Origin of the sequence: Nocardia sp. XZ_19_231 (assembly GCF_015355705.1) — a bacterium.
Taxonomy (GTDB): Bacteria; Actinomycetota; Actinomycetes; order Mycobacteriales; family Mycobacteriaceae; genus Nocardia; species Nocardia salmonicida.
In genome coordinates, this window is sequence record NZ_JACUZI010000008.1 from 1 (window position 1) to 115,103 (window position 115,103).

The 115,103-nt window shown below is 65.9% G+C and carries 104 protein-coding genes, 1 rRNA gene and 1 pseudogene; 48 read left to right on the forward strand and 58 right to left on the reverse strand.

All coding sequences use genetic code 11. The annotated features are described in order from the left end of the window. A 5S ribosomal RNA gene (gene rrf, locus IBJ82_RS28095) occupies positions 1-107 on the forward strand; the annotation flags it as partial. Between the two features lie 63 nt (positions 108-170). Here the strand turns inward: rrf and IBJ82_RS28100 are convergent. Next, positions 171-2,132: a UvrD-helicase domain-containing protein gene (locus IBJ82_RS28100; RefSeq protein WP_194829002.1), complete on the reverse strand. Its 1,962-nt coding sequence runs from the start codon at positions 2,130-2,132 to the stop codon at positions 171-173. 387 nt (positions 2,133-2,519) lie between these two features. Here IBJ82_RS28100 and IBJ82_RS28105 point away from each other — a divergent pair, with 387 nt between their 5' ends. Together IBJ82_RS28105 and IBJ82_RS28110 are read left to right on the forward strand one after the other, a co-directional pair. Further along, complete coding sequence (locus tag IBJ82_RS28105) at positions 2,520-3,323, forward strand: hypothetical protein (RefSeq protein ID WP_194829003.1); 804 nt, start codon at positions 2,520-2,522, stop codon at positions 3,321-3,323. A 102-nt stretch (positions 3,324-3,425) separates the two neighbouring features. Next, positions 3,426-4,799, forward strand: a complete 1,374-nt coding sequence (locus IBJ82_RS28110; protein ID WP_194829004.1) for a DoxX family protein — start codon at positions 3,426-3,428, stop codon at positions 4,797-4,799. Positions 4,800-4,824: 25 nt separating this feature from the next. Here the strand turns inward: IBJ82_RS28110 and IBJ82_RS28115 are convergent, their stop codons facing one another. From IBJ82_RS28115 to IBJ82_RS28125, 3 genes are read right to left on the reverse strand one after another with little or no spacing between them, the layout of a single operon-like run. Beyond that, entirely contained in the window at positions 4,825-5,097 is a 273-nt protein-coding gene (locus IBJ82_RS28115; protein WP_194829005.1) for a MoaD/ThiS family protein, read from the reverse strand. A gap of 4 nt (positions 5,098-5,101) precedes the next feature. Then, positions 5,102-6,199 carry an exo-alpha-sialidase gene (locus tag IBJ82_RS28120; protein WP_194829006.1) on the reverse strand — a complete coding sequence of 366 codons (1,098 nt, stop codon included), beginning with the start codon at positions 6,197-6,199 and terminating at the stop codon, positions 5,102-5,104. Positions 6,200-6,242: 43 nt separating this feature from the next. Beyond that, positions 6,243-6,680: an amidase gene (locus IBJ82_RS28125; protein ID WP_194829007.1), complete on the reverse strand. Its 438-nt coding sequence runs from the start codon at positions 6,678-6,680 to the stop codon at positions 6,243-6,245. A 134-nt stretch (positions 6,681-6,814) separates the two neighbouring features. Here IBJ82_RS28125 and IBJ82_RS28130 point away from each other — a divergent pair, with 134 nt between their 5' ends. The 5 genes from IBJ82_RS28130 (at position 6,815) to argS (ending at position 11,096) form a co-directional block, all read left to right on the forward strand. Beyond that, positions 6,815-7,972, forward strand: a complete 1,158-nt coding sequence (locus tag IBJ82_RS28130; protein WP_194829008.1) for an ImmA/IrrE family metallo-endopeptidase — start codon at positions 6,815-6,817, stop codon at positions 7,970-7,972. Continuing rightward, complete coding sequence (locus IBJ82_RS28135; protein ID WP_194829009.1) at positions 7,969-8,496, forward strand: hypothetical protein; 528 nt, start codon at positions 7,969-7,971, stop codon at positions 8,494-8,496. Before IBJ82_RS28130 ends, IBJ82_RS28135 begins: the two co-directional genes overlap by 4 nt. A 74-nt stretch (positions 8,497-8,570) precedes the next feature. Further along, positions 8,571-8,720 carry a hypothetical protein gene (locus IBJ82_RS28140; RefSeq protein ID WP_194829010.1) on the forward strand — a complete coding sequence of 50 codons (150 nt, stop codon included), beginning with the start codon at positions 8,571-8,573 and terminating at the stop codon, positions 8,718-8,720. A gap of 9 nt (positions 8,721-8,729) precedes the next feature. After that, positions 8,730-9,029, forward strand: coding sequence for a hypothetical protein (locus tag IBJ82_RS28145; RefSeq protein WP_194829011.1), 300 nt, complete (start codon positions 8,730-8,732; stop codon positions 9,027-9,029). A gap of 300 nt (positions 9,030-9,329) precedes the next feature. Then, the gene (gene argS / locus IBJ82_RS28150) at positions 9,330-11,096 is read left to right on the forward strand and encodes an arginine--tRNA ligase (RefSeq protein ID WP_194829012.1); all 1,767 of its coding nucleotides are present in this window, start codon (positions 9,330-9,332) and stop codon (positions 11,094-11,096) included. Positions 11,097-11,133: 37 nt separating this feature from the next. Here argS and IBJ82_RS28155 read toward each other — a convergent pair whose 3' ends face one another. Continuing rightward, complete coding sequence (locus tag IBJ82_RS28155) at positions 11,134-11,514, reverse strand: hypothetical protein (RefSeq protein ID WP_194829013.1); 381 nt, start codon at positions 11,512-11,514, stop codon at positions 11,134-11,136. Between the two features lie 24 nt (positions 11,515-11,538). Beyond that, positions 11,539-12,069 (reverse strand): DUF3558 domain-containing protein, encoded by a 531-nt coding sequence (locus IBJ82_RS28160; protein WP_194829014.1) that lies wholly within the window; start codon positions 12,067-12,069, stop codon positions 11,539-11,541. Between the two features lie 197 nt (positions 12,070-12,266). On the opposite strand from IBJ82_RS28160, the gene IBJ82_RS28165 reads away from it, so the two are divergent. From IBJ82_RS28165 to IBJ82_RS35505, 3 genes are read left to right on the forward strand one after another with little or no spacing between them, the layout of a single operon-like run. Next, positions 12,267-12,830: a type VII secretion target gene (locus IBJ82_RS28165; RefSeq protein ID WP_194829015.1), complete on the forward strand. Its 564-nt coding sequence runs from the start codon at positions 12,267-12,269 to the stop codon at positions 12,828-12,830. Further along, on the forward strand, positions 12,830-17,368 hold the full coding sequence (locus IBJ82_RS28170; RefSeq protein WP_194829016.1) for an HNH/endonuclease VII fold putative polymorphic toxin: 4,539 nt from the start codon (positions 12,830-12,832) through the stop codon (positions 17,366-17,368). Before IBJ82_RS28165 ends, IBJ82_RS28170 begins: the two co-directional genes overlap by 1 nt. 9 nt (positions 17,369-17,377) lie before the next feature. Next, positions 17,378-17,794, forward strand: a complete 417-nt coding sequence (locus tag IBJ82_RS35505; RefSeq protein WP_194829017.1) for an Imm50 family immunity protein — start codon at positions 17,378-17,380, stop codon at positions 17,792-17,794. A gap of 319 nt (positions 17,795-18,113) precedes the next feature. Here the strand turns inward: IBJ82_RS35505 and IBJ82_RS35130 are convergent. Together IBJ82_RS35130 and IBJ82_RS35135 are read right to left on the reverse strand one after the other, a co-directional pair. Further along, positions 18,114-19,787 (reverse strand): annotated as a pseudogene (locus IBJ82_RS35130) (DUF1524 domain-containing protein); the annotation flags it as partial. Beyond that, positions 19,775-20,125 (reverse strand): DUF262 domain-containing protein, encoded by a 351-nt coding sequence (locus IBJ82_RS35135; protein ID WP_370585521.1) that lies wholly within the window; start codon positions 20,123-20,125, stop codon positions 19,775-19,777. The gene IBJ82_RS35135 and the pseudogene IBJ82_RS35130, both read right to left, overlap by 13 nt. Before the next feature lie 68 nt (positions 20,126-20,193). Between IBJ82_RS35135 and IBJ82_RS28185 the strand changes: the two genes are divergently transcribed. Then, positions 20,194-20,739: a hypothetical protein gene (locus tag IBJ82_RS28185; protein WP_194829018.1), complete on the forward strand. Its 546-nt coding sequence runs from the start codon at positions 20,194-20,196 to the stop codon at positions 20,737-20,739. 291 nt (positions 20,740-21,030) lie between these two features. Here the strand turns inward: IBJ82_RS28185 and IBJ82_RS28190 are convergent, their stop codons facing one another. Both IBJ82_RS28190 and IBJ82_RS28195 read right to left on the reverse strand, forming a co-directional pair. Continuing rightward, positions 21,031-21,363 carry a hypothetical protein gene (locus IBJ82_RS28190; RefSeq protein ID WP_194829019.1) on the reverse strand — a complete coding sequence of 111 codons (333 nt, stop codon included), beginning with the start codon at positions 21,361-21,363 and terminating at the stop codon, positions 21,031-21,033. Further along, a complete protein-coding gene (locus tag IBJ82_RS28195) occupies positions 21,360-21,620 on the reverse strand; it encodes a hypothetical protein (RefSeq protein ID WP_194829020.1) in 261 nt (86 codons plus the stop codon). Before IBJ82_RS28195 ends, IBJ82_RS28190 begins: the two co-directional genes overlap by 4 nt. 78 nt (positions 21,621-21,698) lie before the next feature. On the opposite strand from IBJ82_RS28195, the gene IBJ82_RS28200 reads away from it, so the two are divergent. Together IBJ82_RS28200 and IBJ82_RS28205 are read left to right on the forward strand one after the other, a co-directional pair. Continuing rightward, positions 21,699-22,583: a helix-turn-helix domain-containing protein gene (locus tag IBJ82_RS28200; protein WP_228537818.1), complete on the forward strand. Its 885-nt coding sequence runs from the start codon at positions 21,699-21,701 to the stop codon at positions 22,581-22,583. Beyond that, complete coding sequence (locus IBJ82_RS28205; protein ID WP_194829021.1) at positions 22,567-23,040, forward strand: NUDIX domain-containing protein; 474 nt, start codon at positions 22,567-22,569, stop codon at positions 23,038-23,040. Before IBJ82_RS28200 ends, IBJ82_RS28205 begins: the two co-directional genes overlap by 17 nt. Positions 23,041-23,201: 161 nt before the next feature. Here the strand turns inward: IBJ82_RS28205 and drmC are convergent, their stop codons facing one another. Genes drmC through drmD form a run of 5 tightly spaced genes read right to left on the reverse strand, consistent with a single transcriptional unit; the run spans position 23,202 to position 36,627 of the window. Then, positions 23,202-23,939 carry a DISARM system phospholipase D-like protein DrmC gene (gene drmC / locus IBJ82_RS28210; protein WP_194829022.1) on the reverse strand — a complete coding sequence of 246 codons (738 nt, stop codon included), beginning with the start codon at positions 23,937-23,939 and terminating at the stop codon, positions 23,202-23,204. Then, the gene (drmB, locus tag IBJ82_RS28215; protein WP_194829023.1) at positions 23,914-25,923 is read right to left on the reverse strand and encodes a DUF1998 domain-containing protein; all 2,010 of its coding nucleotides are present in this window, start codon (positions 25,921-25,923) and stop codon (positions 23,914-23,916) included. The genes drmC and drmB overlap by 26 nt, the downstream gene beginning before the upstream one ends. Then, positions 25,920-29,537: a DISARM system helicase DrmA gene (gene drmA / locus IBJ82_RS28220; protein ID WP_194829024.1), complete on the reverse strand. Its 3,618-nt coding sequence runs from the start codon at positions 29,535-29,537 to the stop codon at positions 25,920-25,922. The genes drmB and drmA overlap by 4 nt, the downstream gene beginning before the upstream one ends. Then, a complete protein-coding gene (locus IBJ82_RS28225; RefSeq protein ID WP_194829025.1) occupies positions 29,534-33,472 on the reverse strand; it encodes a DNA methyltransferase in 3,939 nt (1,312 codons plus the stop codon). The genes drmA and IBJ82_RS28225 overlap by 4 nt, the downstream gene beginning before the upstream one ends. Then, entirely contained in the window at positions 33,469-36,627 is a 3,159-nt protein-coding gene (gene drmD / locus IBJ82_RS28230) for a DISARM system SNF2-like helicase DrmD (protein ID WP_194829026.1), read from the reverse strand. The genes IBJ82_RS28225 and drmD overlap by 4 nt, the downstream gene beginning before the upstream one ends. Before the next feature lie 83 nt (positions 36,628-36,710). On the opposite strand from drmD, the gene IBJ82_RS35510 reads away from it, so the two are divergent. The 4 genes from IBJ82_RS35510 to IBJ82_RS28250 all read left to right on the forward strand — a co-directional run bounded on the left by IBJ82_RS35510 (position 36,711) and on the right by IBJ82_RS28250 (position 40,234). Then, positions 36,711-37,811, forward strand: coding sequence for a helix-turn-helix domain-containing protein (locus IBJ82_RS35510; RefSeq protein ID WP_370585523.1), 1,101 nt, complete (start codon positions 36,711-36,713; stop codon positions 37,809-37,811). Beyond that, entirely contained in the window at positions 37,804-38,343 is a 540-nt protein-coding gene (locus IBJ82_RS28240) for a hypothetical protein (protein WP_194829027.1), read from the forward strand. Before IBJ82_RS35510 ends, IBJ82_RS28240 begins: the two co-directional genes overlap by 8 nt. Before the next feature lie 20 nt (positions 38,344-38,363). Continuing rightward, complete coding sequence (locus IBJ82_RS28245; protein WP_194829028.1) at positions 38,364-39,035, forward strand: alpha/beta hydrolase; 672 nt, start codon at positions 38,364-38,366, stop codon at positions 39,033-39,035. A gap of 245 nt (positions 39,036-39,280) precedes the next feature. Beyond that, entirely contained in the window at positions 39,281-40,234 is a 954-nt protein-coding gene (locus IBJ82_RS28250) for an LppA family lipoprotein (RefSeq protein WP_194829029.1), read from the forward strand. Between the two features lie 161 nt (positions 40,235-40,395). On the opposite strand, the gene IBJ82_RS35235 is transcribed toward IBJ82_RS28250, so the two are convergent. Continuing rightward, positions 40,396-41,907, reverse strand: coding sequence for a hypothetical protein (locus tag IBJ82_RS35235; RefSeq protein WP_194829030.1), 1,512 nt, complete (start codon positions 41,905-41,907; stop codon positions 40,396-40,398). Then, positions 41,904-42,119 carry a hypothetical protein gene (locus IBJ82_RS28260; RefSeq protein WP_194829031.1) on the reverse strand — a complete coding sequence of 72 codons (216 nt, stop codon included), beginning with the start codon at positions 42,117-42,119 and terminating at the stop codon, positions 41,904-41,906. The genes IBJ82_RS35235 and IBJ82_RS28260 overlap by 4 nt, the downstream gene beginning before the upstream one ends. A 151-nt stretch (positions 42,120-42,270) precedes the next feature. Here IBJ82_RS28260 and IBJ82_RS28265 point away from each other — a divergent pair, with 151 nt between their 5' ends. After that, complete coding sequence (locus IBJ82_RS28265; RefSeq protein WP_370585524.1) at positions 42,271-42,942, forward strand: TetR/AcrR family transcriptional regulator; 672 nt, start codon at positions 42,271-42,273, stop codon at positions 42,940-42,942. A gap of 146 nt (positions 42,943-43,088) precedes the next feature. Here IBJ82_RS28265 and IBJ82_RS28270 read toward each other — a convergent pair whose 3' ends face one another. Continuing rightward, complete coding sequence (locus IBJ82_RS28270) at positions 43,089-44,507, reverse strand: WGR domain-containing protein (RefSeq protein WP_194829032.1); 1,419 nt, start codon at positions 44,505-44,507, stop codon at positions 43,089-43,091. A gap of 571 nt (positions 44,508-45,078) precedes the next feature. On the opposite strand from IBJ82_RS28270, the gene IBJ82_RS28275 reads away from it, so the two are divergent. The 3 genes from IBJ82_RS28275 (at position 45,079) to IBJ82_RS28285 (ending at position 47,106) form a co-directional block, all read left to right on the forward strand. Then, positions 45,079-45,615, forward strand: coding sequence for a hypothetical protein (locus IBJ82_RS28275; protein WP_194829164.1), 537 nt, complete (start codon positions 45,079-45,081; stop codon positions 45,613-45,615). Positions 45,616-45,751: 136 nt separating this feature from the next. Further along, complete coding sequence (locus IBJ82_RS28280; protein WP_056816690.1) at positions 45,752-46,492, forward strand: glucose 1-dehydrogenase; 741 nt, start codon at positions 45,752-45,754, stop codon at positions 46,490-46,492. Positions 46,493-46,572: 80 nt separating this feature from the next. Further along, positions 46,573-47,106 (forward strand): hypothetical protein, encoded by a 534-nt coding sequence (locus tag IBJ82_RS28285; RefSeq protein ID WP_194829033.1) that lies wholly within the window; start codon positions 46,573-46,575, stop codon positions 47,104-47,106. A gap of 48 nt (positions 47,107-47,154) precedes the next feature. Here IBJ82_RS28285 and IBJ82_RS28290 read toward each other — a convergent pair whose 3' ends face one another. From IBJ82_RS28290 to sucB, 6 genes are read right to left on the reverse strand one after another with little or no spacing between them, the layout of a single operon-like run. After that, positions 47,155-47,466 carry a pyrimidine/purine nucleoside phosphorylase gene (locus tag IBJ82_RS28290; protein WP_194829034.1) on the reverse strand — a complete coding sequence of 104 codons (312 nt, stop codon included), beginning with the start codon at positions 47,464-47,466 and terminating at the stop codon, positions 47,155-47,157. Between the two features lie 38 nt (positions 47,467-47,504). Beyond that, positions 47,505-48,527 (reverse strand): lipoyl synthase, encoded by a 1,023-nt coding sequence (lipA, locus tag IBJ82_RS28295; protein ID WP_194829035.1) that lies wholly within the window; start codon positions 48,525-48,527, stop codon positions 47,505-47,507. Then, on the reverse strand, positions 48,524-49,273 hold the full coding sequence (gene lipB / locus IBJ82_RS28300; RefSeq protein ID WP_062991983.1) for a lipoyl(octanoyl) transferase LipB: 750 nt from the start codon (positions 49,271-49,273) through the stop codon (positions 48,524-48,526). The genes lipA and lipB overlap by 4 nt, the downstream gene beginning before the upstream one ends. A gap of 44 nt (positions 49,274-49,317) precedes the next feature. Continuing rightward, positions 49,318-49,821 carry a GNAT family N-acetyltransferase gene (locus tag IBJ82_RS28305; protein ID WP_194829036.1) on the reverse strand — a complete coding sequence of 168 codons (504 nt, stop codon included), beginning with the start codon at positions 49,819-49,821 and terminating at the stop codon, positions 49,318-49,320. A gap of 8 nt (positions 49,822-49,829) precedes the next feature. Next, complete coding sequence (locus IBJ82_RS28310; RefSeq protein WP_194829037.1) at positions 49,830-50,723, reverse strand: TIGR01777 family oxidoreductase; 894 nt, start codon at positions 50,721-50,723, stop codon at positions 49,830-49,832. A gap of 12 nt (positions 50,724-50,735) precedes the next feature. After that, a complete protein-coding gene (gene sucB / locus IBJ82_RS28315) occupies positions 50,736-52,487 on the reverse strand; it encodes a 2-oxoglutarate dehydrogenase, E2 component, dihydrolipoamide succinyltransferase (RefSeq protein ID WP_194829038.1) in 1,752 nt (583 codons plus the stop codon). 232 nt (positions 52,488-52,719) lie between these two features. Between sucB and IBJ82_RS28320 the strand changes: the two genes are divergently transcribed. Next, positions 52,720-53,070: an oxidoreductase gene (locus tag IBJ82_RS28320; protein ID WP_194829039.1), complete on the forward strand. Its 351-nt coding sequence runs from the start codon at positions 52,720-52,722 to the stop codon at positions 53,068-53,070. On the opposite strand, the gene IBJ82_RS28325 is transcribed toward IBJ82_RS28320, so the two are convergent. Then, positions 53,071-54,579 (reverse strand): leucyl aminopeptidase, encoded by a 1,509-nt coding sequence (locus tag IBJ82_RS28325; RefSeq protein ID WP_194829040.1) that lies wholly within the window; start codon positions 54,577-54,579, stop codon positions 53,071-53,073. It abuts the gene before it with no gap. Between the two features lie 137 nt (positions 54,580-54,716). On the opposite strand from IBJ82_RS28325, the gene IBJ82_RS28330 reads away from it, so the two are divergent. The 6 genes from IBJ82_RS28330 (at position 54,717) to IBJ82_RS28355 (ending at position 61,942) form a co-directional block, all read left to right on the forward strand. Continuing rightward, the gene (locus IBJ82_RS28330; protein WP_194829041.1) at positions 54,717-55,502 is read left to right on the forward strand and encodes a hypothetical protein; all 786 of its coding nucleotides are present in this window, start codon (positions 54,717-54,719) and stop codon (positions 55,500-55,502) included. Further along, on the forward strand, positions 55,499-56,584 hold the full coding sequence (locus IBJ82_RS28335; RefSeq protein WP_194829042.1) for a hypothetical protein: 1,086 nt from the start codon (positions 55,499-55,501) through the stop codon (positions 56,582-56,584). The genes IBJ82_RS28330 and IBJ82_RS28335 overlap by 4 nt, the downstream gene beginning before the upstream one ends. Then, the gene (locus IBJ82_RS28340; protein WP_194829043.1) at positions 56,581-58,062 is read left to right on the forward strand and encodes a hypothetical protein; all 1,482 of its coding nucleotides are present in this window, start codon (positions 56,581-56,583) and stop codon (positions 58,060-58,062) included. The genes IBJ82_RS28335 and IBJ82_RS28340 overlap by 4 nt, the downstream gene beginning before the upstream one ends. Beyond that, a complete protein-coding gene (locus IBJ82_RS28345) occupies positions 58,059-59,366 on the forward strand; it encodes an AAA domain-containing protein (protein ID WP_194829044.1) in 1,308 nt (435 codons plus the stop codon). The genes IBJ82_RS28340 and IBJ82_RS28345 overlap by 4 nt, the downstream gene beginning before the upstream one ends. A 225-nt stretch (positions 59,367-59,591) precedes the next feature. Next, positions 59,592-61,571, forward strand: coding sequence for a nitrate- and nitrite sensing domain-containing protein (locus IBJ82_RS28350; protein WP_228537820.1), 1,980 nt, complete (start codon positions 59,592-59,594; stop codon positions 61,569-61,571). Further along, positions 61,568-61,942, forward strand: coding sequence for a DUF742 domain-containing protein (locus tag IBJ82_RS28355; RefSeq protein WP_194829045.1), 375 nt, complete (start codon positions 61,568-61,570; stop codon positions 61,940-61,942). The genes IBJ82_RS28350 and IBJ82_RS28355 overlap by 4 nt, the downstream gene beginning before the upstream one ends. Here IBJ82_RS28355 and IBJ82_RS28360 read toward each other — a convergent pair. The 4 genes from IBJ82_RS28360 to IBJ82_RS28375 form a co-directional block, all read right to left on the reverse strand. Then, complete coding sequence (locus tag IBJ82_RS28360) at positions 61,939-63,402, reverse strand: MFS transporter (RefSeq protein ID WP_194829046.1); 1,464 nt, start codon at positions 63,400-63,402, stop codon at positions 61,939-61,941. The two genes, IBJ82_RS28355 and IBJ82_RS28360, sit on opposite strands and share 4 nt — an antisense overlap. 130 nt (positions 63,403-63,532) lie before the next feature. Continuing rightward, positions 63,533-64,000, reverse strand: coding sequence for a MarR family winged helix-turn-helix transcriptional regulator (locus IBJ82_RS28365; protein ID WP_194829047.1), 468 nt, complete (start codon positions 63,998-64,000; stop codon positions 63,533-63,535). Between the two features lie 144 nt (positions 64,001-64,144). Then, positions 64,145-66,100, reverse strand: a complete 1,956-nt coding sequence (locus IBJ82_RS28370) for an FAD-dependent oxidoreductase (RefSeq protein ID WP_194829048.1) — start codon at positions 66,098-66,100, stop codon at positions 64,145-64,147. 112 nt (positions 66,101-66,212) lie between these two features. Next, positions 66,213-66,686 (reverse strand): carboxypeptidase-like regulatory domain-containing protein, encoded by a 474-nt coding sequence (locus IBJ82_RS28375; RefSeq protein WP_194829049.1) that lies wholly within the window; start codon positions 66,684-66,686, stop codon positions 66,213-66,215. A gap of 168 nt (positions 66,687-66,854) precedes the next feature. Here IBJ82_RS28375 and msrA point away from each other — a divergent pair, with 168 nt between their 5' ends. Beyond that, positions 66,855-67,370, forward strand: coding sequence for a peptide-methionine (S)-S-oxide reductase MsrA (msrA, locus tag IBJ82_RS28380; protein WP_056816640.1), 516 nt, complete (start codon positions 66,855-66,857; stop codon positions 67,368-67,370). A 108-nt stretch (positions 67,371-67,478) separates the two neighbouring features. Further along, positions 67,479-68,540, forward strand: coding sequence for a hypothetical protein (locus IBJ82_RS35515; RefSeq protein ID WP_370585525.1), 1,062 nt, complete (start codon positions 67,479-67,481; stop codon positions 68,538-68,540). A gap of 53 nt (positions 68,541-68,593) precedes the next feature. Here IBJ82_RS35515 and IBJ82_RS28390 read toward each other — a convergent pair whose 3' ends face one another. Further along, complete coding sequence (locus tag IBJ82_RS28390; RefSeq protein ID WP_194829050.1) at positions 68,594-68,842, reverse strand: hypothetical protein; 249 nt, start codon at positions 68,840-68,842, stop codon at positions 68,594-68,596. Between the two features lie 115 nt (positions 68,843-68,957). Between IBJ82_RS28390 and IBJ82_RS28395 the strand changes: the two genes are divergently transcribed. Then, complete coding sequence (locus tag IBJ82_RS28395) at positions 68,958-69,992, forward strand: hypothetical protein (protein ID WP_228537822.1); 1,035 nt, start codon at positions 68,958-68,960, stop codon at positions 69,990-69,992. Here IBJ82_RS28395 and IBJ82_RS28400 read toward each other — a convergent pair. The 3 genes from IBJ82_RS28400 to IBJ82_RS28410 all read right to left on the reverse strand — a co-directional run bounded on the left by IBJ82_RS28400 (position 69,959) and on the right by IBJ82_RS28410 (position 72,593). Continuing rightward, the gene (locus IBJ82_RS28400) at positions 69,959-70,612 is read right to left on the reverse strand and encodes a hypothetical protein (RefSeq protein ID WP_194829051.1); all 654 of its coding nucleotides are present in this window, start codon (positions 70,610-70,612) and stop codon (positions 69,959-69,961) included. The two genes, IBJ82_RS28395 and IBJ82_RS28400, sit on opposite strands and share 34 nt — an antisense overlap. Positions 70,613-70,695: 83 nt before the next feature. Then, positions 70,696-72,291: a phosphatase PAP2 family protein gene (locus IBJ82_RS28405; RefSeq protein ID WP_370585526.1), complete on the reverse strand. Its 1,596-nt coding sequence runs from the start codon at positions 72,289-72,291 to the stop codon at positions 70,696-70,698. Between the two features lie 107 nt (positions 72,292-72,398). Next, entirely contained in the window at positions 72,399-72,593 is a 195-nt protein-coding gene (locus IBJ82_RS28410; RefSeq protein ID WP_194829052.1) for a hypothetical protein, read from the reverse strand. A gap of 111 nt (positions 72,594-72,704) precedes the next feature. Here IBJ82_RS28410 and gcvT point away from each other — a divergent pair, with 111 nt between their 5' ends. Together gcvT and IBJ82_RS28420 are read left to right on the forward strand one after the other, a co-directional pair. Then, entirely contained in the window at positions 72,705-73,805 is a 1,101-nt protein-coding gene (gene gcvT, locus IBJ82_RS28415) for a glycine cleavage system aminomethyltransferase GcvT (protein ID WP_194829053.1), read from the forward strand. Positions 73,806-73,859: 54 nt separating this feature from the next. After that, complete coding sequence (locus IBJ82_RS28420; RefSeq protein ID WP_194829054.1) at positions 73,860-74,957, forward strand: branched-chain amino acid aminotransferase; 1,098 nt, start codon at positions 73,860-73,862, stop codon at positions 74,955-74,957. Positions 74,958-75,242: 285 nt separating this feature from the next. Here the strand turns inward: IBJ82_RS28420 and IBJ82_RS28425 are convergent, their stop codons facing one another. The 7 genes from IBJ82_RS28425 to IBJ82_RS28455 all read right to left on the reverse strand — a co-directional run bounded on the left by IBJ82_RS28425 (position 75,243) and on the right by IBJ82_RS28455 (position 81,749). Beyond that, complete coding sequence (locus IBJ82_RS28425) at positions 75,243-75,956, reverse strand: MBL fold metallo-hydrolase (protein WP_194829055.1); 714 nt, start codon at positions 75,954-75,956, stop codon at positions 75,243-75,245. A gap of 133 nt (positions 75,957-76,089) precedes the next feature. Next, on the reverse strand, positions 76,090-76,839 hold the full coding sequence (locus IBJ82_RS28430) for an adenosylcobinamide-GDP ribazoletransferase (RefSeq protein WP_194829056.1): 750 nt from the start codon (positions 76,837-76,839) through the stop codon (positions 76,090-76,092). Between the two features lie 25 nt (positions 76,840-76,864). Continuing rightward, positions 76,865-77,980, reverse strand: a complete 1,116-nt coding sequence (gene cobT, locus IBJ82_RS28435; protein ID WP_194829057.1) for a nicotinate-nucleotide--dimethylbenzimidazole phosphoribosyltransferase — start codon at positions 77,978-77,980, stop codon at positions 76,865-76,867. Positions 77,981-78,019: 39 nt separating this feature from the next. Beyond that, on the reverse strand, positions 78,020-78,541 hold the full coding sequence (gene cobU / locus IBJ82_RS28440) for a bifunctional adenosylcobinamide kinase/adenosylcobinamide-phosphate guanylyltransferase (RefSeq protein WP_194829058.1): 522 nt from the start codon (positions 78,539-78,541) through the stop codon (positions 78,020-78,022). Between the two features lie 35 nt (positions 78,542-78,576). Continuing rightward, positions 78,577-79,509 (reverse strand): alpha/beta hydrolase, encoded by a 933-nt coding sequence (locus IBJ82_RS28445; protein ID WP_370585527.1) that lies wholly within the window; start codon positions 79,507-79,509, stop codon positions 78,577-78,579. Positions 79,510-79,663: 154 nt separating this feature from the next. Next, positions 79,664-80,521, reverse strand: a complete 858-nt coding sequence (locus IBJ82_RS28450) for an alpha/beta hydrolase (protein ID WP_370585528.1) — start codon at positions 80,519-80,521, stop codon at positions 79,664-79,666. 274 nt (positions 80,522-80,795) lie between these two features. Further along, a complete protein-coding gene (locus IBJ82_RS28455; RefSeq protein WP_194829059.1) occupies positions 80,796-81,749 on the reverse strand; it encodes a helix-turn-helix domain-containing protein in 954 nt (317 codons plus the stop codon). Positions 81,750-81,834: 85 nt separating this feature from the next. On the opposite strand from IBJ82_RS28455, the gene IBJ82_RS28460 reads away from it, so the two are divergent. Continuing rightward, the gene (locus IBJ82_RS28460) at positions 81,835-82,002 is read left to right on the forward strand and encodes a hypothetical protein (protein ID WP_194829060.1); all 168 of its coding nucleotides are present in this window, start codon (positions 81,835-81,837) and stop codon (positions 82,000-82,002) included. Positions 82,003-82,061: 59 nt separating this feature from the next. On the opposite strand, the gene IBJ82_RS28465 is transcribed toward IBJ82_RS28460, so the two are convergent. Next, positions 82,062-82,718, reverse strand: coding sequence for a DUF3043 domain-containing protein (locus IBJ82_RS28465; RefSeq protein ID WP_194829061.1), 657 nt, complete (start codon positions 82,716-82,718; stop codon positions 82,062-82,064). Positions 82,719-82,975: 257 nt separating this feature from the next. Between IBJ82_RS28465 and IBJ82_RS28470 the strand changes: the two genes are divergently transcribed. Next, a complete protein-coding gene (locus tag IBJ82_RS28470; protein ID WP_056816608.1) occupies positions 82,976-83,332 on the forward strand; it encodes an iron-sulfur cluster assembly accessory protein in 357 nt (118 codons plus the stop codon). 221 nt (positions 83,333-83,553) lie between these two features. Continuing rightward, positions 83,554-84,480, forward strand: a complete 927-nt coding sequence (locus IBJ82_RS28475; protein WP_228537843.1) for a carbohydrate kinase family protein — start codon at positions 83,554-83,556, stop codon at positions 84,478-84,480. 57 nt (positions 84,481-84,537) lie between these two features. Here the strand turns inward: IBJ82_RS28475 and asnB are convergent, their stop codons facing one another. After that, on the reverse strand, positions 84,538-86,481 hold the full coding sequence (asnB, locus tag IBJ82_RS28480; protein WP_194829063.1) for an asparagine synthase (glutamine-hydrolyzing): 1,944 nt from the start codon (positions 86,479-86,481) through the stop codon (positions 84,538-84,540). Between the two features lie 482 nt (positions 86,482-86,963). On the opposite strand from asnB, the gene IBJ82_RS28485 reads away from it, so the two are divergent. Both IBJ82_RS28485 and IBJ82_RS28490 read left to right on the forward strand, forming a co-directional pair. Then, a complete protein-coding gene (locus tag IBJ82_RS28485; RefSeq protein ID WP_370585537.1) occupies positions 86,964-87,953 on the forward strand; it encodes a cytochrome c oxidase subunit II in 990 nt (329 codons plus the stop codon). A 10-nt stretch (positions 87,954-87,963) separates the two neighbouring features. Beyond that, positions 87,964-88,380 (forward strand): cytochrome c oxidase subunit 4, encoded by a 417-nt coding sequence (locus tag IBJ82_RS28490; protein WP_056816603.1) that lies wholly within the window; start codon positions 87,964-87,966, stop codon positions 88,378-88,380. Positions 88,381-88,605: 225 nt separating this feature from the next. Here the strand turns inward: IBJ82_RS28490 and IBJ82_RS28495 are convergent, their stop codons facing one another. The 13 genes from IBJ82_RS28495 to IBJ82_RS28555 form a co-directional block, all read right to left on the reverse strand. After that, entirely contained in the window at positions 88,606-89,877 is a 1,272-nt protein-coding gene (locus IBJ82_RS28495) for an FAD-binding oxidoreductase (RefSeq protein WP_194829065.1), read from the reverse strand. Positions 89,878-89,928: 51 nt separating this feature from the next. Continuing rightward, the gene (locus IBJ82_RS28500) at positions 89,929-91,482 is read right to left on the reverse strand and encodes an alkaline phosphatase (RefSeq protein WP_194829066.1); all 1,554 of its coding nucleotides are present in this window, start codon (positions 91,480-91,482) and stop codon (positions 89,929-89,931) included. Positions 91,483-91,579: 97 nt separating this feature from the next. Continuing rightward, on the reverse strand, positions 91,580-92,959 hold the full coding sequence (locus tag IBJ82_RS28505) for an AarF/ABC1/UbiB kinase family protein (RefSeq protein WP_255533089.1): 1,380 nt from the start codon (positions 92,957-92,959) through the stop codon (positions 91,580-91,582). Between the two features lie 242 nt (positions 92,960-93,201). Continuing rightward, the gene (locus tag IBJ82_RS28510; RefSeq protein WP_194829067.1) at positions 93,202-93,930 is read right to left on the reverse strand and encodes a 1-acyl-sn-glycerol-3-phosphate acyltransferase; all 729 of its coding nucleotides are present in this window, start codon (positions 93,928-93,930) and stop codon (positions 93,202-93,204) included. Between the two features lie 118 nt (positions 93,931-94,048). Continuing rightward, on the reverse strand, positions 94,049-95,044 hold the full coding sequence (locus IBJ82_RS28515; RefSeq protein ID WP_194829068.1) for an ROK family protein: 996 nt from the start codon (positions 95,042-95,044) through the stop codon (positions 94,049-94,051). Continuing rightward, positions 95,041-95,751: a hypothetical protein gene (locus IBJ82_RS28520; RefSeq protein WP_194829069.1), complete on the reverse strand. Its 711-nt coding sequence runs from the start codon at positions 95,749-95,751 to the stop codon at positions 95,041-95,043. Before IBJ82_RS28520 ends, IBJ82_RS28515 begins: the two co-directional genes overlap by 4 nt. Next, positions 95,741-97,021 (reverse strand): ArsA family ATPase, encoded by a 1,281-nt coding sequence (locus tag IBJ82_RS28525; RefSeq protein ID WP_305082287.1) that lies wholly within the window; start codon positions 97,019-97,021, stop codon positions 95,741-95,743. Before IBJ82_RS28525 ends, IBJ82_RS28520 begins: the two co-directional genes overlap by 11 nt. Further along, complete coding sequence (locus tag IBJ82_RS28530) at positions 97,018-97,455, reverse strand: SRPBCC family protein (RefSeq protein WP_194829070.1); 438 nt, start codon at positions 97,453-97,455, stop codon at positions 97,018-97,020. The genes IBJ82_RS28525 and IBJ82_RS28530 overlap by 4 nt, the downstream gene beginning before the upstream one ends. Positions 97,456-97,559: 104 nt before the next feature. Continuing rightward, positions 97,560-97,949 (reverse strand): polyketide cyclase / dehydrase and lipid transport, encoded by a 390-nt coding sequence (locus IBJ82_RS28535; RefSeq protein ID WP_194829071.1) that lies wholly within the window; start codon positions 97,947-97,949, stop codon positions 97,560-97,562. A 43-nt stretch (positions 97,950-97,992) separates the two neighbouring features. Then, entirely contained in the window at positions 97,993-99,120 is a 1,128-nt protein-coding gene (locus tag IBJ82_RS28540; RefSeq protein WP_194829072.1) for a glycosyltransferase family 4 protein, read from the reverse strand. Positions 99,121-99,184: 64 nt separating this feature from the next. Next, entirely contained in the window at positions 99,185-100,192 is a 1,008-nt protein-coding gene (locus IBJ82_RS28545; protein ID WP_194829073.1) for a hypothetical protein, read from the reverse strand. A 9-nt stretch (positions 100,193-100,201) separates the two neighbouring features. Then, positions 100,202-101,266, reverse strand: coding sequence for an NlpC/P60 family protein (locus IBJ82_RS28550; protein ID WP_194829074.1), 1,065 nt, complete (start codon positions 101,264-101,266; stop codon positions 100,202-100,204). 224 nt (positions 101,267-101,490) lie between these two features. After that, on the reverse strand, positions 101,491-102,060 hold the full coding sequence (locus IBJ82_RS28555; protein ID WP_194829075.1) for a C40 family peptidase: 570 nt from the start codon (positions 102,058-102,060) through the stop codon (positions 101,491-101,493). 674 nt (positions 102,061-102,734) lie between these two features. On the opposite strand from IBJ82_RS28555, the gene IBJ82_RS28560 reads away from it, so the two are divergent. From IBJ82_RS28560 to IBJ82_RS28575, 4 genes are all read left to right on the forward strand, one after another. Next, positions 102,735-104,009, forward strand: coding sequence for an ATP-binding protein (locus IBJ82_RS28560; protein ID WP_194829076.1), 1,275 nt, complete (start codon positions 102,735-102,737; stop codon positions 104,007-104,009). A gap of 41 nt (positions 104,010-104,050) precedes the next feature. After that, positions 104,051-105,850: a DEDD exonuclease domain-containing protein gene (locus IBJ82_RS28565; RefSeq protein ID WP_194829077.1), complete on the forward strand. Its 1,800-nt coding sequence runs from the start codon at positions 104,051-104,053 to the stop codon at positions 105,848-105,850. 112 nt (positions 105,851-105,962) lie between these two features. Further along, positions 105,963-106,514, forward strand: a complete 552-nt coding sequence (locus IBJ82_RS28570) for a hypothetical protein (RefSeq protein WP_194829078.1) — start codon at positions 105,963-105,965, stop codon at positions 106,512-106,514. A 4-nt stretch (positions 106,515-106,518) separates the two neighbouring features. Next, a complete protein-coding gene (locus IBJ82_RS28575) occupies positions 106,519-106,794 on the forward strand; it encodes an Lrp/AsnC family transcriptional regulator (protein WP_194829079.1) in 276 nt (91 codons plus the stop codon). A gap of 10 nt (positions 106,795-106,804) precedes the next feature. Here IBJ82_RS28575 and trpD read toward each other — a convergent pair whose 3' ends face one another. Together trpD and IBJ82_RS28585 are read right to left on the reverse strand one after the other, a co-directional pair. After that, entirely contained in the window at positions 106,805-107,866 is a 1,062-nt protein-coding gene (gene trpD / locus IBJ82_RS28580; protein ID WP_194829080.1) for an anthranilate phosphoribosyltransferase, read from the reverse strand. Between the two features lie 90 nt (positions 107,867-107,956). After that, positions 107,957-108,373: a hypothetical protein gene (locus IBJ82_RS28585; protein ID WP_194829081.1), complete on the reverse strand. Its 417-nt coding sequence runs from the start codon at positions 108,371-108,373 to the stop codon at positions 107,957-107,959. A gap of 179 nt (positions 108,374-108,552) precedes the next feature. Here IBJ82_RS28585 and IBJ82_RS28590 point away from each other — a divergent pair, with 179 nt between their 5' ends. The 4 genes from IBJ82_RS28590 to IBJ82_RS28605 are packed head-to-tail and all read left to right on the forward strand — an operon-like array spanning position 108,553 to position 112,837. Continuing rightward, entirely contained in the window at positions 108,553-109,164 is a 612-nt protein-coding gene (locus IBJ82_RS28590) for a heme-copper oxidase subunit III (protein ID WP_194829082.1), read from the forward strand. 57 nt (positions 109,165-109,221) lie between these two features. After that, the gene (locus tag IBJ82_RS28595) at positions 109,222-110,094 is read left to right on the forward strand and encodes a c-type cytochrome (protein WP_194829083.1); all 873 of its coding nucleotides are present in this window, start codon (positions 109,222-109,224) and stop codon (positions 110,092-110,094) included. Next, positions 110,091-111,230 (forward strand): ubiquinol-cytochrome c reductase iron-sulfur subunit, encoded by a 1,140-nt coding sequence (locus IBJ82_RS28600; RefSeq protein ID WP_194829084.1) that lies wholly within the window; start codon positions 110,091-110,093, stop codon positions 111,228-111,230. The genes IBJ82_RS28595 and IBJ82_RS28600 overlap by 4 nt, the downstream gene beginning before the upstream one ends. Next, positions 111,227-112,837, forward strand: a complete 1,611-nt coding sequence (locus IBJ82_RS28605; RefSeq protein WP_228537824.1) for a cytochrome bc complex cytochrome b subunit — start codon at positions 111,227-111,229, stop codon at positions 112,835-112,837. Before IBJ82_RS28600 ends, IBJ82_RS28605 begins: the two co-directional genes overlap by 4 nt. A gap of 61 nt (positions 112,838-112,898) precedes the next feature. Here the strand turns inward: IBJ82_RS28605 and IBJ82_RS28610 are convergent, their stop codons facing one another. Beyond that, positions 112,899-113,396 (reverse strand): polyadenylate-specific 3'-exoribonuclease AS, encoded by a 498-nt coding sequence (locus IBJ82_RS28610; protein WP_194829172.1) that lies wholly within the window; start codon positions 113,394-113,396, stop codon positions 112,899-112,901. A gap of 184 nt (positions 113,397-113,580) precedes the next feature. Between IBJ82_RS28610 and IBJ82_RS28615 the strand changes: the two genes are divergently transcribed. Further along, positions 113,581-114,966 carry a class II 3-deoxy-7-phosphoheptulonate synthase gene (locus IBJ82_RS28615; protein ID WP_194829085.1) on the forward strand — a complete coding sequence of 462 codons (1,386 nt, stop codon included), beginning with the start codon at positions 113,581-113,583 and terminating at the stop codon, positions 114,964-114,966. The last annotated feature ends 137 nt before the right edge of the window (positions 114,967-115,103 follow it).

The window sequence follows — 115,103 nt, forward strand, 5'->3', positions numbered from 1 at the left end:
ATAGCGGTGGGGAAACGCCCGGTCCCATTCCGAACCCGGAAGCTAAGGCCACCTGCGCCGATGGTACTGCACTCGACAGGGTGTGGGAGAGTAGGACACTGCCGGAACATCATTGCGAAAGGCCCTCAACCATTGGTTGGGGGCCTTTTTGCGTTCCCAGTCCTGATAGTTCAGTCCGATAGGTAGGCGACCCAGAGATAGTCACGGGCGCGGCTGGTTGCGACGAGCAACTGCCTGGCGAGCATCTCGGCTCGGTCCCTGGCACCGCCGGACAGCGCGCCGAGGTCGGCCGGCGGTTCCGCGGTGATGTGGAAGACCGCGGTGAAATCCATACCCTTCGCACGGCGCACCGTACCGACCTTGACCTGCCCGACCTGCGAGCCGTCATCGTCCTCCAATGCGATGGCGTCGAAGCCTGCCCGGCGCAGCACCCGCAGGTACCGATAGACCTCGCTCGGCCAGTTCACGATCACGGCGATCTCAGAACCCGGCTGTAGGTGCGCATCGCGGAGCGCGAGGGGGAGCAGACGGTCGATATCGCGGCGGGAGACGTACACGTCATCCGCGCGACCGTCCGACAACGTGGGATCGCTGTCTCGGAGGATGACGCCGGCACCGCCATCGAGATCGTCGACGGCGTTGCCTGCGTCGATGCGCTGTGAATACCGCAGCACCGCTTCACGATTGCGGTAGTTCGTTCGAAGCACTCGACCACGGCCGCCGGCAAGCGGAATCCCCGCCTCGGACAGAGTGCAACCGCCGGCATAGACCTGCTGCTGTCCGTCACCGACCAGGAGCAGCTGGGCGTCGGAATCGCCGCCCGCTATCTGGTGCACCAGCTGCAACTGCGTGAGAGTGAAGTCCTGTACTTCATCGACGACCACCATGGCATATGCCTCGGTGCTGTCGAGCGGCCGTGCTCGGAGTTCGTCGACGGCCAGCGAGATGACGTCGTTGAAGTCGTGGACATGCCGCGCATCCAGGACTTCCTGGTAGGGCAGATACAGGTTCTCCCAGACGAATTGACGACGAGAGGACCGCAGGCTGATACCTTCACGACCCACCCGCTCCACGCGCTTATATGTCGTCAGGTCGGTGATCCTGCGGCCCTTGATCACCCTGTCGATCTCGTCTTTCCAGTAGCTGCGATCGGTACCCTCGACCCGGTCCAACACCCCACCGGCGCCCTGCCAAGCCTTGCTGAACGCGTGCTTGATCGCGTCGTTGTCGAGTTCGAATTCGACCTTGCGACGGCGCAGGAACGCGGTCGCCCATGCGTGTAGCCCCTTGAACTGGACACGATCGACAGCGTGTGGCGCCAACTGCGCGAAGCTTCGCTCGTGGTAGGCGGGCAGGCTCTTGACGAACGTCGTGAAGAGCAGCCGCCCTGGATTGCGCTTGGCGAAGTACGCCATGCGGTGCAGCGCGACGACCGACTTTCCGGTGCCGGCCGGACCGCTGAACCGGGCAGGGCCGGTAAAGGTGGTGTGAACCAGCGTGAGCTGCTCGGGGTCTAGGAACGTCACCCAATCGCTGAAAGGTTTGGCGAGTGCGGCCGTCCTCGCTTCAGCGTGCAAGTCCTCCTGGTCGAATAGTCCGCCGGCCTCGACGTTTTCGGCTGATGGCGCGTCGTCGGCGCAGAGGTATCTGTGCGTGCTGAGCTTTTCCGCAGCTGTCGCGGCCAGCTCACCGACCCGCTCCGCACGCATCCGCTTCTCACGATGCACCAGGGTGCCGACGAAGCTGGTCTCATCGACAACGAGGTAGCGGCCATCTGCCACGGGCCGTGAACCGAAGGGCATGAGCAGCACGATGTCGAGGGAGTGCGGCACGAATTGGGCGCCGCCGACCACCAACTTGGCGAAGGTTCGCTCGGCCTCGCTGCGGATCTTCATGACGTCGGCAGAGCTGGGCAGTGTCTCGGTGAAGACAAGGGCGAAAACGCCGGTGCGCCCCAGCGCGAACGCTGCGATCCGGTCGGGTGTGGGTGAACCGCGGTCCACGAGCACATGCCAGCCGGGATTGGTGAGTAGGGCTGCTAGGAAACGACGCTGGCCAGGTGTCAACTGTCGCTGCTCGGCGAGTGTGCGCTCCGCCCACCGTGCTACCCGCTCGCGATGAATATTCGGCATCGATCCCCCTCCGGATACCTCAGCTCCGTACAGCGGGTGGAGCTGTAATGCGTTGAATACCAACATAGTTGACATCAGAGGCGACGGCATGCGGATCGGTTGGACGGGCTCCGAGTAGCTCGACATCGGCACGTACGTCTCCGGCGAGCCTCGAGCTGACCGTGGTCATGTGGTTGGCGCATTTCCAGCAGGGTGCCGCATCGTGCAATGCTTTCCGGTTCGCTTCCGTACGAAGGGATTTCATCCGTGCAGCGTTATCTGGCGCCTATCGCCGTCTCAGTCGTCCTAGTCTGTGTAACCGGGTGTGGGAGCGCCGATTCGCCGGCCACCACCTCGGCCAGCGCCGCGCCGACATCGGGTCTCGGCACACCCTTCGCGTTCACCGATGTGTCCAATGGCGCGAACGTCGGCGCCATCACGTTCACCGAAGTGGCGCTCGCACCCGCAGAGTGCGTGACCGAGCTGCTGCCGGGCCACGTCGCTTTGGCGGTTCGCGCCCAGGTCGAGAGCATCGGCACCAGCCGGATGTCCCAACCCGACCAGTGGCTGCTCAGCACCGTGGATCGCGCCGGCATCACCCAGCGGACCGAGCACGCCATCCTCACCAACGACTGTTTCGAGTCGTACTCGTACAGCGCGTCTCCCCAGGCTGGAACCAAAGTCGAGGGCTGGTCCGTGGTGCAAGCGTTACCTGAAATGGTCGCGCTGCAGTTCGTTCCGCTGGTCCAGGACGTAAGCGCTCCGATGGACGCACCGCGTTTCGTCACCCCGGCACCGGCAAGGATCACGATCGCACTCGCGACCGCTCCGGCACCCGCCACCGTGACGACTCAGCCGCCGGCCGCCGCTCCACCGACTTCCACCGCCACCACCCCGCAGTTCGTGCCCGAAAGCACCACCACCGCGGTCGCTACTACCAAGACCGCACCCAAGAAGGCGACTCCCGCAGTCGGAGTCCCCTGCACTCCGCCCGGTGACAACTACGCGACCGCCGATGACGGCAGCACCCTGAAATGCACCAAGGCGGGCGGTCCGAGCGCGAAATGGGTGCAATCAGCGCCGCTGCTCGGCACGCGCACCCCTGGTACTTCCTGTGAAGTGGGCTCGGGAGTAGCGACGTCGCCCGACGGTGAGGAGATGTTCTGCCTCGGCCAAGGGCCGGATAGCAATGTGTGGACTGTTCTGAATTGACGCGTGACCCGAATGCTCGGGGCAACGATATTGCTGGATTTCCGAGTCACGCCCGCTGCCATAGCGTTTCACCCGCACGGCTTTCGACCGTAGGAGTGATGGATGGTGACAGGGGTGTTGGCTCAGCGGGAGCCCATCGTCGACTTCGAACTGGAAGTCGTGGAGCGGTGGCATCCGGCTGTCCGGGTGCTCTTCCGGTTCGGGTTCGTTGTTCTCGGTATCGGGATGGCCGGGGTATGGCTGCTGCATGCGTTGCTACGCACTTTGGGTGTGCCGCAGGAGACGGTGAGCGAGGTCGCCAAATGGACGGCGTTGAATCCGCTCACCGACTGGGTCGGCACCCAAATCTTCGATGTGAGTATCGATTACACGGTCACCGGCAGTGGTGACACTGCTGCGAAATGGGTGGCTGCTTTCACCCTGATCCTGGTCGCTGTACCGGTCACCGCTGCCTGGTCGGTCCTCGACCGGCGCCGCCCGAACTACGTGCGACTGTACGAGTGGTTCCGACTGCTGCTGCGTATTTCCCTGGTCAGCGCTCTCTTGCTGTACGGGATGATCAAAGTGCTTCCGTCCCAGATGTCGTTCAACCTCGAGCGGCTGGTCGAACCGTTCGGCCATATGAGCCCGATGGCGGTGCTGTGGGCGCAGTCGTCGCTGTCGGAGCCGTATGAGATGGCATTGGGTACGGCGGAAGTCGCCGCGGCGCTGCTGCTGATCCTGCCGGTGACCGCGGGGCTCGGGTCTGTGCTGGCCGTGATCGTGGCGCTTCAGGTGCTCCTGATGAATCTCACCTTCGATGTGCCGGTGAAGTTGTTCGCCCTTCAATTGTTTCTGTATGCAATGGTATTGGCCGCACCCGACATCGTTCGCATCGTTCGCGCCCTGTTCGGCCGGGCAGTAGGAGCGCGACCGCAGGCACCTTTGCTTTCCACACCGCGCGGCGGCCGAATCCTTCTGGCCGCCCAGGTACTGATGGGGGTGTGGCTGCTCGGCGCGACAACCGTCGAGGCATACGACGGCTGGCACACCTACGGCAACGCACGGCCCAAGTCACCGCTATACGGCATCTGGAACGTCACCGTGTACTCGGTTGGCGGCGAGGAAGTGCCCGCCTTGGTCGACTTCCGCGAATCGCGGCCCAACGGCGGAATACCGAGCGCCACCGAACGATTTCGCCGCATCATCTTCGACATCCCCCAGGGCATAACCATGCAGCGGCTCGACGATTCACTTGTCTCGTTCCCTGCCCGGATCGACACCGACCAACACACCATCACGCTGTCGAAAGATACGACACACCAATGGAAGCTCGCGACATTCAGTTACGTTCAGCCACAATCGGATCGGCTGATCTTGGAGGGCTCGCTCGGCGGCCGACCGGTGCGAATGCAACTGGACCAGGTCGATCTCGCGCAGTACCCGGCTGTCTCACGAGGGTTCCATTGGGTGCAGGCCACGCCCTATTTCCGATAAGCATTGTGCTCCAACAGAATACGGATCATCCACCGGCGACCGAAGGAATGATCATCACCTCGGTGCCCGCACCGACAACGGTGTCCTGACCGTCGAGCAGCCGGCATTCGTCACCATCGACATAGAAGTTCACGTACCGACGCAACGCCCCGCGTTCGTCACGGAGTCGGCGTTCCAACCCGGGCGATCGTTCGCGCAGCGCATCGAGAACCTGCTTCAGGGTCGCGCCGTCGACGTACAATTCCTTGGCGCCGTCGACGTAGGTGCGGAGCATCGAGGGCAGACAGACACGAGCCATCGCGCTAACCGATGACCGCGGCGCGCACGCACAGCACGTCCGGCAACTTGTCGGCCACGAGCTGCCAATGGTCGCCTTCGTCTGCGCTGCAATACACTTCGCCGTTGCGAGTGCCGAAATAGATGCCGGTCGGGTCTGCGTCGTCGGCACACATGGCATCGCGCATGACCGCCGCCCAGAACGGGACCTTCGGGAGCCCATCGTTCTGCTTCGACCATGTCTCGCCGCCGTCCTCGCTGCGATACACCGCGCAGGCGGCATCGGGCGGGAAGCGGAAGCGCTCCATGTCCGCGACCAGAGGGAAGGTGTAGATCACCCCCGGCTTACGCGGATGCGCGACGATCGGAAAGCCGAAGTTGGACGGCGGTAACCCACCGTCGATCGACTGCCAGCTCACCCCTGCATCGGTACTTCTGAACACACCACCGTGATTCTGCAGATACATGGTGCTCGGCGATTCGGCGTCCAGGGCGACTTTGTGCACGCACTGCCCCCATTCCGGTAATTCGCCGGGCATGAAATCCGCAATCACACCCTTGTTCGTCGGCGTCCACGATTCGCCGCCGTCGGAAGTCTGATAGACACCGCCGGTGGACATCGCCACTGCTATCCGTTGCGTATCGACCGGATGCGGCAGCACGGTGTGCAAAGCCAGCCCGCCACCGCCCGGCTCCCACTGCGGCCGATGAGGATGGTCCCACAAGCCCCTGACCAGCTCGAACGTCCGGCCACGATCAGTCGAGCGGAACAGTGCCGACGGTTCGACGCCCGCGTACACGACATCCGGCTCGGCATCGGTGGCAGGCGCAATCTGCCAAACGCCGCCCAACGCAGCCCCGGTGTCCTCGGGAAACGCCAGCGGCGCATCATCCGGCTCGCTCCACGTCTCGCCGAGATCGTCACTGACCACCAACGTGGGCCCGAAATGACTGTTCAACACCCCGGCGAGCACCCGCGGCGTCTCCTGCCGAGTATCAATCGCCAACGCTTTGACATCAGCCACCGGGAACTGCGGCGGCGACACGGTCCAGCTCGCCCGCCCGTCCCGACTGCGAGCCAGAAACAAGCCCTTGCGTGTTCCGATTCCGAGCAGCACGTCCATCGCGAACCTCCGATTGGTCACCGCAACGCCGACACGCGCGACACTACGCCGCACCACCGACAGCGCCAGTGGGTTCCCGCGGGCCGAGCACTGTGGCGATGAAGCGCATCAATTGATCTTTATCGACGCCACTCGACTCCGCCCGGTTGATCGCGTTCAGCAGGAGGTGCGCGATGCGGTCCGGCTCGTTGTCCCACTCGTCTTTTTCGTAACCGAAGTCGACTGTTAGTCCATGGTTTTCGCGAATTTCCGCAGCGAGCGCGGCAATTGCGTCCAGTTTTGTTGCGCCCGGACGTAGACAGTGCAGACCAGGTCCTTCGGGGTACCACCGGCATCCCTCCGGCGGCGCCTCGTCGGCAACCGCACAGAGCCGCGGCTCGTCATTGTTCCAGTCGAAGAACAGTGTGAAGGCGTGCATTCGCGTGCCGCTCGCATCGACGAGGGCGAGGTCACCCGCGATCTCGTACCAGCGATCGGACATCCGTTTCGCGACTCTCGACATCGCCAGGCTGACCGATCCCCGTTGCAGTCTCGGACATGGTTGCCATCGTCGCATGACGATCCTGGTCCTGCAAGCGTTGGGAATTTCCCAATTTCGCAGGTAGGATCGTCACCATGGACGAGGAGCTGAGGGCGGTCGGGGAGCGGATCCGATCTCTCATGCCGGGGGATCTGAGTCAGCGCAGCCTTGCTGAGCGGGCCGGAATGAAGCCCGACGCGCTGTCGCGGGCTTTGAACGGGCAGCGAGGCTTCTCGTCACAGGAGCTCGCGCGTATCGCCGATGAGATCGGAGCTGATCTGCACTGGCTCGTCACCGGTGCGGTTGATCCGAGGCGGGTCAGAATCGCGGCTCGGCACGCATGGGATAGCGACCGCGGTGTGCGGGTCAACCCCGGACGGGCGCATGACGAGGAGCTCCTCGGCCAAGTGGTTCACGCGTACAACGCAGCCTTTCCTGACGGGCCCCCGCCGAGCAGGCCGCTGCCCGATGATCCCGCCGACATGCGGGCCACGTTGGGCGGGAGCTTTGTGCGGCAGTTCGGTTCGGTAGTGGAGTCGAGACTGGGCGTCGATGTGATTCGCCTGCCGATGCTCTCCACGGATTACTCGCTGACCATCGGTTCGCGCGCGATCATCATGCTCGCCACCACTCCCAATTGGTTTCGGAGCAACTGGTCGTTGGCACACGAGCTCGCACATCTGGCGCTCGGGCATCACAATGGCGACCAGCTTCCCGGTGAAGCAGAAGAGCTTCCCGCCGACGAGTTCGCGGCGCACCTCTTGCTTCCGGAGGAGCTTGTTAGGCAGCATGATTGGCAGACGATGGGGGAACAAGGGCTCGCGCGATTCCTGTGGGAGACGGGTGTGTCGACCATCGCGGCAAAGAATCGTTTGGCCAAGCTGAAGATTCGATACTCCACAGAGGTGGCTGTCGCGTTGAAGCGGTCAACGCCCGTGGCCGTTCGAGCTGGCGCTGGTGATGAGCAGAGCACTTTCGAGCGCCGAAGAGCGATTATTCTCAGACAGCAGGAATCCTCAACTCGCGCAATGCCGCCGATCCTCGCCGAGGCACTACAACGCCGGGTCGAAGACGGTGATGTCTCGCCCGAGCACCTCGCATGGGTGCTGGATGTGTCCGTCGACGAGATCGACTTCCCAGAACCAGACGACAGTGCGGTGCTGACGCAGGCGTACGAGCAAGCTTTCGAGCACCGGCCGTCCCAAGCCGATCTGGAGGGCTGGCTCGCGGCGAATGGCAAGCCTGCCCGGTGAATCCAACCGAGATCTGCTGGGCCACGATCACAGACCGCCGAGAGGCGATACAACTCAAGGAATTCACCTGTACGACCTCGCGGCCGCGGAGCCCAGCAGGTCGAAAGCTGTCGCACCCGAAGCCCTGGGAACGCGCGGCGCAGAGCATCATTCGGCAGAGTCCGCAGTGCTTGAAAGCGGGCAACCTTCTCGTTGTTGGTCGACAGGGTGGTGGCGACCAGATCGTCGCAGTAGCGCATCTGACGTTCGATGAGACGCTGCCATCGGTGTTCGCTGCCCATATTGCCGCGATCGGAGTTTGCCTATCGGTACGTGGGCAGGGTGGCAAAGTCGCTGACCGGTGCCTTGCTGAGGCGTGCGTCGTGATCGCAGCGAGGGCGCGCGAAGGCGGTAACGGCACAGTGTTGGTGACGGCGAACATCCACATCCAGAACGGTCCGAGCCAACTGTTGTTCGAGCGTGCCGAGTTCGAGCCGTTCTCCATACCTCGTGGCGACTACCAACAGTGGATCCGTCAGCTCTAACTGCTGTGGTGCATCAGGATTCGAGCCGTGGCCGGATGAGGGTCTCGATCATTGCGCTCCTTCGGTGCTGCGGGATGACGAAGCCGCAGGATCGACCCGATATTGGCATGTTGTTCGGCACCGATGACGAAGTACTGTTCCCGTCGAACAGCAAATTCGCCGTGCACAACAAATATTTCGACTCCGCGACGGGCCGGATCGTGATCCAGATGGTCGAGAGGTAATTGGTAGTCATGACGACCCCCCACGACGAAGAGTACGAGCGGGCAGTGCGGCAACTTGAAGCGTTCGAGGAGATGCGCGCACAGGTGCGCCTGCGTGCGTTGGATCCCACAGCCCCACGCGACGTCACCTACATCAAAGATGACGGCAGGTCCGGCACGCCCCAGGAGAATTGGACGGTCTCACACGACGGACGTGAATGGCGCGACGAGAACGGTGCGCTGGTCTACCGCCGCGATAATGAAGGCTTCTGGCTCGCCCCCGATGGGCGCCGAGTGTTCGATCCCATCGGTAATCCGATCAACCCCTGACAACATCGTGCGCGCTGACACCGCGGTAAATGCAGGTCAGACGGTCTGCGCACCCGAGCCCTGATTGTGGAGTCCCGCAACGGCTCTCGACACCATATCGTTCCTCAATCGTGCTTGGACGGGGAGCTTTCAGCCAGGACGGTGGTCGATCTTGCTTGCCCGAGGTAGGTCGTCGCACAGCCTCATGCCGAGCGGCGGGGTCCACGGTCTATGAGGCACAGAGGGTCTCTCGATCAGCAGCCGATATCCGCTTGATGTGCTTGCGACAATGAGTTCACCATCCACGGGAAGGAACCCAAGGTGAGCTCTGCCGGTGTTGTGCCGCTGCTCGGACGTGTCGCTGCCGCTGTGTCGGAGGCGATCGTCCGAGTCCGTCCGGAAGCGGCGGATGCGGACCCGGTAGTGCGACGTTCCGATCGTGCCGATTTCCAATCCAATGTCGCGCTGCCGTTGGCGAAGCGGGTCTGTGTCCCGCCGGCACAGCTCGGCGCTGAGCTCGTCACCCAGATCGATCTCGCCGATGGTGTGATCGATGATGTGCAAGTGTCGGGCCCAGGGTTCTTGAACATCACCCTGGCCGATACGGCGGTGTGGCAATCCGTCGCAGCGCGCTTGGCCGATGACTGGCTCGGCGTCCCCACCGCCGAAGCCGGGCAACGGGTCGTCATCGACTATTCGGCGCCGAACGTGGCGAAGGAAATGCACGTCGGACATCTGCGGACCACCATCATCGGTGACAGTCTGGCCCGTGTCTTCGGGTTTCTCGGCGCCGATGTCGTACGTGCTAACCACCTGGGTGACTGGGGTACACAGTTCGGCATGCTCATCCAATACATCGACGAGCACACTGAATCGCCCTGGCACGCAGAGGAACTCGATGACGACACCAGCTCGGTGTCGGCGCTGGACAGCCTGTACAAGGCGGCCAGGAAACAATTCGACTCGGATTCAGGCTTTGCCGACCGGGCCAGGACTCGTGTGGTTGCGCTGCAAGCCGGTGACCCTGACACCGTGGCCCGTTGGCGGGAGATCGTCGCGGAGTCCGAGAAGGCGTTTGGCGCGATCTACGACCGGCTCGGTGTGCTGCTCACTCCGGACGACTACTTCGGTGAGTCGTTCTACAACGACAAGCTCGCCGATACCGTCACCGAACTGCTGGACAAGGGCGTCGCGGTCGAGAGTGATGGTGCGGTCGTCGTGCTGTCCGAACAGGTCAAAGGACCCGATGATCAGCCGGCGGTCCTGATGGTCCGCAAGAGCGACGGTGGCTACGGCTACGACAGCACCGACCTGGCCACGATCCGGTACCGCATCACCTCACTGCACGCGGACCGGCTGCTGTACGTCACCGACTCGCGGCAGGCGCTGCATTTCCAATTGGTATTCGAAGCGGCACGGCGGGCAGGGTGGCTCACCGAGGCGATCGAGGTTGCTCACGTCGCTTACGGCACCATCCTCGGGTCGGACGGCAAACCATTCAAAACCCGTGCGGGCGGGACGGTTCGGTTGATGGACCTGCTCGACGAAGCTGTCGGGCGTGCGCGTGCGGTGGTCGCCGAGAAGAACTCGGACCTGTCGTCGGCCGAGCTCGATGCGATCGCCGAGCAGGCGGGAATCGGTGCGGTGAAGTACGCGGATCTGTCGACATCCAGGGTCAAGGACTACACCTTCGACCCGGGCCGCATGACCATGCTCAACGGCAACACCGGTGTCTATCTGCAGTATGCCCACGCCAGGGTCTGCTCGATCCTGCGCAAAGCCGATGCCGCAACCTCTGCGGTCGTGGATATCGGCGGGCCGATGGAACCAGCCGAGCGGGAACTCGCTTTGTGTCTCGATGGCTACAGCACTGTCCTCGCCGAGGTGGCCGACACGTTGGAGCCACACCGGCTGGCGGGCTATCTCTACGAACTGGCCCACGCCTACACCAGCTTCTACGACTCGTGTCCGGTCCTCGCTGCTGAGGAACCGATACATTCTAACCGAATCGCGTTGTGCCAGTTGACTGCCCGCACCCTGGAAATCGGATTGGGGCAGCTGGGAATCGCGGCGCCGCAGCGGATGTGATCTGCCCGTCGGGTGGACTGTCAGCGGCCGGCGTGGATCAGTAGCCGTTGCCCAACGCGTTCGTTGCTTGCGCTTGGGCTATCTGCTGTTCCTCGTACTTCTTCACCGAGATCTCGATGGTGTCGCGGATCAACGTGAGCACCTCGATGTGCTCTTTGAAGGCGGTGTCGAAATCACGCTCTCCGCCAATCGCTTTCATACCGAGCATCTTCGCCAACTCGTCGGCGGCGTTGAACCGACCGAGCCCGGTTACGCTCGATACACTCTTGAGATCACCTTTCAACTCCAAGAAGAGGTCGATCTGCTTGTTGCTTGCATCGCGGCAGCTCTTTGCGACCGATGGATCTAAATAAAGTCGGCCCGCCTTGGCCTCCTCGTTCAGATACTGCCAGCGAGATTTTTCATCGTTTGCAGCCACGAAACCCCCTACGGCCCTAGAGATTCACTTTGGAAAGAGTGGAACGATCGACTCTGCGATCGGCTTCAGTCGCTCGCAAGGCGGTACAAATTTTGCGGATACACCAGCATTCAGCATGTCGAGTTGCGCGAAACCGGTGGTTGTTTGGAAGGCCACTGAACAGTCTTCATTGGCTTCATAGTGACTCTGCCGGAACTGGACGCCCTTGCGACCAGCGATCACAATGTCTGTGAACTCGATATTGCCCTCTTTGGTACGAAGTTCGTCCAGCGTGTGCACAGTTGAGTACGCACCGACGCTGTACCCAGATGGGAACCCGATGTCCTCCCAGCGGCATACCTTCCATCCTGGTTCATCAGCACCGAGGATGCCGGACCGCTCCGAAGTCACGTCAAGTCCCAGGCTGGTCAAAGTCGAGTCCGGGATCTGGGAACACGGATCCCACAACGCCGCGGTAGCGGCCGACAGGTCCGTAGTTGCGCTCGGCTGTGCGTTCCCACTCTCTGTGGTCGAACACCCCGCCACCGCCAGTACCCCAAACACCACCGTGGTCACCACTGCAGACCGTCGCCGCACGAGCATCCTCCGTCTTCCCCGATCACCGAGCCACACCGTCCGGCCGAGCTGGCACCAGCCACGGCCGCCCCGAGTGCTTCGCGCACCTGGCCACCCCGGTCGTTGGCACAGCCTACGACACCGCCTCACCACGGACCCGGCCATGTTCCACCATGTGAGCCCGTTGCGCCACGAAGATGGCACTGCTCTACACCCTTAGACGCGAGGAAGAGCCTTCTGGTTCCATCGATTTCACCGCACGTACCAACCCACGCGTATCCGCTACGCTCGGCGATTGGCACTGCGTGCCGCAGGTCTTTCCTGCCGGTTCTTCCGGTGGTTTCGACCTGGTCGATCAGTTCGACACCGCAGGTCGCGGGCAGGGTGTGCCCGCCGGCCCGGGGTGGCATCACACGAGGGGCGGGGCACCGAAGATGACCAGTGCAGGCGGGGAACTCAGCGTCTCTCCGGACAAGATCAAGTCCCATGCCACCAACGTCACCTCGGCCGGTTCGGGGTTGACCGAGGCCCTCGAAGCAGCCCAGGCGGTCTCGGCGCCTTCGGACGCTTTCGGGAAGTTGTGTGCGTTCCTCGGTCCGTTGTTCGTCGATTCGGTCGAGACCGATGGCATCGACGCGATCCAGGCTGCGATCGACGCGTTCGGTGATACAAGCTCGAACCTGACCGCCGTGGCTGATGCGTTCACTACCCGCGATACCACCAACGCTGCCGCGCTCAAGTCTCAAGAGTCCGGTCTGTAATGGCCGCCAACCCGTTGATCGCGGCGAAAGAAGACACCACCGACTGGTCCACCGGTATCAGTTTGGTCAGCTCGGTCACCGACCTGTCCGACGCGATCTCGGGTGGTTCCTGGATCGAAGTAGGCCTCGGTGTTGTCGGTCTCGGCGCTGAAGCAGTCTCCCTCGTTGTGGACCCCCTCGGAACACTGGCCGGCTACGGCGTGGGCTGGCTGATCGAGCACTGCCAACCTCTCCAAAATGCCCTGGACTGGATCGCAGGCGACCCTGCCCAGATCGAGGCTTATGCCAAAACCTGGGACAACGTCGCTGCCCGGATCAGCGAGGTAGCGACCGCCCAAAACGCGGCGGTTGCTGCCGATGTTGCGGACTGGACCGGTCAGACCGCGACCGCGTACAAGTCGGCGGCGTCGAACACCACGAACCTGCTTACTGCGGCTAATACTGCCGCGACTGCGGCAGCTTCGGCGATCCGGATGGCGGGCGGGATCGTAGCCGCGGTCCGTGAAACCGTGCGTGACTTGGTAGCCCAGACCGTCGGCCGTCTCGCGGTCTGGGCGGCGGAGTTGGTGTTCTCGGTTGGTTTGGCGACCCCGCTGGTCGCGGTCCAGGCCACTGCGTATATCGCGAAGACCGTGGCGACGATTTCGAAGTTGTTCTCGAAGCTCGCTAAGACGATGGCGAAGTTGAAGCCGTTGCTCAAGCAGTTGAAGTCGGCGTTCGGTGATATCGCGAAGGCGTTCAAGAAGACTCCGTCGAAGACGTCGAAGAACGCTGACACCACCACCACGACGAGCCCTGCGGCGGCAAAGAATACCGATACCTCGACAACACCATCGACGACCAAACAGCCTGACACGCACACGAATCCGGCGAGCACACCCGACGCCCCCACGAAAAGCGCGAGTCCAGGAGATACCACACCAGCCAGCACACCTGACCTCAACGCGAAAAAGCCGGAGTCGCCGACCACGACCAACGACGGCGCACCTGAGAAGGCCCGCATCGGTGACCCCTCGACTACCCAGGACGCAAAAGGCACCTGCGGCGGGCGCGAACCGGTGGACTTCGCCACCGGCGAGTATTTCGTGCCGGTTGTCGATGTCACCCTGGCAGGGGTGCTGCCAGTCGTTCTGTGGCGTCGCCATCGCTCCAATTACCGATTCGGCCGATGGTTCGGCCCGTCCTGGTCCTCAGCGCTGGACTTGCGGATTGTCGTCGACCACGCTGGTGTCACCTTCGTCGCCGAAGACGGCATGCTGCTGTCGTACCCGCATGACGTTCCCGATCTGGCAGTGCTTCCGCTACACGGTGATTCACCGTGGCCACTGACCCGTACCAGCACCGACACGTTCCGAGTCCACGACCCCGACCGCGAAATCACCTGGCACTTCGCGGCCCCTGATGCTGAATCCGCTGCCCTCGGTGACTTTCCGATCACTGCGATCACCGACCGTCATGACAACTGGATTCGCTTCCACTACGACCTCGACCGTGCACCAACCAGGATCACCAGCTCGGGCGACTACCAGATCAGTTTCAGCACCAGCTCGGGGCGAGTGACGGCGATATCTGTGGACGATGCCCGCTTCGGCACCGGCGAATCGACCGTAATCCGTAAATTCGCTTACCAGTCAGGTGATCTCGTTGGAGTCACCAATGGCGTCGGTGCGACAACGCATTACACGTACGACAACTCCCACCGGATGTTGTCGTGGCGGGACTCGAACAATACCTGGTTTACCAACACATACGACAACCAAGGTCGCGTTATCGCGCAGGACGGGATCGATGGCATTTGGTCCTCTCGATTCACCTACGAAACCTTGCCGCACGGCGAAGGCTCTATTACGACCGTGACTGATTCGCTGGGCGTGGCTTCCACCTACCAATTCGATGAGCAAATGCGGCTCCACATCGAAACAGACGGTCTCGGTCATGTAACCCGCACCGATTATCTCGCAAGTCGAAAACCCGTTCGCCGCGTGGGGCCGGATCTAGCGACGACGACATACGTTTACGACATCAACGACGACCTCACGATGGTCCGTCGTCCAGACGGTCGAACCATTACCTTTGAGTACCACAGCCGTCACCGTCCCAGCGTAATCACGGCCGCCGACGGTGGAGTCACTCGCTACACCTACGACGAGGCAGGCAACGCTACGTCAGTCACTGATGCTGACGGAATTACCCGGCAGTATACTTACCACCCCAACGGTGGTATCCATACATTTTCCGATTCCCCGGATGCGACAACAGCTGTCGATGTCGACGCCGCAGGCCTTCCCATCCGCGCCATCGACCCTGTTGGCGGGATACTCGCAGTGGCGCGTGACCATTTCGGCCGTCCGGCCACGACGACGAACCAGCTCGGTCAGTCCATCCACCATGATTGGTCCGACGAGGGTAAGCCCGTGCGCCGCATCGGCGCCGATGATCTTGTCGAAACATGGAATTGGGACGGCGAGGGCAACCTTGTCGCACGCACCGATCGCTCTGGCAGGATCGATACCTACGTCTATGGCCCGTTTGGCCTTTGTGCGTCCTTTACTTCAGCTGGCACCGACACCACTCGGTACTCCTGGGATACAGAGCGGCGACTCACGTCCGTATCGAACCCGAACGGACAAACCTGGCACTACGTCTATGGCCCCACCGGGCAGGTCTATTCCGAAACAGATTACAACGATGCGACAACGGCATACGCCTATAATCCGTCGGGCGCTGTTGCCGTGGTCACGACTCCTATGGGGATTCGCCGGTATCACTCCTACGACCAACTCGGGCAGCTTGTTGGTACTCGTGCCGAATCCGGGGAATGGGTTTCATATACCTATGACCTCGTGGGAAGGATAACTACTGCCGCAAACGGGCTGAACTCTGAATCAGCCCGTAGTGTCACTCATTCCCTCCTATCTAAACATTCGCAGGCCGGAAGACTCCTGAGTCAGCAGGTCGATAGTCAAATGCCGACGGAATACCGATATGACAACTATGGACGCCGTGTCTCGCACACCTCGCCGACCGGTGTTTCCACGGAGTTCGAGTACGGACATTCGAACAAGATCGTGGCACTTAGAACATGTGGACACCGAGTCGATTTCACCCATGACGCCGTTGGTCGCCAGAACAGCTGGCGTTCTGAGGGAATAGGTCAGCACTCCACCTTCGGGCTGGCAGGTTTAACTGTCAGCCGTGAGCTCGTTCAGCTAGATCCTCGGACGAGTATCCCATCAGAATTAATTCACCGCGACGAATATTCGTGGCGACCGGACGGTTACCTTTCGGCTCATTCTGTGATTGACCGGGCTGGCGCCGAACGTCGAGACTTCACGCTAGATCCGCTCGGTCGCGTAGCGCGTATCACTGCTGCTGGTGTAATCGCCGAAGAGTACCGCTACGATTCACTCTCGAACTTGATCTTCGAGTCCGGCGCGATGGCTGGTCGAAGCGGCCTGGGCTCTGATGAGACTGACGCACCTCAATTCGAGTACAGTCGCAATCTGCTTGCGCGCGCGGGCCGAACCCGCTACCACTACGATGCGGCTGGCAGGCTGGTGCGGAAGGAGAAGTCCCGCATCTCTCGCAAAGCTGCTGTGTGGCACTACGAATACAATGCTTTCGATCAGCTGATCAACGTCCGAACTCCAGACGGCCAGCAGTGGCAGTATACGTATGATCCTTTCGGGCGTCGTCGTTCGAAAAAATTGGTCGACGGTCGTAGTCGAAGCGAATTCAATTGGGATGGCACCCATCTTGCTGAACAAGCTTCGGTAAACGCGGATGGTATCCGCACAACAACCGCGTGGTCGTACCATCCTGGCACGTACATCCCGCTTACTCAATCGGTCGACAGTCATGAAATAGATCGCGAGTTCCACGCGATCGTCAGCGGCCTGGACGGTAGCCCAACCCACCTCGTTGATCCTGACACGGGGGAGGTCGTGGCCCATTCGGCTAGCACGCTGTGGGGTGCTACGACCTGGGTGGGAATCGATACGCCGCATCGTTTCCAGGGGCAACAATTCGATTCCGAGAGCGGGCTTCACTATAATCACCACCGCTATTACGACCCCGATACGGGACGATACCTAACTCAGGATCCACTCGGTCTCGACCCGGCTCCCAACCCGAACACCTATCCGCATAACCCGATGTCATGGATAGATCCACTGGGCCTGGCTTGTGGGGACTCCAATAGCGAAGAATTACCCACTCGGCACGCAGCGCTCCGACAGGCAATGCGAGACGCCGGCATTCCGACCAGTCAGCAGCCCAGCGCTGTAGAGCGTGTAAGAATGGAGGATATGTGGGGGCATGCAGTCCTCGATGAAAACTATCAGGAAATCATGACCGAGGAGTATCATTTTACTGCCGGCAATGGAAACCGGATAGTTATTCAAGATCACAGTGCGGGGCACCGGTATGGGGAAGACGGCGTAGGCGACCAGGGCCCCCACTTCAACGTCCGGCCTATTGAAAATACTCGAACTGGTAAAGTGCCGGGAACCCTTGGGCACTATCCCTTCCAAACATAGGATGCACTGATGAGCTGGGTTGATGCGCTGCACGAGCCGCGTAGTATTCGAGGAGTGTTCGGGGCGCTCACTCCATCGCTGGATGGCGTTGTGCTCCACGAGATTCGCTTGCACCGCGACGGCCCAAGTGTTTATCTGCGGTTCGATTTATGCGAGTTTCCGACTGATCCGCCTAGGAAGTGGGGAGCTGTCGGCTACAACACGGTTCAAGTCGAACTGTGTCTGTACGCGGTTGAAAGTGTTGAGATATCCGAGCTGAGTACTGCATCCGTGATCGAGCTTAATATATCGACTATCGACCGTAATGGAAAGGTAGCCGTGCGCGCTTGGACATCGGGAAAGTCCACGACACGCTTAAACGTTGTCGCGGGGAGTGTGAGTGTCGCGAAGGTATCGGCTTACAAAAACGATCCGCCCCCCGCCTGATAGAAGCACCTCGCTGTGACCCGTTGGGGCTCGGCACTTTGGAGATGGCTAGCGAGAAGGCAGGACGTCTAATGGGCAAAACGCAAGGGGCCCGGGCCAGCACTGACCGACCGCGCACCATCCCCTTGCCCGTGGTCAGTCCGATCCCGCCCGGCGTAGCGATCTCCACCTCTGTGCAGTCGCCGCGATTATTCGGTAGTGCCAGCTTCGGAAAGTGCAGTGGTCTTGTTGTCGCCCGTCGGCTTCTCACCGCGGAATGCAGCGCGTACGTCAATGAGTCGCCGTCCGTCCGGGAGCTCCAGAAGGTCCAGCCGTTGGTCACGCTGCCCTTGACATGACGACCCGCTCCGGAGGGTGACCCGAAGGATTGGCCCTCTACTTCCAACGTGCCGTTATCGCGAATGAGCGCTTCACTCGTTCGCCAGTTACCCTGTCGCGGCGTCAGTATCGTTCCTGGTGTAAGGAGTCCGGCCGCAACGAGGTCCTTCACCTCGACCCAGTCTTGGTTCTTGTCTCGGGGGTCGACCACCTGCCCGGTATGCCCTTGGGGCACCGGCCACACAGCGAGTAGCACGTCGATGATGCGTTCGGTCCGAGCCTCGATGGCTTCCTCCGCCCACTGCTCGTCGCCGATACTGCTGAGAAGTCGACTGTTGAGTAGCAGGGTGTCGTGTTCTCGAATTGCGTCCCGCTTCAGATCCCAAGCGCCGTTGGACACCTTGGAGTTGAGCGAACCGGTGAGCAAGGTCAGGTTGCCGAGCCGGTGCACATGCGCTCCGCGTTCGATCTCGGCCTCGGGTCCGTCGACAGGCCAGTTATCCTTCCACTTCTGCGGCAGGATGTGCTCGATCGGGTAGCCGCGTCGCGGCACCTGTGGCTGGTTGGTCACCCGCCTGAACCGGTTCTCGATCGCTTCCAGGAAGACCCGCAGACGTGCGACCTTGAAGCGGCGGTAGGCGGCTTCGGCAGCCAGCGACGCACGAATCTCGTTGTCTCCGGGCCAATATGTGCTGGAGACGTTCAGTCTGGACAGGTGCTTGGCAACTTGGTCGACAAGTTCGGCATCGGGTGCATCGTTGTGGATGCGGATGATGTCGGCGACGACGCGGCCCAAATCGGATGTCGTCAGGCGGAGGAACATGCGGCGGACAACCCAACTTTCCACTGTCGCAACGACACCGTCGATGGTGTCGCCGGTCAGCGCACGTTCCGGGTCGTGCAGCCAAACCAGAATCGGTTTGAGCAGTTCGACCTCGAAGGCCTTCATGCGGTACACCGACATCTCGACGGTGGTGAGCTGTCGGTCCTTGTCGTCGGCGGCTAGCGTCCAAGCCTCGTAGAGATCGGCCTGCCGTTTGATCGTCGGCAGCAGTACGCCCATTTTCTGTCCACTGTCATGTTCGACGTAGGCCTTGAAGCGCGTAAATGTCTGCTGCGGTCCGATCTCCTCGCCGATCCGGGAAATGAGCCATTGGTTGAGGAACAGTGACCCGCGGCTAACCCGGTAGCGCCCAACGCTGACCTCAGCTTCCCAGAACTTCGTGTCGAAAGGCCAGTCTTCGGCATAGGCGCGGCGCGTGTCCGAACCCTCGGCAGCGAGCCGCTGGAAGACGAAGTTCTTGATGAGATCGGCAGCGGTCAGCGGGGTTCCGCGAGCGTTGAGAGTTTCGAAGATCTCCTGCAAGTTCTCCACTGCAGTGAGGTTGATGGCCACCAATTGGAGCCCGCTGGTCAGCACGCCGACCAGTGCATTGGCCCGACTCGAGTAGTCGTCTCCGTCGTATACGCCTAGCCAGGCGGCGACGGCATCAGCAAAATAGGCATGGGCGCGAGTAATCCGGGCACTCGCGTGCGCGAGCTCGGCGTGACTGACCGGCGGATCTGAGTCCATGACCTCATCGAAGGCGGCGTGGTCGCGGTTGGTGTGACGAATCTTCAGCCGCGACTCTCCCGCTGGTACGAAGGTGGCCTGATTATGGGTCAGGCTCTCCAGTTGGCCCGCGAGCGTGTCGCGGTGGCGGACTCCAGCACCGAGCCGGTCGCATCCATAAGCAACTGCAGCGTCGTCAGTCGCTGCTGGCCGTCGATGATGTTGCTCACCTGCAGGCTGCCGAGCTGTCCATCCTGAGCTTGGACAACTACCGCACCGAGGAAATGCGTTGCCGTGGAATACGGATCGCGCAGCCGCAGCTCAGTCAGACGCCGGATGTCATTCCACAGTGGCTCCCATTGCTCGACCTGATCCCAGACGTAGGGCCGCTGGAACAGTGGGACCACCAGAGTCTGTGGGAGGCTGAAGATCTGCATCGGCGTCCGTACGTTCGTCTCCACGGTCCCATCCTGCACCGCGGTACCGTGACCCCGCAGCGGAAGGTGGACTGATCGCCTAGGCTGCGCGAGTGGAGAACGATGTGTCGAGGTATTCGCACGAACCGATTTCCGAAAGTCACCTGCACCGCCTGGCCTCGATCGCCAGGGACGAATTCGCAGTGTTCTTCGAACGGAACCCTCATCTTGCTGCCTACCGGGATGCCTACCTGATGACTGCGCTGACTCAGGGTGGCGCGCTGCACTACGCCTCCGGCGGCAAGCATCGCATCAAGGACCTCGACCTGCACTCATTCTTCGTGCGGCTCGATCCAGCCAAGACTCAGCTACGCCGGCAGCGCCGCGTAATCGACTTCGGGCCATCGGAGTTCGGTCGCCATCCTGATGATGTAGAACTGGGGTTTCGCGGGCGGCATGTCGATGGAATTTTTCGACTGGTCGACGGGGTCGAACTCGGCGTCGAGCCGATTCAAGCAGTGCAGCACTATTTGACCCGTAGCACCACTCCGACTGCGTTCCATCTCCACCAAAAGGCCATAGTTGCCGTGGATCCACCAGAGTTGTTCGGAAAGATCGTGTGGCACAACGAGAATGCTCTCCTGGACGGCCGACCATAGCAATCTTGTGCGGTAGATAGATATTGCGGCTTCAACGCCGGACGGATCAGCGGCTCTGCGTTGTTCCACACGAGTTCACCATGTCCGCAACCGAGCGCGGGATGGCCATCTACCGGATGCCATTCGTTCGATTGCGTCGACAAGCGCTGGCAGACCTGCGGCCGCATCGTCCAGTCGGCTAGGTCTGCTTGAACTGCAGCACGATCTCCTTGCCTATCACTCCGACGATGGTTACAAATTGGCGAGCGCTTCGACGTCCGCAGGTGAGGAGGTCTCCCGATTCCTCACGGATCATGGAGCCACAGTAGGACTCTGACGGGTGAAATACGCTCTCGCGTAGATGTTCTCGTCATCAACTGTGACTACGTCGCAGGTTCTGATTAGGGCGATCGGCAAGTCGATGCCGAGGTGCCCCATACGAGGCGTGAAGACCGCTTCGGCGTCGGTCCGGTGGGCGATGGTAATCAGCTGGGTGATCGGATCGGAAGTTCGTGGGGTGAACACAATCGTTTTCGCGAGGTCGTAGCCATATCGCCTTGCCAGGGAACGGATTCGGATCTCGTCCCAGTCCTGTGCTGTGCCGGAGATGTCGGATCGCAGGTATCCGATCGCGATGGGTTTCATCCGGCGAGTGCCGATCGCGGCACGTCGAGCATGGCTCGGCCGGTTGGGGTGTTGGTGTAGGCGTGGCCGCAGGACGACAGTTCCCAGGCTTGGCGGTGGGTGACCTGGCGGAGTAGGCCGTTGAGGTGGAGCGTGCGTAGTGCTTGTCTGGTTCGGCGAATGGAAAGTGCTGTGTTGGTGGCTATCTGGCGGTCGGTGAGTTGCCCGCCAGGCTGCAGGAGGCGGAGGACGAGTGCTTGGTCGAGCAAAGTGGTCATCAACGGCCCCCGTCGGCCAGATTTGTTGTCGGATACGTGAGAGATGTTCTTCCGTAGATCACGTCGCCCCCTTGGCTGTTGGTCGTCACGGTTGATCTGACGGTATTGCTCCGAGTCGGGCACCTGAACTACGTCTGGGACACTTCAGCGGACATTTCAAAGGTGCTGGTATGTCCAGGAAATGGGCCGTATGGTTCGAGCATGGCCACCCGCTTGGAATCGGCGATGCTTCGTGCGCGACTGGATTCGGTTGCGCTAGCGGATGCTGTCGGCGTCGACGTGAAGACCGTCAACCGGTGGTTGTCCGGTCGTGTGCCTCATCGGCGCACACGGGCGTTGGTCGCGCAGGTTCTTCACGAGACCGAAGATCTGCTGTGGCCGCAGACTCGTCCTGATCTCGCAGCCGGTGGGGTGGCGACTGCTGAGGTGCAGGGTGCCTATGCTCATCGGGCCGACATTCCGAACGACCTGTGGACCTCGCTGCTCCTCGGGGCCGACGAGCAGATCGACATCGTCGGCTACGCCTACCCATTCGTCTTGGAACTGCTGCCGGATGCGGCGGACATTCTCGCCGCCAAGTGCCGCAACGGAACTCGCATCCGACTGGCATTCGCGGATCCGGACTGCCAGCACGTGGCCGAGCGTGATGCGCTGGAACAGATGAACGGAACCCTTGCCGGCCGAATCCGGAATGCGCTGAACATGTTGGGCCCGCTGACCGACACGCCAGGTTGCGACATCGGTCTGCACACCAGTCATCTCTACAACTCGGTGTTCCGGTTCGACGACAAGATGGTCGTTACGCCGTACCTCTTCCGGGCCCGCGGATATCAGCACCCGGCACTCCATCTGCGGAAGCTGTCCCAGCACGGGATCTTCTCGTCGTTTGCCGAGCAATTCGAACAGATCTGGGGCTCGGCGACCCCCTACTCACAAGGACTTGCGCATGAGCTCACGGCGTGACTACTACCGGGACCCGAGTGCTCCGAGGGCCAACAGCCTGGTTCCCGGCGGATCGGTTCTGGTCACGGACGGCGCGGGCCGAATCTTGATGCAGCGCAGGGGCGATTCCGGGAATTGGTCGCTGCCGGGGGGTGCCATGGAGATCGGCGAGACCCTCGAAGAGTGTGCGGTTCGGGAGACGAAGGAGGAAACGGGACTCGACATCGAGATCACGGGACTATTAGGTATCTACACCGACCCAGAGCACGTCATCGAGTACGGGGACGGAGAGGTTCGGCAGGAGTTCGCCGTCACGTATCTCGGTCGGGTCGTGGGCGGCGAGATCGCCGTCAGCAGCGAATCGACTGAAGTCCGATTCGTTGGGGCGGACGAGCTGGTGGGACTGCCAGTGCACCCCACCGTTCGGCTGCGGATCGGGCATTTCGAGGAAGGCAGGCCGGCGCCGTACCTCGGTTGACAGCACACATGAGGTGGGAGAACTGGCGAAAGTTCGTTTCGGCTATTTGATCGGCCGAGTGCAGCCCAGAATGCTCGATGCTGTCTCGGATGTCGATCCAGTTCAGGTACTGGGGAGGGAGCTTTTGACTTTGAGTCACTGCCCGAGACACTTCCGGCACCTCAGGGTTGAAGTACGCGCTCGTATACCGTCGTCTCGGATGCTCGGAGTTGCTGCTCGACTGCTTCGGTCAGGGTGGGGTTGTCGACAATCAATCCGAACTCGATGTTGTGGTGTTCGGCGCTGTGCGAGAAGTTGGCGCTAGTGACCAGTAGGAACCGGTGGTCGACGGCGACGAACTTGGCGTGGTTGGTCACGTATTTGCCGTCGTATTCCTTGGTGCGGAACACTATTCCTGGAGCGAGGTGTCTCGCGACGTCGTTGCTGGTCGGCGACCGGGATTTTGCCCCGGAGTCTGCGGCCCGGGCGTCCATGTACACCTTGACGTGCATCGACGGGCGACCGGCGGCTCGGCGCAACGCGCCCCATAGTCCCGAGGACCGTTGGAAGTTGAACGTCGAGCAGATCACCGAACTGCGTGCGCCATCGACATGCTCGACGATCGACGGAGTGAGCCGCCCGGCGTCGGCCAAGGGGCCGGGTAGGGTCCACAGCTGGCCGAGCTTCGTCACGGTCGACCGTGCGCCTTGGATGCCGCGCAGCACCACGATGGATAGCGACGGGTCCAATTGCCGCAGCAGTGCCGTGGCTTCCGGGCGACGGTCGATCGACAGCGCAGTGAGCGCCGACCGGATTGTCGCGCCGGCGGCGAGACGGTCGGCGATGTCTTTGGCCTCGGTGCCGGTCAGGTACCGACCGAGCAGGCGGGCGGTCTCACCGGTGGAGTTGGAAGAATCCAAGGCTGCTCCCCGGTAGATCGATGAGGAACCGGCGGTCAAGGAACCGGTTGGCGCGTTCGCAGGACGTCTCCGACGCCATCACGCAGCAATGGCAGGCGGCGCCGTGTAGGAAGTCTTCCGGGGCACGCGGAGTCCGCATGGAGCAGATCGGGTCCGACGGGCATCGTGTCGCACGGCGCAGCGCGTTGGTGACGACCCGGTCGAGCAAGGCTGGTCGGCTCTGCTCTACGAGGCCACCGAGGGTCCCGTCGCTGTCAGAGGCGGTGGTGCAGATCAGGAGCCCGGCGGCGGCGGGTCTGTCTGCACTGGCATGCCAGGCGTAGAGGCGTTCGCTGAGGCTGGCGGCGTTGTAGCCGCAGGTCATCGCCAACTCGCGGATCAGGATGTGGGCCAGGCCGTGAACGAGCCAGTAGCGGGGCGGCTTGAGCCGCGTCTCGTGGCCGACGTCGGCGGCCGTCTCGGAGTGGCGGCGTTCGAAGTTGAGTTTGTGGGCGGCGACGTGGGCTTTCCAGGTTTTGCTGGTGTATGTCCGGCGTTCCCATGCGGTGACTGCGTCCTCGTCGAGTTGCAGGAAGATGCCTTCGCCGAGATCTTCGGTTGCAACAGTCCATTTCGGTTTCGCCGCGCGGGCCAACGGTACGAATCGCTTATCGATGTCGTCGACCCGGTCCATTTCGTCGATGCGGGTGAATCCGATCAGGGCGTTGACTTTGCGCAGCGACTCGACGGCCAACACTCGAGTGATCTGCGGTGGCAGCGTCGGGCCGCGCTCGCGCCGGGCGAGGGTGAGGCCGCTGACCTCGTCACGTTGGCCGTTGGCGACTGCATCGTGCAGCAGATACTTCCATTCGGGAACCAGCAGTTCGATCGGATCCCATTCGCGTTTTTCACCTTCCGCGTCGTCCGATGGCTTTTCGGCCAGTTCGATGACGGCTGCGAACTCGTTGTCGGGCAACGCGAACGCTGCGGGCACCGACTGTTCGATCAGTGCTTTCAGTACATCGAGGTTGCCTTGGAACTTGGCCAAGTTGGGCCCCAACGCGATGCGAACAAGTGTGGCGAGATCGCGATGATGCTCCTCCGGCGAGGTCACGGGCATCACGACGACGGACTGAGTCACCGGGAACCACAGATTGGATGCGCCGATCAGCATCAGTCTGGTGTCCGCGCCGCATTGTTCGAACGCGTCCAAGTGCGGGTGCCTGCCACGACACGGCGGCAGCTTCTCCCGACCGGCCGCGCCCTGGGCCTCGTTCATGGCTCGGGTCTTTCCGCACGCGGTGCAGTCGATGCTGGCCGCCGCGCCCTTGCCTGCGGTGCGGGTTGCCATCTTCAGCCGTGGAGCTTCGGCGGCGGTGCACGGCTTCCCTCGGTGTACCCATTCGTTGTATGGGAACTCGTCGAGGTGACCGTCCGCACAGGCCAACAGGTAGCGGGCCGCGACGGCGTCGCGGCCTTTCGCCTTGCGGGTGCCTTTGCGGCCGGTGCAGCCGGTGTGTTCGAACGCGGCTTGGTCGGACCGGTATGGGTGGGTGTTGTGGTACTTGAACAAGGTCAGCGGGCCGAGCAGGTCGCAGCCTGTGCACCGCAGCCACTGCGGGAACACCCGGGCGGGAACACCGAGGTCGTTTCCTTCGGTGGACATAGCCAGCTTTTGGGCCTGCCAGGGGTGTGGTCGCAGTGCGACGTCACGGGACTTCATCAGCTTGGCCACGGCCTCGCGCAGCCGAGGCGCGTGGATGGTCCGGATGCCGTCGCGGCGGTCGTAGATCTTGTCCCAGTCGTCCAGACCTGTCGGCATGATGGTGAAGTTCGGCAGGTCCATCACCGCGCCGGGACCGTAGGTGTACAGCAGGGACGACGGCCGTGCCGAACCGACCTTGGCACGATTGTGCTTCGTGCCCTTCTCTTTCAGTTTGTCCGCGTCGTCGAGCGGCGCGACCGCCTGGCTCGGGTCGTAGATGTAGTCGGCTTCGACGGTCACTTGGCGTCCTTCTCGTTTGCCTCGGGCATGGCCCACTTCGGCGCGGACAGCGGCGCTTGGTAGTACAGGTTCTCTTCAATCGGGCTGACGAGCAGGTTGATCTCCGGCTGTACCTCGCGCATCGAGTTCGCGATCACAAAGGGCGGCACGTCGCGGTTGTCGGCCAGTGCCTTGCCGTGTTCGGGGCTGATGATCAGGGGGGCGGAGGTGGATTTCCCGACTCGTTCGTAGACGAGTGTCTGCATTTGGTCCGTCACCTGCGCGCGACGCTTGAGCCACAGGTCGCGGCGCATGGTGAGGCGTTGGTGGGCGGCTTGGGTGGCGTCTTCGCTGCGGGCGGCCCGGCTCATTCGCGTCACCAGGGCGTCGATCAGTTCGTCGACGAACTTTTGCTCCGTCTCGATGCGGCCTGCACCGGTCTCCTCGGACAGGCCACCGGTTTTTGCCGCTTGAAGGACGCGGGCAGCGCTCACCAGGACGCCGTCCATGCCACGCAGGATCGAGGTCTTCGAGTAGGGCGTTACCGACAGTGCTTCGACCTTCGCGTAGAAAGTCTCGTGGTAGTGCCGGAACTGCTCGAAATGCGCGAGATCCCGCGGCCTGGCCCAGTTGCCGAGTGTCACAACCAAACCTGGGCGGTCGCCGTCACGTCCGACGCGGGAGGACGCCTGGATGTACTCCGCGGTGTTCTTCGGTTGGCCGACGACCATCATCAACCCAAGCCGAGTGACGTCGACACCGACTTGCAGCATCGACGTGGCCAACACTGCGTCGAACGGTTGCCTGGGTCGTTTCTTGGTGTGGGGAACCCCGGAGGCGTCGATCTCCGGATCGAACGGGATGCCCATCTCGTCGAGGGTTTTGGTGATGTCCGCGCCTGCGACGCGGGCGGTGAGCTCGGTGATGTTGAGTTGGCCGATGGTCCCGTATCGCTTAGGCAGGCTGCGCGACCACGGTCGGCCTTTGGCCAGCAGGTCCTGCACGTCGTCGTCGAGATAGCGCTTCATGCCCGCCAATTCGCGGGTCGCGCTGAAATAGCCGACCAGGGTCATGTACGGGTCGGCGGCAACCCCGGACCGGTTGAGCAGCAGCTGCCCCGCCGACATCAGGATCTCCGCGACCCGGATCTCGGCGGTGGTCAGCCGGACACCCGTGGTGGAGATGCCCACGTAGCGGCGGCCGGGGTTCTCGTTGTCGAGGGGCACCTCTTTGGAGAAGAACGTTCGGCCCGCGTCGAGCACCTGCGGCGGGAAGATCGTCACGTCGCGGCCGTAGAGCGCCTTGACCTGGTCGGCGGCATTGCGGGCGGTCGCGGTGGACGCCACTATTAACGGCTGCACCGGTCGACCGTCCGCGGTGCGCCACGACGAGACAACGTCGATCGCGGCCTCGAACAACCCGACGGTGGTGCCCAGCGCTCCGGTGATCAAGTGCAACTCGTCTTGGATGATCAGGTCCGGCGGACGCAACCGGATGGTTGGCCGGACTGCCGCGCCGGTGCCCGGATGCTTGCTGCCGTCCTTGATAGCGCAGTCCGCATAGTCTTTGTGTACATAGCCGTGCAGGTCGCAGCGCTGCGCGACATACCCGAACAGCGATGCCGCCTCACCTTCGCGGGCCAGGCGGGCGAACTTGTCGACCGTCGCGATCACGAATGATGGGGCGAGCCGGTAGATCTCCTCGTCCACGGTCAAGATCGGCAGCCCGTGTTCGGCGGCACCACCTTTCGAGAACGGACAGTCGCTCAGCTCATCGCCGCAGTAAACGAACACTCGTCGCTGACTCGGGTCCGGATCGACGTCGCGGGCGGTGATCTTGTCGCCACACCACGGGCAGCGCTGAATCTGCAGCACCGTCAACCGGTGACCGCGCCCCTCGTTGACCTTCTTCAACTGTTCCGCAGCGTCTTTGAACCGTTTCGGGCTGACGTCGGTACCTACCCACAGTCCGATCCGGAACGGCTCCGGACCCCACGTCGCGACATCGGTGCGGCGCGTCACCTCCGCCGCGCACACCAGGGCGGTGGCCCGTTGGAACTGTTGTGCAGTGAGCAGCCGCAGCGTGTAGCGCATCAGGACCGCCACCCCGCCTCCGCCGTCGAGGGCCCCGTCTGGTGTGTCGAGCACCCCTTGGCGGCGACGCATCGCGAATGTGTACGCCGCCAAACCGAGGTAGGCCTCGGTCTTTCCGCCGCCGGTCGGGAAGAACAGCAGCTGCGCTTTCGCCAACTCGCCGGAGCGGCCGTCAGCGGCCGGGTCGGTCAACATCGGCAACTGCATCAGGATGAACGCCAACTGGAATGTGCGCCACGAATGTGCCAGCGGACCTTTGGCCTTCACGGTCGCGCGGGCTGCGGCGATGGACTCGTCCGAGTGCTGCGCGCGGCGTTCGGCCACCTGGGATTGGATACGCTGCTCGGCCATCACCGTGTTCATGAAGCGGAAGCACCGCAGCGCCTCCGGGTCATCGATGAGGTGCTGGAGTCCGCTTTTCAACTGGCCGTGCACATTTCGGGCCTCGGCGACCGCTTCGAGCGCATCTGTCCGCAGGTGTGCTGGCATCTGTTCGCCCGTCGCCTGCTCGCCGTCCAACCAGGTCGCGTAGCCGGTGACGATCGGCTCTAATCCGGACCGCAACTCCTCGACCTCGACGGTTGCCAGTCGCTCCATGTCCAGCAGTGCGTCCTTGATCTCCTCGGCCTTGGTCTGTGGGGTTTGGCAGGTCGGCAGCCACGTCGTCCACACGGATCGGGCGCGCCGGGAGTTCTCGGCGACATCCCAATCCACCGAACACGTTCGGCCGACCGCGAACTCCAGTCGATCCCGGTATTGCAGGTTCAGCAACCGCAGCTCGTCATCGAACTCTTCGTCGTCGTCGAGCTGCAGGTCTCGGACTGGAAGGAACACCTCAGCGCCGTCGGCGTTCACCGCGAGCTTCGTTTGAAACAGCCATGCGTTGGTGGGGATCTTCGCCGGGGTCTCCGCGTCGTTGCACAAGGCGATCTCGATCAACCGGCGTCCGCGCGACTGGTCGTCGTACCGGTCGACGCGCAGGACCACGGTGTCGCGCAGGTGGAATGCCGTCGTCTCCTTCGGGACCAGGTCCTTGACGTTGATGACGGTGTCGATCGAGATCGGGGTCCGCTGAAATCGGGGGCCTGACCGTTTACCTTCTTCGTCGACCTCCGTTGGCAGCGGCTCGTAGGTACCCCACGATGCCGTCACGGTGAACGATGTCAGGCCCGTTGGGATCTGCAGACGTAGCCCCATCGACGCGGGGATGATCAGGCCACGGCGTTGCGGGCCGTCCTCGGCCGTGTCCTCGTCGGCGGTGGCCGCTGCATCATCGACCGCGGTTACTGGGACGCCGCGGCTTTCGAGTGCGTCCAGCTCGTCACCGACGTCGGTTGCGGGGTCGTCGTCCCAACCTTTGTCCGTGAGGCGGACCGGGGCGATCCGGCCGATCAAGTATGCGGAATCAGGTGGACCGGCGAGAAGCTCGTTTGGGCCGCCCGCGGGGCCGAGAAGTTCGCGTTCGAGGATGTCGGCGAGATTCTCCCGAGCTGTGACCGACCGGCCGTCGGGCTTGTAAGAGAGAACGTACGGTATGGTCACTGATTATCCTCCGCGTCGTCGGCAAGCGGCCGTGCCCCCGTCTTAGCTTGTGCGCGCCGATGGTTCTCTTTGAGAAGCCGGTATAGGATCTCATCCCGCGATGTCGAATCCATGGTGAAGCGCTTGAGATTGTTCCGTTCCCGGACGTCGTAGGCAGGTTTAATATCGCTCCAGCCGAACATGTCCAGAACTTCTGAATCAAGTTCCACAAATTGCTCACGAAGTGAGGTAATTTCTGAAGTTTGGTGGCCAATGTCGTTAAATGCATTCATAACAGGCCGCAGTCCGCCGAGCCTCCTGCATAGGTTCTCCAGTGCTGCACTGAAACGTTCCGCGGCGTCGATGTGCGAGCAATCGACCATCCATGGAAAAGTGTTGGACAGCCTGCGAGGTGCATAGCTCGGATCATTTCGAGTTGTCGATCCAAAACTTAGAGTCCAATGATAATGGAGGCTCGACGCAATTTGTGCGTAAGTAGACAAATCGGCAGTTGGAAACACAATCACGCCCATATCGACTCTCGTCGAGGCCGGTATCCAGCGCGGCATTAGGAGGTTGCTGTTGCGGGGAATGGCTATTGCCCGGTCCAAGCCGCGCAATTCGCCATATAGGGCTTTCGCGGAGCCCTCAAAATCCCACCAGCGGCGGTCCCCCTTCCCCTTCGCTAAGGAGCTCTGACGCCAAGGTCTTTGATGGTCATAAAGATGCGTCCAGAGTGGTTCCATGCGACGGGCCTCGTCTTCGGATAGACCGTCTAGATCGATCAAGTACTCGTGAGGCAGTGCAGGATCTCCCTGCGTTACCTCCGCCGCGCGTATGTAAGGGAATAGCCTTGTACGCAACTCGGGGTGCATTTTTAGCCAGGCCCGTGCGCGTTGCGATGAGACGCGGAACCCGTCCCCGTTTGGATATGTTCCGACATAGGCTCGAACTGGCAATATACCCTGCGGTGGTTTTGGTTCACCGACGAGAACTCTCGATCTGGAAGCATTTTTGTTCTTCGTAATCCACAGCTTCACTACGGACACGGAAGCTCCGCCTGGACCCCAATCGAACGTATCAGATACGTCAGTTAGCTGCGCACCACTCGACATTACCTGATCAAGTCCAACGATCTTGGTGTGTGACTGCATTATTGACTTGGCAACTACGATGCCGATTACGCCCGTGGGAGAAAGTAGAGACGATTGTCGTAGAAGGAAATATGCAGCGAGGTCTGCGTCACCTGCGACTCCTCTAGCGAGTACGCCTTGCAAAAAGTCGCGATAGTTCTTTCCGTAGGCTGTTGTTATCTTCTTACTGTGAAGAAATGCCGGGTTGCCAATGATAGCATCGAAGCCGCCACGTTCGATCACGTGAGGAACGGCAATTACCCAATGGAGCGGCTTCCATCGCGTGTAATCCGTATCGGCGGCAGGCGTGAGTCCGGCTGCCAGGATATTGTCAAGCATTGTCCGATCGGCTTCCTGGCCGTCATCCGGGAACGCGTCACCGATAGCGGCAGCTAGGTTCTGGTACGCCTCTCGTAGTGGCTTGCCCCGCTTCGCGCCCAGTCGTAGCCCGGCGGCGACGATTCCGTCGGCGACCTCCGACAGCGTCTTGGTGAGTTGTTGGTACTGCCGCCACTGCCGGCGCTTCGCCGTGGCCGAACGTTGCGGGTCGCGGTCGTCGATCTCGCTGGCAAGGTCGACGCGAAGCCTGGCGGCCTTTGCCAAGACGTCGTCTATGTCCAGGTTTGAGAGCACCATCTGATCGTCGACGGGATATATGTTCTGGCACTTGAGCTGGCGAATATCGGTAAGTCCGAGAAGTGAATTACCGTGTAGCACCTTGTCGTCAACGAACGAGAACGGCAGCTTTGGGTCGAGGGAGACCAGCCATAGGGAGAGCTTGCACATTTCGACAGCCATGCCGTTGATATCGGCGCCGTACAGGCATTTGGCAACGACGAGACGAATCGCGTGGACTTCCAGGTCGTGAGCTGTGCCGATGGCGGCACCTTGGTAACGCCATGCTTCGACGAGACGTTTGCCGAGGTAGCGAGCGGCGGCGACGAGGAACGCGCCGGAGCCGCAGGCGATATCGGCAATTCGAAGCTCAAGGATGTCCTCGGATGAGACAAGCCGCCAGGCGTCCCGGTCGGCGGTCTGGTGTGGTCCAGGCCGATATACCAGCGGCTCAAGGGCGTACCGGACTACCTCCTCAGCGAGATCCTTCGGGGTGTAGTGAGCACCGGCGGAAGCACGGGAAGCTGTTTCAACGACGAGGACGCCGCCGGGATGAACAACATACGGGCGGTCGCGCAGGTCGCGGCGAATGACGCCGACGAAGGGATGTAACCGGTCCCGCAGGTCAGCGTCTGTAGTGACTGCGCGCAACGCACGGTCAGCGTCTTCGGTAGAATTAGCAGCTTTGATCGCGGCGGCCAAAGCGGATGGCGAGGGTCCCGTGGCGGCTGGCAGGTTGGATTTGACCCAGGAGATCACAGCAGCGGCTAACTTCGCCGGGTCCGGGTTGGCAGCAGCGAGGGACTCAAGAATGTGCAGCGGGATCTCAGGTTCCAACCCCGCCTTGCCGATCAGACCGACAGTCACTTCGTCTACATCGGCGCAGGAATAGCCGAGGAGGCCTTCGTAGATGTACCCGATCTGTTCGACGTCGATGTCGCGGAAAGAGATCCGGCTTGCGACGCCTTTGACAACGGCGACCTGAACTGACGCCAACACGGCAAGCATCACCCGGTCGCTTACCGCGATGAGCAAGCCCCGGTCGTCCCTGGCAGTGAGGAATCCGAACCGCTCCGGGTCGAACAAGGAGCCGCCGTAAGGCGGAATTCGCATGTCCTCGAAGCCGGCCCCCTGGTACAGCGCCCGCGATGTCGCGAGCAGCCGATGCCACGTCATGTGAGTGGCGTCGAGCGCCTCGGTGCCCGCGTCGCGGGCGCGGGCGTCGAGCAGGTCGAGTTCGTCGCTGAGGCCGTAACCGCGGGTGAACAACTCGCTCTCGGGCAATAGCTGCCGCTGCTCGGCGAACAAAAGGAAGACCACCCGCATCATCATCGTGACGGCGGCTTCGTACACCGCACCGCGGTCGGCGGGCAGCGGGTCGGGTTCGCCGCGTTCGACGACGGTCAGCGCGGACTCGGACAAAGCCTGGACGAGCAGCTCGACGGCCTGTCGGACCTGGGTGCCGAGGGCTTCGGTGATCTCCTCGGCCGACTTCACCGACTCCGCAAACAGCTGCGGTAACCGGTCCCCTGGAACTCCGCCGACGAGTTGTCGACGGGCGAGGAGGGCGAAGAACGCGTTGCGGGTCTGCGGTTCCTCGATCCAGGTGTGCGCGTCGACGATCCCAGAGGCGACTGACTCCTTCGGGCGGGCGCAGACGATGCCCCACCAGCGGCCGTCGGTGACTACGCCGATCTCAACGCTGGCTTCGCGCAGTAATTGGGTCATCCGGTCGATTGCGCTGTCGGACCAGCCGTCGAGGCTGGGGTCACGCAGCGAATCGACTGGGTCGATGACTAGTACCAGTGCGCCCACTAGTCCGCCGTGAACGAGCGCCCCGGCGGTCGTGACTGTGACTTTGTGGTCGGGGGAGCGGACGGCCTGGGTGTGTTCGGTGGTGTAGCTGCCGACCCAGCCGACGATCCCGCGCAATATGGTGTCGACCCAGGTGTCGCGTTCGGTGCGATAGAGGTCGAGGGCGCCCTCGTCCTCGCGGTGGGTGTCCCAGTTTTCCCAAGCCTTTTCGAAGGCGGGCTTGGCTTCGGAGAGGACGGCTTTGCGGTCGGCGGTCAATGGGGGCATGCCCTGCGGCCACACCCGTTTGACGGTCGGCACGGACAGGAACGGCCCTTCGGTATCGACGAGTTCGAGCCAGGCGCGGTGCAGTTCCGCGACGGTCGGGGGCTTACGCTTCGGCTTGGTGCTCATCGCAGGGCTCCCGGCTGGGCATCGGCGGGGGTGAGGGCGAATACGACGGCGGCTGCCGACACGTGTGGTTCGATATCGCGGTAGCGGTCTCGGATGGCCTCAACCTCGCGGTGTTCCTCGTCGGCGAGGCCGGCGCGGCGGTCCTGCATGATGCGCAGGTCTTGGCGGCGTTGCCGTTGCTGGTCGCGGGCGATCTCGGGCATGTCGAGGGCCATCAAGTCTTCCTCGGCTTGGATCTCACTAGTCAGGCGGCCGACGGATTCGGTCAATGTGGTGCGGAAGTTCGCGAAAATCTGGCGGGCTCGGGTGATGTCGTCGTCCTCACGGGTACGCAGCGCCTCGGCGACTCGTTTCTGCCGGGCTTGAGCGCGGGTGCCGATCGCCTCCAAGAGTTGCCCGCGCATCCGTGAGCCTTCGGTGTTCCACAGTTCGGCCAGCATGGTCCGTACGTCTTCGCTTGCCAGAGTGAGGTTTTCGGCATCTAGCGCCTCGTCGAGTACATCCTCGACCTTGGTTTCGGCCATGGCGCGGCCGCGCAGTCGGACGCCGGTCAGGAACACCTCTTCGTGTAGCCGCAATCCGCCTCGGCCTACCAAGACCAGGCGCGATACCGCCGCGACACAGGACTGCGGCAGGTCGTCCACGACGACGGCGGTGACCCGGTTGACGGGTGAGTCGACGCCGAAGAGCGCGCCACGCAAAATTCGCGCCGACCGTTGCAGGATCGCGTGCCCGAGGTGGATATGCACGAGGTCTTTGCGGTCCCTGGCGGCTTCGTCGTCGAAGGTGATCGGTCGGACGAGGTCCGGTTCGAGCGCGGTGGTCAACCCGCGCAACGCCGGTTGCCAGGCGGGGCCTAACGCCGGGACGGCAAAAGCGGGCGCGTCGGTGCGGTCGTCGCCAACTTCGATCAGCAACGGCTGTTTCGTGTGGTTGAGCGCGGTGTCCACGACTCGGCGGGCGTTGGCCGGGGTGAGATGCATCTTGGCCTTGATCTCGGGGTATCGCTGCGCCAGTTCGGTGAGCCGGGCACCGAGACGGCGTTCACCGGCAAGGGCGCGAGAGATAGCTTCCTCGCCGCTGTCTGGTACGACTTTCGAGCGGCGTTTCGCGCTCGGACTGAACCGGTCCTGCACCTCGGCGGCCATCACCTGGTTCATCTTCCCGAGGTCTTTGCGCGCGTTGCCGACCTTTTCGGCGATCCGGCGCATGAAGTCGAGGTCGGCGGCGTAGGTGGCCGACGCGGCGTCCGGGGCGAAATGGAAGATCTCGGGTTGTTCGTGCTGGCCGTACCGGTCGATACGGCCGATGCGCTGCTCGAGACGGGACGGATTGAACGGGACGTCGTAGTTCACCAGACGGTGGCAGTGGTCTTGCAGGTCGATGCCTTCGCCGGCGGAGTCGGTGGCCAGCAACACCCGCACCGGAAACTTGTTCGGCTCGTCAGTGAACTGTTGCCGCACGGTCTCGCGGTCTTCGGCGGGTGTCGAACCCTGGATGACTGCGACCCGGCCGCGATAGCCCTTCTGGTCCAGCACCCCCGCGATCCAGCCGAGCGTCGCGGCGTATTCGGTGAACACGACTACGCGCTCGTTGGTCCAGTTCTTGCCGTCGGGGCGGCACACGGCGTCGAGGAAAGCGATCAGCGCGGCCAGTTTTGAGTCGGGGCGGTGCTCGTAGCCGCTACCCCACGCAACCAGGTTGGCGATCTCAGCCGGGGTGGCCGCAATGAGCGGGTCGGAGCCTTTGCTCTTGCGCAGGGTGACGAACTCCGGTTGGTCCTGCTCGCCTTCCTCCTCATCGGACTGGCCAAAGGACATGACTTCCTGGAAGTACTCGTCGTCGTCCTCGGGGATCTCCGGCAACCGACCGGTGGCCGCAGACTTGTCATAGAGCTCCAAGGTCTTCGCGAATGACCATGGGCTGGAAAGGAACCGCTTCTTCAACAGCATCGCGACAATGTCGCCGGACTGGCCCTTGCGGCCGTTCTTGCGGGCACTGTCTTTCAGGATGCGTTCCAGCAGGGCGAACTTTTCCTGTTCGGGGTCGCTCGGGGTGAACTGGATGATCCTGAGCACCCGGGTTTTAAAGTCGAGGCTGGTGATGTCGGTCTTGAGCCGGCGCACGATGATGTCGCGCAGGGCCCGCTCGTCGAGGGTGGCTCCGCGGGTGAACCGGCGGCCGTCGATCATCTCCAGGAGCGCGGTGAACGATTCGGAGTAGCCGTTGTGCGGGGTCGCGGACAGAAACAGGCGATGTTCGCATCGCTGCGCCAATGCGCGGGTCGCGAGGGTGCGTTTGCTGTCGATCGCGTAGCCGCGCCGACCCCCGACGGGGGGCGGGCTCGCTGGGGCGACATGGTGCGCTTCGTCGACGACAAGGGCGTCGAAGGCGTAACGGCGGGCGGTGCCGGAATCGCGTACGTCGGCATAGAGTTCGCGCAGCAGCCGTTGGGCGCGCAGCGACGGCAGCCATGCCATGCTGACGATTACGCGAGGGAACAGGCGGAACGGGTTCGCGTTGAGGCCATGGCTTCGCCGCACGTCCGCGATCAGCTCGCTGTTAACGATGACGAAGTCCAAGCCGAATTTGTCGCGCATCTCGTCGCGCCACTTCACCGACAGACTCGGTGGGCAGACCACCATCACCGACCGGGCGCGGTGGCGCAGCAGCAACTCCTGGATCACCAGGCCTGCCTCGATGGTCTTGCCCAGGCCGACGTCGTCGGCCAACAGCAGGTTCGTCCGCGACGATTGCAATGCGCGGCTCAACGGCTCCAGCTGGTAGGCCTCGATATTCGCGCCGCTGCGGAACGGGGCCTGGTAGGAGTTCGCGTCGGCGGAGGTCACCGCGCCCCAGCGCACCGCGTCGACGAAGGCAGCGAGGGTGTTCGGGTCGTCGAACCCGGCCTGGGTGATTGTCTCGGGCAGGTTCTGTGGCGGTGCTACCGAGTGGCCGACTTCGAGCTCCCACACGACTGCGAGTTCCTCGCCGAGGCGGTCTTCTTCGAGCGACTGCATCTCCACGACGTGTGACAGGTGGGCTGCGCCTTCGTCGGCCGGGCTGCGGGGCAGGCCTTGCGGCCGGACCTCGGTGACCGCCCATGTCGACCCACGCACGGTGACGACTTGGCCCGGTTCAGGCACCTTCGGCATTGTTCCCCACACCCTTCGTTCCAGCGGATCGGTCCACCGTATCGAGCGTTTGCGATTATCGCAATCGGTGCTAGTTTTGTGTTGTGTCTGAGATTCCCGAGCGTGTGCGCGAGCTTATTCGCACGTCCGGCCTATATCAGCGTGATTTTGCCGGGCAGATAGGTTTGGACGACTCCAAGTTGTCCAAGTCACTCAGCGGAGCGCGCCGATTCTCCTCCCTGGACCTTGCGCGCATCGCCGACGCTTGTGGGGTCACGGTGGACTGGTTGTTGACTGGTGTAGATCCGGCACTGGCGGTGGCGGCCCGCACCACCGGCGGTAGTGCTGGGGACGCGGTGCGCATTGCCAAGCGGTACGGCCGGTTACGCGACGACCTCACCGACCTCGGGTATCCGCAGCCGTGGCGGCCGGTGGAGATCTCCGAGGCCAGCGGGTATCTGGACCAGGGCAAGCGGCTTGCGGTCGCGGCTCTCGCACGGGTCGCTGAATGCTCCACCTCGGTGACCGAGCCGGACTTGCCCGCGCTGATCGAGGACGTGTTCGGTGTGGATGTCGCCGTCGCGGCATTGGGCTCCGGCTTCGACGGATTGGCTGTATCCTCGACAGAGGTCCGGCTCATCTTGCTGGCAACCGCCCATGTTCCGGCCCGGCAGCGGTTCACCCTCGCGCACGAACTCTGTCATTTGCTGGCGGGCGACGACCAGGGTCTGCACTTGGACAACGACGTATTCGACAAATCTCAACGCAAGGAACCCAGTGAGCAGCGTGCCAACGCCTTTGCCGCTGAATTCCTGATGCCACAAGACCTTTTGCGGACACACATCGATGGCGGACTCACGACAGAGTCCTTCGCCGCGTTGGCCTGTGAACTGATGGTGACGCCGTCGACTCTGGCGCTGCGCTTGCAGTCGTTGCGGTACATCGACGCCGGCGTCGCTGAACCCTGGAAATCGATCACTGCGGCCAAAGCCGCGGCTCTCGCCGGTCGTGGCGACGACTTCGCCCATAGGGTTGCTGCCGCGGCCAGGACGAGGCCACCGGGGCTGCTGGTCCGTGACGCTTTTGCGGCTTATCAAAGCGGCAAGACGACTCTGCGGCCGTACGCTAATCTCCTGGAGATCGATGTCGACGCGCTGCGGCTGTCGTTGGAGCCTGATGGGGGGAGTTCCAAAACTGGTGAGTGAGTACGTGTTTCCAGACAACACCGTGTTGTGCAACTTCGCCGCCGTCGACCGGGTGAGCCTGCTAGCGGCCATTCTGAACGGCGCCGGCCGCTGGGCCGAAGCAGTCGCCTACGAGGCGAGCAGATCGGCCAAGTACTTGCCCAAGCTGGCGACCCTGCTGGCAGACGGCTGGATGGGCGAACCGATCGAGATCGACGATGACGCCGAGGCGCGGAGGGTCGAGCAGATTCGGCGGGTCGTTTTCGGCGGTCTAGAGGACAAGCCCCTGCAGCACCTCGGAGAGTCGCAGACTTGTTTTCTTATCGCCGAGTCCGGCCGTTTTGACGGCGGATGGTGGATCTCCGACGACCGGGAAGCCGTGCGGTATGCGAAGTTGCAGGGAATTACAACCCGCGAGACGATCCATCTGATGAACGCAGCCGTCGTCGACGGTCTCATTACGGACCGACAGGCCTTCGCCGACATGCGGAGGATGGTCGAGTGTGGGCGCTACGTTCGGCTCCCGAAGGATGCAGCTGAACTGCGGCGTTGAGGGTGCGTCGGGTGTAAAACGTGAACGGCGGCATTTCGGGCAAGGCCGAGAAAACGATCGAAACGTCCCCGCAAGGCGGGATAGGGAGTCTGTCCGAAGTCGAGCCCGACATGATCAACGTCACCAACGAAGGTCGCGCAAAGGAAGCGGTGCAACCGTTGTCGTCATTTTACACCGGCCTCGACGTTGCCAGCGAGAAAAACGATCCTCATATCACCGCGCTCGGCCACTCCTACGGATCGTTGGCGACCAGCCATGCCTTGCAGCAGCAGTCCGGCGTAGTCGACGACGTCGTCGACTACGGGTCGCCGGGCTTGGGTGCCGATATTCCGGGTCAGCCGGGCCTGAACGGATTGGGTTCGCCCATCACCAACCTCGGGTTCAACGACGCGGTGGAGAACGCGGGTGATCTCGGGCTTCGCAACGGCCACGTTTACGAGATGACCGAACACGGCGAGATCGTCGGCAACCTCGATTCATTCGGCCGAAGCCCGGATGAGATGCCCTGGGTCACTCATCTGAGCACTGACCCGATCACCGTCGGTAACCAGCACTACGAGAGTGGCGCCGAGAACCCGCATTCGGAATACGGTCGGACGGGTTCGAACGGCAACCTGCACCGCTCGGGCTACAACCTCGCCGCGATCGTCGCCGGATTGCCTGAGAACGCCACCAACCCGAAGACTGGCTGATGACTTCACGATCGACTGTGGCGCAACGCGAACGACATACCCGGACGAGGCGACAGATGACAAGGGTGCGCGACCTGTTCGTAGTAGCGATGTGCTGTCTTGCCACTTCGAGTCTTGTCATCGGATGTGATGCGGCGCGAACTCACCCAACCATTACCGGCCCGGAAGAGACGGCCGCCGCGACACAGCGGCTGCGCGAACGCCCCAGTGCGGAGGCGGAATTCACCGCGATGTGATCCACAACGATGGAAATCGCGGCAGTCGCTGCCGAGTTGATCCCCGGTATCACCTTCGAGTGGTCGAAGAGCGACTACCTCCGCACCGAGCAATGTTTTAAGCCTTATGATCAAACGGGCGGCGCGATGATCGGTCTGGAGAACTACAGTTCTGCTCCGACTGTCGCCGTTTCGGATGAAGTGTGGCAGCAGTTCGCCCGTCGGGTTCAGAGCATCGCGGAACGCGTTGGTGCGACTGTTCCCTCCTCGGGACCGGATCCGCTCGTAGGTGGAGGTGCGTTCTACAACCCGGAGGACGGGACCAAAATCTGGTTGGGCCGGAACCAGGGGATCTCCATTGAAACCAAGGTCGGCTGCCGCTTGTACGAAGCACAGCTCACCGATGCCGGTGAGCCGACTCCCACCACCCTCGAAGAAACTGCCGCAGCCGAACAGCGCCTACTTCAACGCCGCAGCCTCGAAGACGAACTCACCGAGATGCGGTCTGCTGTCGAGGAAATCGGCACGGCCGCTGACGGCTTCCTCCAGTCCGAGACCTTCGAATGGGACTCTGGGATTTCGTACGAACCGAAGCCATGCGGACGTCCCTACGACCAGACTCAGGGAACGGCGCTTGCGCTGGAGGACTACGAGGTCAAGGTCGTTTCGCTCTCAGCCATTCCTGACAATGGCTGGCAGCAATTCGCTGACCGTGCCCGTGAGGTCGCCGCCCGTTTCGGCGCGACTCTGCCGGTGATCAGCGAGATGCCCGGCAACTACCATCAGGACTTCGTAAACAGCGAGGACGGTGCTCGCATCTCTGTCCGGAAGAACCAACTCACCGTAACGATCACCGCTCAGACCGGATGTCGTCTTGCCGAGAACCCTCGTCTGCGTAGGTCCGGGCTGCCGGGTCCAGGCGAGCAGGTTCCCTATCCGACTCCTTTTCCAACGCCGACAACTCCGGTTGCGCGACCGCGATGACCAGGCTTTCACGCAATCCCCATGCAGCGAGGCTTTCAGGGTAAGGCCGTAGACATCCGGCTTTGCTTCGCCGCGGAACACGCTGTCCCGCAATGTATGTCCCGTACGAGTGTCCTCCACGACTTACACAGTTGCGAGGATGCTGATAGGTCCCCGGACGATCAGCTGGCAGTCATGTTGCCCGCAAGTTCTGGTTGACCGCATTGGGTCGCTTGCGCGGCGAGCAGGCCGCGGAGTTGTTCGGGGATTTCTGTGCGGATCTCGGACAAGCCTTGCCAGATGGCGGGATCTCGCGTGGTGATAGTGCCGATAAGGGTTTCCAGGTTGTCGGCTTCGTTGAGGAGGGTGAGGGAGCGGGATCGACGGGAGAAGTCTTGGCGGAGAAGGATTTGTATCAGGGATGCGGCGCAATCGGCTGCGGGGGCGGCTTGAATCGCGGCACGGAATTCGTTGTCGGTGAGGGTGTTAATCGTGGTGGCGAGGGTGTCGTGGGTGGTGGTGGGGAGGTCGTTGATGAGGGGGAGGGCTTCGGGCCAGAGGTTGTGGGTGGCGGTGGCTTCGATGGCGGCGGTGAGGTAGGCGGGGCGGTGCATTACCGGGAGGGAGGCCAGGCGTTTGCGGTCCGGGGTGGAGAGGGCGAGGGCTACTGGGAGGAGGGTGGGCCAGTGGTTTTCGGTGTGGGCTTGTTCTATGAGGGTGGTCAGGGAGTCGTCGGGTTCGGTGGCTACTCGGGCGGCGACGGTGTGGAGTTGGGTGGGGGAGAGGTGGGTGGCTAGGGGGAGTAGGGAGAGCCAGAGGTTTTGGGTTAGGGCTAGGTCGGCGATTTTGGTGAGGAGGGTGGGGTTTTGCATGGCTGGGCGCTGGGCCAGGCGTTGTAGGGGCTGTGGGGACATGCCTGCTGCTACGGGGAGGAGGGTGTCCCAGGCGTCGACTTCTTCTACTGCGGCGAGTAGGCCGTCGATGACTTCGTCTTCTTGGGCGGCTACGACGTTGGCGAGTTTGGAGCGTTCGGTGGGGCCGAGGAGGGCAAGCAGGGTGATTGCTTTGGGCCATTCGTCGGCGTCGTGGGTTGCGCGGATGACACCGGGGACTCGGTCGGTGACGATGGCGAGGAGGCGGTCGGCTGCTGAGGTTTCCTCGAGGTAGTAGCCGACCTGGAGGATGTCGAGGTCGGAGGCGTGGGGGAGGGCTGCGCGGAGGACTGAATCGGGGACTGATCCTGCGAGGTTGCCCATTGTCAGATAGTCGCCGCGGCTGATCAATTCGCTGGCGACGGCTGCTGCCATCGGGCCGGGGACCTGGGCGATCAGTTCGACTGCTCGGCGGGGGTCGAGGGTGAGGGTGCCGTCGGCTAGGAAACTGGGGGAGAGGGCGCTGGCGATGGCTACGGCGCGGGCTGGGTCGACGGAGCCGGCGAGCGCGGCGGCGAGTACGGGGCCGAAGGCGGCTTCGGTGATCTTGGCGGCGATGGGGGCGGGGACCAGTTTGGCGGCGGCGCCGACTCGTTGCATGCGGCGGGCTTCGCGGCGGGCGGTGAGATCGGTGATCTGGTCGCGGAATTCGCGGAGAGCAGCGGGTGGGAGGGTGGCGAGGAAGTCCAGGTCGGCGGGGTTGCGGTCTAGGACGCGGGCCAGTTTGGCTAGTTCGACGGTGGTGTGGTGGGTCGCGGTCATAGTCCGAGCACCTTCTTCACGGCGGGGCGGGCCAGGCGGGGGATGAGGCGCATGCCGGAGTCGAGGGCGCCGTCGAGGGCGGCCTTGCGGTGGTCGAGGGCGGCGCGGACGTAGTTGTCGAGGAGTGCCAGCTCGTCGGGGGTGAGGGTGGCGAAGTCGGGTGGTGGTGGGGCGCCGAGTGTTGCGGTGAGTTGGCGCAGGGCATCCGACACGGACCGTCTCCTTCGATGCGTTGTCCGGAAGTTCGTACTGCCGGTACGTATGACGATACTGCCGGTATGTGGTGCCTTCTGTAAAGAGCCGTTCACCTGTGGTACGTAGGAAGTGTCGATCGTACTGCTGGTACGTGTATCGTTCTCGACCGTGACCCGCGCCAGTCGACGACCTCCGCCGGTGAGCCGGGACGTCATCGTCGACGCGGCGATTCGGGTGCTCGATCGGGACGGGCCTTATCCGAGCATGGATGCTTTCGCGGTCGAGGCGGGGATCACGAAGCCGCGGCTGTATCGGCAGTTCACCGACAAAGGTGACCTCTACGCGGCCATCGGTACACGATTCGCAGACTCGGCGTTCGCTGCGACGGGGACCGACCTGACGCTGCTGTTGCAGCCACCCCGCGCCGCCATCGATCGTGCACTCACCGACTATTCCATCGGAATTCTCTCCCACCCCAACGTTTTCCGGTTCCTGACTCAGACGAGTGCGAACCGTGAGGGGGTGACAGGCCAGTACGACCTCGCCGGTGCGGTGGCGGGTCGCTTCGCGGAAAGGGCTCGGGCGGTGGCGGATTCGATTCCGCTGGATGCCGAGGGGATCGAGTATCTTGCGCGGGCGATCGTTGGTGTGATGATCGTGCTGACCGATCTGTGGCTGAGCGACGCGGAGCCGGAATCCGGTGAATTCGTGAGCAGGGTGCATGAATTGGTGTGGGGGATGATCGATGCGTTTCTGCGCGGGCGGGGGATCGCTGCGGATCCCGAGGTGCCGATTTTCGTCACCTTGGCGGCGTTGAACCCGGATGTCGGCGAAGTCTGAGGTATGCGAAACGTCCGGCGGACTTCGAGTCGCCGGACGTTTCACTCTGTCAGTCGCGAGGTCGGTAGGGCAGTACGAACGTCGCGAGTGCCTCCTGCTCTTGAAACAGGCCAGATCCAGCACGTTTCCCCGGTCGGTTCACCGACTCAGCCCAGGCGGCGGATGTCGCCGCGGACTCGGTAGAAGCCGCCTCGGGCGGATTCGGAGACGGCGTCGACGACGTAGCGGGCGCCGGCGAGGCGGATGTCGCGGGGGAATTGGACGTTCCAGCCGGGGTCGTAGCCGGGGGAGATGACGTGGACGCGCAGGGAGTCGCCGTGTTGGAGGCATTCGACGATGACGCCGGTGCCTACGTCGGTGGTGAGTTCGAGGGTGGTGCTGGGGGCTACGGCGGAGAATTCGGGGGCTTTCACCGAGCGGGTGGTGGGGAGGACGCCCTGGTCGGCGTCGCGGATGGCGGCTTCGCTGACGTCTAGGCAGGCCAGGGCGCCGGAGGTGGTGACCAGGTAGAGCTTTTCGTCGTGGTACTGCATGGAGTAGGCGGAGCCGCAGCCGGTGGCGAGTTTCCAGAGGCGGGTGCCGGTGGCGTCGAAGCAGTAGACCGAGGAGTGGGAGTCGCCTGCGAAGACGTAGCGGCCGTCGGGGGAGGCGGCGCAGGAGAAGACAGCGGCGTCGCACTGGTAGGTGCGGGTGGCGGTGCCCTGCTTGGTGATTTCCTCGACCTGGTTGTGGGAGGTGCCCGCGTAGACGGTGTCGGATTCCTGCCAGCCGAACAGGACCGCGCCGCGGGTGGACGAATTCCACTGGGAGCGACCGGTTTCCAGGTGGTACTTGGTGACGCCGGCGCTGTGGCCGTGGTAGACGCCGGTGGGGTCTACGCGGACCATCCAGCCGGAGTTGCCCTTGCTGCGCGCGGACCAGAGGGATTCCTCTTCGTGGTCGATGACGGTCAGGCCGCCCGCGGAGTCGGAGGCGGCGAGGATGCCGTCGTGGATGTCGAGCCAGTAGACGTCGTCGGCGGAGACATCGTAGGCGGCGCGGGGGACCTTGCCGGACAGGTCGTAGACGCGGCCGTCGTCGCAACCCGCGTAGATCCAGAAGTCGTCGGCGACAATGCATTTGACCGCGTCGGGCAGTCTGTAGCTGTTGGTGACGACGCCGGCGGGGGAGAGGGTGAAGACCTCGCCGTCCTCGTTGCCGACCCAGCAGCGCTGCTCGTCGACGAAGATGCCGAAGGCGGCGGCGCCGGAGTCGAAACGCCACAGCACGGGAGCTGACTTGGCGGTGGAGCGCTGGCTGGTGATGCTGCGGCGGGTGACGGTGCGGCGTTCGCGCGCGCCCATGACGGCGGGGGCGTAGCCCTTACGCACCTTTTCGCCGATCTTCTTCTGCGCGGCCGACTTCGCCTTGTCGTCGGTGGCGAAGGAGCTCGCTTTGGACGTTCCCTGCTCGCCGATGCGGCCGTAGCGGATATTGACGTTCGTTCCGGTGACGACTACCTCGTAGAACTTGTGCGAGGAGCCCGCGTCGTCGGACAGTTCGAGATAGGTGGTTTCGGCGGTCATGCGTCCTCGCTGAGCTCGTGGAGATCGAATGCACGAAAAGTAGCAAGGGGCACCGACATTGGCGCGGCGCTCGTCGGCGGTGGGGTATCCGGCCGCCGGAGGGTAGGCGAATGTGGTCCGACCGCACTGGACCGCCTGCGCGGTGAACAAGCTGATCGGGCGCATCGGCAGCTCGACCCCGACTGCGCACAAGCCGCCCAGATAGTGGGATCGCGGCGATGGCCGATGGGTTCGTGGGAGGCGAGTGATCCCGATCCCTGTTATGTCGACGGGTCGAGCCGGTGACGTGAGCGACAGCTGAAGCGCCTTGCGTCGCGACAGGCCGTCTTGATAACGACACGCGGCGAAAGGATTGCGAGATCGCTTCGGGTGATAGATGCTGGTCCGACTGTGTAGTGTGCGTCTGGACGTGACATTTCCGCGACCGTTTCGTAATCTTACAGTGACCTGTTCTCGACAACGACTGGTGATCTACATCGTGACTGCTTCGCATCGCAAAACGTCGGCTCCCAAGAGCCGCATGCCGCTGGCCGTATGCAGTCTCGCGGCAACTATTCCCGGCATGTTGATGATGGTGATGCGGCCGGGTGCGGCGGAGGTCGAGGCAGTGGCTTCGGTCGAACCGCTGTCGACTTCGGCCATCGAGCTCGACCCGATCGCCGCCGCGCCGATGCACGATGCGCCGCAGCCGGGGCCGATTGTCAGGGCTGATGACGAGCTGGCCGCATTGTCGGCGCTGAAGGTCAAGGTTCTGTGCGGGACGGAGTTCAACGGGACGCTGCCGCATGTGGCGCAGGTCGGCAATCTGCTGCAGAAGATGTTCGGGGTCTCGAACATCGGTGGTGCGCACGGTCGCTATGACGGTGACCACGGCGCGGGGCAAGCGCTCGACGTCATGACATCGAACGCCGCGTTGGGCAATACGATCGCCGATTTCGTCCTGGCCAACAAGGCGCGCTTCGGTGTCACCTATGTGATCTGGCAGCAGCGCTACAACGACGGGAACGGCTGGTCCTACATGGAGGATCGCGGCAGCCCGACGCAGAATCACTATGACCACGTGCACATTTCGTTCGAGTCGTCAGGCGCGGCCAACATCGCCTGCTGATTCCAGCTCGTGGTCGGCCTGGGAGCGAACCGCCGTCCGCTGAGCAAAAGTGGAACGTGTTCTAGCAATACTGCCCATTCGAGCGAGCCTCCTCATACGGTGTGAGGGGTTCGATTCGACGAAGGAGTATGCGGACATGGGACGGTTGGCCGGCAAGGTTGCGGTGATCAGTGGTGGTGCTCGGGGGATGGGGGCGGCGCATGCTCGGCGGTTTGTCGCCGAGGGGGCGTCGGTGGTGATCGGGGACGTTCTCGATGACGAAGGTGCCGCGGTGGCAAAGGAACTCGGGGACGCGGTGGTGTATCGGCACCTCGATGTTCGTGAGCCTGAGCAGTGGGCGGGGGCTGTGGCGGCGGCGGTCGAGGAGTTCGGTGGGCTGCATGTGCTGGTGAACAATGCGGGGATCGTCAATGGGAATCTGTTGGTGGACTTCGCGTTGGACGAGTGGCAGCGGATTATCGATATCAATCTGACCGGGACGTTTCTCGGGATGCAGGCGGCTGTTCCGGCGATGAAAGCCGCTGGCGGTGGGTCGATTGTGAATATCTCCTCGGTGGAGGGGATGCGGGGTAGTCCTGGTCTGCACGGATACACGGCGACGAAATTCGCGGTGCGTGGGCTCACCAAGTCGGCGGCACTCGAGCTCGCGCCGCAGGGGATTCGGGTGAATTCGGTGCACCCGGGACTGATTTCCACGCCGATGACCGAGGGGATTCCCGCGGACTTCTTGCAGATTCCGCTTGCGCGGGCGGCCGAGCCGGATGAGGTGTCGGCGCTGGTGGCGTATCTGGCGTCCGACGAGTCCTCGTATTCGACCGGCGCGGAGTTCGTGGTGGACGGTGGCCTCACTGTTGGTGTACCGCACAAAAGCTTCTGACCTGGCGTGCAGCGCGTTTTGGGCGATCGACTCACCGGAACGGGTGATCTCGACCCGCAAAAGCGAGGAAGATGGGGAGTATGGCCCCCAACAGTGCGAAATATCTGATCAGCAACGGCACCGACGACCGGGTGTCGCTTTTCGATGACGGGCGCGTGAAGGTTTGGTCGACCACCCATTTGTGGACCGAAGAAGGTCGCGAGCGGCACAATGCCCTCGGCGAGACTGTGCTGCTCGGTATCGGGCGCACACTCGGTGAGCCCGGTCCCGTGGATCGGCGTCAGCAGTGCGATGCGGAGTTCGAGCTCGACCCGGAGAAAGGTCACACGGTGGCTGCCACCGTTGGCGCGGACAACGGGACCTTCGTGCAGTTCTTCCACGACGGCACGATCGCTGTCGGCAACGACGGACGCGATGTGGCGACGGTGTTCAACGCCGGCCGGGAAACGACGTCGGCTCGCGGCACGACCGGTGTCGGCGGGTCGGTGATGGTCACCTTCGGTGGCAGTTACCGACCGAGGACCAAGCGCGAGAGTGACTTTCAGGTGGAATTGAGCGAGGCCACCGCCCCGCGGCCCAACCGGCTGTACAAGGACGAGTTCCTTGTGAAGTAGATCCGGCGATCCGGGGCGACCGAGATGGTCGCCCCGGCTCCGGGTTCGTCAGCCGTAGTAGCAGACGTAGTGCATGGTGTCGACGACCTCGATGTCGAACGAGCTGTCGCCGGGGATCTTGAACGACTCGCCCGCACGGTAGGTGATGGCCTCGGTCGTACCGGCCAACGTCACGTTGGCCTCACCCGCGACCAGCTCCATGATCTCCGGAGCGTTGGTGGTGAAGGTGAGTGACGACGGCTGGATCACGCCGACCGACACCGAGGTGCCGTCGGGCAACTCGAGGCTGTAGCTGACGCACTTGCCGTCGAAGTAGACGTTGGCCTTCTTGCTGACGGAGACGTTCTCGAACTTCGACATGGGTCCTTCCGAAGGGGTGAGGGGACCCTTAGCCTAAGTCAGCTGCCGAAGCGGGCCAGGACCGAGCTGGCTTCCTGGGAGGCGGTGCCTTCCTTGGCGAGGTGGGCCATGGCTTCGGGGATCTCGCGGCCGTGGTGGGTCATCGCCTGGGCGTAGAGGCGGCCTGCCCGGTAGGAGGAGCGGACCAGGGGGCCTGCCATGACGCCGGCGAAGCCGAGTTCTTCGGCGACCCGGGAATGCTCGACGAATTCCTCCGGCTTCACCCAGCGGTCGACCGGGTGGTGACGGGGGCTGGGGCGCAGGTACTGGGTGATGGTGAGGATGTCGCAGCCCGCTTCGTGGAGGTCGCGCATCGCCTCGGTGACCTCATCGGGGGTTTCGCCCATGCCGAGAATGAGGTTGGACTTGGTGACCAGGCCGGCCTCGCGGGCGGCGGTGATCACGGCGAGGGAGCGCTCGTAGCGGAAGGCGGGGCGGATGCGCTTGAAGATGCGCGGCACCGTTTCCAGGTTGTGCGCGAGGACCTCGGGGCGCGACGAGAAGACCTCGGCGAGCTGGGCCGGGTCGGCGTTGAAGTCGGGGATGAGCAATTCGACGCCGGTGGCGGGGTTGCTCGCCTTGATGGCGCGCACGGTTTCGGCGTAGAGCCAGGCGCCGCCGTCGTCGAGGTCGTCGCGGGCGACACCGGTGATGGTGGAGTAGCGCAGGCCCATCGACTGGACGCTCTCGGCGACGCGGCGGGGCTCGTCGCGGTCGAGGGCGGCGGGCTTGCCGGTGTCGATCTGACAGAAATCGCAGCGGCGGGTGCACTGTTCACCGCCGATGAGGAAGGTGGCTTCGCGGTCTTCCCAGCATTCGAAGATGTTGGGGCAGCCCGCTTCTTCGCAGACCGTGTGCAGGCCCTCGGATTTCACCAGGCTCTTGAGCTCGGTGTATTCGGGGCCCATGGTGGCGCGGGTGCGAATCCACTTGGGTTTGCGCTCGATCGGGGTCTCCGCATTGCGCGCTTCGATGCGCAGCAGCTTGCGTCCGGCGGGGGCAGAGGCGTCTACGGAACTCACCGGACCGACTCTACGCTCGGGGCCTGCGCGTTCGCCGGTGCGGTGGTGCGATCAATGTCATGCGGCGAGACGGGAATTTCGCCGTCGAGCGCGGCAACAATCGCGGCGGCGACGAGAGGCTTGAGCTCGGCGACGGTGACTTCGCGGCCGAGTTCGCGGGTCAGGGTGGTGACGCCGGCGTCCTTGATGCCGCAGGGCACTATCGCCTGGAAGCCGTCGAGGGCGGAATTGCAGTTCAGGGAGATGCCGTGCAGGGCGACACCGCGCTGCACGCGCACCCCGATCGCGGCGATCTTGCGCTCGGCGAGCAGTTCGGTGGCGGGCAGCCACACGCCGGAGCGGCCGTCGATGCGGCCGCAGGTGATCCCCAGCCCGGTGACGACCTGGATCAGTGCCTCTTCCAGGCGCCGGACGTAGTGGACGACATCGACGGGCTCGGCGAGGCGGATGATCGGGTAGCCGACCAGCTGGCCGGGACCGTGCCAGGTGATCTTGCCACCGCGGTCGACCTGCACCACCGGGCTGCCGTCGATCGGCAGATCCTCGGCCTCGGTGCGGCGGCCCGCGGTGTAGACCGACGGGTGCTCGAGCACGAACAGCCGGTCGGCGCCTTCGCCTGCTGCGCGCTGATCGGCGGTCTGCCGTTGCAGCTCCCAGGCGGCGTGATAGTCGATGAGTCCGAGATCCTCGACCACGATCGGGGTCGAATCGAATCGAGCGGACGCGGTGGGGCGCGTGTCGTTCACCGTTCTGACGTTACGCCGGGAGACCGAGGAGGCCAAAGAGGGTGTCAGGGTTCGATCGGGAAGTTGCGCTGCATCAGGGTCAGGTCCATCCAGCGGCCGAATTTGTGGCCTACCTCGGGGAGTTCGCCGACGGTGTGGAAGCCGAAGCGTTCGTGCAGGACGATCGACGCGCTGTTGCCGGCCTCGATAGCGGCGATCATCGCGTGGACGCGACCGGAATCTGTTGCGCGCGCGATCAATTCGGTGAGCAGGGTCGTGGCTACGCCGCGGCGCTGGAAGTGGTTGTCCACGTAGACGGAGTTCTCGACGGTGAAGCGGTAGCCGGATTTGGGGCGCCACTGGCCGTAGGAGGCGTAGCCGGCGACCTCGCCGTCGATCTCGGCGACGAGGATCGGCATGGCGGCGGCGGTGCGGGTGGCGAACCAGGTGAGGCGGTCGTCCAGGTCGACTTCGTCGGTGTCCCAGATCGCGGTCGACTCGGCGATGTTGGTGTTGTGGATAGCCAGCACAGCGGGGAGGTCGGCCTTGTCGGCGTCGCGGATCAGCATCGATGGGCTCACTGTCTGCCGACGGCGGCGGACAGGGCGGCGCCGAGGGTCGGGTGCTGGTAGGTGTACCCGGCCTCCTCCAGCACCGCGGGGATGGCGCGTGGGCCGTGCAGGATCGAGTCGGCCAGCTCACCGACCAGGGCTTGCACGGCGAAACCGGGGACGATGAACGGGGTCGGCCGGTGCAGCGCACGGGCGAGGGCGCGGTTGAATTCCGCGTTGGTGACAGGCGCGGGGCCTGTGACGTTGATCGGGCCGGAGATCTCGGGATGGGTGAGCGCGAAGATGATGGCGCCGACCTCGTCGTCGAGGGAGATCCACGGGAAGTATTGGCGGCCGCTGCCGAGTCGTCCGCCCAGGCCGACGAAGTACAGCGGTTGCAGCTTGCTGAGGATGCCGCCGTTGCGGGCGAGCACCGCGGCGCTGCGGATCAGCACGGTGCGGACACCCGCTTCGGCTGCCGGTTCGGTGGCGGCCTCCCAGTCCCGGCACAGCACGGCCAGGAAATCTGTTCCGGCGGGTGAGGTCTCGTCGACGACGGTGTCACCGGTTTCGCCGCCGTAGTAGTGCGCGCCGCTGGCGTTGATAAGTGTCGGCACGCCGACGGCGGCGACCGCGGTGGCCAGCACGTCGGTGGGGGTGATGCGGCTGTCCCGAAGCAACTGCTTGTACGTGCCGTTCCAGCGGCGATCACCGATGCCCACACCGCACAGGTTCACGACCGCGTCGGCCCCGCGCAACGCCCGCTCGTCGAGCTGGGCGCGCGCGGGATCCCACGCGAATTCGTCCGGTGCGGCCGCAGTGCGGCGCACCAAGCGGGAGACCTGGTGCCCGTCGCGGCGTAGTGCCGCGACGAGCGCCGTCCCGATCAGGCCGGAGGAACCGGCGATGACCACCTTCATCGAATTCCTCGGCTACAGGCCGAGATCGGCCTCGAACGCCGAATCTTCCAGGCGGTGCTTGATGGTGGAGACGAACCGGCCCGCGTCGGCACCGTCGATGAGACGGTGATCGTAGGTGAGCGGCAGGTACACCATCGAGCGCACGCCGATGGACTCGCCACCGGCCTCGTCGGTCACCACCACCGGGCGCTTCACGATCGCGCCGGTGCCGAGCATGGCCGCCTGCGGCGGGACCAGGATCGGGGTGTCGAAGAGCGCGCCCTCGCTACCGATATTGGTGATGGTGAAGGTGCCACCGGACAGCTCGTCGGGCTTGAGCCCACCGGTGCGCGCGCGGTTGGCGATGTCGGCGATCGCGCGGGCCAGACCGGCCAGCGACAGGTCGCTGGCGTTGTGGATGACCGGCGAGAGCAGACCCTGCTCGGTGTCGACCGCGATCCCCAGGTGCACCGACGCGTGGTAGGTGATCTCCTTGGTGTCCTCGTTGTAGGACGCGTTCACGTTCGGGTGCACACCGAGGGCCTCGACGACGGCCTTCGCGAAGAACGGCAGGTACGTCAGGTTGACGCCCTCCCGTGCCTTGAACGACGCCTTCGCGAGCTGACGCAGATGCGCGATCTTGGTGACGTCGGCCTCGTGGACCTGGGTCAGCTGCGCGGTGCTCTGCAGCGATTCGCGCGTCTTGGTCGCGGTGATCTGACGGATCCGGCTCGCCTTCTGCGTGGTGCCGACGAGGGCGGCCAGCTTCGGGGCGGCGGACTGCTTGGCCGGGGCCGCGGGTGCCGCGGCGGCAGCGGCCGGAGCCGGTGCCTCGGCGGGCGCCTTCTTGGCCTCGGCGGCGGCGAGGACGTCCTGCTTGCGGATGCGGCCGCCGACACCGGAACCGGTGATGCTCGACAGGTCGACGTTGTTCTCGTCGGCCAGCTTGCGGACCAGCGGCGTCACGTACGGGGTGCTGCCATTGGCCGAAGCCGGGGCAGGAGCGGACGCGGGCTTGGCAGCCGGAGCGGGCTCGGGAGCCGGTGCCTGCTTCGGCGCGGGCGCAGCGACGGCGGGCTCGGGAGCCGGTGCCGCCTTGGGCTCGGGAGCCGGTTCGGGCTCGGGAGCGGGCTCGGGCTCGGGGGCAGGAGCGGCGGCCGCGGGCTGACCGCTACCGATCACACCCAACTGACCACCCACGTCGACGACGTCGTCTTCCTGCGCCGTGATCTCGAGCAGCGTGCCCGCGACCGGCGAAGGGATCTCGGTGTCGACCTTGTCGGTGGACACCTCGAGTAGCGGCTCATCGACGGCGACGGTGTCACCCACGGCCTTGAGCCAGCGGGTAACGGTGCCCTCGGTGACCGACTCGCCCAGTTCGGGCATCTTCACGGGCGTACCGGATCCGGCGGACGCGGCAGGCGCGGCAGCCGGGGCGGGGGCCTCGGCGGCGGGGGCCTGCGCGGCGGGCTCGGGCTCGGGTTCGGGGGCCGGCTCGGGGGCGGCGGGCGCGGAAGCAGGCGCAGGAGCGGTCGCGGGGGTTTCGTCGGCATCGCTGATCACGCCGAGTTCACCGCCGACCTCGACGATGTCGTCTTCCTGGGCGACGATCTTGGAGAGCACGCCCGCGGTCGGCGAAGGGATCTCGGTGTCGACCTTGTCGGTGGAGACTTCGAGCAGCGGTTCGTCGACCTCGACCGTGTCTCCTTCCTGCTTCAGCCACCTGGTCACCGTGCCCTCGGTGACGCTCTCACCAAGGGCTGGCATCTGGACGGAGAAGGCCATGTCCTCTGACTCCTCTGAGTGTGTACCCGGCGGACATCCGTCGCGGGTCGCGGCTTTCGTCCACCCCGCCGGTCTCGGCGGAGCACCCGGGAAACGTTGGTTCTTGTTCCGGCAACCATCCTTGCACTCGTCCGTCGCGGGTGTAGCGCAGGGCGGCGATCCGGGCGAAGCTGGCACCATGGAATGTACGGCGGTGAGCAGAATTCCGCCGGAATGTAGGAGGTCGAGCGGGATGGGTTTGCTGGATCGTTTCCGTGGCGGGCGCGGTGCGAGCAGGTCAGGCGGTCGCGAGAGCGCGTCGGAGGTGAGCGCCCTGGCGGACTGGGCGCGCACGCGGCGTGGCGTCGAAGCCTTCGTCGAACCGAAAACGACTGTGACCGATGTCACAGCCGTCTTGGTGGCCGCGGATGGTGAATGGACCCGTCGCATCGTCGGCGAAAAGGGTGCGCGCCGGTTGGCCGGTGCGTTGAAGATTCCGGTCTACGACGTCAACCGCACCGGCTACCCGCAACGCATGCGCGACTTCGATGCCCGCCGCCGCATCGAAGAGCGGCGGGCTCGCGAAGCCGAGCTGGAGGAGTGACTACTCCGCGCCGATCTCCTCGATCACGGTGATGAGCGTGCGCACCGGGACACCGGTGCCGCCCTTGCCGATGTAGCCGAACGGGCCGCCGGTGTTGTAGGCCGGACCTGCGACGTCGAGGTGGGCCCACTGCACGCCCTCCGGTACGAAGTCCTTGAGGAACAGCGCGGCCGAGAGCATGCCGCCCCAGCGGTGCGGCGCGACATTGGCCAGATCGGCGACCTTGGAATTGAGGTCGGCGCGCAGCTCGGCGGGAAGGGGCATGGCCCAGCCGTTCTCGCCGACCGAGCGCGAGATCGCGGCGACGCGGTCGCGGAATTCGTCGGTGCCCATCACGCCGGGAGTACGGGTGCCGAGCGCGACCATCTGCGCGCCGGTGAGGGTGGCGACGTCGATCAGGTAGTCGGGCTCGTCCTCCATCGCCCGCACGATGGCGTCGGCCAGGATGAGACGGCCTTCGGCGTCGGTGTTGATGACCTCGACGGTGGTGCCGCCGTACTGGGTGAGCACATCGCCGGGGCGCTGCGCGGTAGCCGATGGCATGTTCTCGGCCATCGGGACGGTCGCGGTGACGGTGACCGGCAGGCCGAGGCGTCCGGCCAGCAGCACGGTCGCGACGACCGCCGCGGCGCCCGCCATGTCGGAGGTCATGTTCTCCATGTTGGCGGCGGGTTTGATCGAGATGCCGCCGGTGTCGAAGGTGATGCCCTTGCCGACGAGCGCGACCTTCTTCGGGCCGCCCGCGTAGGTGATGCGCACCAGTCGCGGCGGCCGCGAGGAACCCTGGCCGACGCCGATGATCCCGCCGTAACCGGCTGCGGCGAGGGCGTTCTCGTCGAGGACCTCGACCTCGAGGCCCGCCGCTTCGGCGAGCACCCGGGCCCGGTCGGCGAACTCGGCGGGGTACAGCGCGCTCGGCGGGGTGTTCACGAAATCGCGCGCGGTGGCGATGGCCTCGGCGACCAGCTGGGCGCGCAGCAGGTCGAGGGTGCCGAATTCCGGTTCGGGAACCAGCAACTCGACGCGGACCACCGGCCGCTCGTCCGGCTTGGGCGCGCTCTTGGACTTGAAGGTGGAGAAGGTGTACGCGCCGAGGTAGAAACCTTCGGCCGCGGCGCCGAGATCGATGCCGGACAGGGTGGTGGCGACGAGTTCGGTGCCACTGAGCGCGCGACCGGCGACACCGGCGCTGCGACGCACCTGTTCGGCGTCGATCTTGTCGGCCGCGCCGAGTCCCACGGCGAGCACACTGGTGACATCGGCCAGGGCCGACGGCGCGGGCACCCGGGTGAGTTCCTCCGGCTTGCCCTTGGCGCCGACCGAGCCGAGAGCGTCCAGCAGTTCCGCGCGGACCTCGGCGGTGAGCACGTCGCCGAACAGGTCGGCGGGGACGATGGCGGGGCCGTTCTCCGACGACGTCAACCCGATCACCAGCACGTCGGTGTCGGGGGCGATGGTTTCGGTGCGCGCCAATTCTGGTCCGAGTGAACGATCTGCGACTGCGGTCATTGCCCCAGGTTATTCGGTCGCTATCGGTGCTCGCATCACGAGTCCGGGTGTGCGGGTGTGCGGTGCGTTTGTTCTGTCGTCACGGAAATACTGGGATTTACTGGACAATACTGGTAGCTGTGGATACGCTCCGACTCGTGACGGACTCGGCCGAAGAGCTGGAGGTGCGCATCTCCGGTTTGCGGGCCGAGGTGCGGCGGGCCGCCGCCGGTGGGGATCGGGCCGGGGCTCGGCAATTGCGCGCGGAATTGCGCCGCGCCGAATCGGCTTGGGACGCCGCGGTTCTCGGGTCGATTCCGGAAGAGGCCTCGGAGGCGCCGGGGGTACCGGTGCGTGAACACGTGCATCGCGCGTTGACCTTGCTGTCGGTGCCGTCGTCGCCGAAATTGGTGCTCGCTACCCATGACGCGTTCTTTTCCGGCGAACTGCTGCCCGCCCGGCTGACCAGCCTGCGGCGCGACGAGGAACGTTCCTTCCGGTCGGCGCCGTACGCGCGCCCGTACTACCTGTGCGCGGCGCTCACCACCGATCTGCTCGCCCCCGCACGTGGGTTGATGGCGGTGAGTTCGTGGCCCCTGGAAAGACGGATGGTCGGTCCGTTGAGTCCGCGGGTGGGGCTGCTGGTGTCGGCTATTCGCTTGGCTGAACACCTTTCGGCGCAGCCTGCGGGGGAATCGTCTGGTTTGCGCGTACTGTGGCGGCTCGCCGTATCGATTCCTGGTATCTCCAGTGCCCCGGATTCGCTCGACCCGGCGAAGGTGATCGAGGCCGCACGGCGTGAGCTCGCGGTGCACGAGGACGAGGACGCGCGGCAACGGTCCGCGGCCGCGCGACGGGCGGCGGATCAGCTGGCGGATCCGGCCGCACAACTATTCGGTGTTCGGCTCGGCGTAGCCGATCGGCGACGAATCGAGGTGGAATGAGCACTCTCGCAGCACAGTTGGACCAGTTGCGCGGTGAAGCCCCCGCGACCAGGCACAATGCCCGCACCATCGCCGCGCTGACGGCCAACCCCGGATGTGCCCGCCGCGCCCTGCTAGACGCGGCCGCGGTGGACAAGACCGTGATCGCCCAATCGCTGGGATTCCCACCACAATTCGGTCAGTCCCAGTTCGCCATCACGCGCGGCAACGCTTTCGAGGCGATGGTCAAGGCGAACGGTTGCGCGGAACTGCTCGCGTTGTTGCGCGACAAACTGGGTTTCACGATTCCCGAAGTCGCCTACCACGACCTGAATTCGGTGGGGGAGAACACCGGCAACGCGGTGCGCTATCAACGCACGAGGCAATTGTTGAAGAGCACGATCGCGACGGGCGAGGGCACCCTGTTCGATCACCCCATGCTGCGACTCGATATCGCCGGCGCCACCGCCTATCTCGAACCCGATGTGGTGGCCGTGCAGTTGGACGGCAAGTTCCATGTGGTGGAGGTCAAGGCCTTCCCTGTCATCGACGGGCAGGCCGATCCGGCGCAGGTGGCGGCGGCCGCGCGGCAGTCCGCGGTGTATGTGATCGCCCTGCGCGAGTTGATGGCCGAGATCGGCGAGTCACCGGAGATCGTGTCGCACAATGTGATTCTGGTGTGCGCGAAGGACTTCTCGAATCGTCCCACCGCCGAACTCGTGGATCTGCGTAAGCAGCTCGCCGTCGTCTCGCGTCAATTGACCAGGCTCACCGCGATTCCCGATCTGCTCGACCTGTTGCCGCCGGAGGCCACGTTCGCGCCGGGGGAGAACCTCGAGAAGACGATCGCCGCCATTCCGGCTCGTTACGCGCCCGAGTGCATGTCGAGTTGTGAGCTCGCGTTCGCCTGCCGCGACGAGGCGCGCACCTGCGGTTCGGTGGACGCGCTCGGTCGTGGGGTGTGCGACGTGGTCGGTGGCATCGACAACATCCACACCGTCCTCGGCCTGGCCGACGGCACCCTGGAACCCGGCCCCGAGCACGCCGACATCACCGCCATGCTGCGGACCGCCCATCGGCTGCGGTGGGAGATCGCCGGATGAGCGTGCTGGCGGCCCTGGCCAAGGCCGAGGCCGTACGGGCGGGCCGCGCGCAGGCGACCGCCGCGGTGCGCCACATCCATCTCGCCGAGCGACCACTGGTCGCGGTGCCGTTGCGGCTGGCGGGGGAGGCGGCGGCGCCGGTGGCGATCATGATCGGCACCTCGCCCGGGGACCAGAACGTATTGACGGTGCCGCAGCCCCGCGACCGGGTGCTGCGATTGCGGTTCATCGAGCAGCTGGCCGATGTTGTGCTGCCCTATCTTTCGACCTTTCTCGTGGAGACCGAGGAGCTCACCAGCAAGGCGGGCGAGACCTACACCCGGTGTCTGGACGCACCGCAGATGTGGACGCCCAATCCCGGCGGCGTGAATTTCCTGAAGCTGCTGGGACGTTCGGTGCGGTTTCACCGGGTCGACGGGGACAACCCGGTGCCTGCATCGATTCCGCTGCTCGGACGGTGGCTCACCTGGTTCGGTGATCGGGCCGAACATCCCGGTTCGGCGGTGTTGCCCGCGATGACGGCGGCGCTGTCGTCGCACTGGGCGTCGGGTCAGTCCACCCTCGAAGACGGCAATCTCGCGGCGCTGCTCGGTTGGATCGATCCGCCCGCCGGGCTCAGCGGTGCGGAAGCCGCTGCCCTGGCGGAAGATCCGCTGCTGTCGCCACCCGCGGGCCCGGCCACCGATCCCGGATTCGACAACGAAGAACTCGCGCCGTTGATCGCCGCCTACAACGCCGCACTCGACGAGTCGGCCAGAGCCGTCGCGGCCGAACGGCTCGAACGCTCCCTGCGCGGACAGCTCGAACCCACCTGGCAGCTGATGTGGCGCTCGATCGAGCTGCTGAGCGCACTGCCGGAAGGCGCCAGCGTCGAGAATCGGTGGACCGATGATCGCGGTGCGTTCTCCCGCTTCGCCGCCGATGTCGCGGAAGGCATTCCGCAGGCCCGCCGCGATTCCGCCGTTCCCGCGGTGCGCAGGCTGCTCGAGCGTGAACGAGCCTCGGAAGCGCTGCAGGCCCAATGTGCTTTCGACGATCCGCTGCGCATGCTCGAACATCGGGTGAGCGGCGCCGCTTTCCGTGGCACCGTCGTGCACAGTGAACCGGAGCGCCTCGACCGTTCGGGGTCGCGTCCGAAACTGCGCCCGCACATTCATATTCGCACCACCGATCCGTTCATCGCGGTGATCGGCGAGGAACTGACGTGCGTGGAACGTCCGAAGCAGACCGGGCTGGTTGTCGACATCGACGGTGACAGCATGGTTCTCGAACTGTCCGGTGGAATGGGGCGCAAACTCGTCGCCGATCCGGGAAGCGTGCCGGAGGAGGGCGACGACCTCGGTTTCGCCCGCTTCAAACCGACGCCGTTCAACGGGATGCTGAATCTGCCCGCGCGCGAAGAGACTCCGTGGACCCACGGTGGTCCGCCACCGGAATGGACCCCGCCTACCGACGATGAAGGGGAGGAAATCCAGTGACCACGCCGGACCAGGCCGTCGCGGGAATTCTCACCGACCTGCGCGACGAGAGCCATCGCGCGATCGTGGTCGACTCCCCGCCGGGAGCGGGCAAATCTACGCTGGTGGTGCGCGCGGCCCGCCAGCTCGCCGAGGACGGCGATCAGCGGATGATCGTCGCCCAGACCAACGAGCAGGTCGACGACCTCATCGACCGCTTGGCCGTCGCCGACCCCGCGCTGCGGATCGGACGGCTCTCCAGCGCCGCCTACGTGGTGAGCGACCGGGTCGACCGGCACGGCAATGTCCGGGTCGCCAAGCAGCCGGGCGATCTCGAGGACCGCACCATCGTCATCGGCACCGCGGCCAAGTGGGCCACCATCACCGAGGGCAGCTGGTCGCACGCGATCATCGACGAGGCGTACCAGATGCGCTCGGACATGCTGTTGCGCATCGCGAATCGCTTCGATCGTGGGCTGTTCGTGGGTGACCCGGGACAGCTCGATCCGTTCGCGACCGTCGAGACCGCGCGCTGGGCCGGGCTCACCTGGGATCCGACGATGAGCGCCGTGAGCGTGATGCTGGCCAACAACGACAACATCCCCACCCACCGGCTGCCGGTGTCGTGGCGACTGCCCGCTACCGCGGCGCCGGTGGTGTCGAAGGCGTTCTACCCCTTCACCGAATTCCAGTCGGGTACCGGATTCGGCGACCGGCGCATGGATTTCACGACCCGCGGCATGGGCGGCCCGATCGACGCGGTGCTGGCGGAGGCGGCCGAATCAGGCTGGGGCTGGTACGAATTGCCCGCCCGGCACACCCTGCGCACCGACCGTGAAGCCGTTGCCGCGATCGCCGCGATCGCGGCCCGGCTGATCGAACGCGGCGCGAACGCCCACTCCGAATCCGGCAGCCACCCCGTGACCACCGAACGGGTCGCGATCGGCACCGCGCACCGCGACCAGGCCGACGCCATTCGCACCGCCCTGCGCGGCACCTGCGCCGAACCCGTCACCGTCGACACCGCCAACCGCCTCCAGGGCCGTGAATACGACGTCACCCTTGTGCTGCACCCACTCTCGGGCCGACGCGACGCCAGTGCCTTCCACCTGGAGGCGGGCCGACTCTGCGTGCTGGCCTCCCGGCACCGCCACGCCTGCATCCTCGTCGGCCGCGCGGGAATCCCCGAACTCCTCGACGCCCACCCCTCCGCCGACCCGGTCCATCTCGGGGTCCCGGTGAAATTCCCCGATGGTTGGGAGGCGAATCAGGCGGTGTTGAGCCACCTGTCGAGCCACCGCGTCCGTGCGGCGGCGGCGCACTAGCGAGTGGCGGGGTGGGCTGTCGTTCTCCAATGAGGGGACGGGTAATTGTGTCGAAAGCTACAGGTTTGCCTGATAAACCGTATGTTTCGACATCCGTCTACATCACGCGCACGGTCGGGTAGTCGGTTAGTCTCACGGCGAGACACGCGTGGCGGGTAGCCCACCGACGGCACCAGCTCGTAGCGGCGCGCCAGGGGCGTTCCGGGGAGTGGAAAGATTTCAGATTTGAATATCAGACGTACCGGAGTTCGTGGCCGGGTCAGTGTGCGTATCCGATTGCTGTCGATGGTGCTCATCTCCAGCGTGATGCTGTTGGTGGTCGGTGGTGGCGGTGCCGTTTATCTGGTGAATTCGGCCAGGGATTCCACCGACTGGGCCGAATTGGCGAGCAGTACCACCGCCCCCGCGATCCTCATGGTGTCGGCATTCCAGGAAGAGCGCAGACTCTCGCTGTTGCGACTGGCCGGTGACATGTCGACGGCTCCCGCGTTGGTCACCGCCAAGCAGCGCTCCGATGAGGCGCTCGCCGCGGTGATGGCGAAAGGCGACGCCGCTCGCGCGCTGAACCCCGACGGTTCCCGCGAGGATATCGAGGGCTACAACAAACTCTTCGCCATGGTGCCGGTCGTGCGCAACGGCGTCGAAGCCACGCGGATTTCCCCCGAGGAAGTGTTCGCGTTGTACACCGGGGTGATCAGTACGATCATCGCCGCCTCGATGCTGGCCGCCCGGGTCGCCCCGGAGGCGAAGGTCGGTATCGAGCTGGGCTACGCCGTCGACCAGCTGCGTGCGGCCGAGGCACTGTCGCAGGCCGACACTCTCGGTTCTGTCGCGTTGACCACGGGGAAGATGAGCAGTGCCGAGGTGGTCGATTTCGGCCGTCGGGTCGGCGAATTCCGTGGTGAGGCGGCCTATTCCGCAGCGGTGCTGAAAGGCCGCCGCCTGGCGCAACTTTCGGAGATCACCGCGAGTCCGCAGTGGCAGCAGGTGATCGCGATGCAGGACGCGCTGCTGTTGCGCGGACCGGTATCCGCGAAGGACCCGGAGACGGAACTTCCCGTCAGTCTGGCGGAATGGCAGGACGCGTCGAAGTTCGTCGGCCAGGCTCTGCAGAAACTGTGGGAAGACCAGAGCGGGGACGCCCACGTGATCGCCCGGCAGCAGGGTGAACGCGACTCCGACAGCGCGCTGCTCGGCGGGGCGCTGATCGCGTTCGCCGCGGTGGCCGCCTTCCTCATCGCGTTGCTGATGGCGAATCGATTCATCGCACGGATGCACCGTCTGCGCCGCGACACCCTCGTGCTCGCCGATGAGCGTCTGCCCGAGGTGATGCGCAAGGTCGCGGCCGGTGAGGCTGTCGACACCACGACCGAGGGCTCGCAGCTGGACTTCGGCACCGACGAGCTCGGCCAGGTCGCCGCGGCGTTCAACCGCGCCCACGTCTCCGCGATGTCGGCCGCTGTCGCCGAGGCACAGACCAAGGCGGGGATCAGCACGGTCTTCCTCGATATCGCGCACCGCAGCCAGGTGGTGGTGCACCGCCAGCTCTCCCTGCTCGACCGTGCCGAGCGCGACGAGAGCAACGCCGATCAGCTCGATCTGCTGTTCCAGCTCGATCATCTCGCCACCCGCGCCCGGCGCAACGCCGAGAACCTCATCATCCTCGGCGGCGAACAGCCGGGTCGTCGGTGGCGCAACCCGGTCCCGCTGATCGATCTGGTGCGTGGTGCGATCGCGGAAAGCTTGGACTACACCAGGATCGCGGCCAAGCAGATGCCGCAGGTTCGGATCTCCGGGCATGCCGTCGCCGACGTGATCCATCTGCTCGCCGAGCTCATGGACAACGCGACCGCCTTCTCTCCACCCGAGACTCAAGTCGCGGTGTCGGGGATCGTGGTCGGTCGCGGTGTCGCGGTGGAGATCATCGACCAGGGCCTCGGCATGCCGGAAGCCGATCTGGCGCAACGCAACGCGATGCTGGCCGATCCGCCCGCCTTCAGTGTCGGCACGCTGGCCGGAACTTCGCGGCTCGGCCTGTTCGTCGTCGCCACGCTGGCGGGCAGACACGGCATCTCGGTGCGGATGTCGGAATCGGTGTACGGCGGTGTGCGAGTGGTGGTACTGATCCCGACGGCGTTGGCCGAGGCGAGCGATCCCGAGTCGGCGATCTCGGGTCAGTTCCCCGCCGTCTCGCCGAGAACATGAGCGACGAGCGCGAACACTGGTACGAGGACGAGGCGAGCCCGCTGGTTCGCCTCTACGCCGTCACCGGCGGGCGCGCGAAGGCGCAACGCCTCGACCTCGAGCTCACCACCCTGCTCGTCGACGCGCGCTCGGGCGCGCGCTCACGCTTGCTCGCGCCCGAATACGACGCGATCGTCGAGTTGTGCCGCACCGCGCTGTCGGTCGCGGAGGTCTCCGCCCACCTGCACCTGCCGCTCACCACGACGAAGATCCTCATCGGCGACCTGATCGACGAGGGCCGACTCCGCGCTCGGGCACCCCGAAACCAGCTGAACACCGCCCCGGACCTGGACGTCCTACGGGCGGTGCTCGCCGGGATCAAACGGTCCTAGGCTTTCGCCACCGACACCGGCCGCGTCGACAGTGTCGCGAGTTCGGTATCGAGATCGGTGGGCTCGGCCGATCGGCGCGGAATGGTCAGGGCGATACCCGCCGCCACGAGCGCTACCGCGGCGCCGATCAGCAGGCCGACATGGAAGCCGGCCTCCGAAGGCACGGCATGCCCGGCGAAGTCGGTCGTCATATTGGCCAGCACCACACCGACGACGGCGGCCGACACCGACGTACCGAGTGAGCGCATCAGCGTATTGATGCTGTTGGCGGAGGCGGTTTCCGACAGCGGCACCGCGCCCATGATCAGGGCGGGCATGGCGCCGTAGGCCAGGCCGACGCCGATATTGGTGATGCAGACCATGGTCATCAGGCCCCAGGTCGAACCCATCAGCACGACCGACGAGCCATAGCCGATGGCGATGATCAGCGCCCCGACCGCGAGGGTGACCTTGGGCCCGCGCGCGGCCGACAGTTTCGCGCCCGCCGGTGACAGCGCCATCATCATCAAGCCGCCCGGCGCCATCCACAGACCCATCCCCAGCATGGTCTGTCCCATGCCGTGGCCGGTGGCCGCGGGCAACTGCATCAACTGCGGGACGATCAGCGCCTGGCCGTACATGGCGAAGCCGACCAGGACGGATGCGGCATTGGTCAGCAGCACCTGCGGTCGCGCCGTGGTGCGCAGATCGACGAGCGGGTCGGAGGTCCGCGATTCCCACCATCCCCACGCGGCCAGGGTCATCGCCGAGGCGGTGAACAGTCCGAGCGTGGTAGCGCTGGTCCAGCCCCACCCGGCGCCCTTCGACACCGGAAGGAGCAGGAATACCAGTCCTGCGCCGAGTCCCGCCGCGCCGACGAAATCGAATCGTCCACCCGCGTCACCGCGCTTCGCCTCGGCCGGAACCAGGGTCGCGATGAGCACCACGATCAGGGCGCTCAGCGCCGCCGCGGCCCAGAACAGGACCCGCCAGCTCGCGTACTGCGCGACCGCGGCCGACACCGGCAGACCCAACGCGCCACCGACGCCGAGCGACGCGCTCATCAGCGCGATCGAGGAACCCAGCCGCTCGGCGGGAAGCACATCGCGCATCAGGCTGATGCCCAACGGAATCAAGCCGACACCCATGCCCTGGATTCCGCGTCCGATCAACATGGGGACCAGCGAGGAGGACATGGCGGCGACCGCGGCGCCCACGATCAGAAATCCACCGGAGACCAGCAGCATGCGGTGTTTTCCGTACAGGTCGCCGAGCTTGCCCGCGACCGGGGTGAACACGGCTCCGACGAGCAGCGTCACGGTGATCACCCAGGACGCGTTCGCCGCGCTGGTGTGGAGCAGTCCCGGAAGTTGCCCGATGATCGGCACCACCGCCGTCTGCGTAATCGCGGCGACGGTGCCGCCGAAGGCGAGCACGCCCACGACCACTCCGGGCCGGGCCGTCTTCTCCGAAATCCCCACGTACCGCTCCTGTCGACCAGCAAGTTATGTACAAAGCACAAGATATGCATACTGCATCAATTGTGTATAGTACACATCTCTGGGCGTGCGGACTCGACCGAGAGGAATTGTGATGTCGGTCGTAGTTCCGCTAGTGATCCGCGGGAAGGGTCGAGAGCGGCCGTGGCCAGTACTCGCCTGACCGGCGTTCGATGTCGGTGTTGAATCGCCGCAGGTAGCCGACGAATGCGGCGATGTCCTCGGCGGGCCAGTCGGCGAGGATCGAATCCAGAGCGTCGACGATCAAGGCGCGTTCGGCATTCAACCGGCGCTCGCCCTTGGAGGTGACCCGAAATTTCCGCGCCATCCCGCCCTCGGGATCCGGAATCCGTTCGAGCACTCCGGTCCGCATCATGGCGGCGGTCTGCCGGTTGAGGGTCGAGGCGTCCAAACCCAGTGCGTCACTGAGCTGCCCGATGGACATCAGTCCACCCATCCGCAGCCGACTCAGCAAGATATAGGCGCTGCGGTCCATGGCGTCGGGCCCGCGGCGCGATCTCAGACTGTGACGGCCGAGAAGCATGGTCTCGAACTCGACCAACTGGGTCGCCTTGTCCATCTCAGCCCTTCCGCGAATGCGCACCTGCCCGGCCACGGGCGGATCCACCACATATGTACCGACCACATTACGTGTCCACTACATATCGGAGCACGGTTGTCGCCGCGCCGCCGACGGCCCGGGGGGTCGTCGGCGGCGCAGGTCTCAACTCAGTCGGGCCGCGAGCCGTTTCGCGTTCATGTAGCCGATGGCCTCGATGCTGACCATCGGGTTCACGCCGGGTGCGGTGGGGAAGCTCGACCCGTCGGCCACCACGATGTTCGGCACATCCCAGGTGGCGCCGTCCGGATCGGTCGCCGAGAGCTCCGGCGTGCCGCCCATCCTGGCCGAGCCCATGATGTGCAGGGCGCCCATCGAACACTGACCGGGTCCGTAGCCCGCTTTCTCGGCGGCGGCGCCGAACTCCGCCAGCGAGCCGCGCGTACCCGGCTCGAACGAAACGCCCGCCTGATGTCCCGAGTAGATCTCTCGCGCGCCCGCGGCTTCGAGTACCGAGGCCGCGCCGACGATGCCGGTGTGCAGATGCTTGGCGTCGTAGTCGGACAGTTTGTACTTCACCACCGGTTCACCGCTGCTGTCGATCGAAACGGTGCCGGGATCCCGGTCGCGGGTGATGACGCCGACCGAGCTCGTTCGCGCGAAATCGAGCAGGCGGGTGCGATATTCGTCCGCACCGCGCCAGCTCATGAACCCGGTCGCCAGGCCGGGGTGGTTGGGGCCGGTCTCGTAGATGACGCCGTACCCGTTGCCGTCGAGATTCGCGTGGTGCCTGCTGATCCGGGCCTGGAGCGCGCCCTCCCACGGCCGGATCTCCTCCTCGAACAATCCGAACACCGCGGCGGCCGGATGCAGGCGCAGATGCTGACCGATGTTCTTGTTGCGCAAGCCGGATCGTCGCAGCAGTGCCGGCGTCTGGATCGCGCCCGCGGCGACCACCACCGCCTTGGCACGCACCGTGATCTCGACCCCGGAGGCGGTGACCGCCGAAACCGATTCGGCCCGACCCGCTTTCACGGTGATCGCGCGGACGTCGGCGTCGACCACCAGGCGCGCGCCGTGCTCGGCCGCATCGGCGAGCCAGGTCTTGGTCGCCGACTGCTTGGCTCCGACGCGGCAGCCGTAACCGCACCGTCCACACTCGATCCCGGCGTCACAGGCATCGGTGACGTTGCGCGGCAGGGTATCCACGTCCCAGCCGAGTGCACGCGCGCCACGCTCGAGAATGCCGTCGCGCGCCGAGAGCGGCGATTTGGCGTCGGTGACGCTGATCCGCTTCTGCACGGCGGCCAGTGCGTCGCCGAACTCGTCGGAGGCGAACTGTGGGACGCCGGACTCGGCCCATTCGGCGCGCACCGAGTCGGGTGTCGGCAGCGAGGTGCTCCAGTTGACCACGGTGCCGCCGCCCAGACACGAACCCGCGACGAGGGTGATCTGGCCTTCCGCCGACGCGGCGGGACCGGGTGAGTACAGGCTGGTCAGCGCGTCGAGTTCGCCGTTGCCGAAATCCTGGTCGTCGTAGTAGTTTCCACGTTCGAGCACGATCACGTTCAGGCCCGCCTCGGCCAGTACGGCCGCCGCGGCGCCACCACCGGCGCCGGAGCCGACCACTACGACATCGCAGTCGAGCGCGGTGGATTCGGTGAACCGCAGTGGAGAGAGCGGCGGCTTCGGGGCGGTCGCGAGGCGGCCAACCGGCGCCGGGTAACCGATCTCCTTCCACAGCGGGTTGGCCCCGGTGGGGCCGGGGCTCACGTTGTAGGCGAGCAGAGATGCTTGTTTGAGGGCCTGAAAAATCGCCCGGGCCGGGGCGAGGCCGGAATCGGCCAGGCGCAGCAGGGCGGCCTCGCGTCGCTCCTGTGAGAGCGTGGAGAACCGGCGCAGGCCGCTGCCCGTGATCAGGCCGAAGGCACGAGAATCCCATAGCCCCAACAGCGTTGCCAGTTGCTTCTGCTCGGCTTCGCGGGGGTTGCGCCCCAGGATGCGGAAGATCGTGTCGACCGCGCCGATCTCGGTCGCGGCGGGCAATCCGGGCCCGCCGGCCGGGAGAAACGTATCGCAGATCATGCCCAGCGCGGCCCGCTGTTCGGCTGTCGGTTCCATGCGGAAACCACCCCTTTTCATTCTGGGGTGAGTTGTATCACGGGACACGCGACCGCGCTGGGGGTCAACGGGTTTCGAGCTGGGCAGCGAGTGCCCGGCCCGCCCGCCTCGATCAGTCGGCGGAGCCCGCGGTGAACTGGATCGTTTTGAGCGAGGGAGTCGACAGGTCGACATCGGCCCTGGTGATCGACTTCGCCGACGAGTCGTTGCGGTACGCGGTGAGCTGGTAGCGCCCCGGTAGCAGTCCGCGGAAACTCACCTGGCCGGTGGAGCCGGTGGACATGTGCCGGTGAATATTGTCGCCGCACGCGTCGATGCCGGTGAGGACGATCCTTCCGCCCGCGATCGGCGTACGGGTCGTCGCGGTGATCAACACCGCGTCGATCTGGCCCGCCGCCGCCGGGGTCGCCGCGCGGACTCCGCGGTTGTTCTGACGGGCCTGTCGTACCTCCTCACAGGGCGCCGCGTTCTGCGCGATCGTGTCGTCGGCACCGGGGTGCGCCCCCGCGCTGCCCACCGCCGTCCCCATCAGAGCTGTTGCCGCCAATCCGATCGCCAAACACTGGGAAATGACAAACCGTGGCATTGCGCCGTATTCCTCCTGCTTCGCCTGACATGAAAGTGCACGTGGACATTGCTGAGGTAACGCTCGGGCGGAACAATACTGACGGGAATTCTGTCGCCGAAACCGGTGTTCCATAGAGGCGGTTGTGGCCGATTTGTGCGACCGTTGAGCCCTCATGAAGGAGGATGTGTGAGCGACACTCGTAAGGCGATTCTGGCCGGTGGATGCTTCTGGGGCATGCAGGATCTGATCCGTCGTCAGCCCGGCGTGCTGGCCACCAGGGTCGGCTACACCGGCGGAACCAACGACAATCCGACCTACCGCAACCATCCGGGCCACGCCGAGGCCGTGGAGATCGAATACGACCCGGCGCAGACCGACTACCGCGCGTTGCTCGAGTTCCTGTTCCAGATCCACGATCCGACCACCAAGGATCGGCAGGGCAACGATCTCGGCGACAGCTACCGTTCCGCGATCTTCTACCTCGACGACGATCAGCGCCGTATCGCGCTCGACACCATCGCCGATGTGGACGCCTCCGGCCTGTGGCCGGGCAAGGTCGTCACCGAGGTGACCCCGGCGAGTGCGTTCTGGGACGCCGAGCCCGAGCATCAGGACTACCTGATTCGCTACCCCGATGGCTACACCTGCCATTTTCCTCGCCCCGGCTGGAAACTCCCGAAGCGCGAGAACACCGACAAGTAGCGTTTTCCATATGTCATGATCGGCTGTGTCGGCGTGACCGTGACGTCGGATCGGAGTACTCATATGAGCGGCATCGGCCGTCTCGAACGATGAGGGGAAGCGATTCGGATGACATATGGACAGCAGCAACCCGGTTACCCCCCGGCGGGACCGACGCTCAGTGTCGGTGACGCCATCGGGTACGGGTGGACGAAATTCAAAGACAACGCGCTCGTCTGGATCGGGATGGTGGTCGTCTCCTTCCTGATCCAGGCGGTGATCAGCTTCCTGTTCGGCCTCGGCAACAACACCGACACCGACTATGACGGCGGTGTCAGTTTCGGGTTCGGGCTCTGGCAGATCATCGGCACCATCGTGAGCACCGTGATCGGCTATCTGATCTCGGCGGCATTCGTGCGCGGCGCGCTGCACGAAACGGATGGGAACAAGCCCGGATTCGGGGCGTTCTTCCAGTTCACCAATGTGGGTGCGGTGATCGTGGCCGGCCTGCTGGTCGGTCTGGCGACCGGCATCGGCCTGCTGCTGTGCATTCTTCCCGGCCTGGTCATCGCGTTCTTCACCTGGTGGACAATGCAATTCGTGATCGACCGTGACCAGGACGGTGTCACCGCGATCAAGTCGAGCTTCTCGGCGATCTCGAGCAACGCGGGCCCGCTGCTGCTGCTGGCACTGGCGCTGTTCGGTATCAATGTCGTCGGCGCCCTGCTCTGTGGCCTCGGCCTGCTCGTCACCATCCCGTTGACGATCATCGCCTCGACCTATGCGTACCGGGTCGTCACCGGTGGGCCGGTCGCCGGCGCGGCGAAGGCTCCTGAGCCGGGCTACCCGCAGCAATACGGCGGGCCCGCAGGTGGATTCGGTGGGCAGCCGGGGTACGGCGGTCCGGAAGGCGGACAGGGTTACGGCGGCCCCGGTTACGGCGGTCCCGAAGGTGGACAGGGTTACGGCGGTCCGGGTTACGGGGGTCCCGCCGGTGGGCCCGGTTACGGCGGTCCGGGCGCTGGTGGACCCGGCTACGGCGGTCCGGGCGCTGGTGGTCCGGGCGCGGGTGGCCCCGGTTACGGTGGTCCGGGCGCTGGTGGTCCGGGTTCCGGTGGGCCCGGTTACCCCGATGGTCCCGATCTGGGCAAGCCCGGTGACCAGGGCTGGGGACCTGAAGGCAACCGCTGACAGTTGATCCCGAGGGGCGTGCGATGTCGTTCATCGCACGCCCCTCGTGCTGTTCACTCGCAGCCGAGGCCGTCCCCGTCACGATCGAGGCCGTAGTCGTCGGGTCCGATCACCGTGACGCGGCCGGTGTAGACGGGCCCGTTGCCGCTGCCGCCTTCGCAGTCGACATCACTGACGATGGGCAGGCACGGGGTGTACGAGCCGTGGCAGTTCGAGGGCTGCGCGGCGGCCACGGTCGGCGTGGCGATCGCGAACGCGAAGGCCGCGATGGCGGCGGAACCGAGGGTTGCGACGTATTTCATTGTGCTCCATTCAATTGTTCAGCGGCGCACAGTGTTTCACGGGTGGGTGATTTGTCGGAAGTTTGCTTGTCGGTACGTGTCAGTAGTATCGGGGGATCTCGAACAAGGGGGAGTGATGCGGGGGAGATGGCGGGCGTGGTCGTGGTGGGCGCGGGGTGCGGTGACCGCGCTCGTGGTGGTCGTCGTGGTGTCGCTGCCGGTGGCGGGGGTGGTGACGGCCTTGCTGGTGTACAACATCGGCGATCAGGCCGACCAGGCGCGGACCCGGGGTAAGGACGCGGTCTGGCTCGGGCATGCCTGGGTGGACGGCCGCAAGACCGACGCGGATATCGACGGGCTCGCGAAGTTGCTGGCAGGTACCGGAGTTCGGGATCTTTATGTCCACACGGGTCCGTTGGAGCACGACGGGAGTCTGCGCGACGATCTGGCTCCGCGTGCGCGATGGTTCGTCGACGCGGTGCACGCGCGATTACCGGGGATTCGGGTGCAGTCGTGGCTGGGCGACATCGTGCAGCCCGAATTCGACGGGCTGGATGTGGAATCGGCGGCCTCGCGTGCGCGAGTAGTGGCGTCGGCGCGGCGGGTACTGGCCTACGGGTTCGACGGCGTGCACTACGACCTCGAACCCATTCGATCGGGATCGCCGGGATTTCTCGCGCTGCTCGACGCGACTCGGGCGGTGACTTCCGCGGCGCGGGTGCCGCTGTCGGTATCGGCGCCGGTGATCGATCCACTTCCGGGTCTGCATTCGGTGGGGTTGACTGTGGCCGATCACGGAAAATGGTGGAGCCAAGCCTATTTCGCCGAGGTGGCGCGTCGATCCGATCAGGTGGCGGTGATGTCCTACGACACGGCGATGCCGACGCGAGCGTTGTACAGCGGGTATGTGGCGCAGCAGACCGAGCTGGCCGCCGAGGTGACACCCGATGGCGTCGACCTGCTGATGGGCGCCCCCGCGTTCTGGGCCGACGACCCGGGGCATCGCGGAGCCGCCGAGACCGTCGCCGCGGCGGTGCGAGGAATTCGGCTCGGCCTGACTCGGGCCGAGGTGAGCCGGGCGAACTTCGGTGTGGCGATGTACGTGGATTTCGCCGCCACACCCCAGGATTGGGCCGACTATCGAAGAGATTGGTGTCGGATGGCCGACTGAATCTCGGTCGACCACGGGTGGTCCGGGTAGAGCAGGGTCAGCCACGAGTTCAGGCGGGCGAGCCGGTGCTCGGGGAGCAGTCCGACGACGCGGTGGAAGTCGCTGTAGTCCTTGGGGCGGTTGGCTTTCGCCTTGAACAGCAGCACAACCTCGGGAATCAGATACGGGATCCCGTTGGTGGTGGTGCGGATGAGTTCGGCGTACGGGAGTGTGATGGTGGGGTCGCGGCGGCAGATCCAGGTATCGCCGTCGTGCGGCTCGCGGAACACGTCGAGGTGGAAGGCGCCGGTGAAGGGATCGCGGAGCCAGGTTTGGTGGAGGTCGAGGCGGGTCGCGGCCAGGGGATAGGGCCACAGCTCGCCGTCACCGACGATGTCCCACTCGTATTCGGGAAATTCGGCGGCGATATGAGGGAAATCTGCTCGGGGGACGCTGATTTCGATGTCGTCGTGGGCGCGGGAGATGCCGCCGGCGAACAGGTCGAGGGCCCAGCCGCCCGCGACGGCCCACTGCGCGGGACAGGTCGCGAGGCGGGCGGCGACCACGCTCGGGGTCCACGGGTCCCAGCGACGATCGGCTTCGGTTGCGGTGATCGGACGTCCACCGTCCGGCGAGCTCATCCGTCCATCCTCGGCACCGGTGGCCCGGGGCGCAAGGTTGTTGTGGGCGATGGTGATCGAGACGAGACGGGTTTGTGAGGAAGTCAGCGTCGGCGGTCGGTGAGCCAGGCCAGGGGGCGGCGGTGGTGCGGTCGCGGGCGGTTTTCCCAGCGGGGGTTGTCCTCGTCGCGGCGGTAGACCGGGATTCGACCTGCGACGGAGAATCGGAAAGTGGTGGCGATGCCGACTACTTCGCCGTCGGCGGCGACGGCGACGGGAGTTTTCGAGGTGACGGTGAGCTCGTGCATCTGGCGTTCGCCGTAGACGCGGCTGTGGCCGATGGCGGCGAGCATCAGGGCGATGACAGCGCGGGTGCGCGAGAAGCGGACGTCGGCGCGGAGCCAGCGGACGTCGAGCAGGCCCTCGTCGAGGCGCGAGCGGAAGGCGGGGACGGCGCCGTGCGGGTGGTAGGGGCCGTTGCCGATGAACAGGAACCACATGTCGTGCCAGCGGTCGTCGAGGCGGATGTGGATCGGCTCCGCGCGGCGCAGGGTGACGACGAGAGCCGCGGCGAAGGCGGGCCACTTGCCCCAGCGGTCTTCCCACTTCTCACGCAGGCGCACCAGCTCCGGGTAGGCGCCGATGCTCGCGGTGTTGATCAAGTGGTGGGTGTACGGGCCGTCGGGGGTGTCGAATCCGACTGCGGCGATGTCGACTTCGACGGCTTCGCCGGTGCCGGTGGCGTCGGCCACCTCGCGCAGGTCGTAGACGCCGAGGTCGCGGGCGAAGTGATTCAGGGTGCCCGCGGGGATGACGACCAGGGGCAGATCGTTGCCGACCGCGACGGCGGCCGCCGCGGCGATCGTGCCGTCGCCGCCCGCGGCACCGACCGCGAGGACCGTGGTGCGGTTGTTCGACGCGTCCTCGTCGGCCGCGCCGCCGACAGCGGCGTCGAGGGCTTCTTGCAGGAGATCGACGGCGTCACGACCGGGTTCGGTGCGCACCAGCGTCGCGGCGGGCAGGGTCTCGGCGATGTCGTCGGTGGGGTCGTAGCTGGAGTCGCCCGATCGCGGATTCACCAGCAGCAGAAGGCCTTTGCCGTCGGCGAGGATCGGGGCGTCGTGCACGACGTGCGCGTCGGCCTCGTCGGATTCGCGGATCGGCCACCAGCGGCGGGTGGTCAGCGCGATAGCGGTGCCGACGCCCGCGCCGACCAGTACGTCGGACGGCCAGTGCGCGCCGGTGTGGATGCGGGAATAGGCGACGGCCGCGGCCACCGGTGCGATGGCGAGCGCGGCGCGCGGGCTCTCCAGAGCGACGGCGGTGGCGAAGGCGGCGGCATTTGCACTGTGGCCGGATGGGAACGACGACGACACCGGCGCGGCGACCAGCCTGCGGCCCAGCGGCATCAGTTCGGCCGGTGGCCGCCGTCGCGGGATCAGCGTCTTGAGCACGAGGTTCACGACGAAACTGCTGCCACCCAGCGCGATGACGCCGCGTAGCGCGGCGCGGCGTGGGGGACCAGGCTTCACCGCGAGCGCCGCCGCGACCGCAAGCCATAGACCTCCGGTGTTGGCGGATCGGGTCAACCGCAGCATGCCGCGATCGACTGCGGATTCCGGTATACGCGATACCGCGCGGCTCATCGTGTCGTCCATCCGGGCGACATGACCGAACCGAGCTCGGGGCAACTCACTCACAGTAAGAACCCTACAGCCGTTGGGCATCACACTCTTTGGACTCGAACCGCGCCACCCCTGCACCCCTCGATGGCAGGCGCGGCGCGCCGTCGGTGGTGGACGCCGTATTACTGCGTCGGGATCGAGGGCGGATCGCAGTCGGCGGTGGGCGGTATCCCCTGGAGCGCCTGGATTAGGCAGCCGATGTCGATCGAGGAGGAAGCCGAATTGCCGCTGCCGGTATCGGCCTGGGTGACGGGTGTGGCGACGAACAAGGAAGCGGCGACCAACACGGTCCCCGCGGTGATTGTGCGAACGATCATGACGTCGATCCTCGCACCGAAGCGCGGAAATCGAACCCTGCGGACCGCCCCCCAATTGCAGGGGCATGGTGCCGATTCGACCGGCCGCGCGAGACCGATAAACTTCGGCCCATGACCGACACCGCGCTGCTCGAGGGCCCCATCCACGCCGTACATGTCGAGCTCGGAGCCACCTTCGCGCCGTTCGGCGGGTGGGAGATGCCGGTGCAGTACGGCGGAACGGTCGGCGAGCACACCGCGGTCCGCACCACCGTCGGACTGTTCGATGTGAGCCACCTCGGCAAGGCGACGGTGGCGGGGCCCGGCGCCGCGGCGTTCGTGAACTCGGCATTGACCAACGACCTGGGCCGGATCCGGCCGGGAAAGGCGCAGTACACGCTGTGCTGTGCCGAAGACGGCGGCGTGATCGATGACCTGATCGCCTACTACGTCGGCGACGACGAGGTGTTCCTCGTGCCGAACGCGGCGAACACGGCGGCAGTCGTCGCGCAGCTGCGGAAGGTGGCGCCCGCGGGGATCACGGTGACCGACCAGCATCGCGACTACGCGGTGTTCGCGGTGCAGGGGCCGAAGGCCACCGAGGTGCTGACCGCCCTCGGACTGCCCACCGAGATGGAGTACATGGCCTACGCCGACGCCGAGTGGCAGGGCCGCCCGGTGCGCGTGTGCCGCACCGGTTACACCGGTGAGCACGGCTACGAGCTGCTGCCGAAGTGGGCCGACGCGGAGCCGGTGTTCCGTGCGCTGATCGCCGAGGTCGAGGCGGCCGGTGGCCAGGCGGCCGGACTCGGCGCGCGCGACACCCTGCGCACCGAGATGGGCTACCCGCTGCACGGGCACGAACTCTCCCTCGACATCACCCCGAACCAGGCCCGCACCGGTTGGGCCGTCGGCTGGAAGAAGCCGGAATTCTGGGGCAAGGCCGCACTCGAGCAGGAGAAGGCCGACGGCCCGCGTCGCACGCTGATGGGGCTCAGAGCGCTGGATCGCGGCGTGCTGCGCCAGGGCCAGACGGTGCTGCGCGATGGCGAGCCGGTCGGCGAGACCACCTCGGGGACGTTCTCACCGTCGCTGAAGGTCGGCATCGCGCTGGCGCTGCTCGACACCGACGCGAAGCTGGAACCCGGCGACGAGGTGGAGGTCGACGTGCGCGGACGCAAGCTGCGCGCCACGGTCGTGAAGCCGCCGTTCGTCGACACCAAGACCAAGTAACTCCCCCGTAGTGGGGGCGAGACAGCACCGAATCGGCCCGGATAGGATCGCACCATGACAGTCGCCGCACAGTTCACCCGTATTCCGCACCCCGCGCCCATTTCGGCGCAGCAGCGGACAGAGGTACTGGCGGCCCCCGGTTTCGGACGGTTCTTCACCGATCACATGGTCTCGATCGACTTTGCCGACGGCCAGTGGGGCAACGCGCGCGTCGAACCGTACGGCCCGCTCTCGATGGACCCGGCGACGATGGTGTTCCACTACGGTCAGGCGATCTTCGAAGGGCTCAAGGCCTACCGCCAGCCCGACGGCGAGATCGCGACCTTCCGCATCGACGCCAACGCCGCGCGCTTCCGCCGCTCGGCCGCGCGCATGGCGATGGCGGAGCTACCCGAGGAGCTGTTCATCGAATCCGTGCGTCAGCTGCTCGACGTCGACGCCGACTGGGTGCCCACCGCCGGTGGCGAGGACTCCCTGTACCTGCGGCCGTTCATGTTCTCCACCGAAGCGGGCCTCGGCGTGAAGCCCGCCTCGGCGTACAAGTACCTGCTGCTCGCCTCGCCCGCGGGCGCCTACTTCCCGCGCGGTGTGAAGCCGGTGCGGGTGTGGCTGTCGACCGAATACGTGCGCGCGGCCCCCGGCGGTACCGGCGAGGCGAAGGTGGCGGGCAACTACGCCTCGTCGCTGCTCGCGCAGGCGCAGGCCACCGATCAGGGTTGTGACCAGGTTGTCTGGCTGGACGCCTGCGAGCGTCGCTACGTCGAGGAGATGGGCACCAACAACCTGTTCTTCGTGTTCGGCACCGGCTCCGAGGCACGCCTGGTGACTCCCGAGCTGTCCGGTTCGCTGCTGCCCGGTATCACCCGCGATTCGTTGCTCACCCTGGCCGCCGATTCCGGCTACCCGGTGGAGGAGCGCAAGATCTCGGTGGAGGAATGGCGCAAGGGTGCCGAATCCGGTGAGATCAGTGAGGTCTTCGCGTGCGGGACCGCCGCGGTGATCACGCCGGTCGGCTGGGTGAAGTCCGGTGACGGTGAATTCACCATCGGGGGTGGGGAACCCGGTGAGGTGACGATGGCGTTGCGCGACACATTGACCGGGATCCAGCGCGGCACGTTCGCCGACACTCATGGGTGGATGCGGACGCTGTAGTCGGAGGTGGTCGGGACCGGGGTTCGGTAGTTCCAGAGACCGGGGTTCGGTAGTCCTAGATAGTGAACGCTGTGTTTTTGGCGCGCTGGCGCGCGCGTGTCCGCGGCCCCAAGGGGCCGCCGGTCAGGCACCGTTGCTTGCTCCTTCGTCGCCTACGCAACGGCGCCTGACCGGCGACCCGGCCGCGGACCGGCCACTTCGTGGCCGCCGCTCCCTAGGGGTCGCGGGTGGTGGCTGGTTGGGGGTGGGTGTTGTCGTGGCGGACTTGGGTTTGCGGGGAGGGGGCTAGCCCGGCATCAGGGCCTGCCACTCGCCGAGGGACTTCGGGCGCAGGACATAGTTGCTGTCACGCAGGGTAGCCAGTGCGCCGCTCGGCGCTTCGGAGTACCAGTGGCCGGGGTAGACGACCGGGTTGCCGTCGAGGGCGGCGAGTCGGCGCAGGCTGCGGAACATCTCGTCGGAGTCGCCGCCGGGGAAATCGGTGCGGCCGCAGCCGTCGACGAACAGGGTGTCGCCCGAGATGAGGCGGCCGTCGAACAGGAAGCACTGACTGCCCGGCGTGTGGCCGGGCGTGTGGAGTAACTCGATGTCGAACGCCCCGACCGTCACCTTGTCGCCGTGGTCGTGGCCGGTCAGATCGCCGGGGGCGATGCCGGTGGTCTGGGCGACCCACTCGAGTTCGTGCTTGTTGACGTGCACCGGGACGCTGGTCTTCTCGAGCAGTTCGGCCACGCCGCCGAGGGTGAAACCGAGCATGGTGCCACCGACATGGTCGGGATGGTGATGGGTGGCGAGCACGCCGGACACGCGCATGCCGTCGGCCTCCGCGACGTCGACGAGGTCGGCTGCCTGGTAGGCGGGGTCGACCAGGAGGGTCTCGCCGGTCTCCCGGTCGCCGATCAGATACGCGAAATTGCGCATCTGCGTGGCGATCGGATCGCCGACGGCGTAGTCCCGGCCGGACAGCAGCTGGCGGAAGTAGAGGCGCTCGGATGACATGCGGTCCACTGTATTGCCACCGGTGTGCTGGCGACGCACCCGAGTACCGTTGACCGGACGGTCTGTGGGAGCACACAATTGCCGATATCTTGGACTTGTGACCAGTCCGAGTTTGCTGTAACTGTGCGATCCGCTATAACTCCAGCGAGAAGCCTACTGCGGCAATCGAAACCGTGATTTCCACGACAGTGCCGAGAATATCGCCGGAGAGGCCCTCGAAACGCCGGACGCAGTGGCGGGTGATCGCGACGGTCAGCGCGAGGGTGGCGATCACCACAACCGGGCCGAGCCAGAGGTTGTCTGGTACCGCCCAGACAGCGGTGATCACGGCGAGCGCCGGCCAGAGCAGCACGGCGGTGCGCGGCTGGGTGCCCGCGACCAATGCGCCGAAACCCGCGTCGGGGGCGGCGGGGATGCCGGTGCGGCAGGTGAGGACGACGGCGACTCGGCCCGCGGCGACAGCGAGGACGATCGCGAGCCAGCGGTGCTGATCGGCCAGGGTCGCGAACGCGACCGATTGGATGGCGATGGCGAAAACGAGAGCGGCGACACCGAACGGGCCCGCACCGCCGGACTTCATGATCTCGCGGGCGCGCTGGGGCGGGCCGTAGCTGCCGAGGCCGTCGACGGTATCGGCCAAGCCGTCGAGGTGCATGCCTCGGGTGAGCAGCGCGAGGAGTCCGACGACGAGCAGACCTGCGAGAAGGGTGGTCAGACCCGCGCTGACCAGCAGCCAAAGGGCAGCAGCCGTGCAGGCCCCGAGTGCGAGGCCGATCACCGGGGCGAGTGTGATCGCGTGGCCGGCTGTGCGCCGGTCGACCGCTGCGGGGCCTCGGACCGGGACGACAGTCAGCCAGGAGACCGCCAGCCGTAGCGCGTTCACGAGGATCCGCCCGCGTTCGGTTCGCTCACTTGGCCAGGTCGACGGTGTCCGATTCCTCGGCTGATGTGCTCACGCCCGCGTCGGCGAAGGTCGACATCTCGGCGAGGGTGGCGACGGCGGCCCGCAGGATCGGCAGGGCGGTGAGGGCGCCGGAGCCTTCGCCGAGGCGCATCTCGAGGTCGATCAGCGGGGTCAGGCGCAGGTGCTTCAAGGCCAGGTCGTGGGCGGGTTCGGTGGAGCGGTGGGCAGGCAGCCACCAGGCTTTCGCGCCCGCGGCGAGGTCTTCGGCGACCAGGGCGGCGGCGGTCACCACGACACCGTCGAGCAGGACCGGGGTGCGGCGGATGGCGGCCTGGGCGAGGAAACCGGCCATGGCGGCGAAGTCGGCGCCCGCGGCGACGCGGAGCAGGTCGACGGGGTCGGTGGCGATCGGGCGGGCGCGGCGCATGCCGTCGCGGATCGCGGCGACCTTGCGAATCCAGCCCTGATCGTCGACGCCGGTGCCGCGGCCGACGGCGGCGACGGGTTCGGTGCCGGTGAGGGTGGCGATGAGCACGGTGGCGGGGGTGGTGTTGCCGATACCCATGTCGCCGGCGATGAGCAGGTCGGCGCCCGCGTCGATCTCTTCGTCGGCGATCGCGCGGCCCGCGGCCAGTGCGGCGGTCACCTCGGCTTCGGTGAGGGCGTCCTCGCGGTCGATCGAGCCGCTCGAGCGGCGCACCTTGTGCTGGGACACCGAGGGCTCGGTGTCGCCGTCGACGGCGATATCGACGACCCGCACGGTCGCGCCCGCCACGGCGGCCAGTGCGTTCACGGCCGCGCCGCCCGCCAGGAAATTGGCCACCATCTGCGCGGTGACCTCACTCGGGTACGCCGAAACGCCGTGCTTCGCCACGCCGTGATCGCCCGCGAACAGCACCACCCTGGCGCGTTCGAACTGCGCGGGCGGGCACACTCCCTGGCACGCGGCGACCCAGTTGCCGAGTTCCTCGAGCCGTCCCAGCGATCCGGCCGGTTTGGTGAGCTGCGTCTGGCGCTGCTCGGCCGCCGCGCGCACCTGCGCGTCCGGGGCCGCGACCGGGTCGAATCCGTGAGTCACTGGCAAGCCTTTCGGAGGTGGTACGTGGTGTTCGACGCTCATCTTGCCCGGATCACGGTGCGTGGCGCCGACCGACCCGGCTCATTTCAATCGAATCGGCAGCCCGGCGACGATGAGATACGCCTCATCACATGCCTGCGCGAGACGCTGGTTGAGCGTGCCGATCTCGTCGCGGAACAGCCGCCCCGAGCGGGTCGCGGGGATCACGCCCATCCCGACCTCGGGCGATACGATCACCAGCCGCTGCCGATACGCCGCGACGGCCGCGACGAGCTCGTCGCAGTCCGGGGCCACGGTGCCGCGCGGAGCATCCCACGCCCTGCGGGCATCGAGGCGGGCAGTGATCCAGGTGCCGATGTCATCGAGCAGTGTCGCGGGAGTCTCGGTGGCGAGAACCGTTGCGGGTTCGGTGTTCTCGACGGTGGTCCAGTGCGCGGGACGGCGATCGCGGTGGACGGCGATCCGGTCGGCGAAGTCGAGATCGGCGGCGTCGAGAACAGCGGTAGCCAGATAACGAACCGCGGGCGCGTCGGTCAGCAGGGCCTCGGCATAGGCCGACTTACCGGACCGCGCACCGCCGAGAACGAGGATGCGAGTGGACATCCGAGCACCGTAACTGCCCGACTACGGCACGACACTCATCGACCGCCTGCGCCCGGCGAAACGGAAAGAGCTTCCAGGATCATCGGGCGGGCGGTAGCGAGCGACTGTTGCCAGTACGGCCACGTGTGGGTGCCGTTGGTGAAGTCGACGCGGGCGGGGATGCCGAGGGCGGCGATGCGGTCGCGGAAGGTGCTCGCCGTGATCACGGCGAAGGCCTCGATCGCCGCCGCGTTGATCGTGTTACCGGCGCCGCTCGGGAGGTCGAGGGGACCGGGGACACCGTTGCCGCTGGTCACGTACAGCGGTAGGCCGCGCAGCAGTTCGGCCTGGACGGTGGCGTCGTTGCGATTCCACGCGGGATCGCCCGCGGCGCCCCACATGTCGTCGATGTTGAAGCGACCCTCATCGAACATGGCCGCGCGGATCACCGGGTTCCACATCGGGGCCGCCGGGTTGAGGAACCCGGAGAACGATCCGGCGAACCGGAACTGGTCGCGATGGTGGGCGGCCAGCGTCACGGCGGCATTGCCGCCCATGGAGACGCCGACGATGCCGTTGTTCGTGCGGGAGACGCCGTATCCGGCCAGGAAGTCGGGCAGTTCGCGGGTGAGGAACGTTTCCCACTTGTAGGTCGTCGGTTGACCATTGGTGCTGCTCGGCCGGTACCAGTCGGTGTAGAAGCTGGAGTTGCCGCCGACCGGGAACACCAAAGTGACGTCGTCACCGGCGAATTGGCGCAGTGCGTCGGTGTCGGTGGTCCACTGGCTGTGGTCGCCGGGGGCGCGCAGACCGTCGAGTAGATACAGCGCGGAAGTGCCGCCGCGCGCCGCCCACTGCACCTGGACCTTGATCGGACCCATGCTCGACGGAACGACCAACTCCTCGAAACCGCCCGCGGGCGTCCGCATCACCGGTGCCGCGTCGACCGGAATCGCTCCGATCGACAGAACGGTCGCCGTAGCGACCACTGTGAGAATCTTTGTCAGCCAACCAGAACGTCCCCGCGCATTGAACACGCAGTCAGCTGACCAGTAGCGGAGGGGCCGGTCAAGCTGATTCGGAGACCTGACAGTCACGAGGGTGGGGAACTGTGTTGTTCACCAATGGTGCGGCACCGGGCGATCAGCGCACGCCCAGTGACTCCAGAACCATCGGGCGGGCGTTGGTGAGGGCCTGTTGCCAGTACGGCCAGTTGTGGGTGCCGTTGACGATGTCGACGCGGGCGGAGACACCGAGGGCGGTGGCTCGGTCGCGGAAGATGGTCGCGGCGACCACGGTCATGGCCTCGAGGCTCATCGCGTTGAGAGTGTTGCCGAGGCCGTAGGGAACGTCCGCGGAGCCGGGGATGCCGTTGCCGGTGGTGACGTACATGGGCAGGCCGCGTAGCCGCTCGACCTGGACAGTGGCGTCGTTGCGGGCCCACGCGGGGTCGCTGGCCGGACCCCACATGTCGTCGACGTTGAAATTGCCCTCGTCGCGCATGGCGACGCGCATGGCTTCGTGCCACATCGGGTAGGTCGGGTTGACGAAACCGGAGAACGAACCGGCGAAGCGGAACTGGTCGCGGTGGTTGGCCGCGAGGGTCAGTGCGGCGTTGCCGCCCATGGACGCGCCGATGATCGCGTTGTTGGTGCGCGAGACCCCGTATCCCGCGAGGAAATTCGGGAGTTCGCGGGTGAGGAACCTCTCCCACTTGTAGGTCGTCTTCTGGCCGTTGGTGCTGCTCGGCCGGTACCAGTCGGTGTAGAAACTGGAGTGACCACCGACCGGGAACACCAAAGTGACGTTGTCACCGGCGAATTGGCGCAGTGCGTCGGTGTCGGTGGTCCACTGGCTGTGGTCGGCGGGCGCGCGCAATCCGTCGAGTAGATACAGCGCGGAAGTGCCGCCGCGCGCCGCCCACTGCACCTGGACCTTGATCGGACCCATGCTCGATGGAACGACCAGATTCTCGAAACCGCCTGCGGGCGTACGTATCACCGGTGCCATGATCGGCGCGGCGCCGGCCGCGGACGTGCCGACCGACGACACGATCAGGGCCGCCGTGACGATCGTGAGAGCTCTGCTCAGCCGACGAAAACTACCGCATCCAGCGTGAAACACCCTGCTAGCCGACCAGTGTCCGCCGATCGAGTCAAGGTAATTGTGGGGCTTCACAGCGGCCCGGCAGCGCCGCGCCGCACCAATCCATCGAGGCGGTCTTCGTCACCGGCCGCTTCGGAAAGCGGAATTCCGCGCAGGAGTGAACGTCGGCTCAACCGGCCGCGCCGAAGCGGCGGCGGTATTCGGTGGGGGCGAGGCCGACCTGGCGCTGGAAGTGGTGGCGTAGCAGGGCGCCGGAGCCGAAGCCGGACTCGTCGGCGACCCGCTCCAGGGCCATGTCGGTGGTTTCGAGCAGGTGCTTGGCGAACAGGACGCGCTGGGTGGTGAGCCACTTGACCGGGGTGGTGCCGGTCTCGGCGGCGAAGCGGCGGGCGAAGGTGCGCGTGGACATGCTGGAGCGGGCCGCGAGTTCGTCGACGGTGTGCGGGTGGGCGAGGTTCTCGGTGAGCCACGCCAGGGTGGTGGACAGGCCGACGGAGCTGCACTCGGGGACCGGCTGTTCGATGAACTGGCGCTGACCGCCGTCGCGCTGTGGCGGGACGACCATGCGGCGCGCGATGCCGTTGGCGGCGGCGGTGCCGATCTCGCGGCGGACCAGGTGCAGGCAGGCGTCGATGCCCGCGGCGGTGCCCGCGCTGGTGATCAGGTTGCCCTCGTCGACGAACAGCACGTCGGGGTCGACGGTGGCTTCGGGGAACATCGCGGCGAGTCTGTCGACATAACGCCAGTGGGTGGTGCACTTGCGGCCGTCGAGCAGACCTGCCGCGCCGGCCAGGAAGGCGCCCGAGCAGACGGTGAGCACGGTCGCGCCCGCGGCGGCGGCGCCGCGCACCGCGTCGAGCACCCGGTCGTCGTACTGGTCGATCGGGGAGGCGGGGATGGCGACCAAGTCGGCCTTCGCGAGTTGGTCGAGGCCGAACTCGGGGGTGACGGAGATGCCGGGTGTGGTGGAGCGCAGCGGCTTGCCCGGGTCGGCGCCGCAGACCCGGAAGTCGAAGCCGGGCAGGCCGTCGGCGGTGCGATCGAGGCCGAAAACCTCACAGACCACGCCGAATTCGAACATGGCGAGCCGGTCGCTGAGAACCACGGCAACCTTCGAGAGCATGCCTCATCGTAGCTGGCTGAATCTTTGCGCACAATGACGTAACTGCCACTTTCGGCTGAAAATCATCGAGCGCAAAATTACTGCCATGGTTACTTTACTGATCGTCCTCGCCGTCATCGTCGGACTCGCCGTATTGATCGGTCGCGGCACCGCCGGATCCACCGGAATCGTCGACCGTGACGCCCAGCGCATGGACGCCGAGCTCAATGCCATCGCGGGCTATGCCGACTACATCCGAACCGGTCACCACTGAAAGCACGAATGCCGCCCCATCCGCAAGGGATGAGACGGCATCGCGGAGTCGGGAAGAACTCAGACCGCGTCGCCGGGGCCGACCCGGGGCTTCGGAGCGCGCATCTTGCGGATCTGGGAGGCGCGCACGAAGGCGTACCACCCGAGCTTGAAGCCGGTATCGGTGGTGTCGGGGAAGCGTTCGATCACCCGGTTGCTCACGATCTTGCCGAGGACGAAGCCCTCGATGATCATGAAGACCATCATCACCAGCATCGCGAGCGTGACGATGGTCTGCAGGCCGGGGGCCACGAACATCGACAGGATCAGCACCAGCGCCATCGGCATGAACAGCCCGACCAGGTTGCGGCGGGCGTCCACCAGGTCACGCACGTACGCGCGGACCGGGCCCTGATCGCGGGGCAGCAGGTACTTGTCCTCGCCGGCCAGCATGCGCGCGCGACGGTCCTGCACGGCGGCGCGGCGGTCGGCGGACGCGGCCTTGCGGTCCTGTTTGGTGCCCTTGACAGCCTTGCGGCGGGCGCGGGCTTCCTTGGCGGTCAGCGGGGCGGGCGCGACCGGGCCGCGCCGCTTGCCTTCGGCCTCACGCCTTTTCGGCGTCGGCCTGCCCTTACCGGGGGTGGTCGAAGCGGTGGCGGCGGCCTGTTCGGAGCCGGACACCGACGGGTCGACGGACTCGTCGATGGTGCTGGACTCGTCGCGACGAAACAATTTCACGTTCACCAGGCTATTCGATGATGCCGAGCATCGGGAAATGCGGTCCGCTCAGCGGTGAGCCCGGTCTCATCTTGAGCGGGCTAGGACGCAGATCACGCCGTCACAGGGCGTAGTGTGGGCACAAGCACCCAGGTGGCGTCTACTGGCTGCGCCGAGGGTGGCAAAATAGGAATAGCAGTTGCTGCGACAGCGTTGGAATCAGTCGTGCGCTGTGCACCTGAGGTCCGTTGACGGGCTGAGTCGAACTAGGAGTGTCCATGACTGTGCAGAACGAGACCGCCACCGAGACCCACGGTGCGACGCTGACCGACGCTGCCGCCATCAAGGCGAAGGCGCTGCTCGACCAGGAGGGCCGCGACGACCTGGCCCTGCGGATCGCCGTGCAGCCCGGTGGCTGTGCCGGTCTGCGCTACCAGCTGTTCTTCGACGATCGCATCCTCGACGGTGACATCGTCGTCGAGTTCTCCGGCGTGAAGCTGGCCGTCGACCGCATGAGCGCCCCGTACATCGACGGCGCCTCGATCGACTTCGTCGACACCATCGAGAAGCAGGGTTTCACCATCGATAACCCGCAGGCCACCGGCTCCTGCGCCTGCGGCGACAGCTTCAACTGACGTACGGAGCTGCGAGTTAGCCGTGCCTTCCGTGCCATGCCCGGGAACATTTTGGTTGCGTGGCGAGGTAGCGAACAGGTGAACCACAGGCGGTAGCGCTTGCTAACGTTGAAGTCCGGGATCCGGTGATCCCGGACTTCTTTGTTTTCCTACCTCTAGCGTCGAAGGGGCCCTGCCTCGTGCCTGTTGCCGTGTCCGCATCCATCGCCACCGACCACCTCATGCGCTTTCCCGGCCGGTTCGCCGATGCGCTGCTCGCTGATCAACTCGATCATGTGTCCCTGAGCTTTCTCGTCGACGATCTGCAGATCCGCCGCGGCGGAGTGGCGGGCAACATCGCCTACGCGATGGGACTGCTGAAGCAGCGCCCGGTGCTCGTCGGCGCTGTCGGCGCCGATTTCGCCGAGTACCGGCAGTGGCTGGAGAACAGCGGTGTCGACTGCTCCGCGGTGCATGTCTCCGCGACGTCGCACACCGCGCGGTTCGTGTGCACCACCGACGAGACGATGGCGCAGATCGCGTCGTTCTATCCCGGTGCGATGAGCGAGGCGCGCGATATCGACATCGCCGCGATCGCCGCCGCGCACGACGTCGACCTGGTGCTGGTCGGGGCGAACGATCCCGACGCGATGGTCGCCCACACCCGTCAGGCCAAGGCGCAGGGCATCGCCTACGCCGCCGACCCGTCCCAGCAGCTGGCCCGCCTCGACGGCGAGCAGGCGAGCGAACTGATCGACGGCGCGGCCTACCTGTTCACCAATAAGTACGAGTGGGCCCTGCTGCAGCAGAAGACCGGTCTGAGCGAGGCCGAGATCACCGCCAAGGTCGGCATCCGCGTCACCACGCTGGGCTCCGAAGGGGTGCTCGTGGTCGACGCCGACGGCACCGAGGTCCGCGTCGGCGTGGTGCCCGAGGTGGCCAAGGTCGACCCGACCGGCGTCGGCGACGGTTTCCGCGCGGGCTTCCTCACCGCCCACCGCGCCGGCCTGGGCCTGGAACGCGCCGCCCAGCTCGGCTCCCTGATCGCCGTGCTCATCCTGGAGACCACCGGCACCCAGGAGTGGAGCCTCAACACCGAAGACGCACTCGAGCGCCTCACCAAGGCCTACGGCACCGACGCCGCCGACGAGCTGGCCTCACTGCTCTGACCTACGGAACACGAACGCCCCCTGGATCTTTCGATCCAGGGGGCGTTTCTCGTGGGTTTACAGCGAGACCGGGTAGACCGGTTCTTGGATCTCGGGCTTGATGCGGTCCTCGACGAAGATGCCGTGCCAGACCATGAAGACCAGGACGGTCCAGAGGCGGCGGCTGTGGTCGGACAGGCCCGCTTTGTGGTCGCGGAGCATCTGGAGGATGGCCGGCTTGTTCAGCAGGTGGTCGGTCTGGGACTCGGCGATCTGGGTTTCGGCCCAGTCGTAGAGCTCGGTGCCGCGCAGCCAGTGGCGCAGGGGGACCGGGAAGCCGAGCTTGGCGCGGTTGAGGACGTGATCGGGCACGATCCCGTCCAGGGCCTGGCGCAGCGCGTACTTCGAGGTTTCCTTGGTGATCTTCTGGTCGAACGGGATGCCCTCGGCGACCCGCAGGACCTCGCTGTCCAGGAACGGCACGCGCAGTTCCAGGGAGTTGGCCATGGTCATCTTGTCGGCCTTGACCAGGATGTCGCCGCGCAGCCAGGTGAACAGGTCGAGGTGCTGCATGCGCGCGACCGGGTCCCAGTCCGCGGACTGGGCGTAGATCGGGGCGGTGACGTCCTGGTGGGTCCACTCGGGGCGGAACTCGCGCAGGACCGAGCGCAGCTGGGCGTCGTTGAAGCTGCGGGCGTTGCCGTAGTAGCGCTCCTCGAGCGTGAGCGACCCGCGGTGCAGCAGCGACTTGCCGCGCCTGCCGTCGGGGATCTTGTCGCTGAGTTTGCCGACGAGCTTGCGCACACCGCGCGGCAGGTACTCGAAAGGCTTGAGCGACAACGGTTCCCGGTAGATCGTGTAGCCGCCGAACAGTTCGTCGGCGCCCTCACCGGACAGCACCACCTTGACGTGCTTGCGGGCTTCCTTGGCCACGAAGTACAGCGGGACCAGGGCGGGGTCGGCGACCGGGTCGTCGAGGTACCAGACGATCTCGGGGATCGCGGCGGCGAACTCGGCGGGGGAGACCACCTTGACGATGTGGCGGGCGCCGATCAGCTCGGCGCTCTCGGCGGCCACGTCGACCTCGGAGTACCCCTCGCGCTCGAAGCCGGTGGTGAAGGTGATCAGCTTCGGGTTGTGCCGCATGGCCAGCGCGGCGATGGCGGTGGAGTCGATGCCGCCGGACAGGAACGAACCGACGGTGACGTCGGCTCGCATGTGCTTGGCGACCGAGTCCTCGAGCGCCGCGGCGATCTCGGCGTAGCGGGCCTTCTCCGACCCCTCGGCGAACGGGCGGACCCGGAAGTCGGGGCGGAAGTAGCGGGTCGCGACCGGCTCCTGGCCGACCTTCACCGTGGCGTAGTTGCCGGATTCGAGGCGGCGGATGTTGCGGTGCAGCGACTCGGGCTCCGGCACGTACTGCAGCACCGTGTAGTGCTCGAGCGCGCGCGGGTCGAGTTCGTCGGACACCCCGAGCGGGCTCAGCAGCTCCAGCAGGCTCTTCTTCTCGCTGGCGAAGGCGGTGCCGCCGGGGCCGGTCGCGATGAACAGCGGCTTGATGCCGAACGGATCGCGCGCGAGGAACAGTGCCGAGGTCTCGGTATCCCAGATCGCGAAGGCGAACATGCCGCGCAGCTTGCGCACGGCCTCGGGACCCCAGAAGTGGAAGGCGGCCACGATGGCCTCGCCGTCACCGTCGGTGGCGAAGATCTTGCCATCGGGGAATTCGGCGCCGTGCTCGGCGGCCAACTGCTCGCGCAACTCGAGGTAGTTGTAGATCTCGCCGTTGAAGGTCATCGCGTAGCGCTGCGGGTTGTCCGCGGGGCCCCAGCGCAGCGGCTGGTGCGAGTGCTCGATATCGATGATGGACAGGCGGTTGAACCCGAAGATCATGTGATCGTCGTGCCAGGTGCCCTTCTCGTCCGGGCCACGATGCCGCTGGCAGTGCAGCGCGTCGTACACCTGATCGACCACCGCGGTCGTCGCCGTATCAGCTGTCAGGAATCCGAGCAGTCCGCACACGGTGTCGGCAACCTTCTCTCGTTCGATGATGGGGTGGCCACAAACGGGCCGAAACGCTGTGTCCGAGTATGCCGCACACCTGCCCGACACGCCGCGCTCGCCCGCTCGCTCGGGGTGCGCGGCAACCGGACGAGAGTCAAACCGCAGGTCGCGACGATCCACGCGGTCACGGCGGAGTGTCGAAAGCGACCCCGCGACAAGACAGTGCCCGCTTTGGTCTACGCTGCGTAGTACTCAGGTCCTTCTCAGGTGTGCAGGCGTCACAGCGGCAATACTTCGGGACGGCCTGAAACTGCTTTGAAGAGGTGTCGAACGGGCGAATCGCCGCCCGAACGACGCAATGTGTCGGAATGTGTGGCGACCAGGAAGGCGTGAGCGTGGCGCACAAGGCGAGCGAAGAGATCGGGGCACGACCCGTTAAGGGTCGGCAGGGCCGGATCCTTCGGCGGGCCGGGCTGGCGGTGTCCTTGGGGATCACCGCGATGCTCGTCTCGGGCTGCTCGATCGACAATGTTTGGCTCCGGTTCGGCTGGCCATCGGGTATCACCCCGCAGGCCACCCGGATGCGCGAGCTGTGGACCTGGTCTGTGCTGGCCGCGCTCGCCATGGGCGTGCTGGTCTGGGGTCTGACCTTCTGGACGATCATCTTCCACCGCAAGCGCAAGAACTCCCCGGAGTTCCCGCGTCAGACCGGGTACAACGTGTCGCTGGAGCTGACCTACACGGCGATCCCGTTCGTGATCATCGCGGTGCTGTTCTACTTCACCGTGGTCGTGCAGAACTACGTGCACGAGAAGACCGACAACCCGGATGTCACCGTCGACGTGACCGCCTTCCAGTGGAACTGGAAGTTCGGTTACCGCAACATCAACAATGTCGGCGGTCTCACCTGGAACGGCATCGATACCGAGAAAGAGCTGCTGAACGAAGAGCAGCTCGCCGAGTACCGAGAGCTGAAGAACGACAAGGGTCACCCGCAGCCGGGTCCGTTGCACGGCAAGCCGGCCAACGACATCCTCTCGTACCTGCACTACGACAAGGTCGAGACGTACGGCTCCAGCGAAGAGATTCCGGTGCTGGTGCTGCCGACCGGTAAGCGCATCGAGTTCCAGCTCGCCGCCGCCGACGTGATCCACGCCTTCTGGGTGCCGGAGTTCCTGTTCAAGCGCGACGTGATGCCGAACCCGAAGGAAAACCAGTCCGACAACGTCTTCCAGATCTCCGAGATCGAGAAGGAAGGCGCGTTCGTCGGCCGCTGCGCCGAGATGTGTGGCACCTACCACTCGATGATGAACTTCGAGGTCCGCGCGGTCTCGCCGGAGAAGTACGCCAAGTACATGCAGGCGCGCATCGAGGGCAAGACCAACGGTGAGGCGCTGGCATCGATCGGCGAGTCGCCGGTGGCCACCTCCACGTACCCCTTCAACACCAAGCGCGATGCCAAGAGCGCTTCGGTGAACGAGAGCAAGTGAGGATTCTGATATGAGGATCGAAGCGCGGATCTTCGAACTGCTCACGGCCTTCTTCATCCTGGTGGGCATCGTCTACGGGTTCTTCACCGCGCAGTCGCGCACCGGTATCGAGTGGGCAGGCACCACCGCGATCGTGCTGACCGCGGGCCTGTCGCTGATCATCGGCACCTACTTCCGGTTCGTCGCGCGCCGCATCGACCTGCGGCCCGAGGACTACGAAGAGGCCGAGATCGTGGACGGCGCCGGCGACCTGGGCTTCTTCTCGCCCGGTAGCTTCTGGCCCATCCTCCTCGCGGGCGCCGGTTCGGTCACCGCGCTGGGCCTGGCGTTCTTCCAGTTCTGGCTGATCGGTCTCGGTGTGGTGCTCGTGCTCGCCGCCGCAGCCGGCCTGGTGTTCGAGTACTACTTGGGTGCCGAGAAGCACTGAATTATTGGAGCGCTGGCGCGCTCGAGTCGCGGCCTGAGGGCCCCGACGAAAAACGACCCGATACTCGCACCGGCGGTGCATTGTCTCGGGTCGTTTTTCCTCGGGGCGGCCGCGACGCTCGCTGCGCTCGCGATGCCTCCTCGAGGTCGGCCCCACGGGGTTTCGTCATACCGAACGTGAAGGCCCCCCGCCGAATACGGTGGGGGGCCTTTATCGTTCGGTGACTTACACGCTGTAGCGCAGAGCTTGCTCCGAGCGGCAGATGTCGTCGATGCCGGAGACGATCTCGCGCAGCTGCTCCGAGGGCAGGGCTGAGGGGCGCAGGCGGCAGGTGAAGGTGATCAGGCCGTAGTCGGCGGGGGTGAGGCCGCGGGCGGCGGCTTCGGCGCGCAGGTACTCCGAGCGCACGCCGTAGGTCATCGCGGAGATGACGGTGAAGCAGCCCGAGCGTTCACGGTGGGCCGAGAACAGGTCGTGCAGGCCGTAGAAGACCGAACCGTAGTTGGCCAGGGGAGCGAAGACGCCCACGCGGTAGGCGGGGCCGCGCTCGGAGGAGTTGATGACGGTGTCGGCCAGGTACTCGGCATCGCGCATCGTGAGCACCTTCGGCGCGAACATCAGCGCGCCCGCCGCCGCGTTGCGGACCGGCATGCCCGCGCGCCCGCCCGCCGCGGACGCGATGGCGCCCAACGACTTCCGGGTACGGGTGCCGACCTCACGTCGGGCCCGCAGGCCACGGGTGGGGGCGGTGGGATACAGACTCGACCACTGACCGAAGCGCACGGCGCCGAGGGTCACCTGGCCTGCGCCGACGGGGCGCGCCACCTTCAGCGGGGCGGTATCGACCCAGCGGCCGACCTGAAGGGCCGCGCTACCGGGGTTGGTGATCTCGTTGGTGGCGTGCTCGACGAAGGAGTCGAAGTCGAGGAACCGGTCGGCGTCGGTGGTGAGCATGGTGTGGTCTTTGTCGACCTCGACCACATCGAGGGTGAGGGCGGTGATGATGCCCGCGCGACCGCCCGCGCCGAGAATGCGATGGAAACGCTCGGTGTGGTGACCCCGCCCGCAGGTGCCGATCCGGCCGTCGGGGTCGACGTACTCGAGGTCGACGATCTGGTCGATGAACATGCCGTAGCGGTGCGAGGCGGTGCTCACCCCGCCGACGGAGGCGAAGCCGCCCGCAGTGATGTCGCGATGGTCGCCGACCACCGGCAGGCCGAGACCGTGCGCGCCGAGGCGGCGGTCGATCTCGGACAGCTTCGCGCCGGCCTGCACCCGCACGGTGCGCCTGCCCAGGTTGATGTCGAGCACCGAGTTCATCTTGCGCAGCGAGAGCACGCCGCGCTGATCGGCCAGACCGTAGGACTCTTCGGTCTGTTCACCGCCGCGCACCGTCAACCGTTCCGACCGACCGCGTGAATCACGCACAGTGCGAACGACATCCGCCGTGTCGGTGGGGAGATATTCTTCGGAGATGACGGTATGCGGCGTGCCCATGACCGCATAGCTAACCACAGGTGGGCGCTTCTTGCGCAGGGTACTTCGCACCTATTTCCGCGTGGGCGCGAGTTGTTTGGTGAACAGGACTTTTCCGGTCGCGTCGCACAAGTTGACGGTCATTTCTCCGGTGCGTCCGTCGATTTTTACCTCACCGAAGTGCTGGTACTCCGGGTCCAGCGGGGAGGCGTTGGGCGTGGGCGGTGCGTGGACGTAGACCGCTTCGGGTCCGAAGGTGGGGTCGAGGGGGTTGGGGCCGAACGCGCCGGCATTGAGCGGGCCCGAGACGAACTCCCAGAACTCGTCGAAATCGGTGAAGGCGGCGCGGGCGGGAGAGTAGTGGTGCGCGGCGGTGTAGTGGACGTCGGCGGTGAGCCAGACGACGTCGGCGACCTTGTTCGCCTTGATCGCCGAGAGCACCTGGGCGATCTCGGTTTCGCGGCCGGAGGGTGCGCCGGGGGCTGCGTTGGCGGGGCCTTCGAAGGCGGTCTTGCCGTCGGGGACGACGACGCCCAACGGCAGATCGGCGGCCACGATCTTCCAGGTGGCCTCGGAGTCCTTCAGGCCGTCGGTGAGCCACTTGATCTGGGCGGCGCCGAGGATCTGGCCCTGGGGCGCGGTATTGGCCGTGTTGGCGTCTTTGTAGGCGCGCATGTCCAGGACGAACACGTCGAGCAGTGGGCCGTAGGAGATCTTGCGGTAGAGACGGCCGTCGACGGCTTCCTCGGTCTCCAAGGGCATCCACTCGTGGAAGGCCTGCCAGGAACGCGTCGCGAGGGTGTCCATGCTGCGCTCGGTGTAGCCCTTGTCGGCGGCGACCGTGCCGCCGGGCGACCAGTTGTTGGTGGTCTCGTGGTCGTCCCACTGGACGATCTGGGCGACGGCGGCGTTGAACCGGCGATAGTTGTCGTCGGTGAGGTTGTAGGCGTAGTTGCCGCGGAACTGGTCGAGGGTTTCCGCGGGAGCGTTCTTCGCCTCGGTGGTGATGTTCTTCCAGACCCGGCCGTCGGGCAGCGTCACCGACTCTTTGAGGGCGTTGTCGGCGTAGATGCAGTCGCCGGAGTGCAGGAACAGGTGTGGGTCGCGGGCGGCCATGGTGGAGAACACCTTCATGCCGCCGAGGTCGGGGTTGATGCCGAACCCCTGGCCCGCGACGTCACCGGACCACAGCAGCGAGATGTCGGAGGGCGCGGTCGGCGCCGTGCGGAAGACACCGGTGAGAGTCTCCGAGCTCGCACCGTCTTCCCCGTCGAGGCGCACCCGGTAGTGCACGAGTTGGCCCGCGGGCAGACCGTTCACCCGCACCCGCCCGGTGCCATCGGTGGCCGGGGTGAGCAGCGGCCCGGTGAATTGCTTGACGTCGCTGAACTTCTCGCTCGCCGAGGTCTCCACCACCAGCGTGGCAGGCCGATCCGACCGAGCCCAGATCAGCGCACCGTCGCTCCGCGGATCACCGACGGCGATCCCGTGCGTGAGCGCGGGCCTGGCCCGCACCAGCGCGGGCCCGTCATCACCGCAGGCCACCAGGGCAGGAGCGGTCACCACACCGAGTGCGGTTGCGCGCAGCAGCGTGCGCCGAGACATCGCGAAATCCGAGACAGCCATGAGCCTCACGGTGCGCCACTGGTCGTAACACCCGGTCGTTAGCAAGGCAACGGAACATGAACGATGCCGTACGACGGGCCGAACTCAGCTGACGCGTCTAGAGCCCTGCGGCGGCGGCGGTTTCGGGGTACCAGCGGGTGCATTCGGCGCGCAGAGGGACGGCGGTGTGGAGTTGGCACAGGACCGCTACGCCGCCGAGGAAGGAGCGGAGAATGGGGGTGTGGCCGGGGGGCATGGTCAGTTGGCGTAGGACGTTGGAGAGGCGGAGATCGGTGGCCAGGCGGACTTGTTCGCGGAGCCAGGCGGCCGAGAGGGGGTAGGTGGGGGCGAGGAGGGCGTCGCGGACCGGTTGCAGGCGGGCGGCGACGGTGGTGATGTCGAGGTCGCGGTCGGGGGCCACGAAGCCGTGGCGGCGCATGGCGGCCTCGAGGTCGGCGGGGGAGTCGGCGATGACGGCGGCGCCTACGTCGCTCGCTACGTCGAGGAAGGTGGCAGGCCAGGGGGTGCAGGCGCCGAAGTCGACGACACCGAGGCGGCCGTCGGGCATGCGAAGGAAGTTGCCGGGGTGGGGGTCGCCGTAGACCAGGGCGGCGCGGGCGGGGGCGGAGAACAGGAAGCGCATGATCAGCACGCCGAGGCGGTCGAGTTCGTCGGCGTTGCCGCGAACGATCAACCGGGACAGGGGAACGCCGTCGAGCCATTCGGTGACCAGGACGTCGCCGCGCTGGGCGATCACCCGGCTCACCACCACGTCGGGGTCGTCGGCGAAAGCGGTGGCGAAGGCGCGCTGGTTGACGGCCTCACGGGCGTAGTCGAGTTCGTCGCGGATCTCGTCGCACAGCGCCTCCACCACCGGGCGGGTATCGGCGCCGGGCAGCAGCGCGGTGAACAGCGGGGTCGCGCGACGCAGGGCCTGCAGGTCGGCCAGTACCGCGCGGCGGGAACCGGGGTACATCACCTTGACCGCAACCTGGGTGCCGTCGTGCCAGCGGGCGCGGTGGACCTGGCCGACCGAGGCGGCGGCGGCGGCGCGGTCCTCGAATTCGAGGAACAGTGAGCGCCAGTGCGGGCCGAGATGGGTGGCGAGTTCCGCGTGGACTGCGCCGGGCAGCATCGCGGGTGCCGAATCGTGCAAGCGAGCGAGGGCCTGGCGGTACGGCTCGGCCAGATCGGGAGCCAGCCCGAGTTCGAGCAGGCCGAGGAGTTGGCCCAGTTTCGCGACGCAGCCCTTGAGTTCGCCGAGCACCTGGAAGAGGTGTTCGGCGGTGCGGACGCGGATGTCGCGGTCTACGTCGGCGGGATCGCGGCCCGCGGCGCGCTTGCCGAAGCCTGCGATGCGCCGGCCCGCGTAGGCGACCGGAACCGCGGCCAAGCGGGCGCTGCGTACTACCCGGCCCGTAGGTGGATTGCCGTCGCGAGGTGTCGTACGGCGGGTGAACGCCATGACGCGACCCTCGTCGGATTCGCCTCCGGCCATGCCTACCTCGCTGTCCGCCGACGCTCGCCACCTCTGGTGGCCCACCCGCCCATCGGCTCGTGCCTGGCACAGGGTATCAATCGGGCGCGCGGGTGTCCGGGCAACGACAGTCGATCGCGTAGACGTCCAGCCGATCAGCGCGTGCACAGTTCGATGTTGTCCAGGTGCCTGCCGAAATCGCTCGCGCCTGCGAGTGTGCTGCCGCCGCGAGTCAGCTCACGTGCGGCGCAACAGGTTTCGGCTCAGCTCGCCTTGGTTTCGGGGATGCGGGTGGCGTCGAGCTGATTGTCGGTCGGGGCGACGCCCTTCTTGAGGCTGTGCGCGTAGACGTCGACGTACTCCTGACCGGTGAGGCGCATCAGTTCGTACATCACCTCGTCGGTGACGGCGCGCTCGACGAAGCGGTTGCCGCTCATCCCCTCGTAGCGCGAGAAATCCAGGGGCGCACCGAACTTCAGGGTGACCTTCTGACGACGCCACTTGAACGGTCCGGGCGGGCTCACCTTGTCGGTGCCGATCACGGCGACCGGGATCACCGGGACGCCGGTCTCGAGCGCGAGTCGCGCCATGCCGGTCTTGCCCTTGTAGAGGCGGCCGTCGGGGGAGCGGGTGCCCTCGGGGTACAGGCCGACGAGACGGCCCTCGTCGAGGAGCTTGGTGGCCGCGGCGAGCGCGTCCTCGGCGGCCGAGGCGCCGCTGCGGTCGATCGGGTACTGGCCGGTGCCGCTGAAGAAGAACTTCTGCAGGCGGCCCTTGAAACCGGGAGTGGTGAAGTACTCGGCCTTGGCCAGGTAGTTGATCCGGCGCGGGCTCAGCAGGGGAGCGAAGAGCCAGTCGGAGAAGGAGAGGTGATTACCCGCCATGATTGCCGGGCCGTCGGTCGGAATGTTCTCGACCCCTTCGACCTCGGGCCGGTTGTACACGTGCATGAAGGGTCCCACGAGAACGAACTTGAGCAGCCAGTAGAACATGGCGTCCTTTCCCCAGGGACCGGGATAATTGTGTAGAGCCTCGTCGGACAACGACTTTACCGCTGGTCGCAGGTCACAACCAACCCAGGATGGTAGCTGGAGCACATGGCTGTGACCCTTATCTCGCCGATCGACCGGCCACCGGCGTGTCGATCGCCGCCCTGGCCAACTCCGCGGCGCCGATCATGCCCGCGGCCTCTCCGAGCTGGGTGGTACGCAATCTGGCCAGCGGCCGATGCCCGGCTCCGGTGACCGCGCTCGCGTAGTGTTCGCGCGCCTCGTCGAGGAACAGCGGCGCCGAACTGCTCACTCCGCCCGCGATCACCACGAGGTCGGGATCGAACAGATCGCTGACGAAAGCGAGGCCGAGTCCGAGCCAGCGGGCGAAGTCGGCCATCACCCGGACCGCGAGTGGGTCGCCGTCCTGGGCCGCGCCCGCGACCCGTCGACCGGTGAGCGAGCCGGGATCACGGATCACGTCACGGGCCAGCACCGAGCGCACGGGGTCGGTGGCGAGCATTTCGATGGCGGTGTCGGCCAGTGCCGTTCCACTGCAGTAGCGCTCCCAGCAGCCGTGTTTGCCGCAGGGGCACGCGCGGCCCTCGGGGACGACCTGGAGATGGCCGAGCTCGGGGGCGATGCCGTGGCTGCCGCGATAGAGCCGACCGTCGATGAGCAGCGCGGCGCCGATGCCGGTGCCGATCGCGACGAGCACCACCGTCTGCCCGCCCGCCGCCGCGCCGAAGCGGTACTCGGCCCAGCCCGCGGCGTTCGCGTCGTGTTCGAGGATCACCGGCAGGCCGAGACGCGCGGTGAGCCGTTGGGCGACGGGGGCGTTCTGCCACGGCAGGTGCGGGGCGAACAGGACCGTCGATTGATCCGTGGAGATGAAACCGGCCACGGCCAGCCCGACCGCCGCGATCGGATGGCGCCGGGCCAGCTCGCGCACCGAGCGGTCGATCGCGTCCTCGAGCGCACGCGCCGAATGCGGGGTCGGCGCCTGCACCGTGTCGAGCACCTCGCCCTCGGCGTCGACCACCGAGGCGCGAATGTTCGTGCCACCCACGTCGATACCCACGGTGAGTAGGTGTTGAGGGTCGATCCGGCTGGTCATCCCCGGATCGTCACCGGGATGTCGACATATTGCGAGCGTGGCGCGCGAGCGGTGGCCGATCGATCCTCGGTGGTGGCGAAAGCGCCTGTGCCCGACGCGTTCGCGGCGGTATCGGCCGATTCGGGGGCGATGCGGGGGGCTTGCGGTGTGCGGGAGGTGCGTGGAGCGGAGTACTCGTCGACCCGGCGGGGGCGCGGGGCGGCGGCCGCGTTCTTGCGGGGCGTGCCCCACTTCGGCCCGCCTGCGGCGTCGGCTTGCGCGGCGGCGGTGTGCTGCTGTGGGCCGGATGCGGGGGCCTCACCCGTGGGACCGGCCGCGGTGGGGTCGGAATCGGGGTGTGCCGCACGTCCTCGGGCACCGGGACCGTCGGTCGAATCCGGGTGGCCCGCAGCGTGATCGGCCCACTCCGGGGGGAGGACCGGTTCCACGGGGATGCCCGCGAGGGCTTCGCGCAGGACCGTCACCAGGGAGGTGCCGTGTTCGGCGAGGGCCGCGACGACGTCGTGGTGGTCGCCGCGCATCAGAGCCGCGGCCGCACAGACCGGGCACCAGGCGCAGCCGCCGAGGTCGGCTCGACCGTCTGCGGCGGTGCGGCGCAGCACCGGTTCGACTCGGGCGAGCAGGACTTCGGAGAGTAGGCGCAGTTCCTCGGTGAACTCGGCGAAGCCGTCGTGGCCGTGACGCTCGGACTGGGAGTCAGTGCTCATCTGCGGTGGCCTTCGTGTAGTTCGGATCGGCGGGCCACACCCGCGGATCGGGCCGGAAGCGGACTACGAGGTGACCGGTGTCGAGTTCGGCGCCCGCCACCGTGCAGCGGCGCAGCACCGGCGCGAGCCGTACGCGAGTGCGTACCCCGTCGGCTCCCACGATCAGATCGTCCTCCACTCGGCCCAGCCGCAAGGTGCCGGGATCGACCACCGGTAGCCGCATCCGCATCGCGTACACGGAGTCGACACCGGAGCCGGACTCCCATCGAACCACCGGTTCGCCCGAATCCGCGCCCTGCGCGTGTGGGGCGGGCGGCGTGTCGACCGAATGCGAGAACGCCGACAGCGAATTCACCCCCACCGGTTCGGCACCGGCGTGCTGGGCGATCAGAATCGGGACGTCGGTGAGTTGTTCGTGGAGCCGGGCCACCACCTCGAGTTGCTCGGCGCGGCGGTTGAGATACCAGTGCACGGCCGGGTGGGCGTTGTCGCCGGGCGGCGGCACCGGGGCGAGCACCTTGTTCACCACCACCGCGTCCATCCGCAGGCCGAGCAGCGCGGCCGCCGAACGTACCCGTCGAGCCTCGGCGACGGCGACCTGTTCGGGGCCGGTGATCAGGCGGGCGCTGGTGCGAGTGCGGTCGGCGAGCAAATCGCGAACCTGCGTCACCGCCACCACGATCCGTTCGACCGCGGCCGCGAGCACCGCCTTGCGCAGGTCGAGCCCGATCGCGCTCATCGTGCGCGCGTGCTTGGGCCAGAGCCGTTCGAGGTAGTTGAGCATCGTGTCGGGGGCGGTGACGATGCGCAGCATGTCGGCCGAGGGCGGGCAATCGACGACGATGACGTCCCAGTCGTTCTCCTCGGCGTACTGGCCGATCTCGACCAGCATCAACAGTTCCTGCACACCGGGCAGGCCGGTGAGTTCGGCCGGGTCGAGCGCCGCCAGGTCGAAGCCGTGATCGTGGACGCCGCCCTTGGCCAGCATCGCCACCACATCGCGGAAACGGTCTTCGAGCAGGGCGAGGGAGTCGATCTCGATCACTTCGATACCGGGTGCCACCCTGGCCACTCCGGCGACGGTGCCCGGATCGTGCGGGAAACGGAAACCGAGCGCGTCGCCGAGCGAATGGGCCTGATCCAGCGAGGCGATCAGCACACGCTGACCCGAGCGGGCATAGGCCATGCTCGTCGCGCAGGCCAGCGTCGTCTTCCCGACACCACCCTTGCCGACGAACAGCTCGACGCGGGTACCGCCCGGGGCGCTCAGCCTTCGACTCGCTTCTTCAGCTCGTTGAGCGCCGTATCGGTGATGACCTTCTCGGCTTTGCGTTTGAACATGCCGATCATCGGGATGTTCAGATCGACGGTGAGTTCGTAGACCACCTCGGTGCCGCCGCCGGGCCGGTCGAGCAGTTCGTAGCTGCCGTCCTGGGCTTTTTGCAGGTCACCGCTGAGCAGGCGCCAAGACACGGCTTTGCCGTCGGCCCGCCAGGTGTAGGACAGTACGTAGGTGTCCTTGACGACGCCCGCGTCGAGCACGAACCGGGCGGTGGCCGCGCGGTCTTGCGCGTCCCGCTCGGTGACCTCCACCGACTTCGCGGCAGCCACCCACTCCGGATAGGACTCCAGATCCGCGATGACGGCCATCACCTGCTGCGACGGTGCGTCGATCAGGATCGATCTCTGAGTCCGGTCAGCCATGGCGCCCAAGCCCTCTTCTCTGTTTATGGCGGCTGGTGCCGCGGTTCTCCTTTGTCGCACCCTTGCCGGTCGGTTCATCGGCGAAGGCGCGCCGAGAACGTGCGTCAGGGGGCGGCGACCGCTGGTGCGACGCCTGCGGGTCGACCGGCTTCGAGCCGTGCCTTGAGTTCGAACGCCATGGCGCGGCCCGCGACCCGGCGGGACCGATTGGCCGCGGCCAGCACGCGCGCCGACTTCGGTTCGGCCGCGGGTTCGGCGTGCAGGAAGTAGTGCAGGATCGCCCCCTCGGGGACTGCCTCGAGCCATACCTCCATGGTGCCGTTCAGCGCGCCTGCCACCGTCCAGCGGATGCCTTTGTCGCCGCGATCCTCGCGCACGTCGAGGCGTAGATCGGGCCACCAGCGGCGCCAGTTGTTCGCGGCGCTCAGCACCTCGGCGATCGCGGCGCCCGGTGCGGCGAGGAAGGTCTGATCTGCGACCTGGATACTGCTCACCCGGCTGAGCGTAGTGGACGCCACACCGGGCCCGGGCGGGGTGTCACCGCAGCAGTTCCCGCAAGCGGGCGCCCTGGCGGTCCCAATGCCAGTTCTGCTCGACCCAGGCCCGGCCCGCAGCGCCCATCTGGGCGGCCTTGTCCCGGTCGGTGAGCAGCTCGACGATGGCGTCGCTGATCTGCGAGACCGACCGGCCGTGCACCACGATGCCGGTCTCGCCCTCGCGCACGGTCTCGGGAGCGCCACCGGAATCGCCGGCCACGACCGGGACCCCGGAGGCCGACGCCTCGAGGAACACGATCCCCAGGCCCTCGACGTCGAGGCCTGCCCCACGCGTGCGGCACGGCATCGCGAACACGTCGGCGATCGTGTGATGGGCGGCCAGCTCGCCCGAGGGCACCCGCCCGGTGAACACCACACTGTCCTGCACGCCGAGGGCCTCGGCCAGCGCGCGCAGCCGCGTCTCGTACGGTCCACCGCCCGCGATCACCAGCACCGCGCCGTCGACGCGCTCGCGGATCTCGCTCATCGCCACGATCAGCATGTCCTGGCCCTTGCGCGGGACCAGCCTCGACAGACAGAGCACGGTCGGACGCTCGCCGAGTCCGTAGCGGGCGCGCAGCTCTTCCCTGGCCGCCGGGTCGGGCCGGAATTCGGTGGGGTCGACGCCCGGCGGCAGGTGTTCCAGCGCCGCGCGCGGACCGAAGGCCGAGGCGAAGCGGCCACGGGTGTACTTGCTGACATAGGTCACCACATCGGTGTGCTCGCCGATCGAACGCAGCACCTGGCGCGAACCGGGCAGCATCGACCAGCCCACTTCGTGACCGTGGGTGCTGGCCATGATGCGCTCGGCGCCCGCGCGCCGCAGCATCGGCGCCATCACCGCAAGGGGTGCGGCCGCACCGAACCACACGGTGTCGCATCGGTGTTCGCGCAACAGCGCGCTCGCCCGCTTGATGACCGCGGGGGTCGGCAGCATCAGCGTGGTCGGATGACGCACCACCTGGAACTTCTGCGCGGCGTCGAACTTCTCGTGGCTGTCACCGCGCCAGCGCGGGGCGTACACCACCAGGTCCTCGGGCGGCAGCCGATTCGACAGTGCCTGCAGATACGACTGGATTCCGCCCGGCCGAGGCGGGAAATCGTTGGTAACCAGCAGAGTTCGGGCCATAAGAGAACAACCTAATCGGTCGGCTGACAGGTGGGCGGACGTGGTCAGGCGTACCCGCGCTCATTCATGCGGCGCGACCGCGCAACCAGGCCCGCCACCCGTCGAGCACCTCGGCGCGCGAGGCCCCGAGCTCGGCGGCGAACGCGGCGTCCTGCGCCGCGGGGGACTGCGGGCCGGTCGCCAGCCGCTTGTACAACGTAGTGAGGGCAGTGGTGCCGTAGCGGTCGGCGAGGAACGCGCAGGTGCTCCACGCGCTTTCGTAGGCGTAAGCCGCGTCGACACCGGTGAAATCGGCATCGGCCACGAGCTCGGTGGGCAGGGCGCCCGCCCGCAACCGGGTGGTCAGCGTGGGCGCGATCTGGGAGAAGGTGGTGTGCTGATCGCGCTGGGCGACGTACTCGGCGAAGCCTTCCAGCATCCACAACGGTGCGCCGTCGGTGGTGTCGGCTCTGGTGGCGAGGTGGGTGAGCTCGTGGCGCAGCAGCGTGGCCAGGCCCTCGTCGCCGACTCGCCGCCGCGCGTCGGGGTTGAACACGATGCGCTGGTCGGTGGGCTGGGTGCCCGGAGCGTAGGACCCGGTGAGCGACACGGCGGCCACGTCGGTGCCGGTGGCGCCCGCGGACCTGGTCAGCGCTGTAAATTCGGCGGTCGTGCTCGCCACGACCACGACGGGCGCGCGATTCCAGTCGGTGCCCCACACCGCGCTCACATCCGAAATGGCTTGGCCCAGTTGATGTTCGAGGACATCGAGGTCGGGACGATGGCTGGGATGCGCCACCAGCAGTGCCCGGGAGGCGGCGCCGTCGGCGACTTCACGGACCAGGATCGGGCCGTAGGGCTGTAGCTCGCGGCGCACCGGGCTCAGTCGCGGATTGTCCAGGCCCTCGGAGGTATCGAGCACCTCGGCCTCGTCGGTGGCCAGCTGTAACGAGCCCGCGTTGCGCGGTACCAGGATCAGTGCGACGCACGCTCCGGTCAGCAGCGTGACCGAGGCGAGCGTGATACAGAATTCGAGGCGGCCGTTCGACGAGAACCACGAACGCAGGCCCGAACGGGGGAACGGATCGGTCACCGGTCCGGCTCAGTATCGCCGGGCCGAGTGATACGGGGTGGTGTTGATCGGCGCGACAGCGACCGGCACACCGAAAGTGGAGGCGTGCACCATCATTCCGTTGCCCGCGTAGATGCCGACGTGGGTGATGTCGGGATAGAACAGGATCACGTCGCCGGGCAGCAGTTCGTCCTTGGACACCGGCGTGCCGTAGCCCGCCTGCTGGGAACTGGTCCGCGGCACGTTCTTGCCGACCTGCTTGAACGCCCACTGCACGAGACCGGAGCAGTCGAACTGGTCGGGCCCGGTGGCGCCCCAGACATACGGATCGCCGACGCGGGTGAGCGCGGCGGCCAGCGCGCTGGTGCCGCTGCCGGGAACCAGACCCGCCAGCAACGAATCACGGTCGAAGCCGGGCGGGAACGGCGAACCGGCCAGGGTCGACTTGTCCCGGGCCGAGAGCTGGCTCCACGCCTCGACCACGGAGGTCGTCGAGGTGGCGAGATCCTGGCGTTTGCGTTCGACATCGGCGCGCACCGCGTCGGCGGCGGTGGTCGCGGCATGCGCGGCCTCGGCGGCGGTGCGGGCGACGGTGTCGGCCGCGGTGGCGGCATCGGCGGCCTGTTTGAACTGGCGGACCGTCTCGGTGGTCTGCTGGGCGAGTACGTCCAGCGTCGACATCTTGTCCAGCAACTGCTGCGGTGAACCGCTCGACAGCACGGCGAACATGCTGTTGGTGCGCACGCCGGTATAGGCGGCCACAGCGGTGCGGTCGATCATCGGCTGGAACTTGCGCACTTCGGCGCGGGCGGCCTCGACGACCGCGGAGGTGGCGGCGACCTTGTCGTCGGCGTCGCGTTGCAGCGCGAGCTTGGCGTCGAGATCGATCTGCGCGGTGAGCGCTTGTTGGTTGAGCTGTTCGGACTGGCGCGAGAGGTCGACCATCCGGGAGATCGCGTCGGTCGCGGTGGTCGGCAGGGCGACGGGGTCGGCGCCGGAGGGACCGGCGGTGTAGATCGCGCACACCAGGATCGCGGCGGAAAGGGTTCCGGCGAAACCACGCGTAGCGTGCGAATTCCGGTGGTGTGCAGTCACAGTGGCCCGTGCCCCGTTCTCTCGTTGTCCGCCGATACAGCGCAATACCTGAGCGCGATCTCCTCGTCAGCCGAGAAGGTCTCGATCAGGTTACGGAACCGCATGCATTCGTGTCCAGTAAAAGGTACGTGCGCCGCCCAACCCAGTGGACGGCGCATCTACCCGGACGATCACTGCGGCTTCGGTGCGCCCTTCCCCGCGAACGACGCACCGTGCCCGGCGGATCAGAAGCGGCGAGCGCCCGCGAACGGCATCGACGACAGCGACGCGATCTGGACCGGGGTGCCCGCGGTGGAGGCGTGCACGACGTTGCCGTCGCCCGCGTAGAGGCCGGAGTGGCCGCCGCCGTAGAACGACACCATGTCGCCGGGCTGGAGCTCGTCGGCCGAGACCGGGGTGCCCGCGCCCAGCTGTGCGTCACTGGTGCGCGGAATGTCCATGCCCGCCTGGGAGTAGGCCCACTGGACCAGACCCGAGCAGTCGAAGGCGTTCGGGCCCGCGGCGCCGTAGACGTAGGGCGAGCCGATCTTGCTCAGCGCGGCATCGAGGGCGATGTCGGCGGCGGTGGCGCGCGGTGCGGTGAAAACCTGCGGTGCGGCCGGGATCTCGATACCGGGCACACCCTGGGGCAGCGGAATCTCGTTCGGAACCTCGAACGTGCCGATGCCGGGCACGGTCACCGGCGTGGCCGATGCCGGGGCGGCCGGCAGGAGGAACGCGCCGATGGTGGCAGCGCCGACGGCTCCGACGGCAACGGCACGCTGCGCCTGACGCTTGACGGTGTTGTTCGCCATGATGCGGAACTTCCAATCTGCCCCACGACGCCGTGTCCGTTTGACGCGGCGGGCTTCGTCTCGCTGACCGTTTCCGATCGGCGGGACTCCGTGAGGTCTCGAAAAGGTTACGAAGACATCACGGGGGTTTGTAAAGTCGGACATCGGTCCAAAGGGGGTTCGGGGCGATATCACCGGGGAAAGTGTGCGAGCTGGGTCACACCCGATCACGAAACGATAACGCCAGGTCGCGCCGATCTCGATTTCGAGTGCTACCGGCGCGTCGCCAATAGGGCTCACGCGGTAGTTTTCGCCGTTTGAAACGGGCAAATCCGCAGGTGGTGCGTGCTCGTGGTGATCATCGCCGGTTCGCCGCGAGGTTCGCCTCGCGGGCGGCGCGCCGTATGCTACGGCGCGCGCAGATTGGTAAGGCCACTTACCCGTTGAAATCTGAAGAACTCATGTGAATCCGATAAATATGTGAGCCCGGTCACTATTGTGTTTGATCGCGGTCATTTTGTTCGCATCAGAACGAAAGGCTCGCGCCGAATTGTCTGCTTCGGAGTTCGCGGGTCCACGTTGTGCCGGGTCGCGGGACGGGCCGCTTCGTGGTATTCGCATGCTCGCCGCTTGGCGGGAAAGCCGTTGTGGTGGTTAGGGTACGGCCGAATGTTCGCAGTTCGAAGGGGGCGCGGGTGGCTGACGACCAGGTTCTGACCGACATGCTGACGATGTTGGATCGCAGTCCGGGGGTGCTCGCGCTGCGCGTGTGCGTCATCGAGCTGTTGATCGAGCGGCAGCGTTATGCCGACGCACTCGCCCACTGCGGCGCCGCGCTCGGCCAGGATCCGGGGAATGCCCAGGTCCTGGGGTTGATAACGCGGTGTACAACGGCGTTGTCCGGCGGTTCTCCGGTGCCTGCTGCAACTCCGGCGCCCTTGTCTGACACCTCCTCGCCCGGTTCCGTCGGCGCACCCGCCGCGGCGCAGCCGGACTTCGACTGGGCCGCCGCCGAGGACGAGGTCGGCGGCATCATCGAACCGGCGTTCGTGCACGGTGCCCCCACCGAGTTCGTCACCGATGCCGATGCCGCCACCGTCGAGCGCCCGGCCCTGCGTCTGGCCGATGTCGGCGGTATGTCCGAGGTGAAACAGCAACTCGACCTCACCCTGCTCGGTCCGCTGCGCAATCCGGAACTGGCCAAGGCGTTCGGCACCTCGGCGCGCGGCGGCCTGCTGCTCTACGGCCCGCCCGGTTGCGGCAAGACCTTCATCGCCTCGGCGGTCGCAGGCGAGCTCGGCGCCAACTTCTACCCGATCGAGATCACCGACATCCTCGACATCTACACCGGCGCCAGCGAACGCAATGTGCACAGCATCTTCGAGATGGCCCGTCGCAACGCTCCGTGCGTGCTGTTCCTCGACGAGGTCGACGCGCTCGGCCACAAGCGCAGTCAGATGCAGGCGTCCACGACCATGCGCACGGTGGTGAACCAACTGCTCACCGAGATGGATTCGGCCACCCACAGCAATGAAGGGGTGTTCGTGCTCGGCGCGACCAACCACCCGTGGGATGTCGACGTCGCGCTGCGCAGGCCCGGCCGCTTCGACCGCATGATCTTCGTCGGCCTGCCCGACCTCGCCGCCCGCAAGTCGATCCTGCACTACCACCTGCGCGACCGCCCCGTGGCGGGCATCGACCTCAACAGCCTCGCCACCCACACCGACGGACTCTCCGGCGCCGACCTCGCCCACGTCTGCACCTCGGCGACCCAGTTGGCCATGGCCGACTCGATGCGGTCGGGGGAGGTACGCCCGGTCGGTATGGCCGATATCCAGGCGGCGCTCGCCCGGACCCGGCCGAGCACTGGGGCGTGGTTCGAATCCGCCCGCAATGTGGTCGAATTCGCCAACGGGGATGGCAGCTACGACGAGCTCGCGCGATATCTGAAGGGGATGAGGAAGCGCTGAGCACGGCGAGCTTGTCGGACCCCCGTCCTACGCTGCTCGCCGTGCCCGATCCCGTTCCGCTCCCGGCTGCCGCTCGGCAGTTGGCCTTCGACGAGCTCGATACCCCGCTGTATGCCACCACTTTCGTCGTCGTCGACCTCGAAACGACCGGGACCAGCGCTGATCGGGATGCGATCACCGAGATCGGGGCGGTGAAGGTGCGCGGGGGCGAGGTGCTGGGGGAGTTCGCGACCCTGGTGAATCCGGGGTACGCGATTCCGCCCGCCATCGTGCAGATCACCGGGATCACCACGGCGATGGTGTACGACGCGCCGCGGATCGAGGGGGTGTTGCCCGGGTTCTTCGAGTTCGCGGCGGGGGCAGTGCTGGTGGCGCACAACGCGCGATTCGACACCGGGTTTCTCAAAGCGGCCGCGGCGCGCCAGGACATCGCGTGGCCCAATCCGCAGGTGCTGTGCACCGTGAAGCTGGCGCGGCGGGTGCTCACGCGCGACGAGGCCCCGTCGGCGCGGCTCGGTGTGCTGGCGCAGATCCTCGGTGCGTCGACCACGCCGACGCACCGCGCGCTCGACGACGCCCGCGCCACCGTCGACGTGCTGCACGCATTGATCGGGCGGGTCGGCAATCAGGGCGTGCACAGCCTGACCGAACTGCTCGACTATCTGCCCGGCGTCACCGGAACCCAGCGCTCCAAGCGCACTTTCGCGACCGACCTGCCCGCCGCGCCCGGCGTCTATCTCTTCCGCGGACCGTCGGACGAAGTCCTCTATATAGGGACAGCGGTGAATTTGCGCCGTCGCGTGCGCAACTACTTCACCGGCTCGGAGACCCGTGGCCGCATGAAAGAGATGGTGGCACTGGCGATTCGGGTCGACCATGTGGTGTGCGCGCACGGTCTCGAAGCGGGGGTGCGCGAGCTCCGGTTGCTCGCCGCGCACGCGCCGCCGTACAACCGCCGCTCGAAGTTCCCCCAGCGTGGGTGGTGGCTCACGCTCAGCGACGAGGCCTTCCCTCGGCTGGTAGCCGTGCGCACACCGAGTCGAACAGCGTTGGGGCCGTTCAACTCTCGGATCGACGCGGTCGATGTGGCGTCGACGATCGCCGAATTCGCCGGGATGCGCACCTGCGCCACCCGCCTCACCCGCACGGCGAAACACACCTGTCCGCCCGCGGTCGTCGGCGGCTGCCCCGCCGCGCGTGAAGACGGCGACCTCGACGCGACGAGCTACGCCCCGGCCGTCGAGGCGGTCCGCGACCTGCTGACCGGCCGCGCCGACACCCTGCTGCGCGCGATGATCTATCGCATCGAAACCCATTCCACCGCAGAGCATTTCGAGGCAGCTGCTCGCTTGCGTGACCGCACCGCCACCGTTGTCACCAAACTGCACCGCACCCAGCGCCTCGCCGCCCTGGCTCGCCTCGCGGAACTGATCATCGCGCTGCCCGACGGTGCGGGCGGCTGGGAATTCTCCGTCATCCGCTACGGCCGCCTCGCCGCCGCGGGCACCGCCCCGCGCGGCACCCCGCCGATGGCTGTCGTCGACCAGATCGTCGCCGCCGCCGAAACCGTGATCCCCGATGCGGGCGATCCGCCCGTAGCTGCCCTCGACGGCATGATCGTCGAGCCCGACGACGACATCCCGCCGCTGCGCGGTGCACCCCCGGAGGAAGTCGGGGTCATCGCCCGATGGCTCGCCAAACCCGGTGCCCGGATAGTGCGAACCAGCGACGGCTACCGCGAACCGCTGCACGGCGCCGCACGGTGGGTGGGCTGGGCGCAGCTCGCGCGGACCGCCGCGACCACCAGGAGCGAACAGGAGCAGTACCTCGCCGAACGATGACGAAGCGAGATCGCCCGCGCGGTCGAGGCACTACTCAGTGCGCTCCGGCGTCCTGGGATCATGGAACCCGGATTCCGTGTGGCGGGTCCTATGAATTGAGGAGTAGCGGCGGATGTTCGTGAAGGTGTGCGGTCTGACCACCGAGGAGCAGATCGACTGGGCGATCGAGCTCGGGTACTCCGCGATCGGCGTCATGGTGACAACGAAGAGCAAGCGCTACCGCACCCCCGCACAGGCGCGCGCCCTCGCCGACTACGCGCGCGGTCGCATCACGACTTTCGCCGTCGCCCTCGAGGCGAGCGAGGTCACCGACGTGGCCGACGCGTTCGACGTGGTGCAGCTCTACCAGTGGGCCGACCTGCCGAACCTGGCCTTCTGCTCCTCGAACCCGCCTGCCCTCGAGCAGACCAGCGAATTCTTCTTCTACGACGCCAGCGCGGGCTCCGGTGTCTTCGAGGAGTTCCCCGACTGGGTGCGCGCGCAGCCGGGGCGAGTCGTGCTGGCGGGCGGGCTCGACCCGGACAACGTCGCCGCCGTCATCGCCCGGCATCGGCCCTACGGTGTCGACGTGTCCAGTTCGGTGGAATCGGCGCCCGGTGTGAAGAGCTTTGACCTGATGCGACGGTTCAAAGCGGCCACCGAGCGGCCGGAAGTTCTAGAGTGATCCCATGATTACCGCGATCGTGATGATCCAGGCGCAGAACTCTCGCATCCCCGAGACCGCGCAGGCCCTCGCCGACACCGACGGAGTCGCCGAGGTGTACTCCTGCGCGGGCGACGTGGACCTGATCGCGATCGTGCGCGTCCGCGACCACGCGCACATCGCCGAGGTGGTCACCGCGGGCATCGACAAGGTGGACGGCGTGGTTCGCACCACCACCCACATCGCCTTCAAGTCCTATTCCAGCGCCGACGTGGAGGCCGGATTCTCGCTGGGGGAGTGAGCCCTCGGGCTCAGCGCTCGTCGAGCACCTGGGTGAGTTCGGCCCAGCTCTGCAGCAATGTGGCGGCGGCTCCGCTGTCCACCGCGGCGGCGGCGCGCTCGAGCCCGCCGACCAGCGCCGCGTCGAGATCGGAATCGACGTCGCCGACCCCGCGGGAGAGGTCGTAGGCCACGATCGCCGCGGCCGAGTTCAACAGCACCGCATCACGAACCGGCCCCGGCGTTCCCGCGAACACATCGCGCGCGACCTTGGCGTTGACCTCGGCGTCGCCGCCACGAAGGTCGTCCAGATCCACCCGCACGATGCCGAGCCGGGTCGGATCGATCACCGTCTGACGAATCCGCCCACCGCTGACCATCCACACATCGGTGAGGTCGGAGGTGGTGATCTCGTCGAGCCCGTCGCGCCCCCGCACCACCAGCGCGCTCGCCCCGCGCGCCGCGAAGACTCCGGCGATCACGGGCGCGAGATCGGCGAACGCGCACCCGATCAGCCCGGCGCGTGGCTGTGCCGGATTGGTCAGCGGGCCCAACACGTTGAACACGGTCGGAATGCCGATCTCCTTGCGCGCGGCCCCGGCGAAACGCAGCCCCGAGTGGAACAGCGGCGCGAAACAGAACCCGATCCCCACCTCGCGCACCGACCGGGCCACCGACTCGGGTCCGAGCGCGAGCTTGACCCCCAGCGCTTCGAGCACATCGGCACCACCGGACTTCGACGAGGCTGCCCGGTTCCCGTGCTTGACCACGGGCACCCCGGCGGCGGACACGACCACCGAGGACATGGTCGAGATGTTCACCGAGCCGGAACGGTCGCCACCGGTGCCGACGACATCGACCGCGTCGCCATCGATGCGGACCAGGCGCGCGTGCCCGAGCATCCCGGCCACCATGCCCGCCAGTTCGGTCGGCGTCGGGCCCTTGATCTTCATGGCGACGCCGAACGCCGCGATCTGGGCCGCGGTGGCGTTGTCGGTGAAGATCTCGTCGATCACCCAGGTGGTGTCGTCCGCGGCCAGGTCGCCACCGTCGGCGAGGGTTCCGAGCACCTGGGGCCAGCTGCGTGCGCTCATCTGCTCTGCTTCTCCTTCGACGACACCGTTGCGCCACTGTAGATCGGGCACGCGGAGGCGGCGCAAGGTCATTTACGCCGTCGGGCAAGTTTACGGGGCGGTACGCGGCGGCTGCAGCGCGTCCCAACCGTCGGCTACGCCGTCGTGGCGCTGGGCGAGCCCGGCCATTCGCGAGCGTTCCTGCGAGCAGGTCAGCGGATCGAGCCGTTGTATCCGCTGCAAGATGATCGGAACCAGGTCCGGCGCGGTAGCGGTGGCCTCGGCGCGTTCGTATCCGTCATATCCGGCGATCTCGCACGCGGCCTCGATCTGGTCGGCGGGTAGCCGCAGATGATGGCGCAACACCGCGTCGGCCTCCCGATCCAGCTCACCGGCGCGGTCCAGCGCGGTCGAACAAGCCTCGACATCGTCGAAACTCGATGCGACCACGACGAGATCGTCGCGCTCCGGGTCCAACTTCTGCGTCGACCCACCGAACAGTCGCCGCCACATCCGCACCACGACCATCGTCGCCTCCTCGTCTCAGCCTATCCACATCCAACGCTGCCACAATGAGTTGTCGCGCGATCGTCGCCAACACGCCGACGGAAGCCGTAGACCCCCTCTGTGCGTGGGTTTTCCGACTTGCGCCACAAACTTTCGTACCCGGGTACATGTGTCGTACTACGAAGAGTCATACTTACCCCGTGACGACCGCAGTAGGCACCCCAGGATCGGCCATTACTCAGCGTGTGCATTCGCTGAACCGGCCCAACATGGTCAGCGTCGGAACCATCATCTGGCTGTCCAGCGAGCTGATGTTCTTCGCCGGCCTGTTCGCCATGTACTTCGTTGCTCGCGCGCAGGCGCACGGGAACTGGCCCCCGGAGCCGACCGAGCTGAACATGAAGCTCGCGATTCCGGTGACGGCCGTCCTGATCGCGTCCTCGTTCACCTGCCAGATGGGTGTGTTCGCCGCGGAGAAGGGCGACGTGTTCGGCCTTCGTCGCTGGTACACGATCACCCTGGTGATGGGCGCGTTCTTCGTCGCCGGGCAGGGCTACGAGTACTACCACCTGGTGGAGGAGGGAACTTCGATCGCCGGCAGCTCGTACGGCTCGGTTTTCTACATCACCACCGGCTTCCACGGTCTGCACGTGATCGGCGGTCTGATCGCGTTCGTGTTCCTGCTCGTCCGCACCACGCTGAGCAAGTTCACCCCCGCCCAGGCCACCGCAGCGATCGTGGTGTCGTACTACTGGCACTTCGTCGACATCGTCTGGATCGGGCTGTTCGCCACGATCTACTTCGTCCGTTAGCGCGCGGCGCACACAGCTTTTGCACAAGTCGGTTCCGTCTACTCCAAAGGGACACAGATGAGTTCATCTCCCCCGTCGGCCCAAGAGCCCGCCGGCCCCGGCGCCGGGCAGGACGCACAGGCCGCCAAGGCGCGTAAGCAGCGCCGCGCCCGCCGTCGTATCGCGGGTGCTCTCGCGCTGATGATCGGCTTGGTCGGAGCCGGCTTCCTGGCTACCGCGCTCACCCCGCAGGCCCAGGTCGCGACCGCGCACGAGGACCAGTCCGCGCTCATTCGCGAGGGCAAGCAGCTCTACGAGACCTCTTGCGTCACGTGCCACGGCGCGAACCTGCAGGGTGTCGCCGATCGTGGTCCCAGCCTGATCGGTGTCGGCGAGGCCGCGGTCTACTTCCAGGTCTCCTCCGGTCGTATGCCGATGGCCGTCAACGGCGCCCAGGCGGTGCGTAAGCCGGAGAAGTTCGACGCGCACCAGACCGATGCGATCGGCGCCTACGTCGCCGCCAACGGTGGTGGCCCCTCGGTGATCCGTGACGCCAACGGCGAGATCGCCCAGGAATCGCTGCGCGGCGACGACATCGCCCGTGGTTCGGAGCTGTTCCGCATGAACTGCGCCTCCTGCCACAACTTCACCGGTCGCGGTGGTGCGCTCTCCGGCGGTAAGTTCGCGCCGCCGCTGGCCGAGGCCAACGAGCAGCAGATCTACGACGCGATGATCACCGGCCCGCAGAACATGCCCAAGTTCTCCGACCGGCAGCTGACGCCGGAAGAGAAGCGCGACATCGTCGCCTACGTCAAGAACTCCGCGGAGGAGAGGTCGCCCGGCGGCTGGGACCTCGGCGGTTTCGGTCCGGCGACCGAAGGTTTGGCGATCTGGGTCATCGGCATCACCGCAGTGGTCGGCGCCGCGATGTGGATCGGATCCCGATCATGAGTGGACAGGAGCACAGCGACATGGGTCGCGAACCCACCGAAGACGAACTGGACGCGATGTCGCGTGACGAGCTGGTCGAGCTCGGCACCAATCGCGACGACGTCGATGTCGTCTACCGCAACGAGCGGTGGCCGGTGCCGGGCACCAAGGCCGAGAAGCGCGCCGAACGTGCGGTCACGTTCTGGTTCGCGATCTCCGGCCTTGCCGCTGCCGCGCTCATCGGTGTCTTCCTGTTCTGGCCGTGGGAGTGGAAGGGCTACGGCGATGAAGGCCATGCCGCCTACTCGCTGTACACCCCGCTCATCGGCCTGACCTTCGGCATCTCGGTGCTGGTCATCGGCATCGCGGTCGTGTTGATCCGTAAGAGGTTCATCCCGGCCGAGATCTCGATCCAGCAGCGCCACGACGGCCCGTCGGACGAGGTCGAGCGTCGCACCCTGGCGGCCCAGATGCAGGACGCGCTCGACACCTCCACCCTCGGTCGCCGCAAGATGATGCTCGGTACCGCGGGCGCCGGTGTCGGCGTGCTCGGTATCGGTGCCGCGCTGGTCTTCATCGGCGGCATGGTCAAGAACCCGTGGGCCAAGGGCGACAAGTCGCCGCTGTGGGTATCGGGTTGGACCCCGGACTACCCGGGCGAGACCATCTACATCCGCCGCGACACCGGTCGCCCCGGTGACATCGTGCTGGTGCGTCCGGAAGACCTGGACGCGGGCTCGATGGAAACCGTGTTCCCGTGGAAAGAGAAGTGGCGCGGGGACGAGCACGAAACCCTGCAGTCGCTGCGCGGTATCCGCAACGCGGTCATGATGATCCGCCTGCGCACCGAAGACGCCGAGAAGGCGATCAAGCGCAAAGGCCAGGAGAGCTTCAACTTCGGCGATTACTTCGCCTACTCGAAGATCTGCACCCATCTCGGCTGCCCCACCTCGCTGTTCGAGCAGCAGACCAACCGGATCCTGTGCCCCTGCCACCAGTCGCAGTTCCTGGCGACCGAGTGGGCCAAGCCGATCTTCGGTCCCGCCGCCCGTGCACTGCCTCAGCTGCCGATCACCGTCAACTCCGAGGGCTTCCTGGTCGCCGCGGGCGACTTCATCGAGCCGCTCGGCCCGGCCTTCTGGGAGCGTCGTTCATGAGCCAGGTAAACGAGATGGACGAGCGGTATCGCGCCGCGGCGTTCGTCAAGCGGTCGATCAACAAGGTCTTCCCGACCCACTGGTCATTCCTGCTGGGTGAGATCGCGCTGTACGCGTTCATCATCCTGCTGCTGTCAGGTGTGTACCTGACGCTGTTCTTCGACCCGTCGATGACCCACGTGGTCTACGACGGCGCCTACCAGCCGCTGCGCGGCGTCGGCATGTCGCGGGCGTACGAGACCGCGCTGAACATCTCCTTCGAGGTGCGCGGCGGTCTGTTCGTCCGGCAGATCCACCACTGGGCGGCCCTGCTGTTCGCGGCGTCGATCATCATCCACCTGTTCCGCATCTTCTTCACCGGCGCGTTCCGCAAGCCGCGTGAGGCGAACTGGGTGATCGGCTCGCTGCTGCTGATCCTGGCGATGTTCGAAGGCTTCTTCGGCTACTCGCTGCCCGACGATCTGCTCTCCGGTACCGGTCTTCGTGCCGCGTTCTCGGGTATCACCATCGGTGTCCCGATCATGGGTACCTGGATGCACTGGCTGATGTTCGGCGGCGACTTCCCCGGCGACATCATCATCCCGCGCCTCTACATCGCGCACGTGCTGTTGCTGCCCGGCATCATCCTGGCGCTGATCGGCGCGCACGTCGCGCTGGTCTGGTACCAGAAGCACACCCAGTTCCCCGGGCCGGCCCGCACCGAGCACAACGTCGTCGGTGCGCGCATCATCCCGGTGTTCGCCGCCGATCAGGGCGCGTTCTTCGCGTTCACCCTCGGCATCGTCGGCATCATGGGCGGTGTCCTGCAGATCAACCCGATCTGGAACCTCGGTCCGTACAACCCGTCACAGGTGTCGGCGGGTTCACAGCCCGACTTCTACATGATGTGGACCGACGGTATGGCGCGTCTGATGCCGCCGTGGGAGCTCTACCTGGGTCGATATACGATCCCGGCGGCGTTCTGGGTCGCGCTCGTCATGGGTCTGGTGTTCACGCTGCTGATCGCCTACCCGTGGATCGAGAAGCGCCTCACCAACGACCACACGGCGCATCACAACCTGCTCCAGCGTCCGCGCGACGTGCCGGTGCGTACCGCGATCGGCGCCATGTCCATCGCGTTCTACGTGGTGCTCACGCTGTCGTGTGTCAACGACATCATCGCGCTGAAGTTCGACATCTCGCTGAACGCGACCACCTGGATCGGTCGTATCGGTCTGCTGTTGCTGCCGCCGATCGCGTACTTCATCACCTACCGGTTCTGCATCGGTCTGCAGCGCAGTGACCGGGCGGTGCTCGAGCACGGCATCGAAACCGGTGTGATCAAGCGTCTGCCGCACGGTGAGTACATCGAGGTGCACCAGCCGCTGGGTGGTGTGGACGCACACGGCCACGCCATCCCGCTGGAATACCAGGGCGCCCCGGTGCCCAAGAAGATGAACAAGCTGGGTTCGGCGGGCAAGCCGGGTACCGGTAGCTTCCTCAAGGCCGATCCCAAGGCCGAGGGCGAGCGCTGGGTCGAGATCGAGGAGAACGAGGAGCACCGGATGCTCACCGTTCTCGCCGAGCAGCAGGCGATCGCCAACAACAGCGAGCCGTCCGGTCACTGACCGAACCGCACGAAGCACGAAGGCCCCGAGTCGAATTCGACTCGGGGCCTTCGCTTTTGTCCTACAGACGCGGGGTGCGCCGATATGTCTCGATGGCCTCGAACTTGGCCAGGTTGTGGCGGGCGTCGGCGAGGGCGTCGTGTGCGTCGTCGGGGATGGGCGGCAGGGCGGGGCTGCCGTTGACGGCCCAGTGCTGGCGCAGTTCGTTGGTGTAGCGCGGCATGCCCTTGGGCAGTGCGGTCATGTCACCCCACAGTTGGCACAGCGCCACGTGGTCATACGCGCCGACCCACGCCCACAGCTCGGGCTGCACACTCGGCCGGGGCAGGAAGAACTTGAACAGGTCGTCGCGGATCTGTTCCCTGGTGCGATACAGCGGCGACCCGGCAGTCGGCAGCTTCGGCAGCACGTGCTTGCGTACCCACGGCCCTGCCCGCTTCGCATCGAATTCGGTGGACACCGCGTAATACTCGCGCCCGTCCTCACAGACGACGCCGATCGAGATCAAGTCGATCGTCGTGCCGTCCTCGATGAATTCCGAGTCGTAGAAATATCGCAGGGAGATCGCCTCTTCGTGTCGGTAGGTTGCTCGTGGGGGGTCCGACCCGACGCGACGGGCGAGGGACCCACGACGGGTTGACGAAACCTTATGTCGGTATGCCGCGCATACCGCGCACGGGTCGGCGGTGCCACCACAGGTGCGCCGAATATACGCCCGTGGCTGTGGGCCGTATTCTTAACTGGTGACCTGGACCGTCGACGTACCCATTGACCGCCTGCCGGAACTGCCGCCGCTGCCCGACGAGTTGCGCGGTCGCCTCGATGCTGCGCTGGCCCGCCCGGCCCTGCAGCAGCCGTCCTGGGACGCCGACGAGGCCGCGACCATGCGCACTGTGCTCGAGAGCGTGCCGCCGATCTGCCTGCCCGCCGAGGTCGAGGACCTCAAGGCGCAGCTGGCACAGGTGGCTCGCGGCGAGGCGTTCCTCATGCAGGGCGGTGACTGCGCGGAGACCTTCGCCGACAACACCGAACCCCACATCCGCGGCAATATCCGCACGCTGCTGCAGATGGCCGTGGTGCTCACCTACGGCGCGAGCCTGCCGGTGGTGAAGGTGGCGCGGATCGCCGGGCAGTACGCCAAGCCGCGCTCGTCCGACACCGACGCGCTGGGCCTGACGTCCTACCGCGGTGACATGGTCAACTCCCTGGTCGCCGACGAGGCGCTGCGCCGTCACGACCCGTCCCGCCTGGTCCGCGCCTACGCCAATGCCAGCGCCGCGATGAACCTGGTCCGCGCCCTGACCAGTGCGGGCACCGCCGACCTGCACCGCCTGCACGACTGGAACCGCGATTTCGTCGCCCAGTCGCCCGCGGGCGCGCGCTACGAGACCCTCGCCGAGGAGATCGACCGCGGGCTGCGTTTCATGGCAGCCTGTCAGGTCAACGACCCCAGCCTGAAGACCGCGCGCATCTACGCCTCGCACGAGGCGCTCGTCCTGGACTACGAACGCGCCATGCTGCGGCTGAGCGAGTCCGAAACCGGTGAACCGCTGCTCTACGACCTGTCCGCGCACTTCCTGTGGATCGGTGAGCGCACCCGTCAGCTCGACGGCGCCCACATCGCGCTGGCCGAACTGCTCGCGAACCCGATCGGCCTCAAGATCGGGCCGACCACCACGCCGGATCTGGCCGTGGAATACGTCGAGCGGCTCGACCCGAACAACGAGCCGGGCCGGCTCACCCTGGTCGCGCGCATGGGCAATGGCAAGGTACGCGATGTGCTGCCGCAGATCATCGAGAAGGTGCAGGCCACCGGCCACCAGGTGATCTGGCAGTGCGACCCGATGCACGGCAACACCCACGAGTCGTCCACCGGGTTCAAGACCCGCCACTTCGACCGCATCGTCGACGAGGTCCAGGGCTTCTTCGAGGTCCACCACGCGCTGGGCACCCACCCCGGCGGCCTGCACATCGAGCTGACCGGCGAGAACGTCACCGAGTGCCTCGGCGGCGCCCAGGACATCTCCGACCTCGACCTCGGCGGCCGCTACGAAACGGCCTGCGACCCGCGCCTGAACACCCAGCAGTCCCTGGAACTGTCGTTCCTGGTAGCCGAGATGCTGCGGTAATTCTGGAGCGCTGGCGCGAACCGCCGCTGCGCGGCGGACCCTCCTCGCGGTCGGGTCGTACGTGGCTGGCAGTGCGGTCATGGCGGACTTGGGGTGTCCGGGGGCGGTCAGCGAGGACCGCGCCCGGGTTTTTCTTT

Excerpts from the sequence above, each read along its gene's own strand:
- IBJ82_RS28100 (WP_194829002.1), bottom strand. The coding sequence starts at position 2,132 with ATGCCGAATATTCATCGCGAGCGGGTAGCACGGTGGGCGGAGCGCACA.
- IBJ82_RS28110 (WP_194829004.1), top strand. The coding sequence starts at position 3,426 with ATGGTGACAGGGGTGTTGGCTCAGCGGGAGCCCATCGTCGACTTCGAA.
- IBJ82_RS28115 (WP_194829005.1), bottom strand. The coding sequence starts at position 5,097 with ATGGCTCGTGTCTGTCTGCCCTCGATGCTCCGCACCTACGTCGACGGC.
- IBJ82_RS28120 (WP_194829006.1), bottom strand. The coding sequence starts at position 6,199 with ATGGACGTGCTGCTCGGAATCGGAACACGCAAGGGCTTGTTTCTGGCT.
- IBJ82_RS28125 (WP_194829007.1), bottom strand. The coding sequence starts at position 6,680 with ATGTCCGATCGCTGGTACGAGATCGCGGGTGACCTCGCCCTCGTCGAT.
- IBJ82_RS28130 (WP_194829008.1), top strand. The coding sequence starts at position 6,815 with ATGGACGAGGAGCTGAGGGCGGTCGGGGAGCGGATCCGATCTCTCATG.
- IBJ82_RS28140 (WP_194829010.1), top strand. The coding sequence starts at position 8,571 with ATGACGAAGCCGCAGGATCGACCCGATATTGGCATGTTGTTCGGCACC.
- IBJ82_RS28145 (WP_194829011.1), top strand. The coding sequence starts at position 8,730 with ATGACGACCCCCCACGACGAAGAGTACGAGCGGGCAGTGCGGCAACTT.
- IBJ82_RS28165 (WP_194829015.1), top strand. The coding sequence starts at position 12,267 with ATGGCACTGCTCTACACCCTTAGACGCGAGGAAGAGCCTTCTGGTTCC.
- IBJ82_RS28170 (WP_194829016.1), top strand. The coding sequence starts at position 12,830 with ATGGCCGCCAACCCGTTGATCGCGGCGAAAGAAGACACCACCGACTGG.
- IBJ82_RS35505 (WP_194829017.1), top strand. The coding sequence starts at position 17,378 with ATGAGCTGGGTTGATGCGCTGCACGAGCCGCGTAGTATTCGAGGAGTG.
- IBJ82_RS28190 (WP_194829019.1), bottom strand. The coding sequence starts at position 21,363 with ATGAAACCCATCGCGATCGGATACCTGCGATCCGACATCTCCGGCACA.
- IBJ82_RS28195 (WP_194829020.1), bottom strand. The coding sequence starts at position 21,620 with ATGACCACTTTGCTCGACCAAGCACTCGTCCTCCGCCTCCTGCAGCCT.
- IBJ82_RS28205 (WP_194829021.1), top strand. The coding sequence starts at position 22,567 with ATGAGCTCACGGCGTGACTACTACCGGGACCCGAGTGCTCCGAGGGCC.
- IBJ82_RS28225 (WP_194829025.1), bottom strand. The coding sequence starts at position 33,472 with ATGAGCACCAAGCCGAAGCGTAAGCCCCCGACCGTCGCGGAACTGCAC.
- drmD (WP_194829026.1), bottom strand. The coding sequence starts at position 36,627 with ATGCCGAAGGTGCCTGAACCGGGCCAAGTCGTCACCGTGCGTGGGTCG.
- IBJ82_RS28250 (WP_194829029.1), top strand. The coding sequence starts at position 39,281 with ATGGAAATCGCGGCAGTCGCTGCCGAGTTGATCCCCGGTATCACCTTC.
- IBJ82_RS35235 (WP_194829030.1), bottom strand. The coding sequence starts at position 41,907 with ATGACCGCGACCCACCACACCACCGTCGAACTAGCCAAACTGGCCCGC.
- IBJ82_RS28270 (WP_194829032.1), bottom strand. The coding sequence starts at position 44,507 with ATGACCGCCGAAACCACCTATCTCGAACTGTCCGACGACGCGGGCTCC.
- IBJ82_RS28275 (WP_194829164.1), top strand. The coding sequence starts at position 45,079 with ATGGTGATGCGGCCGGGTGCGGCGGAGGTCGAGGCAGTGGCTTCGGTC.
- IBJ82_RS28280 (WP_056816690.1), top strand. The coding sequence starts at position 45,752 with ATGGGACGGTTGGCCGGCAAGGTTGCGGTGATCAGTGGTGGTGCTCGG.
- IBJ82_RS28285 (WP_194829033.1), top strand. The coding sequence starts at position 46,573 with ATGGCCCCCAACAGTGCGAAATATCTGATCAGCAACGGCACCGACGAC.
- IBJ82_RS28290 (WP_194829034.1), bottom strand. The coding sequence starts at position 47,466 with ATGTCGAAGTTCGAGAACGTCTCCGTCAGCAAGAAGGCCAACGTCTAC.
- IBJ82_RS28305 (WP_194829036.1), bottom strand. The coding sequence starts at position 49,821 with ATGCTGATCCGCGACGCCGACAAGGCCGACCTCCCCGCTGTGCTGGCT.
- IBJ82_RS28310 (WP_194829037.1), bottom strand. The coding sequence starts at position 50,723 with ATGAAGGTGGTCATCGCCGGTTCCTCCGGCCTGATCGGGACGGCGCTC.
- sucB (WP_194829038.1), bottom strand. The coding sequence starts at position 52,487 with ATGGCCTTCTCCGTCCAGATGCCAGCCCTTGGTGAGAGCGTCACCGAG.
- IBJ82_RS28320 (WP_194829039.1), top strand. The coding sequence starts at position 52,720 with ATGGGTTTGCTGGATCGTTTCCGTGGCGGGCGCGGTGCGAGCAGGTCA.
- IBJ82_RS28325 (WP_194829040.1), bottom strand. The coding sequence starts at position 54,579 with ATGACCGCAGTCGCAGATCGTTCACTCGGACCAGAATTGGCGCGCACC.
- IBJ82_RS28335 (WP_194829042.1), top strand. The coding sequence starts at position 55,499 with ATGAGCACTCTCGCAGCACAGTTGGACCAGTTGCGCGGTGAAGCCCCC.
- IBJ82_RS28340 (WP_194829043.1), top strand. The coding sequence starts at position 56,581 with ATGAGCGTGCTGGCGGCCCTGGCCAAGGCCGAGGCCGTACGGGCGGGC.
- IBJ82_RS28355 (WP_194829045.1), top strand. The coding sequence starts at position 61,568 with ATGAGCGACGAGCGCGAACACTGGTACGAGGACGAGGCGAGCCCGCTG.
- IBJ82_RS28365 (WP_194829047.1), bottom strand. The coding sequence starts at position 64,000 with ATGGACAAGGCGACCCAGTTGGTCGAGTTCGAGACCATGCTTCTCGGC.
- IBJ82_RS28370 (WP_194829048.1), bottom strand. The coding sequence starts at position 66,100 with ATGGAACCGACAGCCGAACAGCGGGCCGCGCTGGGCATGATCTGCGAT.
- IBJ82_RS28375 (WP_194829049.1), bottom strand. The coding sequence starts at position 66,686 with ATGCCACGGTTTGTCATTTCCCAGTGTTTGGCGATCGGATTGGCGGCA.
- IBJ82_RS35515 (WP_370585525.1), top strand. The coding sequence starts at position 67,479 with ATGACATATGGACAGCAGCAACCCGGTTACCCCCCGGCGGGACCGACG.
- IBJ82_RS28390 (WP_194829050.1), bottom strand. The coding sequence starts at position 68,842 with ATGAAATACGTCGCAACCCTCGGTTCCGCCGCCATCGCGGCCTTCGCG.
- IBJ82_RS28395 (WP_228537822.1), top strand. The coding sequence starts at position 68,958 with ATGCGGGGGAGATGGCGGGCGTGGTCGTGGTGGGCGCGGGGTGCGGTG.
- IBJ82_RS28400 (WP_194829051.1), bottom strand. The coding sequence starts at position 70,612 with ATGAGCTCGCCGGACGGTGGACGTCCGATCACCGCAACCGAAGCCGAT.
- IBJ82_RS28410 (WP_194829052.1), bottom strand. The coding sequence starts at position 72,593 with ATGATCGTTCGCACAATCACCGCGGGGACCGTGTTGGTCGCCGCTTCC.
- gcvT (WP_194829053.1), top strand. The coding sequence starts at position 72,705 with ATGACCGACACCGCGCTGCTCGAGGGCCCCATCCACGCCGTACATGTC.
- IBJ82_RS28420 (WP_194829054.1), top strand. The coding sequence starts at position 73,860 with ATGACAGTCGCCGCACAGTTCACCCGTATTCCGCACCCCGCGCCCATT.
- IBJ82_RS28425 (WP_194829055.1), bottom strand. The coding sequence starts at position 75,956 with ATGTCATCCGAGCGCCTCTACTTCCGCCAGCTGCTGTCCGGCCGGGAC.
- cobT (WP_194829057.1), bottom strand. The coding sequence starts at position 77,980 with ATGAGCGTCGAACACCACGTACCACCTCCGAAAGGCTTGCCAGTGACT.
- cobU (WP_194829058.1), bottom strand. The coding sequence starts at position 78,541 with ATGTCCACTCGCATCCTCGTTCTCGGCGGTGCGCGGTCCGGTAAGTCG.
- IBJ82_RS28455 (WP_194829059.1), bottom strand. The coding sequence starts at position 81,749 with ATGCTCTCGAAGGTTGCCGTGGTTCTCAGCGACCGGCTCGCCATGTTC.
- IBJ82_RS28460 (WP_194829060.1), top strand. The coding sequence starts at position 81,835 with ATGGTTACTTTACTGATCGTCCTCGCCGTCATCGTCGGACTCGCCGTA.
- IBJ82_RS28470 (WP_056816608.1), top strand. The coding sequence starts at position 82,976 with ATGACTGTGCAGAACGAGACCGCCACCGAGACCCACGGTGCGACGCTG.
- IBJ82_RS28475 (WP_228537843.1), top strand. The coding sequence starts at position 83,554 with ATGCGCTTTCCCGGCCGGTTCGCCGATGCGCTGCTCGCTGATCAACTC.
- IBJ82_RS28485 (WP_370585537.1), top strand. The coding sequence starts at position 86,964 with ATGCTCGTCTCGGGCTGCTCGATCGACAATGTTTGGCTCCGGTTCGGC.
- IBJ82_RS28490 (WP_056816603.1), top strand. The coding sequence starts at position 87,964 with ATGAGGATCGAAGCGCGGATCTTCGAACTGCTCACGGCCTTCTTCATC.
- IBJ82_RS28495 (WP_194829065.1), bottom strand. The coding sequence starts at position 89,877 with ATGGGCACGCCGCATACCGTCATCTCCGAAGAATATCTCCCCACCGAC.
- IBJ82_RS28500 (WP_194829066.1), bottom strand. The coding sequence starts at position 91,482 with ATGGCTGTCTCGGATTTCGCGATGTCTCGGCGCACGCTGCTGCGCGCA.
- IBJ82_RS28505 (WP_255533089.1), bottom strand. The coding sequence starts at position 92,959 with ATGGCCGGAGGCGAATCCGACGAGGGTCGCGTCATGGCGTTCACCCGC.
- IBJ82_RS28510 (WP_194829067.1), bottom strand. The coding sequence starts at position 93,930 with ATGTTCTACTGGCTGCTCAAGTTCGTTCTCGTGGGACCCTTCATGCAC.
- IBJ82_RS28515 (WP_194829068.1), bottom strand. The coding sequence starts at position 95,044 with ATGACCAGCCGGATCGACCCTCAACACCTACTCACCGTGGGTATCGAC.
- IBJ82_RS28520 (WP_194829069.1), bottom strand. The coding sequence starts at position 95,751 with ATGAGCACTGACTCCCAGTCCGAGCGTCACGGCCACGACGGCTTCGCC.
- IBJ82_RS28530 (WP_194829070.1), bottom strand. The coding sequence starts at position 97,455 with ATGGCTGACCGGACTCAGAGATCGATCCTGATCGACGCACCGTCGCAG.
- IBJ82_RS28540 (WP_194829072.1), bottom strand. The coding sequence starts at position 99,120 with ATGGCCCGAACTCTGCTGGTTACCAACGATTTCCCGCCTCGGCCGGGC.
- IBJ82_RS28555 (WP_194829075.1), bottom strand. The coding sequence starts at position 102,060 with ATGGCGAACAACACCGTCAAGCGTCAGGCGCAGCGTGCCGTTGCCGTC.
- IBJ82_RS28570 (WP_194829078.1), top strand. The coding sequence starts at position 105,963 with ATGTTCGTGAAGGTGTGCGGTCTGACCACCGAGGAGCAGATCGACTGG.
- IBJ82_RS28575 (WP_194829079.1), top strand. The coding sequence starts at position 106,519 with ATGATTACCGCGATCGTGATGATCCAGGCGCAGAACTCTCGCATCCCC.
- trpD (WP_194829080.1), bottom strand. The coding sequence starts at position 107,866 with ATGAGCGCACGCAGCTGGCCCCAGGTGCTCGGAACCCTCGCCGACGGT.
- IBJ82_RS28585 (WP_194829081.1), bottom strand. The coding sequence starts at position 108,373 with ATGGTCGTGGTGCGGATGTGGCGGCGACTGTTCGGTGGGTCGACGCAG.
- IBJ82_RS28595 (WP_194829083.1), top strand. The coding sequence starts at position 109,222 with ATGAGTTCATCTCCCCCGTCGGCCCAAGAGCCCGCCGGCCCCGGCGCC.
- IBJ82_RS28600 (WP_194829084.1), top strand. The coding sequence starts at position 110,091 with ATGAGTGGACAGGAGCACAGCGACATGGGTCGCGAACCCACCGAAGAC.
- IBJ82_RS28605 (WP_228537824.1), top strand. The coding sequence starts at position 111,227 with ATGAGCCAGGTAAACGAGATGGACGAGCGGTATCGCGCCGCGGCGTTC.